Source organism: Nocardioides sp. Kera G14 (assembly GCF_020715565.1).
Classification (GTDB): domain Bacteria; phylum Actinomycetota; class Actinomycetes; order Propionibacteriales; family Nocardioidaceae; genus Nocardioides.
This window is the reverse complement of sequence record NZ_CP085839.1, coordinates 3,230,300-3,344,662: the sequence shown is the minus strand read 5'-3', so window position 1 is coordinate 3,344,662 and position 114,363 is coordinate 3,230,300. Positions and strand designations below refer to the sequence as shown.

The 114,363-nt window shown below is 69.5% G+C and carries 106 protein-coding genes and 2 tRNA genes (2 of these 108 only partly in view); 53 read left to right on the top strand and 55 right to left on the bottom strand.

Features of this window, described 5'->3' with window-relative positions; genetic code table 11:
* Positions 1-49, top strand: partial view of a glycosyltransferase family 4 protein gene (locus LH076_RS16320; protein ID WP_227781810.1) — the 3' portion only. It extends 1,235 nt beyond the left edge of the window; 49 of the gene's 1,284 nt are visible here — the last part of the coding sequence; its start codon lies beyond the left edge, outside the window; it ends in the stop codon at positions 47-49.
* Between the two features lie 21 nt (positions 50-70).
* Here the strand turns inward: LH076_RS16320 and LH076_RS16315 are convergent, their stop codons facing one another.
* From LH076_RS16315 to LH076_RS16285, 7 genes are all read right to left on the bottom strand, one after another.
* Positions 71-910, bottom strand: coding sequence for a rhomboid family intramembrane serine protease (locus LH076_RS16315; protein ID WP_227783658.1), 840 nt, complete (start codon positions 908-910; stop codon positions 71-73).
* A 154-nt stretch (positions 911-1,064) separates the two neighbouring features.
* A complete protein-coding gene (locus LH076_RS16310) occupies positions 1,065-1,610 on the bottom strand; it encodes a peptidylprolyl isomerase (protein WP_227781809.1) in 546 nt (181 codons plus the stop codon).
* Positions 1,607-1,954, bottom strand: a complete 348-nt coding sequence (locus LH076_RS16305; protein ID WP_227781808.1) for a DUF3817 domain-containing protein — start codon at positions 1,952-1,954, stop codon at positions 1,607-1,609. The genes LH076_RS16310 and LH076_RS16305 overlap by 4 nt, the downstream gene beginning before the upstream one ends.
* On the bottom strand, positions 1,951-2,751 hold the full coding sequence (locus LH076_RS16300; protein WP_227781807.1) for an SURF1 family protein: 801 nt from the start codon (positions 2,749-2,751) through the stop codon (positions 1,951-1,953). Before LH076_RS16300 ends, LH076_RS16305 begins: the two co-directional genes overlap by 4 nt.
* A 43-nt stretch (positions 2,752-2,794) precedes the next feature.
* On the bottom strand, positions 2,795-3,964 hold the full coding sequence (locus LH076_RS16295; protein ID WP_227781806.1) for an acyl-CoA dehydrogenase family protein: 1,170 nt from the start codon (positions 3,962-3,964) through the stop codon (positions 2,795-2,797).
* Between the two features lie 59 nt (positions 3,965-4,023).
* Positions 4,024-5,112: a Glu/Leu/Phe/Val family dehydrogenase gene (locus LH076_RS16290; protein WP_227781805.1), complete on the bottom strand. Its 1,089-nt coding sequence runs from the start codon at positions 5,110-5,112 to the stop codon at positions 4,024-4,026.
* Complete coding sequence (locus LH076_RS16285) at positions 5,109-8,558, bottom strand: indolepyruvate ferredoxin oxidoreductase family protein (protein WP_227781804.1); 3,450 nt, start codon at positions 8,556-8,558, stop codon at positions 5,109-5,111. The genes LH076_RS16290 and LH076_RS16285 overlap by 4 nt, the downstream gene beginning before the upstream one ends.
* 153 nt (positions 8,559-8,711) lie before the next feature.
* On the opposite strand from LH076_RS16285, the gene LH076_RS16280 reads away from it, so the two are divergent.
* Complete coding sequence (locus LH076_RS16280; RefSeq protein ID WP_227781803.1) at positions 8,712-9,143, top strand: Lrp/AsnC family transcriptional regulator; 432 nt, start codon at positions 8,712-8,714, stop codon at positions 9,141-9,143.
* Here LH076_RS16280 and LH076_RS16275 read toward each other — a convergent pair.
* The 13 genes from LH076_RS16275 to dnaA form a co-directional block, all read right to left on the bottom strand.
* Positions 9,127-9,759, bottom strand: coding sequence for a hypothetical protein (locus LH076_RS16275; protein WP_227781802.1), 633 nt, complete (start codon positions 9,757-9,759; stop codon positions 9,127-9,129). The two genes, LH076_RS16280 and LH076_RS16275, sit on opposite strands and share 17 nt — an antisense overlap.
* 18 nt (positions 9,760-9,777) lie before the next feature.
* On the bottom strand, positions 9,778-10,212 hold the full coding sequence (locus tag LH076_RS16270; protein WP_227781801.1) for a GNAT family N-acetyltransferase: 435 nt from the start codon (positions 10,210-10,212) through the stop codon (positions 9,778-9,780).
* Position 10,213: 1 nt separating this feature from the next.
* A tRNA-Ala gene (locus LH076_RS16265) sits at positions 10,214-10,289 on the bottom strand.
* A 30-nt stretch (positions 10,290-10,319) separates the two neighbouring features.
* Complete coding sequence (locus LH076_RS16260) at positions 10,320-10,451, bottom strand: DLW-39 family protein (RefSeq protein WP_227781800.1); 132 nt, start codon at positions 10,449-10,451, stop codon at positions 10,320-10,322.
* 57 nt (positions 10,452-10,508) lie between these two features.
* Positions 10,509-10,582 (bottom strand) — tRNA-Ile (locus tag LH076_RS16255).
* A gap of 110 nt (positions 10,583-10,692) precedes the next feature.
* On the bottom strand, positions 10,693-11,193 hold the full coding sequence (locus tag LH076_RS16250) for a DUF3566 domain-containing protein (protein ID WP_227781799.1): 501 nt from the start codon (positions 11,191-11,193) through the stop codon (positions 10,693-10,695).
* Positions 11,193-13,787, bottom strand: a complete 2,595-nt coding sequence (gene gyrA / locus LH076_RS16245; RefSeq protein WP_227781798.1) for a DNA gyrase subunit A — start codon at positions 13,785-13,787, stop codon at positions 11,193-11,195. The genes LH076_RS16250 and gyrA overlap by 1 nt, the downstream gene beginning before the upstream one ends.
* Positions 13,787-15,862, bottom strand: a complete 2,076-nt coding sequence (gene gyrB, locus LH076_RS16240) for a DNA topoisomerase (ATP-hydrolyzing) subunit B (RefSeq protein ID WP_227781797.1) — start codon at positions 15,860-15,862, stop codon at positions 13,787-13,789. Before gyrB ends, gyrA begins: the two co-directional genes overlap by 1 nt.
* A 94-nt stretch (positions 15,863-15,956) precedes the next feature.
* Positions 15,957-16,487, bottom strand: coding sequence for a DUF721 domain-containing protein (locus tag LH076_RS16235; protein WP_227781796.1), 531 nt, complete (start codon positions 16,485-16,487; stop codon positions 15,957-15,959).
* Positions 16,477-17,640 (bottom strand): DNA replication/repair protein RecF, encoded by a 1,164-nt coding sequence (gene recF / locus LH076_RS16230; RefSeq protein WP_227781795.1) that lies wholly within the window; start codon positions 17,638-17,640, stop codon positions 16,477-16,479. Before recF ends, LH076_RS16235 begins: the two co-directional genes overlap by 11 nt.
* A gap of 13 nt (positions 17,641-17,653) precedes the next feature.
* Positions 17,654-18,601 carry a phosphogluconate dehydrogenase (NAD(+)-dependent, decarboxylating) gene (gene gnd / locus LH076_RS16225; RefSeq protein ID WP_227781794.1) on the bottom strand — a complete coding sequence of 316 codons (948 nt, stop codon included), beginning with the start codon at positions 18,599-18,601 and terminating at the stop codon, positions 17,654-17,656.
* A 41-nt stretch (positions 18,602-18,642) separates the two neighbouring features.
* The gene (gene dnaN / locus LH076_RS16220) at positions 18,643-19,797 is read right to left on the bottom strand and encodes a DNA polymerase III subunit beta (RefSeq protein ID WP_227781793.1); all 1,155 of its coding nucleotides are present in this window, start codon (positions 19,795-19,797) and stop codon (positions 18,643-18,645) included.
* Between the two features lie 305 nt (positions 19,798-20,102).
* Positions 20,103-21,587: a chromosomal replication initiator protein DnaA gene (gene dnaA, locus LH076_RS16215; RefSeq protein WP_227781792.1), complete on the bottom strand. Its 1,485-nt coding sequence runs from the start codon at positions 21,585-21,587 to the stop codon at positions 20,103-20,105.
* A gap of 287 nt (positions 21,588-21,874) precedes the next feature.
* Between dnaA and rpmH the strand changes: the two genes are divergently transcribed.
* The 8 genes from rpmH to LH076_RS16175 all read left to right on the top strand — a co-directional run bounded on the left by rpmH (position 21,875) and on the right by LH076_RS16175 (position 27,309).
* Entirely contained in the window at positions 21,875-22,012 is a 138-nt protein-coding gene (rpmH, locus tag LH076_RS16210; protein ID WP_227781791.1) for a 50S ribosomal protein L34, read from the top strand.
* Positions 21,951-22,406: a ribonuclease P protein component gene (rnpA, locus tag LH076_RS16205; protein WP_415753136.1), complete on the top strand. Its 456-nt coding sequence runs from the start codon at positions 21,951-21,953 to the stop codon at positions 22,404-22,406. The genes rpmH and rnpA overlap by 62 nt, the downstream gene beginning before the upstream one ends.
* Positions 22,403-22,657 carry a membrane protein insertion efficiency factor YidD gene (gene yidD / locus LH076_RS16200; RefSeq protein WP_227781789.1) on the top strand — a complete coding sequence of 85 codons (255 nt, stop codon included), beginning with the start codon at positions 22,403-22,405 and terminating at the stop codon, positions 22,655-22,657. The genes rnpA and yidD overlap by 4 nt, the downstream gene beginning before the upstream one ends.
* A 6-nt stretch (positions 22,658-22,663) precedes the next feature.
* Positions 22,664-23,608, top strand: a complete 945-nt coding sequence (yidC, locus tag LH076_RS16195; RefSeq protein WP_227781788.1) for a membrane protein insertase YidC — start codon at positions 22,664-22,666, stop codon at positions 23,606-23,608.
* A gap of 105 nt (positions 23,609-23,713) precedes the next feature.
* Positions 23,714-24,217: a protein jag gene (locus tag LH076_RS16190; RefSeq protein ID WP_227783657.1), complete on the top strand. Its 504-nt coding sequence runs from the start codon at positions 23,714-23,716 to the stop codon at positions 24,215-24,217.
* 148 nt (positions 24,218-24,365) lie between these two features.
* Entirely contained in the window at positions 24,366-25,163 is a 798-nt protein-coding gene (gene rsmG / locus LH076_RS16185) for a 16S rRNA (guanine(527)-N(7))-methyltransferase RsmG (RefSeq protein WP_227781787.1), read from the top strand.
* Positions 25,160-26,260 (top strand): ParA family protein, encoded by a 1,101-nt coding sequence (locus LH076_RS16180; RefSeq protein ID WP_321573719.1) that lies wholly within the window; start codon positions 25,160-25,162, stop codon positions 26,258-26,260. The genes rsmG and LH076_RS16180 overlap by 4 nt, the downstream gene beginning before the upstream one ends.
* On the top strand, positions 26,260-27,309 hold the full coding sequence (locus LH076_RS16175; protein WP_227781786.1) for a ParB/RepB/Spo0J family partition protein: 1,050 nt from the start codon (positions 26,260-26,262) through the stop codon (positions 27,307-27,309). The genes LH076_RS16180 and LH076_RS16175 overlap by 1 nt, the downstream gene beginning before the upstream one ends.
* Before the next feature lie 21 nt (positions 27,310-27,330).
* Here LH076_RS16175 and LH076_RS16170 read toward each other — a convergent pair whose 3' ends face one another.
* On the bottom strand, positions 27,331-28,647 hold the full coding sequence (locus LH076_RS16170; protein ID WP_227781785.1) for a PLP-dependent aminotransferase family protein: 1,317 nt from the start codon (positions 28,645-28,647) through the stop codon (positions 27,331-27,333).
* Between the two features lie 48 nt (positions 28,648-28,695).
* Here LH076_RS16170 and LH076_RS16165 point away from each other — a divergent pair, with 48 nt between their 5' ends.
* The gene (locus tag LH076_RS16165; protein ID WP_227781784.1) at positions 28,696-29,364 is read left to right on the top strand and encodes a GNAT family N-acetyltransferase; all 669 of its coding nucleotides are present in this window, start codon (positions 28,696-28,698) and stop codon (positions 29,362-29,364) included.
* Between the two features lie 8 nt (positions 29,365-29,372).
* On the opposite strand, the gene trxA is transcribed toward LH076_RS16165, so the two are convergent.
* Positions 29,373-29,702, bottom strand: a complete 330-nt coding sequence (gene trxA, locus LH076_RS16160; RefSeq protein ID WP_321573718.1) for a thioredoxin — start codon at positions 29,700-29,702, stop codon at positions 29,373-29,375.
* A 130-nt stretch (positions 29,703-29,832) separates the two neighbouring features.
* On the opposite strand from trxA, the gene LH076_RS16155 reads away from it, so the two are divergent.
* Complete coding sequence (locus tag LH076_RS16155; protein WP_227781783.1) at positions 29,833-31,185, top strand: M20/M25/M40 family metallo-hydrolase; 1,353 nt, start codon at positions 29,833-29,835, stop codon at positions 31,183-31,185.
* Entirely contained in the window at positions 31,182-32,636 is a 1,455-nt protein-coding gene (locus LH076_RS16150) for an MFS transporter (RefSeq protein ID WP_227781782.1), read from the top strand. Before LH076_RS16155 ends, LH076_RS16150 begins: the two co-directional genes overlap by 4 nt.
* 90 nt (positions 32,637-32,726) lie before the next feature.
* Here the strand turns inward: LH076_RS16150 and trxB are convergent, their stop codons facing one another.
* The 4 genes from trxB to LH076_RS16130 are packed head-to-tail and all read right to left on the bottom strand — an operon-like array spanning position 32,727 to position 39,339.
* Positions 32,727-33,713: a thioredoxin-disulfide reductase gene (trxB, locus tag LH076_RS16145; protein WP_227781781.1), complete on the bottom strand. Its 987-nt coding sequence runs from the start codon at positions 33,711-33,713 to the stop codon at positions 32,727-32,729.
* 9 nt (positions 33,714-33,722) lie between these two features.
* Positions 33,723-35,474: a protein kinase family protein gene (locus LH076_RS16140; RefSeq protein WP_227781780.1), complete on the bottom strand. Its 1,752-nt coding sequence runs from the start codon at positions 35,472-35,474 to the stop codon at positions 33,723-33,725.
* 56 nt (positions 35,475-35,530) lie between these two features.
* The gene (gene murJ / locus LH076_RS16135; protein WP_227781779.1) at positions 35,531-37,153 is read right to left on the bottom strand and encodes a murein biosynthesis integral membrane protein MurJ; all 1,623 of its coding nucleotides are present in this window, start codon (positions 37,151-37,153) and stop codon (positions 35,531-35,533) included.
* Positions 37,150-39,339, bottom strand: coding sequence for a hypothetical protein (locus LH076_RS16130; protein WP_227781778.1), 2,190 nt, complete (start codon positions 39,337-39,339; stop codon positions 37,150-37,152). The genes murJ and LH076_RS16130 overlap by 4 nt, the downstream gene beginning before the upstream one ends.
* 65 nt (positions 39,340-39,404) lie before the next feature.
* On the opposite strand from LH076_RS16130, the gene LH076_RS16125 reads away from it, so the two are divergent.
* Together LH076_RS16125 and LH076_RS16120 are read left to right on the top strand one after the other, a co-directional pair.
* Positions 39,405-40,865 (top strand): CCA tRNA nucleotidyltransferase, encoded by a 1,461-nt coding sequence (locus LH076_RS16125; RefSeq protein ID WP_227781777.1) that lies wholly within the window; start codon positions 39,405-39,407, stop codon positions 40,863-40,865.
* Between the two features lie 9 nt (positions 40,866-40,874).
* Positions 40,875-41,357 (top strand): SRPBCC family protein, encoded by a 483-nt coding sequence (locus LH076_RS16120; protein WP_227781776.1) that lies wholly within the window; start codon positions 40,875-40,877, stop codon positions 41,355-41,357.
* A 9-nt stretch (positions 41,358-41,366) separates the two neighbouring features.
* On the opposite strand, the gene LH076_RS16115 is transcribed toward LH076_RS16120, so the two are convergent.
* From LH076_RS16115 to LH076_RS16100, 4 genes are read right to left on the bottom strand one after another with little or no spacing between them, the layout of a single operon-like run.
* Positions 41,367-42,509: a zinc-binding dehydrogenase gene (locus LH076_RS16115; RefSeq protein WP_227781775.1), complete on the bottom strand. Its 1,143-nt coding sequence runs from the start codon at positions 42,507-42,509 to the stop codon at positions 41,367-41,369.
* Positions 42,510-42,526: 17 nt separating this feature from the next.
* Positions 42,527-43,633 carry a PDR/VanB family oxidoreductase gene (locus LH076_RS16110; RefSeq protein WP_227781774.1) on the bottom strand — a complete coding sequence of 369 codons (1,107 nt, stop codon included), beginning with the start codon at positions 43,631-43,633 and terminating at the stop codon, positions 42,527-42,529.
* On the bottom strand, positions 43,630-44,550 hold the full coding sequence (locus tag LH076_RS16105; protein ID WP_227781773.1) for a metal-dependent hydrolase: 921 nt from the start codon (positions 44,548-44,550) through the stop codon (positions 43,630-43,632). The genes LH076_RS16110 and LH076_RS16105 overlap by 4 nt, the downstream gene beginning before the upstream one ends.
* A 15-nt stretch (positions 44,551-44,565) precedes the next feature.
* The gene (locus LH076_RS16100; protein WP_227781772.1) at positions 44,566-45,429 is read right to left on the bottom strand and encodes an alpha/beta fold hydrolase; all 864 of its coding nucleotides are present in this window, start codon (positions 45,427-45,429) and stop codon (positions 44,566-44,568) included.
* 57 nt (positions 45,430-45,486) lie between these two features.
* Here LH076_RS16100 and LH076_RS16095 point away from each other — a divergent pair, with 57 nt between their 5' ends.
* A complete protein-coding gene (locus LH076_RS16095; RefSeq protein ID WP_227781771.1) occupies positions 45,487-46,125 on the top strand; it encodes a TetR/AcrR family transcriptional regulator in 639 nt (212 codons plus the stop codon).
* Between the two features lie 71 nt (positions 46,126-46,196).
* Here the strand turns inward: LH076_RS16095 and LH076_RS16090 are convergent, their stop codons facing one another.
* The gene (locus LH076_RS16090) at positions 46,197-47,279 is read right to left on the bottom strand and encodes an inositol-3-phosphate synthase (protein WP_227781770.1); all 1,083 of its coding nucleotides are present in this window, start codon (positions 47,277-47,279) and stop codon (positions 46,197-46,199) included.
* Positions 47,279-47,848, bottom strand: a complete 570-nt coding sequence (locus LH076_RS16085; protein ID WP_227781769.1) for a helix-turn-helix transcriptional regulator — start codon at positions 47,846-47,848, stop codon at positions 47,279-47,281. The genes LH076_RS16090 and LH076_RS16085 overlap by 1 nt, the downstream gene beginning before the upstream one ends.
* A 98-nt stretch (positions 47,849-47,946) precedes the next feature.
* Here LH076_RS16085 and LH076_RS16080 point away from each other — a divergent pair, with 98 nt between their 5' ends.
* Genes LH076_RS16080 through LH076_RS16065 form a run of 4 tightly spaced genes read left to right on the top strand, consistent with a single transcriptional unit; the run spans position 47,947 to position 53,665 of the window.
* On the top strand, positions 47,947-50,217 hold the full coding sequence (locus tag LH076_RS16080) for a transglycosylase domain-containing protein (RefSeq protein ID WP_227781768.1): 2,271 nt from the start codon (positions 47,947-47,949) through the stop codon (positions 50,215-50,217).
* Complete coding sequence (locus LH076_RS16075) at positions 50,154-51,545, top strand: glycosyltransferase family 87 protein (protein WP_227781767.1); 1,392 nt, start codon at positions 50,154-50,156, stop codon at positions 51,543-51,545. Before LH076_RS16080 ends, LH076_RS16075 begins: the two co-directional genes overlap by 64 nt.
* Positions 51,502-52,635 (top strand): lipid II:glycine glycyltransferase FemX, encoded by a 1,134-nt coding sequence (locus LH076_RS16070; RefSeq protein WP_227781766.1) that lies wholly within the window; start codon positions 51,502-51,504, stop codon positions 52,633-52,635. The genes LH076_RS16075 and LH076_RS16070 overlap by 44 nt, the downstream gene beginning before the upstream one ends.
* Before the next feature lies 1 nt (position 52,636).
* Complete coding sequence (locus LH076_RS16065; RefSeq protein ID WP_227781765.1) at positions 52,637-53,665, top strand: alanine racemase; 1,029 nt, start codon at positions 52,637-52,639, stop codon at positions 53,663-53,665.
* Here LH076_RS16065 and LH076_RS16060 read toward each other — a convergent pair whose 3' ends face one another.
* On the bottom strand, positions 53,666-54,724 hold the full coding sequence (locus tag LH076_RS16060) for an LLM class flavin-dependent oxidoreductase (protein WP_227781764.1): 1,059 nt from the start codon (positions 54,722-54,724) through the stop codon (positions 53,666-53,668).
* Between the two features lie 52 nt (positions 54,725-54,776).
* Between LH076_RS16060 and LH076_RS16055 the strand changes: the two genes are divergently transcribed.
* The 6 genes from LH076_RS16055 (at position 54,777) to rplI (ending at position 59,079) form a co-directional block, all read left to right on the top strand.
* The gene (locus LH076_RS16055) at positions 54,777-55,082 is read left to right on the top strand and encodes a metal-sensitive transcriptional regulator (protein WP_227781763.1); all 306 of its coding nucleotides are present in this window, start codon (positions 54,777-54,779) and stop codon (positions 55,080-55,082) included.
* Positions 55,079-57,286 (top strand): heavy metal translocating P-type ATPase, encoded by a 2,208-nt coding sequence (locus LH076_RS16050; RefSeq protein WP_227781762.1) that lies wholly within the window; start codon positions 55,079-55,081, stop codon positions 57,284-57,286. The genes LH076_RS16055 and LH076_RS16050 overlap by 4 nt, the downstream gene beginning before the upstream one ends.
* Before the next feature lie 100 nt (positions 57,287-57,386).
* Complete coding sequence (gene rpsF / locus LH076_RS16045; RefSeq protein WP_227781761.1) at positions 57,387-57,674, top strand: 30S ribosomal protein S6; 288 nt, start codon at positions 57,387-57,389, stop codon at positions 57,672-57,674.
* Positions 57,675-57,753: 79 nt separating this feature from the next.
* Entirely contained in the window at positions 57,754-58,296 is a 543-nt protein-coding gene (locus LH076_RS16040; protein WP_227781760.1) for a single-stranded DNA-binding protein, read from the top strand.
* Between the two features lie 79 nt (positions 58,297-58,375).
* Entirely contained in the window at positions 58,376-58,612 is a 237-nt protein-coding gene (rpsR, locus tag LH076_RS16035) for a 30S ribosomal protein S18 (protein WP_008355445.1), read from the top strand.
* Between the two features lie 14 nt (positions 58,613-58,626).
* Complete coding sequence (gene rplI / locus LH076_RS16030) at positions 58,627-59,079, top strand: 50S ribosomal protein L9 (protein ID WP_227781759.1); 453 nt, start codon at positions 58,627-58,629, stop codon at positions 59,077-59,079.
* 95 nt (positions 59,080-59,174) lie between these two features.
* Here rplI and LH076_RS16025 read toward each other — a convergent pair whose 3' ends face one another.
* Complete coding sequence (locus LH076_RS16025; RefSeq protein ID WP_227781758.1) at positions 59,175-60,485, bottom strand: MATE family efflux transporter; 1,311 nt, start codon at positions 60,483-60,485, stop codon at positions 59,175-59,177.
* A 365-nt stretch (positions 60,486-60,850) separates the two neighbouring features.
* On the opposite strand from LH076_RS16025, the gene dnaB reads away from it, so the two are divergent.
* Genes dnaB through LH076_RS16010 form a run of 3 tightly spaced genes read left to right on the top strand, consistent with a single transcriptional unit; the run spans position 60,851 to position 62,958 of the window.
* Complete coding sequence (dnaB, locus tag LH076_RS16020; RefSeq protein ID WP_415753361.1) at positions 60,851-62,254, top strand: replicative DNA helicase; 1,404 nt, start codon at positions 60,851-60,853, stop codon at positions 62,252-62,254.
* A gap of 36 nt (positions 62,255-62,290) precedes the next feature.
* Positions 62,291-62,536, top strand: coding sequence for a hypothetical protein (locus tag LH076_RS16015; protein WP_227781757.1), 246 nt, complete (start codon positions 62,291-62,293; stop codon positions 62,534-62,536).
* Positions 62,533-62,958 (top strand): type II toxin-antitoxin system VapC family toxin, encoded by a 426-nt coding sequence (locus LH076_RS16010; RefSeq protein ID WP_227781756.1) that lies wholly within the window; start codon positions 62,533-62,535, stop codon positions 62,956-62,958. The genes LH076_RS16015 and LH076_RS16010 overlap by 4 nt, the downstream gene beginning before the upstream one ends.
* Before the next feature lie 32 nt (positions 62,959-62,990).
* On the opposite strand, the gene LH076_RS16005 is transcribed toward LH076_RS16010, so the two are convergent.
* The 3 genes from LH076_RS16005 to LH076_RS15995 form a co-directional block, all read right to left on the bottom strand.
* Positions 62,991-63,896, bottom strand: coding sequence for an alpha/beta hydrolase (locus LH076_RS16005; RefSeq protein ID WP_227781755.1), 906 nt, complete (start codon positions 63,894-63,896; stop codon positions 62,991-62,993).
* A gap of 82 nt (positions 63,897-63,978) precedes the next feature.
* Entirely contained in the window at positions 63,979-64,830 is an 852-nt protein-coding gene (locus LH076_RS16000; protein WP_227781754.1) for an SDR family NAD(P)-dependent oxidoreductase, read from the bottom strand.
* Between the two features lie 57 nt (positions 64,831-64,887).
* Entirely contained in the window at positions 64,888-65,787 is a 900-nt protein-coding gene (locus LH076_RS15995; protein WP_227781753.1) for an alpha/beta hydrolase, read from the bottom strand.
* Positions 65,788-65,870: 83 nt separating this feature from the next.
* On the opposite strand from LH076_RS15995, the gene LH076_RS15990 reads away from it, so the two are divergent.
* Both LH076_RS15990 and LH076_RS15985 read left to right on the top strand, forming a co-directional pair.
* The gene (locus LH076_RS15990) at positions 65,871-66,536 is read left to right on the top strand and encodes a TetR/AcrR family transcriptional regulator (protein ID WP_227781752.1); all 666 of its coding nucleotides are present in this window, start codon (positions 65,871-65,873) and stop codon (positions 66,534-66,536) included.
* Positions 66,537-66,658: 122 nt separating this feature from the next.
* Complete coding sequence (locus LH076_RS15985; RefSeq protein ID WP_227781751.1) at positions 66,659-67,849, top strand: LCP family protein; 1,191 nt, start codon at positions 66,659-66,661, stop codon at positions 67,847-67,849.
* Positions 67,850-67,856: 7 nt separating this feature from the next.
* Here LH076_RS15985 and LH076_RS15980 read toward each other — a convergent pair whose 3' ends face one another.
* Positions 67,857-69,335, bottom strand: coding sequence for a hypothetical protein (locus LH076_RS15980; RefSeq protein ID WP_227781750.1), 1,479 nt, complete (start codon positions 69,333-69,335; stop codon positions 67,857-67,859).
* A gap of 116 nt (positions 69,336-69,451) precedes the next feature.
* Here LH076_RS15980 and LH076_RS15975 point away from each other — a divergent pair, with 116 nt between their 5' ends.
* Positions 69,452-70,903, top strand: a complete 1,452-nt coding sequence (locus LH076_RS15975) for an MFS transporter (RefSeq protein WP_227781749.1) — start codon at positions 69,452-69,454, stop codon at positions 70,901-70,903.
* Positions 70,904-70,913: 10 nt separating this feature from the next.
* Here the strand turns inward: LH076_RS15975 and LH076_RS15970 are convergent, their stop codons facing one another.
* On the bottom strand, positions 70,914-71,330 hold the full coding sequence (locus tag LH076_RS15970) for an organic hydroperoxide resistance protein (RefSeq protein ID WP_227781748.1): 417 nt from the start codon (positions 71,328-71,330) through the stop codon (positions 70,914-70,916).
* 55 nt (positions 71,331-71,385) lie between these two features.
* On the opposite strand from LH076_RS15970, the gene LH076_RS15965 reads away from it, so the two are divergent.
* Positions 71,386-71,835: a MarR family winged helix-turn-helix transcriptional regulator gene (locus tag LH076_RS15965; RefSeq protein ID WP_321573717.1), complete on the top strand. Its 450-nt coding sequence runs from the start codon at positions 71,386-71,388 to the stop codon at positions 71,833-71,835.
* Positions 71,836-71,960: 125 nt separating this feature from the next.
* Positions 71,961-73,340: a lytic murein transglycosylase gene (locus LH076_RS15960; protein WP_227781747.1), complete on the top strand. Its 1,380-nt coding sequence runs from the start codon at positions 71,961-71,963 to the stop codon at positions 73,338-73,340.
* 53 nt (positions 73,341-73,393) lie between these two features.
* Here the strand turns inward: LH076_RS15960 and LH076_RS15955 are convergent, their stop codons facing one another.
* Genes LH076_RS15955 through LH076_RS15940 form a run of 4 tightly spaced genes read right to left on the bottom strand, consistent with a single transcriptional unit; the run spans position 73,394 to position 76,426 of the window.
* Entirely contained in the window at positions 73,394-74,278 is an 885-nt protein-coding gene (locus LH076_RS15955) for an LLM class flavin-dependent oxidoreductase (RefSeq protein ID WP_227781746.1), read from the bottom strand.
* A gap of 10 nt (positions 74,279-74,288) precedes the next feature.
* Positions 74,289-75,248, bottom strand: coding sequence for an RNA polymerase sigma factor SigJ (sigJ, locus tag LH076_RS15950; RefSeq protein WP_227781745.1), 960 nt, complete (start codon positions 75,246-75,248; stop codon positions 74,289-74,291).
* Entirely contained in the window at positions 75,221-75,967 is a 747-nt protein-coding gene (locus LH076_RS15945; RefSeq protein ID WP_227781744.1) for an SDR family oxidoreductase, read from the bottom strand. Before LH076_RS15945 ends, sigJ begins: the two co-directional genes overlap by 28 nt.
* Before the next feature lie 36 nt (positions 75,968-76,003).
* The gene (locus LH076_RS15940) at positions 76,004-76,426 is read right to left on the bottom strand and encodes a nitroreductase family deazaflavin-dependent oxidoreductase (RefSeq protein WP_227781743.1); all 423 of its coding nucleotides are present in this window, start codon (positions 76,424-76,426) and stop codon (positions 76,004-76,006) included.
* A 22-nt stretch (positions 76,427-76,448) separates the two neighbouring features.
* Between LH076_RS15940 and LH076_RS15935 the strand changes: the two genes are divergently transcribed.
* Genes LH076_RS15935 through chrA form a run of 3 tightly spaced genes read left to right on the top strand, consistent with a single transcriptional unit; the run spans position 76,449 to position 81,766 of the window.
* Positions 76,449-77,765, top strand: a complete 1,317-nt coding sequence (locus tag LH076_RS15935; RefSeq protein WP_227781742.1) for a cytochrome P450 — start codon at positions 76,449-76,451, stop codon at positions 77,763-77,765.
* A gap of 28 nt (positions 77,766-77,793) precedes the next feature.
* Positions 77,794-80,601: a phosphoenolpyruvate carboxylase gene (gene ppc, locus LH076_RS15930; protein ID WP_227781741.1), complete on the top strand. Its 2,808-nt coding sequence runs from the start codon at positions 77,794-77,796 to the stop codon at positions 80,599-80,601.
* A gap of 19 nt (positions 80,602-80,620) precedes the next feature.
* Positions 80,621-81,766 carry a chromate efflux transporter gene (gene chrA, locus LH076_RS15925; RefSeq protein WP_227781740.1) on the top strand — a complete coding sequence of 382 codons (1,146 nt, stop codon included), beginning with the start codon at positions 80,621-80,623 and terminating at the stop codon, positions 81,764-81,766.
* 236 nt (positions 81,767-82,002) lie between these two features.
* Here chrA and LH076_RS15920 read toward each other — a convergent pair whose 3' ends face one another.
* A complete protein-coding gene (locus LH076_RS15920; protein WP_227781739.1) occupies positions 82,003-82,920 on the bottom strand; it encodes a sterol desaturase family protein in 918 nt (305 codons plus the stop codon).
* Positions 82,921-82,993: 73 nt separating this feature from the next.
* On the opposite strand from LH076_RS15920, the gene LH076_RS15915 reads away from it, so the two are divergent.
* Complete coding sequence (locus LH076_RS15915) at positions 82,994-83,650, top strand: TetR/AcrR family transcriptional regulator (RefSeq protein WP_227781738.1); 657 nt, start codon at positions 82,994-82,996, stop codon at positions 83,648-83,650.
* Here the strand turns inward: LH076_RS15915 and LH076_RS15910 are convergent.
* Both LH076_RS15910 and LH076_RS15905 read right to left on the bottom strand, forming a co-directional pair.
* The gene (locus tag LH076_RS15910; RefSeq protein ID WP_227781737.1) at positions 83,640-83,978 is read right to left on the bottom strand and encodes a cupin domain-containing protein; all 339 of its coding nucleotides are present in this window, start codon (positions 83,976-83,978) and stop codon (positions 83,640-83,642) included. The two genes, LH076_RS15915 and LH076_RS15910, sit on opposite strands and share 11 nt — an antisense overlap.
* Complete coding sequence (locus LH076_RS15905; protein ID WP_227781736.1) at positions 83,971-85,395, bottom strand: MFS transporter; 1,425 nt, start codon at positions 85,393-85,395, stop codon at positions 83,971-83,973. Before LH076_RS15905 ends, LH076_RS15910 begins: the two co-directional genes overlap by 8 nt.
* Positions 85,396-85,465: 70 nt before the next feature.
* Here LH076_RS15905 and LH076_RS15900 point away from each other — a divergent pair, with 70 nt between their 5' ends.
* The 3 genes from LH076_RS15900 to LH076_RS15890 are packed head-to-tail and all read left to right on the top strand — an operon-like array spanning position 85,466 to position 87,901.
* A complete protein-coding gene (locus LH076_RS15900) occupies positions 85,466-86,068 on the top strand; it encodes a TetR/AcrR family transcriptional regulator (protein WP_227781735.1) in 603 nt (200 codons plus the stop codon).
* Positions 86,065-87,018 (top strand): carbohydrate kinase family protein, encoded by a 954-nt coding sequence (locus tag LH076_RS15895; RefSeq protein WP_227781734.1) that lies wholly within the window; start codon positions 86,065-86,067, stop codon positions 87,016-87,018. The genes LH076_RS15900 and LH076_RS15895 overlap by 4 nt, the downstream gene beginning before the upstream one ends.
* Entirely contained in the window at positions 87,002-87,901 is a 900-nt protein-coding gene (locus tag LH076_RS15890; RefSeq protein WP_227781733.1) for a pseudouridine-5'-phosphate glycosidase, read from the top strand. The genes LH076_RS15895 and LH076_RS15890 overlap by 17 nt, the downstream gene beginning before the upstream one ends.
* 7 nt (positions 87,902-87,908) lie before the next feature.
* Here LH076_RS15890 and LH076_RS15885 read toward each other — a convergent pair whose 3' ends face one another.
* From LH076_RS15885 to LH076_RS15875, 3 genes are all read right to left on the bottom strand, one after another.
* Positions 87,909-89,147, bottom strand: a complete 1,239-nt coding sequence (locus tag LH076_RS15885) for a multidrug effflux MFS transporter (RefSeq protein WP_227781732.1) — start codon at positions 89,145-89,147, stop codon at positions 87,909-87,911.
* A gap of 93 nt (positions 89,148-89,240) precedes the next feature.
* Positions 89,241-91,163, bottom strand: coding sequence for a M3 family metallopeptidase (locus LH076_RS15880; protein WP_227781731.1), 1,923 nt, complete (start codon positions 91,161-91,163; stop codon positions 89,241-89,243).
* Positions 91,160-91,714: a hypothetical protein gene (locus LH076_RS15875; protein WP_227781730.1), complete on the bottom strand. Its 555-nt coding sequence runs from the start codon at positions 91,712-91,714 to the stop codon at positions 91,160-91,162. The genes LH076_RS15880 and LH076_RS15875 overlap by 4 nt, the downstream gene beginning before the upstream one ends.
* Positions 91,715-91,828: 114 nt before the next feature.
* On the opposite strand from LH076_RS15875, the gene LH076_RS15870 reads away from it, so the two are divergent.
* Positions 91,829-93,100, top strand: coding sequence for an MFS transporter (locus LH076_RS15870; protein ID WP_227781729.1), 1,272 nt, complete (start codon positions 91,829-91,831; stop codon positions 93,098-93,100).
* Between the two features lie 44 nt (positions 93,101-93,144).
* On the opposite strand, the gene LH076_RS15865 is transcribed toward LH076_RS15870, so the two are convergent.
* The gene (locus tag LH076_RS15865; protein WP_227781728.1) at positions 93,145-93,714 is read right to left on the bottom strand and encodes a YceI family protein; all 570 of its coding nucleotides are present in this window, start codon (positions 93,712-93,714) and stop codon (positions 93,145-93,147) included.
* A gap of 426 nt (positions 93,715-94,140) precedes the next feature.
* Here LH076_RS15865 and LH076_RS15860 point away from each other — a divergent pair, with 426 nt between their 5' ends.
* Positions 94,141-95,877, top strand: coding sequence for a DEAD/DEAH box helicase (locus LH076_RS15860; RefSeq protein WP_227781727.1), 1,737 nt, complete (start codon positions 94,141-94,143; stop codon positions 95,875-95,877).
* On the opposite strand, the gene LH076_RS15855 is transcribed toward LH076_RS15860, so the two are convergent.
* From LH076_RS15855 to LH076_RS15845, 3 genes are all read right to left on the bottom strand, one after another.
* Positions 95,878-97,332 (bottom strand): NAD-dependent succinate-semialdehyde dehydrogenase, encoded by a 1,455-nt coding sequence (locus LH076_RS15855; RefSeq protein WP_227781726.1) that lies wholly within the window; start codon positions 97,330-97,332, stop codon positions 95,878-95,880. It abuts the gene before it with no gap.
* 233 nt (positions 97,333-97,565) lie between these two features.
* The gene (locus LH076_RS15850) at positions 97,566-98,576 is read right to left on the bottom strand and encodes a helix-turn-helix transcriptional regulator (RefSeq protein ID WP_227781725.1); all 1,011 of its coding nucleotides are present in this window, start codon (positions 98,574-98,576) and stop codon (positions 97,566-97,568) included.
* A 52-nt stretch (positions 98,577-98,628) separates the two neighbouring features.
* Positions 98,629-99,279 (bottom strand): pirin family protein, encoded by a 651-nt coding sequence (locus LH076_RS15845; protein ID WP_227781724.1) that lies wholly within the window; start codon positions 99,277-99,279, stop codon positions 98,629-98,631.
* Between the two features lie 15 nt (positions 99,280-99,294).
* Here LH076_RS15845 and LH076_RS15840 point away from each other — a divergent pair, with 15 nt between their 5' ends.
* Positions 99,295-100,641 (top strand): GH1 family beta-glucosidase, encoded by a 1,347-nt coding sequence (locus LH076_RS15840; RefSeq protein ID WP_227781723.1) that lies wholly within the window; start codon positions 99,295-99,297, stop codon positions 100,639-100,641.
* 3 nt (positions 100,642-100,644) lie between these two features.
* On the opposite strand, the gene LH076_RS15835 is transcribed toward LH076_RS15840, so the two are convergent.
* A complete protein-coding gene (locus tag LH076_RS15835) occupies positions 100,645-102,690 on the bottom strand; it encodes an NADPH-dependent 2,4-dienoyl-CoA reductase (protein WP_227781722.1) in 2,046 nt (681 codons plus the stop codon).
* Between the two features lie 73 nt (positions 102,691-102,763).
* Here LH076_RS15835 and LH076_RS15830 point away from each other — a divergent pair, with 73 nt between their 5' ends.
* From LH076_RS15830 to LH076_RS15815, 4 genes are read left to right on the top strand one after another with little or no spacing between them, the layout of a single operon-like run.
* Positions 102,764-103,939, top strand: a complete 1,176-nt coding sequence (locus LH076_RS15830) for a CaiB/BaiF CoA transferase family protein (protein ID WP_227781721.1) — start codon at positions 102,764-102,766, stop codon at positions 103,937-103,939.
* A gap of 10 nt (positions 103,940-103,949) precedes the next feature.
* Complete coding sequence (locus tag LH076_RS15825) at positions 103,950-105,476, top strand: flavin-containing monooxygenase (protein ID WP_227781720.1); 1,527 nt, start codon at positions 103,950-103,952, stop codon at positions 105,474-105,476.
* 60 nt (positions 105,477-105,536) lie between these two features.
* Positions 105,537-106,517: an AurF N-oxygenase family protein gene (locus LH076_RS15820; protein WP_227781719.1), complete on the top strand. Its 981-nt coding sequence runs from the start codon at positions 105,537-105,539 to the stop codon at positions 106,515-106,517.
* A 44-nt stretch (positions 106,518-106,561) separates the two neighbouring features.
* Positions 106,562-107,209 carry a TetR/AcrR family transcriptional regulator gene (locus LH076_RS15815; protein ID WP_227781718.1) on the top strand — a complete coding sequence of 216 codons (648 nt, stop codon included), beginning with the start codon at positions 106,562-106,564 and terminating at the stop codon, positions 107,207-107,209.
* On the opposite strand, the gene LH076_RS15810 is transcribed toward LH076_RS15815, so the two are convergent.
* On the bottom strand, positions 107,192-108,103 hold the full coding sequence (locus LH076_RS15810; RefSeq protein ID WP_227781717.1) for a LysR family transcriptional regulator: 912 nt from the start codon (positions 108,101-108,103) through the stop codon (positions 107,192-107,194). The two genes, LH076_RS15815 and LH076_RS15810, sit on opposite strands and share 18 nt — an antisense overlap.
* A gap of 81 nt (positions 108,104-108,184) precedes the next feature.
* On the opposite strand from LH076_RS15810, the gene LH076_RS15805 reads away from it, so the two are divergent.
* The 5 genes from LH076_RS15805 to LH076_RS15785 form a co-directional block, all read left to right on the top strand.
* Positions 108,185-111,637, top strand: coding sequence for a bifunctional proline dehydrogenase/L-glutamate gamma-semialdehyde dehydrogenase (locus LH076_RS15805; RefSeq protein WP_227781716.1), 3,453 nt, complete (start codon positions 108,185-108,187; stop codon positions 111,635-111,637).
* Between the two features lie 35 nt (positions 111,638-111,672).
* Positions 111,673-112,374 (top strand): alpha/beta fold hydrolase, encoded by a 702-nt coding sequence (locus LH076_RS15800; protein ID WP_227781715.1) that lies wholly within the window; start codon positions 111,673-111,675, stop codon positions 112,372-112,374.
* Positions 112,375-112,438: 64 nt separating this feature from the next.
* Positions 112,439-113,032 (top strand): MerR family transcriptional regulator, encoded by a 594-nt coding sequence (locus LH076_RS15795; RefSeq protein WP_227781714.1) that lies wholly within the window; start codon positions 112,439-112,441, stop codon positions 113,030-113,032.
* Between the two features lie 54 nt (positions 113,033-113,086).
* Entirely contained in the window at positions 113,087-114,298 is a 1,212-nt protein-coding gene (locus LH076_RS15790) for an acetyl-CoA C-acetyltransferase (protein WP_227781713.1), read from the top strand.
* Between the two features lie 15 nt (positions 114,299-114,313).
* Positions 114,314-114,363, top strand: partial view of a 3-hydroxyacyl-CoA dehydrogenase NAD-binding domain-containing protein gene (locus tag LH076_RS15785; protein ID WP_227781712.1) — the start only. It continues 2,128 nt past the right edge of the window; 50 of the gene's 2,178 nt are visible here — the first part of the coding sequence; its start codon is at positions 114,314-114,316; its stop codon lies beyond the right edge, outside the window.

The following is a 114,363-nucleotide window of genomic DNA, read 5'->3' as shown; positions in this document are numbered from 1 at the left end:
GCGCACCGGACGGCAGCGCACCCGCCAGGCCAAGACCTCCGCTGCCTGAGTCGCCGGCGGGCTCCGACGGTCAGCTCGGTGTGATACCCGTCAAGGGAGCCGCCAGCTCGTGGATCCGCACCGCGGTGAGCACGGCGAGGATGACCAGGAAGACGGCCACCGAGCCCCACTGGAGGAGGTGTCGGCGCGGGCCGCGCGGCGCCCAGGCGAAGGCGGCGGTGACGAGGAAGCCGCCGAGCAGGCCGCCGAGGTGGCCCTGCCACGAGATGCCGGGCACGAGGAAGCTGTAGCCCATCGACAGCACGATCCAGATCAGCATCCCCTGCGGTGCCTGCTTGGTACGGAGCACCATCACGAGCAGTGCGCCGAGCAGACCGAAGACCGCGCCCGAGGCGCCGATCGAGTTGCTGTACTCCTCACTCAGCCAGAGGATCGTGATCGATCCGGCCAGCCCCGCGAGCGCGTAGATGGCGAGGAACCGCGCGCGGCCGAAGGCCTGCTCCAGCTGCGGTCCCAGGATCCAGATGTTGAGGATGTTGAGGAAGAGGTGCATCGGCGTCACCTGCGTGAAGACCGAGGTCACCATCCGCCAGAGCGCGCCGTCGGCGACACCGGGCACCCAGCTGCCGCCGGTGACGTCGCATGCGTTGTCGCTGAGGCCCGGGTAGTAGCCACCGGGCACTGTGCAGATGCCCCGCGGCAGCAGGCCGAACCAGTCGACGATCTTCGAGCTGTCACCGCCGCTCGCCTGGATTGCGATCCAGACCGCGACGTTGAGGGCCACGAGGACGAGCGAGACGCTCAACCCACGCGGGATGAGGCCGCCGTACGTCGTCCGCGCCTGTCGCACGGACCTGTTGCCCTCATGCACGCACTCGGGGCACTGGAAACCGACGCTGGCGCTCACCATGCAGTCGGGGCAGATCGGCCGGTCGCAGCGCTGACAGCGGATATGCGACTCCCGCCCCGGGTGCCGGTAACAGGTGGGCACACTCGGGGCGGGAGCAGCGGGGTCACTCATGTGATTCGTCGGTCGAGTCGCGCGAAGCGCGTGTCGCGACCTCTCAGTCGATGATCTCGACGGTGTTGATCACGACCTCGTCGACCGGGCGGTCCTGGGCACCGGTGGCGGTCGTACCGATCGCATCGACGACGGCCTTGGAGGCGTCGTCCTTGACCTCACCGAAGATGGTGTGCTTGCCGGTGAGCCACGCGGTGGGCGCGACGGTGATGAAGAACTGTGAGCCGTTGGTGCCGGGGCCCGCGTTGGCCATCGCGAGCAGGTAGGGCTTGTCGAACTTGAGGCCGGAGTTGACCTCGTCGCCGAAGACGTAGCCGGGGCCGCCCATGCCCGTGCCGGTCGGGTCACCGCCCTGGAGCATGAAGTCCGCGATGACGCGGTGGAAGATCAGGCCGTCGTAGAAGGGCTTGCCCGCCTCGGGCAGGCCGCCGCGACCACGGGGGTCGGGCTTGTAGAAGCTGTCCGGGCCGACCTCGACAGGCTCGCCCTTGGCCAGGCCCACGAAGGACGCGACGGTGCGGGGCGCCTCGTTGGGGAAGAGCTCGATCGTGATGTCACCACGGTTGGTGTGCAGAATCGCTGAAGTCACGCAGGTGAGCCTACGCGGTCACCGGGCGACTCCTTGAAGAGCTCGGGGTGCTCGCGCTTGTACTTCTCGGAGACGTGGTGCTCGACGAAGAACATCAGCACCGGGACGAGGCCGGCGACGATGATCAGCGCGACGAAGGAGAGCGGCCACCTGGCCTTGCGGGTGAACGGGACCGCGACGACGAGGTAGGCCATGTAGACGTAGCCGTGCAGCATCCAGAGCCACCACAGGTCCGGGAAGCTGTCGCTGATCAGGTGGACGATCAGCCAGTCGATCGTCGCGATCAGGAGGAAGATGCCGACCGCGATCGCGAGGATCCGGTAGGCGGTGAAGAGCTTCGTCACGGCGTCGAGGCTACTTCCGGTTCCTGAGGCAGATTCTCAGGGTCCCCCTCATCCTCCGGCTCGGGCTCAGGGTGCCGAAGCTCCATCACGTACTTCCACCAGACGAAGATCGCGAAGCCGCCGAAGAACCACCACTCCAAGGCGTAGAGGAAGTTGCGCAGCCCCTCGCCCGCACCACTCGAGGGCAACTGCGCGAGGTCGGCCGGCTCGAGGCCCGCGGTCGGCTTCTGGTCGATCGCGTAGCCGCCGTAGAGGTCCTGGTCGACGTGCTGGATGAGGTCGGCGATCCGCATCTGCGGGATGACGTCGTCGTCCGGGTCGTCGTCACTGACGAGCTCGCCCTCACCGGGCTGCAGCCACGCCGTCAGCGTGACCGCTCCCGCCACCTCCCCGAATCCGGGGTTTCCTGAGGTCGGATCGGGGATCTCCCGCGTCCACCCGCGCACGACGGGGATCGCCGGGGCTGTCGGCGTACTCCCGACGGCGATGGGCGTGACGACCCAGTAGCCGCTGTGACCGTCGTGGGTGCGGCCGCTGACGTAGACCGTCCCGCTCGGCAGCCAGGTTCCGGAGATGGTGACCGGGCGGCCGACCCCGTCGGAGGGGAAGGGGTCGTCGGAGCCCATCACGTCGTCGAGCGGCTTGGGCGTCTCGTGCGTCAGGTCGACCTTCGCAGCCTCGCGGTGGTCGTGCCACACGCTGAGCTGCCAGTAGCCGAGCAGGATCGCGGCGACGAGGAGGATGAGGCCGAGCAGGTGCGCGCCCCACATCCGGCGGCTCCACCACGGCACTGGCATGTCCACGAGGGTACGTCGACGGCCCGGTGCCGCGGGAATCGCCTCAGAGGTTGAGGAAGCGACTGATGATCAGCTTCTGGATCTCGGTCGTGCCGCCGTAGATCGTCTGGATGCGGCTGTCGATGAAGGCCTTCGCGATCGGGTACTCGAGCATGTAGCCGTAGCCGCCGTGGATCTGGACGCCCTTGTCGACGGTCTTCTTCTGCAGCTCGGTGGTCCACCACTTCGCCATGGAGGCGAGCACCGTGTCGGCGGTACCGGCGTTGAGCTGCGTGATGGCGTCGTTGACGAAGAGGCGGGCGATGTAGGCCTCGGTCGCCATCTCGGCGAGATCGAAGCTCATCGTCTGGTTGCGGCCGATCGGCTTGCCGAAGGCGGTGCGGCTGCGGGCGTAGTCGAGGCTCATCTCCAGTACCGCCTCGATCGCCGCGACGGCGATGGAGGCGACGGAGATGCGCTCCTGCGGCAGCAGCGTCATGAGGGAGATGAAGCCCGTCCCCTCGTCGCCGAGACGGTTCTCGACGGGCACGCGGACGTCGGTGAAGGAGAGCTCAGCCGTGTCCTGCGCCTTCATGCCGACCTTCTCCAGGTTGCGGCCGCGCTCGAAGCCCTCCATGCCGCGCTCGACGACGAGGAGGGAGATGCCGTTGGCGCCTGCCTCGGGGTCGGTCTTGCAGACGACGATGACGAGGTCGGCGTTGATGCCGTTGGAGATGAACGTCTTGGAGCCGTTGAGGATGTAGTGGCTGCCGTCCTCCGAGAGCACGGCCCGGGTCTGGATTCCCTGGAGGTCCGAGCCGGCGCCGGGCTCGGTCATCGCGACGGCGGTGATGGTGTCGCCGCTCACCGTGCCGGGGAGCCAGCGCTGCTTCTGCTCCTCGGTTCCCAAGTGCGAGATGTAGGGGACGATGATGTCGGTGTGGACGAAGAAGCCCGGTCCACTGGCCGAGGCCCTGGCGAGCTCCTCGTGGAAGACCGCGTTGAACCGGAAGTCCTTGATCCCCGGGCCGCCGTACTCCTCGTCGACGTCGAAGCAGAGCAGGCCCGCGTCCCCGGCCTTCTTCCAGACCGCGCGTGGCACCAGGCCGTCCTTCTCCCACTGGTCGTGGAACGGCGTGATCTCACGCTCGATGAAGGCGCGACAGGTCTGACGGAAGTCCTCATGCTCCGCCTCGTAAATCGACGGAGCGTTGATCGACGACGTGGCAGGCATCGGAGCGGGCCCTCCTGGGTTGCTAGCGGCAGACGGTGCCGACAGTGACAGCTTCACTGTCACGGTAGCAGGGCGCGCTCCCTCTGCATTCCGCGGGCGAGGATGCGATCGCGCTGTACGGCGGCCGCCTCGAGCGGCGTGAGTCCGGACTCGCCCGCCTCCTCCAGGAGTACGTCGACACGGTGCCCGATCTCCTCGACGGAGGCGCGGATGAGCGAGTGGTCCCAGCGCATCCGGAGGCCGTGGATGTGGATCACGCCGCCTGCGTTCGCGACGAAGTCGGGGACGTAGAGGATGCCGGCCTCATGCAGCGCGGTGGCGAGGTCATCGGTGGCGAGGGTGTCGTTGGCGGCACCGGCGACGACCTGGCACCGGAGCGTGGGGAGGTTCTGCGCCGTGATGACGCGGGCAGTGGCGCACGGAGCGAAGATGTCGCAGTCGTAGGCGATGACCTCGGCCGGGTCGATCGCCGTGGCGCCGAGGCTGTCGGCGACGTCTTGGGCCCGGGTGGCGTCGACGTCGGTGACGCTCACGCGGGCGCCGTGTTCGGCGAGCTGCTTGGCGAGTGAGTGACCGACGTGGCCGACGCCCTGGACGAGGACGCGCACACCGTCGAGCTCGGTGGCGCCGAGGGCGTGACGGGCGCCGCTGCGGATCGCCTCGAAGACACCGAGGGCGGTCCAGGGTGACGGGTCCTCGTCGGAGCAGGTCGCGTCGGCGCCGGCGGCGGTCATGGCCTTCATGTCCTCACCGGTGGTGCCCATGTCGACGCCGGGGAGGTAGGTGCCGCCGAGTCGGGCGACGAACTCACCGAAGCGGCGCATCAGCGCCGCGCGCTCCTCGGGGGAGAAGGAATCAGTAGCAGCGTCGGCAACGATGACCGACTTGGCGCCGCCGTACGGAAGCCCGGCGAGCGCGTTCTTCGCGGTCATGCCGCGGGCCAGGCGCTGCGCCTCGCGCGCGCCGGCCCACAGGTCGGGGTAGGACGTGAAGCGGACGCCGCCGAGGCCCGGGCCGAGGGTGGTGTTGTCGATGGCGATGGCGGCCTGGAGACCGACCGACTGGTCGCTGCAGAGGACGAGCTGTTCGGACAGGCCCAGCTCGGGGAGCTCGCCGGTGTTGCGTGCGTCCGTGAGGGTGATGCTCACGCGGGGTTCCTTATCTGTGTGGAGGCCGGGGGTGTGGCCTCGGGAGTGGCCGAGGCTGTCGCCTCGATCTGTGCCATCAGCTCGCCGACGCGGGCGCGGTAGCGCTCGACGTTGCGGAGCTTCACCTCCTCGTAGCCGCGCACCAGATCAGGTGTGTCGGCCAGCTCGAGCAGGAGATCCGTGCACCGGTGCCTCGTGTCGAGCTCCAGCGCGGTGCGCATCACGGCGCGGTACTCGTCGGCGAGAGCGGCCTCGGTCCGTCGGACCTCACCGAGACCGAAGGGGTTCAAGCGCGTCTTCCGGAGACCGCGCAGGGCGTAGAGGAGCCGGAGGATCGGCAGGAACCAACCGCCGAGGGCGATCTTGCGCTTCATCCCGAGCGCGCGGAGTACGGGCGGGTGGAGCAGGATCTTCACCTTCGCGTCCTCGCCGAACTGGTCGCTGAGCTTGGCCCGCTCGACCGAGTCCAGGTGCAGTCGGGCGACCTCGTACTCGTCCTTGTAGGCCGTCAGCTTGAAGAGTCCGTCCGCATAGGCGGCGCCGAGCTTCTCGTCGACGTCGGCCACCTCGCGTACGTCGGCCACGAACCGCTCCGCCGTCGTGCTGTCCTGCCACGCCGTCAGCTCGTCCGCCAGGCGCTCGATCCTCGACCCCTCGCCGGAAGGGCGCTCGCTCCCGTCCGACAGGGCAGTTGCTCGCAGCGCCTCGGGCGCCGCGATGGTGATCCGGCCCAGCCGCAGGGCGGCGAGGTTGTTCTCGACGGAGGCACCGTTGAGCCGGATCGCCTCCTCGAGCGCCTCGACGCTGAGGGGGAGCAGGCCCTGCTGCAGCGCGGCCCCGATGACGATCATGTTGGTCGGCATGTGGTCGGCGAAGTGGCGCATCGCCAGGGCGTCGGCGTCGACGTACACGTTCTCGGGGGCGAGAGTGGCGGAGTCGATCCGCGAGCGCAGCTCGGTCGGCGCGGGCATGGTGACGGTCGTGTCCTGCACCATCGCCGACGTTGCGACCTCGCCCGTGTTGACCACGGCGAGGGCGCCGGGGCGGAGCGTGTCCAGCATCTCATCGGTGGCACCACCGATGGGATCCAGCGCCAGGAGTACGTCGACAGTCCCCCGCCCCGCGCGGAGCTGGCCCGTCACCGGCGAATCGGAGAATCGGATGTCGGAGATGACCGGTCCGCCCTTCTGTGCCAGGCCGATCTGCTCGACACCGGCGGCGTAGCGACCGTCCAGGAAGGCGGCCATCTGCAGCACCGCCGAGACCGTCACGACGCCCGTCCCACCGATACCGGGCATCCGGACGAGGAGCTCAGATCCCACGCGGGCTTGGGGTTTCGGCAACTCGACGTCCGGGACCGGGACGAGCCGCGGCTTGCCCGACGGCGTCACACGAACGAACGACGGGCAGTCGCCGGCGAGACAGGAGAAGTCCTGGTTGCAGGAGGACTGGTGGATGTGGGTCTTCCGCCCGAACTCGGTGTCCACCGGGACGACAGAGAGACATGTCGACTTATCTCCGCAATCGCCGCAGCCCTCACAGACGCGCTCATTGATCCAGATGCGCTCCTTCGGAGCGACCGCCCTCCCCCTCTTACGAAGGCGGCGCTCCTCGGTCGCGCACCGATCGATGTGAAGCAGCACCGTGACGCCGGGTTCGTCCGCGAGACGCCGTTGCAGCTCCGGGATCTGGTCGCGGTGATGGACGCTGACGCCCGGAGCGAAGCGGGTGCGGCGCCAGGTCTCCGGGTGTGCGGAGGTGATCGCGATCCGGCGTACGCCCTCCAACGCCAGCCACTTCGTGAGGGCCGGGATGTCCATCTGTCCCGACGGATGCTGACCGCCCGTCATCGCGACGGCGTCGTTGAAGAGCATCTTGTAGGTGATCGTCGATCCGGCCGCCACCGCTGCACGGATCGCGAGCGAAGCCGAGTGGTAGAACGTGCCGTCACCGACGTTCTGGAAGAAGTGGCGGTCGTCGGTGAAGGGCTCGAGCCCGATCCACTGCGTGCCCTCGCCGCCCATCTGTGTAAGACCGACCAGCTGTCCGCGCTTGGGCCCGCCCGTCACCGTCGGCTCGAGGGCGACCATCACGTGGCAGCCGATCCCGACTCCGACGAGCTGGTCGCCCTCGGCCCGGGTCGAGACGCTGTGCGGGCACCCCGAGCAGAAGGCGGGGGTACGCGACGGCAGCAGCTCCAGATGCCGGGTACGCCGACGGGGAGCCGGCACACGGAAGGCCGCTGACCCGAGCCCGGGGACGGCACGCGTCAGCGCGCCGACGATGTCGTCGGAGAGCAGCTGGCTGCGCGAAGTCAGCAGGGGAGCACCGTGCTCGTCATACTTGCCGAGGACGAGCGGCGGGTTCGGTACGCGGTAGAGGATCTCCTTGAACAGGCCCTCCAGGAACGGGAGCTTGTCCTCGACGACCAGGATCCGCTCCACGCCCTCGACGAGGCGACGGGTCGCGACGGGCTCGAGCGGCCACGGCATCCCGAGCTGGACGAGCCGGATGCCGTGCGCGGCGAGATCCGCCTCGGTGACGCCGAGGTCGCGCAGCGCGAGGAGCACGGACTGGAAGCTCAGACCCGCCGCGACGATCGCCGTCCGCGCGGCCGGCGGGTCGTACGCGATCCGGTTGAGGCCGGCAGCCTCGGCATACTCGCTCGCCCGGGCCAGGCGCTGGGTCATCAGGTCGAACTCGGCGTCGAGATTCGTCGGCGGCAGCAGGGTTGGCGGGGCGAAGGCCCGCGCACGCTGGAGGTCGGGGATCGACTCGAGCAGACCGTCGACCGAGACGACCGAGGTCGAGTCGGCCACGTCCGCGACGATCTTGAGCCCGGCCCACAGGCCCGCGTGCCGGGACAACGCGATCGCGTGCAACCCGAAGCTGAGGATCTCCTCGACGGAGCCGGGCGCCAGCAGCGGCATCATCAGCGAGCGGCACATCGGCTCGCACGAGCTCGGGACGGTCGAGGACTTCGACGACGGGTCGTCACCGATCCAGGCCACGGCGCCGCCCAGCGGGTTGGTGCCGGAGATGTTGCCGTGCCGGAGGGCGTCGGCGGCCCGGTCGAAGCCGGGGTTCTTGCCGAACCAGACACCCGTGATGCCGTCGACAGTCCGCTTCCCGAGCTCACCGATGAGCTGCGTCCCGGCCACGGCGGTGGCGGCGAGCTCCTCGTTGAGTCCGGGGCGGAAGACCACGCCGGCGGACTCCATCATGGTCGACGTACGCAGCACCTCGCGGTCGATGCCACCCAGGGGCGAGCCCTGGTAGCCGGAGAGGAAGAGCCCGGTGTTCAGCCCCCGCGTCTCGTCCAGGCGGCGCTGGTCGAGCAGCGTGCGGACCAGTGCCTGGATGCCGCTCAGCATCACGTCGCCAGTCGTGGCCGTATAGCGGTCGTCCAGCGTCGCCACAGTGCGCGCGAGGGTCGTGGTACTCATGCCAGCCTCCGTCGTGATGTGCTGTGGCTCACACTTCTCCTCATGACAGTGGCTCACAACATCGCCGCATGATCCCAGTCCTATCGCGCATGGATCCCGCTGCGCGTCGTCCGTTCTCACGAGGGATCGAGCGCCCCTTTGTAGGATTCGTGCGTGGACGCGATCGACCGGCAGATCCTCGAGCTGCTCGCCAAGAACGCCCGGCGTCCGGTCGCCGAGATCGCCGAGCACGTGGGCCTCTCACCCGCGCCTGTCGCACGCCGGATCGACCGCCTCGAGCGCGACGGCGTGATCGAGGGCTACACGACGGTGGTCAACTACGCCCGCACCGGCACCGCGATCGAGGCGTTCATCGAGGTCCGCATGCTCGGCTCGCTGGAGGTCGACTCGGTCTGGGCCGACCTCGAGGTGATGCCCGAGGTCGTCCAGATGCTCACCATCGCAGGCGACCCCGACGCGCTGGTCCGGGTGCGGGTCGACAACGTCGACCACCTCGCCCGCGTGGTCAACCAGATGCGCAAGACCGGCAAGCTCCTCGGCACCAAGACCCTCATCGTCCTCGACGAGCTCACTCCCGGCCGCTGACCTGCCGCGCCGTCCTCGGTGGTTGGAGCCCCACCGAGCGGAGCTCGAGTGCGGCGAGGCGGTTGAGCACCACGCCGTCCCTGCGACGCCAGGCACCGGCCGGATCGTCGGTGATCCGCGCCAGCACATGGAGCGGCTGGTGGGTGAGCGCCCGCAGGGCGAAGAGGTCGAGGTCGGCGCCAGAGTCGAGGAACCGCTGTCCCGCACTGGCCCGCCGGACGAACCTCAGCCGTGGCGGCAGGTAGAACACCAGGAGCAGCACCACGGGAATGAGGGCCACCGCCACACCGAGCCAGTCGGCCAACGTCGTGGCGGCGTGCACCTGGGCCCGGCCGGCATCCGCGAGACCCGACGCCGCTCCGCTCGCGCCGTCGAAGGGCTTTCCCGCCGCGTCTCCGACGAGTGGCACGTCGGAGAGTCGCGCGCCCGCGTCCCGGAGTCGGGCGGCGAGGTCGTCCCCTGCGGCCTCGATGCGGCGGCCGGGCGTCGCCAGTCGGAGCGTCGCCTCGTGCACCTTCCTGGCGAGCAGGACGGACACCAGGACGAACAGCACGGCGGCCACGTCGCCCAGGACCTGGGCTGCCCGGCGAGCGGGGGTGTCGGCATAGAGCTTCATGCCGCTGGGGGTGCCCGCTCAGCGGCGCCTCAGTCGCATCGGGGTGTGCGGGATGTCGTCCTCGAGGAACTCCTCGCCGTCCTGCACGAACCCCAGCGACGCGTACCACCCCGCCAGTGGCGTCTGCGCATCCAGTACGACGTCCCTGTCGGTCGTCAGCGTCAGCGCATGCTGCATCAGGCCGTCGGCCAAGCCTCGCCCACGGACGGCCGGGTCGAGCGCAACCCGCCCGATCCGCCAGACGTCGCCGTCGTCGAGCACCCGCAGGTAGCCGAGCACCCCACCGTCGTCGTCCGACGTCAGCACGACGTGCCGCGTGCCGGGCTCGACATCACGTCCATCGAGGTCGGGGTAGAGACAGGCCTGCTCGAGCACGAACACCTGCTGCCGGAGCCGCCACACGGCGTACGCCGTCTCGGGCGCCAGCTCGGCGAGGGAATGATCAGAGATCACGTGGTGGAGCCTAGGGGACTCGAACCCCTAACCCCCTGCTTGCAAAGCAGGTGCGCTACCAATTGCGCCAAGGCCCCGTCGTACGTCCCGAAGACGTACAGGCGGAATCAGTGCTGGGGAGTGACGGTGTCCGTGGCCTCGGCCCAGAGGGCACGCTCGGCGTTGGACCTGTCGAGCTGCTTCTTCGCGACGACCGCGCCGGCGACCGCCACGGCCAGGAGAACAAGCTTCTTCAACATGATCGACCCCTTAACTGACTGACGACCCGCATCCGGTGGACACGAGCCGTCATCGCGTGCGCTTAGGAGGACTTGAACCTCCGACCCCCACATTATCAGTGTGGTGCTCTAACCGTCTGAGCTATAAGCGCAGGTGGTCACCGCCTACCAGGGTGGAAGCCCGAGGAGGGGCGGCGAACCGAGAGGGAACGTTACCCGAGCCCCCGCCGACGTACGAAATCGCCACCGGGAAGGCAGCGCCTCAGCGGTCCTCCGTGAGCGTGAGGTCGATGCCCCCGACGAGCGCGGCCGCCATGTTGTAGAGGAAGGCACCCAGAGTGGCGACGGCCGTCAGGAGGACGATGTCGATCACGGAGATCAGGACCGTGAAGCCCATGACCCGGCCCGTGCCGAGGTAGTCCTTGATGTCGAACGTCGAGGTGTCCTGACCGCCCACGATGTCCTGGACCGAGGAGTTGATCGAGTCCCAGACGCCGGCGGCGCCGAGCACGGACCAGACGATGAAGACCGCCACGATCGTGACGACCGCCAGCGCGATCGAGAGCAGGAAGGACGCCTTCATCACCGACCACGGGTCGATTCGCGAGAGCGTGAGGCGGGCGCGCCGGGGCGACTTCCCACTGGGCTTCACCGGGCCGGCGGTGCCGACGGCGGTCGTCTTGAACTCGTCCGCCGCGGCCTGCAGCCGGTCCTTGATCTGCTGGCCCAGGCCAGGCCGCACCGCGGTGTCGTCGTCAGCCATCAGTCCTCCGAGCCGGAATCAGTCGTCTCAACAGTGTCGTCGTCCTCGGCGGAGACGGGCTCTGCCTCATCGGCACCCAACTCCTCCGTCTCCTGCGCCTCGACGGAGCGGGTGACGACTGCGACAGTGTCATTCTTCTTGGGCGACACAAACTTCACGCCCATGGTCGAACGACCCTTCGGGGCGAAGTTGTCGTCGATGGGGGAGCGTACGACCTGGCCGGTGGCGGTGATCGAGAGGACCTCGTCGCCGTCCTTGACGATGAAGGCGCCGACGAGTGAGCCGCGCTTCTCGTCGGAGAGCTGCATCGCCTTGATGCCCAGGCCGCCGCGGGACTGGATCCGGTAGTCGGAGATACGCGTGCGCTTGGCGAAGCCGCCGTCCGTGATCGTGAAGACGTACTGCACGTTCTCGTCGGAGTTCTCCGCCGCCGCATCAGCGGCACGGATGACCGACATCGACAGCAGCGAGTCGCCCTCGCGGAACTTCATGCCCGAGACACCCGAGGTGGCGCGCCCCATCGGACGCAGCTGGGCGTCGTCGGCGATGAACCGGATCGCCTGCCCCTTGCGGGAGACGAGCAGGATGTCGTCGTCGGCGTTGACCAGCTCGGCACCGATCAGCTCGTCGTCGTCCTCGCGGAAGTTGATCGCGATGACGCCGGCCTGACGCGGGGAGTTGTAGTCGCCGAGACGGGTCTTCTTCACCAGGCCCGAGCGGGTGGCGAGGACGAGGTAGGGCGCCTGCTCGTAGTCGCGGATCGCGAGCACCTGGGCGATCTTCTCGTCCGGTTGGAAGCTCAGCAGGCCGGCGACGTGCCCGCCCTTGGCGTCACGTGCCGCCTCAGGGAGGTTGTACGCCTTCGTGCGGTAGACGCGGCCTGCCGTGGTGAAGAAGAGCAGCCAGTGGTGGTTCGTCGTCGCGATGAAGTGCTCGACCACGTCGTCACCACGCAGCGTCGCGCCGCGGACACCCTTGCCGCCGCGCTTCTGGAGCCGGTACTGGTCGGCACGGGTCCGCTTGGCGTAGCCGCCACGGGTGATCGACACGACGAGATCCTCATCGGGGATGAGGTCCTCCATGGAGAGGTCGCCGTCGGCCGGGATGATCTGGGTACGGCGGTCGTCGCCGTACTTCTCCACGATCTCGCCCAGCTCCTGCGCGACGATCGACCGCTGGCGGGCGACGTTGGCGAGGATGTCCTTGAGGTCGGCGATCTCGAGCTCGATCCTGGCGAGGTCGTCGATGATCCGCTGGCGCTGCAGCGCGGCCAGCGAGCGCAGCTGCATGTCGAGGATCGCGTTGGCCTGAAGCTCGTCGATGTCGAGCAGCTCGATCAGGCCGGCGCGGGCGTCGGCGACGTCGGGCGAGCGGCGGATGAGGGCGATCACCTCGTCAAGCGCGTCGAGCGCCTTGACCAGGCCACGCAGGATGTGGGCCCGCTCCTCGGCCTTGCGGAGCCGGAACTCCGTGCGCCGGCGGATGACCTCGATCTGGTGCTCGACCCAGTTGGTGATGAACTGGTCGATGCTCAGCGTGCGTGGCACACCGTCGACGAGAGCCAGCATGTTGGCACTGAAGTTGGTCTGTAGCTCCGTGTGCTTGAGCAGGTTGTTGAGCACGACGCGTGCGACCGCATCCCGCTTGAGTACGACGACGAGCCGCTGGCCCGTGCGGTCGGAGGTGTCATCGCGGACATCGGCGATGCCCTGCACGCGACCCGAGTCGGCCAGCTCGGCGATCTTCAGAGCGAGGTTGTCCGGGTTGACCATGTAGGGCAGCTCGGTGATGACCAGGCAGGTGCGACCGCGGTTGTCCTCGTCGACCTCGATCACCGCGCGCTGGGTGATGGAGCCACGACCGGTGCGGTAGGCCTGCTCGATGCCGGCGGTGCCGACGATCAGCGCGCCGTTGGGGAAGTCGGGGCCCTTGATCCGCTCGAGGAGCGCATCCTGCAGCTCCTCCTTGGAGGCGTCGGGGTGCTCGAGCGCCCACGTGGCGCCCTCCGCGACCTCGCGCAGGTTGTGCGGCGGGATGCTCGTGGCCATACCGACCGCGATGCCGGCCGACCCGTTGACCAGCAGGTTCGGGAAGCGCGACGGCAGCACCGTCGGTTCCTCGGAGCGGCCGTCGTAGTTGGGCTGGAAGTCGACCGTCCCCTCTTCGATGTCGCGGACCATCTCGAGCGCGAGCGGCGCCATCCGGCACTCGGTGTATCGCATGGCCGCCGCGGAGTCGTTGCCCGGCGAGCCGAAGTTGCCCTGCCCGTGGATCAGCGGCGCGCGCATCACCCACGGCTGGGCCAGGCGCACCAGGGTGTCGTAGATCGCGGTGTCGCCGTGCGGGTGGTACTGACCCATGACGTCACCGACGACACGGGAGCACTTCGAGAAGCCGCGGTCGGGGCGGTAGCCGCCGTCGAACATCGCGTAGAGGACGCGCCGGTGGACCGGCTTCAGCCCGTCGCGTACGTCGGGCAGGGCCCGACCGACGATGACCGCCATCGCGTAGTCGATGTAGGCCCGCTGCATGGAGGTCTGCAGCTCGACAGGCTCGATCCGTCCGCCGGGGGCGGGAGTGGGAGTCTCAGTCATCAGATATCGAGGAACCTAACGTCCTTGGCGTTGCGCTGGATGAAGGTGCGGCGGGACTCGACGTCCTCGCCCATGAGGATCGAGAAGATCTCGTCAGCCTGCGCGGCGTCCTCGAGGGTGACCTGGAGCATGAGGCGCTGCTCCGGGTCCATCGTGGTCTCCCACAGCTCCTTGGCGTTCATCTCGCCGAGACCCTTGTAGCGCTGGACCGGGTTCTCCTTGGGGAGCTTCTTGCCGTTGGCCAGGCCGTCGGCCATCATCGCGTCGCGCTCGGCGTCGGAGTAGACGAACTCGTGCTCGTGCGGCTTGTTCCACCGCAGGCGGTAGAGCGGCGGCTGCGCCATGTAGACGAAGCCGTCACGGATCAGCGCCGGCATGAAGCGGAAGAGCAGCGTGAGCAGCAGCGTGTTGATGTGGTGGCCGTCGACGTCGGCGTCGGCCATCAGGACGATCTTGTGATAGCGCAGCTTGTCGAGGTTGAACTCGTCGTGCACGCCGGTGCCGAGCGCCGAGATGATCGACTGGACCTCGGTGTTGGCGAGCACCTTGTCGAGGCGTGCCTTCTCGACATTGAGGATCTTGCCCCGGATCGGGAGGATCGCCTGGATGCGCGGGTCGCGGCCCTGACGGGCAGAGCCACCGGCCGAGTCACCCTCGACGATGAAGACCTCGCACTCCTCGGGGTTGTTCGACTGGCAGTCGCTGAGCTTGCCGGGCAGCGAGCCGCTGCCGAGCAGACCCTTGCGGCCGCGCGCGAGGTCGCGCGCCTTGCGCGCGGCGATGCGGGCGGTCGCGGCGGCCTGGGCCTTGCGGATGATGTCCTTGCCCTCGCCGGGGTGCTCCTCGAGCCAGGCGCCGAGCTGGTCGTTGACGACGCCCTGGGTGAAGCCCTTGGCCTCGGTGTTGCCGAGCTTGGCCTTGGTCTGGCCCTCGAACTGCGGCTCCCCGATCTTGAGGCTGATGATCGCGGTCAGGCCCTCGCGGATGTCGTCGCCGGTGAGGCGGTCCTCGGCCTTCTTGATCAAGCCCCACTCCTGACCCCAGCGGTTCATGAGAGTCGTCAGCGCGGCGCGGAAGCCCTCCTCGTGGGTGCCACCCTCGGGCGTGTTGATCGTGTTCGCGAAGGTGTGGACCGACTCGTTGTACGACGACCCCTGCCACTGCATCGCGACCTCGAGGCTCATCGCGTTCTCCGCGTTCTCCTGTGTCTCGGCCTCGAACGCGATGACGGGGGAGAGGGGGACCTTCTTCTTGTTGAGGAAGTCGACGTAGTCGGCGAGGCCGCGCTCGTAGAGGAAGGCCTGCTCGATCCCCTTGACCGCGCCGTCCGCGCTGTCCTCCGAGGTGACGACCTGGATGTCGCCCTCGGTGCCCTCGAGCCCGTCGAGCTCCATCGGGTCGGAGACGATCTGGGCGAGTTCGGCGCCCTCAGGACGCTCGTCGCGCAGGACGATCTTGAGGCCCTTGTTGAGGAACGCCATCTCGCGGAAGCGCGTGACGATGGTGTCGAGGTTGTACGTCGTCGTCTCGAAGATGTCGGGGCTGGCCCACCAAGTGATGGTGGTACCGGTGCGCTCGCCCTCCTCGAGCGGCCGGACCTGCCGAAGCGTGTAGTCGGGCACGCCGAGGGTGAACTCCTGCTCCCAGAGGAAGCCGCGGTTCTTGATCTGCATGTGCATCTTCGTCGACAGCGCGTTGACGACCGAGGAGCCGACACCGTGCAGACCGCCGGAGACCTTGTAGCCGCCACCGCCGAACTTGCCGCCCGCGTGCAGGACCGTGAGGGCGAGCGTCGCCGCGGGCAGCTCCTGGCCCGGCGCGATGTCGGTCGGGATGCCGCGACCGTTGTCGATGACGCTGACCGAGTTGTCGGCGTTGAGCGTCACCACGATGGTGTCGCAGTAACCGGCGAGCGCCTCGTCGACCGCGTTGTCCACGATCTCCCAGATCAGGTGGTGCAGGCCACGGACACCGGTGGAGCCGATGTACATACCCGGGCGTTTGCGGACGGCCTCGAGGCCCTCCAGCACCTGGATCGCTGACGCGTCGTAGTCGGTCTGCTCGGGCTCAGTCACACCCGTCAGACTACCGCCTAGGTGGTACAGAATCGCCTCTGGGAGGCCCTTTCAGGGGTGTGGCTTACTCCGGATACATCCGCAGGGGTGTTCGTCAGCCGTAGGTGTCGCGCGGTCCACGGCCGTCGCGGACCGATCGAGGGCCCTTCTTCCACGTCGGTCCGACGGGTCCGAGGACCTCGATCTGGATCACCGTCCCATGGCCCAGCTCGGTGTTGAGTCGACGTACGACGTCGGGGGCGAGGAGGCGCAGCTGGGTCGCCCACGCGGTCGAGTCGGCGCGGACCACGAGCCTGCCGTCGGCGAAGGACTCCGGCGTCGAATGGTCGCCGATCTCCGCACCGACCAGTTCGGCCCAGCGCGCCAGGACACCGTGGACCTTGAGGTCGAGTCCCCAGCCGTGGTCCTGCACCAGACGACCCAGGGTGGCATCGAGGAGCTGCGGGTCGCGGTCGTCCGGGTGGGCGCCACTGACCTCGGGCCGGGTCCACTTCTTCGGATTCAGCCGCTTCTTCGCCCGCGCCACGGGGGCGGCACTCGCCACGGCGCGGGTCAGCGCACGCGCGAGCTCCAGCCCGTCGGCCTTCGTCACCGGCTCCTCCGGCTTCGGCTCGTCACTGCTCACGACTCACCTCACCGGCGGCGACCCGGTACCGCGCCCCCCGCAGCACCTCCGGTACGTCGGCCCCGACCGCCGCGGTGACGAGCACCTGTTCAGCGCCGGCGACGAGGTCGGCCAACTGTTCACGACGCGTGGCGTCGAGCTCGGCGAAGACGTCGTCGAGGATGAGGATCGGGTCGTCGCCGTCGGCGCGCAGCAGGTCATAGGAGGCCAGGCGGAGCGCGAGGGCGAACGACCAGGACTCACCGTGGGACGCATACCCCTTGACCGGAAGCTGTTGGCCCCCGCCCGCGATGGTCAGGAGCAGTTCGTCGCGGTGCGGCCCGACCAGCGACACCGCCCGGTCGAGCTCGTCCGCGCGCCGCACCTTGATCTCATCGAGGATCGCCCGCTCCAGCAGCGGCCGCACGTCGACACCGCTCGCCTCGTCGAGTCCTCGGGCAGCGAGGTCGAAGGAGCACCGGTAGGCGATCTCGGCATCGTCCCGCGACGCACCGCGCGCGACCGTCTCATACGCCTTGCCGACGTACGGCGACAGCGACTCCACCAGCGCGAGCCGCTCCGCCAGGATCTCCGCACCCGCCCGTGCGAGCTGCTCGTCCCACACCGCCAGCGTGGCGAGCGCCGCCTCGCGAGCACCGCGCGAGGCGCGGGCCGACTTCAGGAGACTGTTGCGCTGCCGCAGCACCCGTTCATAGTCCGCCCGCACGCCGGCGAGGCGCGGGGCGCGCAGGACCAGCAGGTCATCGAGGAAGCGACGACGCTCCGCAGGGTCGCCCTTCACCAGCGCCAGGTCCTCGGGGGAGAAGACGACCGTACGGACGAGCCCGATGAGCTCGCGCGTCCGCGGCAGCGGCGACCGGTTGATCCGGGCACGGTTGGCACGGCCGGCGTTGATCTCGACCTCGAGCACGGCCTCGCGCCCGTCCCGGACGACGGCCGCACGCACCAGGGCAGAGTCCGCCCCGGCCCGCACCAGCGGCGCGTCGGTCGCGACACGGTGTGATTGCAGCCGGGAGAGGTAGTCGATCGCCTCGACGAGGTTGGTCTTGCCCTGCCCGTTGAGCCCGACGAAGGCCGTCACCCCGGCCTCGAGCGGCACCTCGGCGGTCTCGTAGGACCGGAAGTTGTGCAGCGTGAGGTGGGAGACGTGCAACTCGGATTCGGTTCTAGCTCTCGGCCGGCGCGCTGTCCGCGCTCGTGGCGGGACCGGTCGCGCCCTCCACGTCGCCGCCCTGCGGGGCCTCGGTCTTCACCGCGTGCCCGCCGAACTGGTTGCGCATCGCCGCGATCGCCTTCATGGCAGGGCTGTCGTCCTGGCGGGAGGTGAAGCGCGCGAAGAGCGAGGAGGCGATGACGTGCATCGGCACCGCGTTGTCGATCGCCGCCTCGACGGTCCACCGACCCTCGCCGGAGTCCTCGGCGTAACCGCGGATCTTGTCGAGGTGCTCGTCGGCCTGGACGGCCTCGGTGAGGAGGTCGAGCAGCCAGGAGCGGATGACGGTGCCGCTGCGCCAGGAGTCGAAGATCGCGGGAACGTTCTCGACGAGGTCGACCTTCTCGAGCAGCTCCCAGCCCTCGGCATAGCTCTGCATCATCGCGTACTCGATGCCGTTGTGGACCATCTTGGCGAAGTGACCGGCGCCGGGCTTCTTGCCCGCGTGGACGTAGCCGCCCTCCTCGGGCTTCAGCGCCTCGAAGGCGGGCCACACCTTGGCGACGTCGTCGTCGGAGCCGCCGTACATGAGGGCGTAACCGTTCTTCAGGCCCCACACGCCACCGGAGACGCCGCAGTCGACGAAGCCGATGCCCTTCTCCGCGAGGGACTGGGCGTTGAGCGCGTCGTCGGTGTACTTCGAGTTGCCGCCGTCCACGACGAGGTCACCCTCGCCGAGCAGTTCCTTGAGGTTCGCGATCGTCGAGCGTGTCGGCTCGCCCGCGGGAACCATCACCCAGACGACCTTCGGGGAGGGCAGCGCGTCGACGAGCTCTGCGAGCGAGGAGACGTCGGCCAGGTCGGGGTTCATGTCGAATCCGGTGACGGTGTGGCCGGCGTCGCGCAGACGGGTGCGCATGTTGCCGCCCATCTTGCCCAGACCGATGAGACCGAGATGCATGGCGTGATCCTTGTCGTTGGAAGGCTCAGTGTTGAGTGGCGTCAGGAGAGCAGGCGCCGGGGCATGAGCAGGTAGCGGAAGTCGGCAGGGCTGTTGTCGCCGCCCGCGCCGTCATCTGTGTCTGCTCCCGAGATTACGACGGGCTTCGAAGCCTGGGTGAAGGCCAGCTCCACGACACCTGCGTCGAGGGCGTTCAGCCCGTCGAGGAGGTACTGCGGGTTGAACCCGGTCGTGAGGTCGTCGCCGCTGACGTCGGCCTCGATCGACTCCGAGGCCTGGGCCTCGTCACCGGTGCCGGCGTCGAGGGTGAGGACGCCCTCGTGGAAGGCGAGCTGCACGGCGGTGTTGCGCTCCGCGACGAGGGAGACGCGCTTGACCGCCTCGATCAGCTCGGGCTTGGAGACCTTGGCGAGCGTGAGGTGCTCGTTGGGGAAGAGGCTGCGGACCTTGGGGAACTCTCCGTCGAGAAGGCGGGTCGTGGTCCGTCGTACGCCGCCGGCCACCTGCCCCTCGAAGCCGATGATGCCCTCGCCGGCACCGGAGGTGGAGAGCGCGATCGTGATCTCCGAGCCCGCGGTCAGCGACTTGGCGGTGTCGGCGAGCACCTTCGCCGGCACGAGCGCGGCCAGCGTGCTGTCCGGCGTGGCCGGGTCCCACGTGAGCTCGCGGATCGACAGCCGGAAGCGGTCGGTGGCCAGGAGCGAGATCGTCGAGCCGTCGATCTCGAGTCGGACGCCGGTGAGCACCGGGAGCATGTCGTCGCGACCTGCCGCGGTGACGGCCTGGGCCACCGCGTGCGCGAACTCGTCGCTCTTGACCGTCCCGGCCGAGGTCGGCATGTCCGGCAGCGTCGGATAGTCCTCGACGGGCATGGTCTGCAGGCTGAACCGCGCCGAGCCACAGGTCAGCGCGACACGGGCGCCGTCGAGGGTGAGCTCGACCGGCTTGGCCGGGAGGCTCCGCACGATGTCGGCGAGAAGTTTGCCGCTGACCAGCGCCTTGCCCTCGTCCGCCACCTCAGCGGCGAGCGTCGCGCGGGCCGAGGTCTCGTAGTCGAAGCTCGAGAGCACCAGGCCAGCGTCGGTGGCCTCGATCAGCAGGCCGGAGAGGACAGGGGTGCTCGGACGAACCGGCAGGCTGCGCGCTGCCCAGGCGACGGCCTCGGCGAACACGTCACGGTCAACACGAAACTTCACGAACGGAAGCATGCCACGCGGGGGTTTTCCCCAGAAGGTCGCCTCGGTGGGTTTTCACGGAGGATCGATGTGCTTCTAGTTCCATAGGAGTCATAGCAGTGGTGGAAACTGTGGAGAACTCCTGTTTTCGCAGGTCACCCCATATGATGAGAGTGCACAGGGGCTGTGCACTCCGGTGGGGACGCAGCAGCGGTGGTGTGTACGGCGACCGGTCGCTGTGTGTGGAATGACAGCCCTTCCGCATCTCACCACCGTGTAATTCATTTGTGGGGGGCCAGTTGTGCACAGGCGGCGACCGCGTCCGGTCAGGACTGGCGCGCGGTGACCTTCACACGGTTGGTCAGCTCGGTGACCTGGTTGAACACCGCACGCCGCTCCGCGAGGAGCTGGTTGATCTTCCGCTCGGCGTACATCACCGTCGTGTGGTCGCGCCCGCCGAAGAGGGCGCCGATCTTGGGCAGGGAGAGGTCGGTGAGCTCCCGGCAGAGGTACATGGCGATCTGGCGGGCCATGACGAGGTGTCGCCCGCGCGAGGGACCGGTGATCTCCTCCAGGGAGATCCCGAAGTAGGCAGCGGTCTGGGCGATGATCAGCCCGGTCGTGATCTCGGGCTCGCCGCCCTCGGGGATGAGGTCCTTGAGGACGATCTCGGCCAGGGGCATGTCGACGTCCTGGCGGTTGAGGTTCGCGAAGGCGGTGACCCGGATGAGGGCACCCTCGAGCTCACGGATGTTCGTCTGGATCTTCGTGGCGATGAACTCGAGCACGTCCGGCGGTGCGGTGAGGCGCTCCATCGCCGCCTTCTTGCGGAGGATCGCGATGCGAGTCTCGACGTCCGGCGGCTGCACGTCGGTGATGAGGCCCCACTCGAACCGGTTGCGCAGTCGGTCCTCGAGCGCCTCAAGGCGCTTCGGGCTGCGGTCCGAGGTCAGGACGATCTGCTTGTTGGCGTTGTGCAGCGCGTTGAAGGTGTGGAAGAACTCCTCCTGCGTCTGGGTCTTCCCCTCCAAGAACTGGATGTCGTCGATGAGGAGCACGTCGACGTCGCGGTAGCGCCGCTTGAACCGGTCCTGGCGGTCGTCACGGATCGCGTTGATGAACTCGTTCGTGAACTCCTCGCTGCTCACGTAGCGCACCTTGGCACCGTGATAGAGCGAGCGCACGTAGTGGCCGATGGCGTGGAGCAGGTGGGTCTTGCCGAGTCCGGACTCGCCGTAGACGAGTAGCGGGTTGTACGCGCGACCGGGCGCCTCGCTCACGGCGATCGCGGCGGCGTGCGGGAAGCGGTTCGAGGACCCGATGACGAAGGTCTCGAAGGTGTACTTGGGGTTGAGCCGTGTCTCCAGCGTGCTCGCGGCCGCCTCCTCGGGGCGTTGCGGCCGCGGAGGCGTCGGGACGAGGGCCGGCGCCGCTGACTGCAGGGGGGCGGCGGCCTCGTCATGGACGGCAGTCGATATGTCGACTTGTCCATCTGTCGCCACGGGATGAACCGGGGCCTGGGCGGACGGCTCGGGTGCCTCGAGCGCGGGATTGACCGTGACCGCGATGCGCACCTCGGAGCCGAGCTCCACGGAGAGGGACTCCTCGAGCTGGGAGCGGAGTGCTCCCTCGAGCCGGTTGCGGGTGAAGTCGTTGGGGACGGCGACGATGGCGGTGTCGCCGTGGATGGCGACGGGAGCGCTCGCCCGGACCCACGCCTGCTGGCTCGGCTGGAGACTCTCGACGACCGCCCGCCACGCTCGCTGGAACGAGTCCTCGTTCTCCGCTGCGCTTGCGTTGCTCGCGTCCACGCTCCGCCCTCCTGCTCGCTGCGGTGCAGACTCTCCACATGTTTCTCCACAAGCTGTGGAGCCCCATTTCACGCGGGAAGAGCGCACAATGAGCCGCGAACTTAACTCTCCTGTGGTGCCTGCGGCAAGCCGTTGTCCACAGGCCCCGGAGATGCCGTGGAGGGCCGCGCACAGGCGGATCACCGAGGGTTTGACCCTGTCATTCGGCTACGCGTACCGTTGCTCGGTCGCTGGGATTAGTACGTCGCCGGCGGACACTTCCCAAGAACTGATCAAAGGACATCCTCGTGAGCAAGCGTACCTACCAGCCGAACAACCGTCGTCGCGCCAAGACGCACGGTTTCCGCCTGCGCATGCGCACCCGTGCCGGCCGCGCCATCCTGGCTACCCGCCGTCGTAAGGGTCGCAAGGACCTCGCCGTCTGAGGCCCTTCGGCCTCGGCTGACCGTGCTACCCCGGTCGCAGCGCCTCACTGACGCGGACGGTTTCACCACCGCCGTACGACTGGGGCGACGGGTATCGGGACGCACGCTCGTCCTCCACGCGCAGCTGGATGCCGCGCCCCAGGACGATCCCTCACTCGTACGAGTGGGCTTCGTGGTCAGCAAGGCCGTCGGTCCGGCGGTGACGCGCAACCGCGTGAAGCGGCGACTTCGACACCAGGCCCGGGAGCTGCTCTCGTCCCTCAGCACTGAGGGCGAGACGCGACTCCCGGGCTCTGCTGTGCTTGTGGTCAGAGCGCTTCCGGCTGCCGCCTCCGCCACCTCCGAGGAACTCCGCGCCGATCTGGCGCGTTGCCTCCACCGGGTGATGTCGTGAAATACCTGCTGATCGGGCTGTTTCGCGCCTATCGGTTCGCGATCAGTCCGCTCTATGGCCAGGTCTGTCGCTATCACCCCACGTGTTCCGCCTATGCCCTCGAGGCAGTCCAGGTGCACGGGTCGCTCAAGGGGAGCTCGTTGGCCGTGCGCCGCGTGCTCCGCTGCCACCCGTGGGCCGCCGGCGGATACGACCCAGTCCCCCAGCGCACGCTGGACCACCAGCACGAACACGTGAAGCAAGGAGCCTGATCCCTCGTGGGAGATATCATCGTTGCCATTGGCACGCCGCTCTATTACGCCATCTCCGCGATCCTGCTGGCGTGGCACAAGGTCCTCGGGCTCGCCTTCGGTGAGGCCTCCGGCTGGACCTGGGCCCTCTCGATCGTGGGGCTGACGGTGACGATCCGTGCTCTCCTGATCCCGCTCTTCGTGAAGCAGATCAACTCCAGCCGGAACATGCAGCTCATTCAGCCCAAGGTGAAGGAGCTGCAGAAGAAGTACGGTCACGACCGGGAGCGTCTCGCCCAGGAGACGATGAAGCTCTACAAGGACACGGGAACCAACCCGTTCGCCTCGTGCCTCCCGCTCATCATCCAGATGCCGATCTTCCTGTCGCTCTTCCACCTGATCAACAACGCGGCCAAGGGCCACGCCAAGGGCTTCCTCAAGCAGGGTGACGTCGACCAGCTGCGCCATGGCTCGATCTTCGGCGCGAACATCTCGGAGACGCTCACGAAGCACACCACGACCAACGTGGTGGTGCTCGCGGTCATCCTCGTGATCGCGATGACGCTGACGACGTTCATGACCCAGCGGCAGTTGATGAGCAAGAACATGCCGGCGGACGCCATGAGCGGCCCCTACGCCAGCCAGCAGAAGATGCTGCTCTACATCCTCCCTGTCGTCTTTGCCGTCGGCGGTATCGCCTTCCCGATCGGCCTGATGATCTACTGGACGACCTCCAACCTGTGGACGATGTGCCAGCAGTTCTACGTCATCCGGAACAACCCGGCTCCCGGAACGCCTGCCGCCAAGGCGAAGGCTGAGCGCGACCGGGCCAAGGCTGCTGCGAAGGGCCAGACGGCCGGCCTGACGGTCGAGACCACGGTCGTCGACGAGGAGCCGCGTCCCGCCGTACGTCAGCAGCCGAAGCGGCAGACGAAGGCCGAGCGCCAGAAGAAGCAGGGCCCGACCAAGTAGCCGTGGCGCTGTTTCACGTGAAACGGCCCGCCCCAGACCTCTCGCCGGTACGCCGGCACCCACTCCCCTGACAAGGAACGTGAAGTGACTGAACAGAACGATGTGATGGAGGCCGAGCCGGCCATCGACGAGGCTCCGGCGGTCTCCGGCCGTGTGGCCCGCCTCGAGCAGGAGGGCGACATCGCCGCCGACTACCTCGAGGAGCTCCTCGACATCGCCGACCTGGACGGCGACCTCGACATGGACGTCGACGGAGACCGGGCCTCGGTCTCGATCGTCGGCGCCGACCTCAGCAACCTCGTCGGCCGCGACGGTGAGGTGCTCGACGCCCTCCAGGAGCTCACCCGCCTCGCCGTCTACCGCGAGACGGGCGAGCGCTCCCGCCTCATGCTCGACATCTCCGGCTACCGGGCCACCAAGCGGACCTCGCTCGAGCAGCTCGCCGCCGAGACGGTCGCCCAGGTGAAGGAGACCGGCGCCCCAGTCTCGCTCTCCCCCATGTCGCCGTTCGAACGCAAGGTCGTCCACGACGCCGTCGCCGCCGCCGGGCTCACCTCCTCCTCCGAGGGCGCCGAGCCGCGCCGGTACGTCGTCGTCCAGCCGGTCTAGACACGTGCTGTTCCAAGGGCCGCTGTTTCACGTGAAACAGCGGCCCTTGCTGCTTCCCCGACTCAGGTCGCTTCAAGCAGGCGCCCCGCTTGGCCCCACACCACCCATCCAAGGCAGACTCGTTTCACGTGAAACATGAGGAGGACTCATGACGGAAGAGCCGATCGCGGCTCCCCCCGCGCCGCAGGCCGCTGCTGAGGTTGTCCCAGCCGACCGCCTCCCGTTGCTGGAGGCATATGCGGGGTGGCTGGCGGATGCGGGGACGGTCCGCGGTCTGATCGGTCCTCGGGAGGTGCCCCGGCTGTGGGACCGGCACCTGCTCAACTGCGCGGTGCTGGAGCGGCTGATGCCCACGGGGGCGACTGTGGCCGACATCGGTTCGGGCGCGGGACTGCCCGGCCTCGTGCTGGCGATCGTCCGGCCCGATCTCCGGGTGACGTTGATCGAGCCATTGCTGCGCCGGACGACGTTCCTGTCTGAGGTGGCGGAGGCTCTGGACCTCGCCAACGTCGAGGTGGTGCGAGGCCGCTCCGATGTCCTTCACGGGGAGCGGACGTTCGACGTGGTGACGTCCCGGGCCGTGGCGCCCTTGGGCCGTCTCCTCGAGTGGTCGATGCCTCTCGTCAGCTCTGAGGGTGCGCTCGTGGCGATGAAGGGGTCGTCTGTGGCGACCGAGATCGACGAGGCTGCCGAGACCCTGGCTCGGCTGGGTTGTGCCGAACCGTCCGTGTCGGTGCTCGGGGAGGGGGTGCTGGAATCGACGACCGTCGCCCTCCGGGTGGCCTGGGCAGATCCGGGCCGCGTAGGGTTGCGGTCTGCTCGTGACAACACGGCCTCAGGGAAGACGCAGAAGGCTGAGAAGAAGAAGGCCCCGCGTGGGGGGCGAAGCACGAAGTCCGGCGCGGCGAAGGCGTCGAAGAACCGACAGGGGAGGCCTCGGCCATGAGCGACGCACAGGGCAAGGACGGTACGGGACCCGGCGTGACGGATGAGTTTTCCACCGGTGGTTCCACGCTTGGAGATGGGGTTTCTCCACAGAACTCGGCGTCTCATCCACAGGCCGGAGCGGACGCCGTTTCACGTGAAACAGAGGCGCCGTTCCCCGTCCGCACCGCCGCCGACTTCGCGCAGTACGGCACCAGTTTGGCTGAGGACGAGACGCCGCTGGCCAAGGCCGCCGAGCACAGCATCCTGGCGCGGATGGACGCCTCGCAGCGCCCGCCGTCGCCTCGACCCGAGTCGACGCGGATCTTCGTCGTCGCCAACCAGAAGGGCGGCGTCGGCAAGACGACGTCGACGGTGAACATCGCCGCTGCTCTCACCCAGCTCGGCCAGCGCGTCCTCGTCATCGACCTCGACCCGCAGGGGAACGCGTCGACCGCGCTGAGCATCGATCACTATCAGGGCACCCCGGGCACGTACGAGTTGCTCGTCGAGGGCACTCCGTTGGCCGACGTCGTGGTCCCTGCGCCCGAGGTCGCTGGGCTGGACGTCGTACCGGCGACCATCGACCTCGCTGGCGCAGAGATCGAGCTCGTCAGCGTGGTGGCGCGGGAGCAGCGCCTGCAGAAGGCGCTGCGGGCGCATCCGCGCGTGGGCGACGCCCGTACGGCGGGGGAGGACCGCTGGGACTACGTCTTCATCGACTGCCCGCCCTCGCTGGGCCTCCTGACCGTGAACGCGCTCGTTGCATGCTCCGAGGTGATGATCCCGATCCAAGCGGAGTACTACGCGCTGGAGGGCCTCTCGCAGCTGCTCAAGACCATCGACATGGTCCGTGCCGCACTCAACCCGTCCCTCGCGGTGAGCACCATCCTGGTCACCATGTTCGACGCCCGGACCCGGCTCGCCTCCGGAGTCGCCGAGGAGGTCAAGTCTCACTTCGGTGACCAGGTGCTCAAGACCTACATCCCACGCTCGGTACGCGTCTCCGAGGCGCCGTCGTACGGGCAGACCGTGATGACCTACGACCCGGGCTCGCCGGGGGCGCTGAGCTACCTCGAGGCGGCGCGTGAAGTGGCTTCGAAAGGTGTGAACGTCTGATGGCCGGTCCGAATCGCCGTGGTCTGGGACGCGGGTTGGGCTCACTCATTCCCACCGCACCCGAGGTCAAGCCGGATGATCAGCATGCGGACAATTCCGCTGGACCGACGAACTCGGAAGCCGCTGACCGGGGCCCCGCCAGCCCGGGGAACGGCGCTCAGGCCGGAAATGTCGACAATCGCTCCCCGGCGGGGGAGCTGCCTGACGGCCTCGCCCCCGTCGACGGTGCTTACTTCGCCGAGCTGCCCGTCGATGCGATCACCCCCAACGCGGTCAACCCGCGCACCGTCTTCGAGCAGGAGGCGCTCGACGAGCTGGTCGTCTCGATCAAGGAGGTCGGCCTCCTCCAGCCCGTGGTCGTGCGTCCGCTTCCGGTTGACGGCCCTGAGGGCACGGCCGGCGGCAGGAAGCGCTACGAGCTGGTCATGGGTGAGCGCCGGTGGCGCGCCACGCAGCTCGCCGGCCTCGAGACGATCCCCGCGATCGTCCGCGAGACCGACGACACCGACATGCTCCGCGACGCTCTGCTGGAGAACCTCCACCGCAGCCAGCTCAACCCGCTGGAGGAGGCGGCGGCCTACCAGCAGCTGCTCGAGGACTTCTCCTGCACCCACGAGGAGCTCGCCACGCGGATCGGCCGGTCACGCCCGCAGATTTCCAACACGATCCGGCTGCTGAAGCTCACGCCGAAGGTCCAGAACCGTGTGGCTGCCGGCGTGCTGTCGGCCGGCCACGCCCGTGCGCTTCTCGGCGTGGACGACGACGAGGCCCAGGACCGCCTGGCCCAGCGCGTCGTCGCCGAGGGCATCAGCGTCCGGGGCCTCGAGGAGCTGCTCGCCCTCGGCGAGCACGGCGGGCCGAAGCGGACCGCACGTCCGCCCCGGCTCAAGGCTCCCGGTCTGACCGACATCGCCGAGCGGCTCTCGGACCGCCTCGAGACGCGCGTGAAGGTGGACATGGGCAAGGCCAAGGGGAGGGTCACCATCGAGTACGCCACCCTCGCCGACCTGCAGCGCATCGTCGGACTTATCGATCCACAAAGCGACTGATCGATAAGTCGATAAAACGACCTAGATGGAGTTCGGGCTGGGATTGTCCGGACCCAGGCCGAGGCGCATCTCGGTGGTGTCATCGATCCCGAACGTGCTCTGCAGCTCCATCTCCGCCTCCAGGACACCGGCGAGACGGCGTACGCCCTCACGGATCCGCTCGGGGGTCGGGTAGCAGAAGGAGAGGCGCATCGCCGAGGAGCCGAAGCCGTCGGCGAAGAACGCGGTGCCGGGGACGTAGGCCACGCGCGCCGTGACGGCGCGGGGGAGCATCGCCTTGGCGTTGATGCCCGGCGGCAGCGTGAGCCAGACGTAGAAGCCGCCGTCGGGGACGTTCCAGCGCACCGCCGGCGGCATCATGTCGGTGAGCGCCCCGATCATGGCGTCGCGGCGCTCGCGGTACATCTCGCGGAAGTCCTTGATCTGGCCCTGCCAGTCGTGGTCGCGGAGGTACGCCGAGATCGCCATCTGCGAGAACGACGGCGGGCACAGCGTCGCCGACTCCTGGGCGAGGACAAGCTTCTCCCGCACGGTGTGCGGCGCCAGTGCCCACCCGACGCGGAAGCCCGGCGCGAAGGTCTTGGAGAACGAGCCGAGGTAGATGATGTTGTCGGCCGACATCGAGCGCATCGCGGGCATCGGCTCGCGGTCGAATCCGAGCAGGCCGTACGGGTTGTCCTCGAGGATGAGGATGCCCTCCTCGGCGCAGATCTCGACGACCTCGTGACGACGCTCGAGCGAGAGCGTCACCCCGGCGGGGTTGTGGAAGTTCGGGATCGTGTAGAGGAACTTGATCGTCTTCCCGGCGGCCTTGGTGGCGCGGATGGCGTTGCGCAGTGCATCCGGGATGAGCCCGTCGGCGTCCATCTCCGCGTGCACGACCTCGCACTGGTAGGACTTGAAGACGCCGAGGGCGCCGACGTACGACGGCGCCTCACACAGGACGACGTCGCCGGGGTCGCAGAAGATGCGGGTGACCAGGTCGACCGCCTGCTGCGAGCCGACGGTGACGACCACGTCGTCGGCGTGGGCCTCGATGCCCTCCAGCCGCATGATCTCGGTGATCTGCTCACGCAGCTCCGGCGTGCCCTGGCCGGAGCCGTACTGCATCGCGGTCGGACCGTCCTTGAGCACGAGGTCGTTGATCGCATGACCGACGACGTCGAGAGGGAGGCCGCTGATGTTAGGCATGCCGCCGGCGAGCGAGACGACCTCCGGGCGCGAAGCGACCGCGAACAGCGCCCGGATCTCCGAGGCGGTCATGCCTGCCGTGCGTGCTGCGTACCGATCGACGTACGGGTCGAGGACGGGACGGCTGCGCGAGGGCTCAATAGACATGATTCCCCTAGTCTGAGGCATGCAGCCCAGTGCGTGAAGGTGAAATCCATGGCTCGGAAGGTTGTTCCGCTCACGTTGGACCTCTTCGAGGAGCTCGGCGCGCCCTGCCGGAGCTGCCTCTTCTGGGAGCTCGACCCCGTACGTCGTGCCCAACTCGACGGCGACGGGGCCGCCACGGAGAAGGATGCGTGGATCTCCGAGGTGCTGCGCGAGTGGGGTTCCTGCGGCCGCGTCGCCGTCGTCGACGACCGACCGGTGGGCTACGTCGTCTACGTGCCGCCGGCCTTCGCGCCGGGGGCGGGCGCCTATCCGACGGCGCCGGTCTCACCGGACGCCGTGCTGCTCACGACGCTCTGGATCGCTCCCGGCTGGCGCGACGCGGGCATCGGCCGACTGCTCATCCAGGGGATGGCCCGGGACCTGCTCCAGCGTGGCGGGTCGATCCGTGCGGTGGAGGCGTTCGGCGACAAGGGCCTGGCGAGCCGGCTGCACGGCTCGCGCTGCGCCGCCCCGGAGCAGTTCCTCGCTCGGGTGGGCTTCAAGACCCACCGTGCGCACCCGACCGCGCCTCGGATGCGGATGGACCTGCGCTCGATCGTCACGTGGCGCGACGGGGTCGAGGCCGCGGTCGAAAGGCTCGTGGGCGTCGTACGGCCTCGGAAAGCACCGATGCCCCAGCACCGTGGGGTGCCGGGGCATCGAGAGGCTCTCGAGTAGAGCCGAGATCAGGCGATGAAGTCCTTGAGCTCGTTGAGGATCGCGGCCTTCGGGCGGGCGCCGACGATCGACTTCACGACCTCGCCGCCCTGGTAGACGTTGATGGTCGGGATGCCGGTGACGCGGTAGTTGCTCGGCGTCACCGGGTTCTCGTCGACGTTCATCTTGAGGAACGTGACCTTGTCGCCGTGCTCACCGGCGATCTCGTCGAGGATCGGGGCCACCTGCTTACAGGGGCCGCACCACTCGGCCCAGAAGTCCACGAGGACGGGCTTGTCGGACTTGAGGACGGACGCGTCGAACTCGGCGTCGGTCACGGCGGAGATGTTGCCAGCCATCAGATGTGGCCACCCTTCGGATTGAGTCGCACCTCCCGTGTGGAGGCGGACTGAACGGAACGTCTGGTCATAGTCAACAGCACCGGCCCCGGGACCATTCCCGTCCCACGCGGACCACTAGCGTGCCCCCATGCAGAACGTCGCCGAGATCGAGCGTCTCGCCGCCCTCGTCCGGATCCCCACCGTCTCACAGGCCAGTGGAGGCCTGCCGGAGGACTTCGACCGGCTGCTGGCGACGATGGCGGACCAGTGGCCCCGCGTGCACGAGCTGGAGGTCACGCGCGTGGGCGGCCACGGACTGCTGATCCACTGGCCGGGAGTCTCCTCGGTTCGACCCGTCGTGCTGATGGCGCACCTGGACGTCGTCCCGGTCGTCGCCTCGGAATGGGCCCGGGATCCGTACAGCGGTGACGTGATCGACGACGAGCTGTGGGGGCGAGGGACGCTCGACGACAAGGGGTGTGTCGCGGGGGTCTGCGAGGCGGTGGAGTCGCTGCTCGCGGACGGGTTCGTGCCGGCGTACGACGTCTGGCTCTCCTTCGGCTGCGACGAGGAGACCACGGGCGCGGCCGCGCGAGCTGCCGTGGCGCTCCTGCGCGAACGGGGAGTGACGCCGTGGATGGTGATCGACGAGGGCGGCGCGATCGCGCACGAGGCCCTGCCGGGTCTCTCAGCGCCGATCGGTGTCGTCGGTGTCTCGGAGAAGGGCACGACCTCGGTGCGGCTGTCGGTCACCTCCGAGGGCGGCCATGCCTCGACTCCGGTTGCGGGCGGCCCGGCGGCCCGACTGGCGGCCGCACTCGTCGCGGTCGACCGCGTGTCGATGCCCGCCCACCTGCACCCCGTGACCGTCGAGCTCTTCCGGCGGGCCTCGCCCCACCTGGGCGGTCCTCTGCGAGCTGTCGCCGGCGTGTTGGGTCGGCTGGGTGAGGGACCACGGTGGAACCGCGTGCGCTCCGGTGCTGCCCGCGCCCTGACGCTGGCCGGCCCCGAGGCGGCCGCACTGGTCCGGACCACCGTCGCGCTGACGACGCTCGAGGGCTCGAAGGCGATCAACGTGCTGCCCTCGCGGGTCCGTGCCGGGATCAACCTGCGCGTCATGGTGGGCGACACGGTGGACTCGGTCGTCGCGCGTCTGCGTCGAGCGATCGACGACGACTCCGTGGAGATCGAGGTGGTGGACGCCAACGAGGCCTCCCCGGTCTCGCCCTGGGACGGCGATCCCACCTTCGCTCTGCTCGAACGCGTGATCTCCGAGATCTATCCCGATGCGGTGCCGGCGCCGTACGTCATGCTCGCGGCGACGGACTCGCGCTTCTTCACCGCGATCTGTGACCGCGTCTATCGCTTCGCGCCCTTCCGGATGACGCGGACGCAGCGTGCGTCGATCCACGCCGCCGACGAGCGGATCGGTGTGACGGACTATCTCGACGGCGTCCGGTGGTACCGGCGGTTCATCGAACGACTGGGAGAGATCGCATGAGCACCAGCACCCTTCCCGCGCCGGCGAGGAGCCTGGTCGCGGTCGTCGGCTTCCTCGCCTGCGTCGAGCTCGCGAGCGGGATCCTGCAGGGCTACTACACGCCGATCTTCACCGACCTGGCGCGGCACCTGTCGATCAAGGACGCCGACGTGAACTGGTTCGAGGCGGCGCAGCTCGTCGTCTCGGCTCTGGTGGTGCCTCCGCTGGCCCGGCTCGGCGACCTGATCGGGCACCGTCGCGTCCTGCTGCTGGCAACGCTGGTGACCGCCATCGGCTCCTGGGTGATGGCACTCGCCCCGAACTTCGGCACGTTCCTCGTGGGCGCGGCTCTCCAGGGTGCGTACGTCGTCTGGCTCCCGCTTGAGGTCGCGATCATCCATCGCCGCACCTCCGGCACCTCACGTCGCGATGTCCTGACCCGCCGTGCCTCTGCGGCGCTGGTCGCGACGCTCGAGCTCGCGGTGATCATCGGCGCGCTTGCGTCGGGCGCTCTGGTGGAGTCACTCTCGATGACCACGGTGCTCGCCATCCCTGCGGTGGTCGTGACGCTCTGCCTGGTCGCGATCTGGGTCGGTGTGGAGAGCGCGCCGGGCTCCTCGGAGGGGACCTTCGACTGGCCCGGACTCGCGGTGCTGACGCTTGCGGTCGGGCTCGTGATGGGCGGCCTGATCGCGATGCGCCTCTCCGGTCCGTCGGCGGTGCTGCCGTGGGTTCTGATCGTGCTGGGCGTGCTGGTGTTGGTGCCGTTCGGGCGCATCGAGCTCGGCCGGACGCACCCGCTGGTCGACGTACGACTGCTGGGGACGGCGTCGCAGTGGCCGCTCCAGGTGACGGCCTTCCTCTTCGGAATCTCGATCCTCGGCGCCCAGATCCCTTTGTCGACTTATCTACGAAGTGACCCCGACGTGGCGGGCTACGGCTTCGGCCTGTCGGCCGGCTCGACCTCGATCCGGATCGGGCTCTACGTCATCAGCCTGCTCGCGGGAGCGCTGCTCTACCCGCCCGTCGCCCGGCGCTTCGGTGTGCGGCCGGCGCTGATCCTCGCGACTCTCCTCGTCGCCCTCGGGTACGCCGGCTGGCTGCCGTTCCACGACAGCCGACTGCTCACCATCGTGGTCATGATGGTCGCGGGCGCAGGGTCGGGCGCGCTTGTGGCCGCCCTTCCCTCCGCTGCCGCAGCAGTCTCGCCTGCTGACCGGGTCGGCTTCGCGACCGGTATGACCAACGGCTTCAAGACGCTCGGCGGCGCGGTCGCCTCGGCGGTCTTTGCGATCTGCCTCGCGTCGACCGGAACCCTCGGTGACCCGACGTACGGCCATGCCCCGCTCTCGGGCTATCTCGCCGTCTGGTCGATCTGCTCCGCCACGGCGCTGGTCGCGGCGCTCGCGCTCCTCCTCAACCGGACGTCGTCCGGGACGGCGCGGACCGATCGGGAGGCCTTGGCTGGGTGATCCCGTCCCGGACACACCAACGTCCGGGACGCGACGGCCCGGTGACCCGGGGGTCGGTGGGCGATGTCGTCCCGGACGTCGGTGACCCCGTCAGGCGTTGACGGCCGCGGCTGCGGCGGTGTGGGCCTGGTGCTCGAGGTCGGCGAGGAAGCGCTCGGCGTCGAGCGCGGCGGCACAGCCGGAGCCGGCGGCGGTGATGGCCTGGCGGTAGGTGTGGTCGACCAGGTCGCCGGCGGCGAAGACACCGGTGAGGTTGGTCGCCGTGGACCCGGTCCGGGTCAGCACGTAGCCCTCGGCGTCGAGGTCGACCTGGCCGCGGATGAGCTCCGAGCGCGGGTCATGGCCGATGGCGACGAAGAGGCCGGTCGCGGGCAGCTCCGACGTCGCCCCGGTGACGGTGTCGACGAGCGTGAGCGACTCGACGTTCTCGGCCCCGTTGATCGACTCCACGGCGGAGTTCCAGATGATCTCGAGCTTCGGGTCGGCGAAGGCGCGGTCCTGCATCACCTTGGAGGCGCGCAGCTCGTCGCGGCGAACCAGCAGCGAGACCTTGGAGCCGAAGCGGGTGAGGAAGGTGGCCTCCTCGACCGCTGAGTCGCCGCCGCCGACGACGGCGATGTGCTGCTCGCGGAAGAAGAAGCCGTCGCAGGTGGCACACCAGGAGACGCCGCGACCGGAGAGGCGGTCCTCGTCGGGCAGGCCGAGCTTCTTGTAGCCACTGCCCATCGCCAGGATCACCGCGCGGGCGTAGAAGGTACCGCCGTAGGTCACCACCTTCTTCACGTCACCGGTCAGGTCGACCTCGATGACGTCGTCCGCGATCAGCTCGGCGCCGAACCGCTCGGCCTGGGCGCGCATGTTCTCCATGAGGGCGGGGCCCATGATGCCCTCGGGGAAGCCGGGGAAGTTCTCGACCTCGGTAGTGTTCATCAGGGCACCGCCGGCGGTGACGGAGCCCTCGAAGACCAGCGGGTTGAGCGAGGCCCGGGCGGCGTAGACGGCGGCGGTGTAGCCCGAGGGCCCCGAGCCGATGATGATGACGTTGCGCGGGTCGGTCGCTTCGGTTCCCTGGGTCATGGCCCCAGTCTAGTTGCGGCTGCTCCCGAGTACCGACGCCTCGGCGAGCTCCACGCGGAAGCCGCCGCTCACCTGCGGCAGCGCGGTGAACCAGAGGGTGACGAAGCCACCGGTCTCGGGCTTCACCAGCGTCAGCTTCTCGTGAGTGCCGGCGGTCAGCGACTGGGCGGGCTCCAGGCCCTCAACGCTCGTGGGTGCGGACTTCGTGACGTACACCGCCACGGTCGTGCCGGGAGCGACGAAGGTGAGGTCGAGGCCGGTCACGGTATGCGAGCCGTGCAGGTCGAGGACCATCCCGACGCCGGTCTTGATCCCGTTCGGCCCGAGCTGCTGGTAGTAGGTCACCGACCGCCACGACGTCCCCGGGTTGCCGTCGACCGCGAGCGGGGCGAGGTCGCGGTTCTCCGTCGGCGGCTTGCTCTCCGGGTCGAAGTCGAGGGCGCTGACGCCCTTGATCACGGTGGCCGTCGTGGGAGTGGCGCTGGCGTCCTCCGAGGGAGAGGCGTTCGGAGAGGAGTCCGGACGGGCCAGCGCATAGGCGAGTACGCCGGCAACGAGCAGCAGCGCGAGGACGCCGACGCCGAGCGCCACCCTGAGCCAGGCACCGCCACCAGGTGCTTCCTCCTCGTCGACGCCGGAGGGGGCGGAGAAGATCCAGTCGTTCGACGGGGTGTTGGTCTCCGGCAGGACGGGGCGGCGTTCACCCTCGGGCGCGAAGAGCGGACGCTCCGGCACGGGCTCGGGCGGGGGCGGGGGCGTCGGACGGTTGCCGCGCGGGCTGAACCAGCCGACGTCGCCGCCCTCGTTGAAGATCGGGGTGCCGGCCTCGGTCGGGAGGTCGGTGAGCGCGAGCGGTCCGGTCGGCTCCGGGTCGGGCGCCACCGCGGTGGCGGTGCCGCCGCCCTGGGAGCGGGCGCCGACACCGACGGGACCTGAGCGTCCCGCTGAGGTGAGTCCTGCCACCTCGGCCTCGATATCACCGGGGTCCCCGACGTACGCGGCGAGGATCTCGTGGATCTCCCGGGCGGTGTTGGGTCCGGCGTGCCGGCCGTGGGGTCGGTTGAGCACCTCGTCGCAGAGGTTGTCCAGCACCCCCGGTACGCCGGCCTGGAGCTGCCGCGGCGTCAGGAACCGCTCCCGCCCGCGATCCAACAGGGCGCCCTGCTCGCGCGGCACCCGCGCGAGCGCGGAGTCCGAGAGCCCGGCCCAGCGACCGGTCAGCGTGGCCTGGAGCAGCGCCGCGAGGTCGATGACGTCGATGCCGATCCGATCGCCCTCGAGCCCGTAGAGCGCCGCCTCGACGGCGAAGCCGATGATCCGAATGGAGCCGGCCTCGTCGATCAGTACGTTCTCGGGGTTGAGCCGGCCGTGCGCGACGCCGGCCTCGTGGGCGACGGTGAGGGCGGAGGCGACCTCGTCGACGAGCCAGGCGGCGGGTCGCGGCGGCAGCGGTCCCTGCCCGGCCAGCAGGTGGTCGAGTGAGGTGCCGGCGCCCCACTCGTTGACCACGAAGGTCAGGTCGGCACGGGTGTCGATGTCCAGCACTCTGAGGAACCGGCTCTCGACGACACGTGCCGACGCCTGCGCCGCGCGCACCAGGGCCGCGGCTCGCGGATCGTCGGACGGGATCGCGTGGATGGCGACTGTGCGTGCGAGCACGGTGTCGAACCCGCGCCAGAACTCACCCGAACCGGTCTCGCTCATCAGGTCGTCGAGCCGGTAGCGCCCGGTGAGCAGGTCTCCCGCTCGGTTGATCGCCATGGCACCCCCATCGACGGCTCCCGTGCGCTGCCCCTCAGCGCGATCCGATCGTAGGTCTAACGTCGCAGTCGTGCGGTGAGCGTCTCAATCACGCCGGTGACCTCTTCGAGCCTGAGTGCCCGCGCGATGGCGAGGTATACGAGCCCGAAGACGACGCCGATCGTCGCGCCCTTGACCAGCGACAGCAGGAGGCCGCTCGGCTCCGCCATGCCCGGCACCGCCTCCAGCACCACCCATCCGGTGAGGAACGCTCCGGCGACCGCGATCAGGAGCCTCACCAGGTAGCGGGCGAAGACGGGCGTGTGCAGCCCGCCGAGTCGGTGCGAGAGGACGGCATAGGAGAGGCAGGCGCCGACGGCGTACGACGAGATGTAGGCGATGACGAGCATGGGTGCGGTCTGGTCGGGCGTCGTGCGCGTGACGAGCGTGACGGCCACGACGATGTTCGTCGCGGCGACGGCGCACTGGATGTAGAAGACGATGCGGTTCTCCTCGCGGGCGTAGAAGCCGCGGAGCACGAGGTAGTGCACGGTGAAGAAGACGAGTCCCGGCCCGAAGAGCATCAGCGTGTCGGTGTAGTTGCCGACCGTCTCCTTCGCGGCGCCGTAGCCCCAGAGGACGACCACGACTTTGTTGGCCACCAGAGGAAGTACGGCGGCGAACGGGACGATCACCGCCAGTGCGGTGCGCAATGTCGGGGCCAGGGTCCGGACGAGCCCGCGGTGGTCGTCGTCGGCAGCCCGTGCCGAGAGCCTGGGCAGGACGGCCGTCGCCAGCGACACCGTCACGATCGCGTGCGGCACCATGATGATCAGGAAGACGGCGGTGTAGACGGTGTATCCGGTGGCGTGGCTGCTGCCGCTGCCCGTGCCGGTGCCGGAGAGGCGGACGACGACGGCGTACGCGATCTGGTTGACGATCACGAAGGCCACGGTCCAGACGCCCAGGCGCAGGGTGTGCGAGAGCCCGGAGTCGCGGAAGTCCCAGCGCGGCCGGAGCGAGACGCCCGCCGCACGGAGGTAGGGGACGAGCACGACCAGCTGTGCCGCGATGCCGACGGTGGAGCCGAGGCCGAGGAGCCACTCGCGGCCGGCGCCGTAGGTGGGGCTCAGGGGATCGTCGGAGCCGTAGACGACGAGGTAGAGGACCAGGACGGCGACGGAAACCACGTTGTTGGTGATGGGCGCCCACATCATCGGCCCGAAACGCCCACGGGCGTTGAGGATCTGCCCGACCAGCACGAACATGCCGTAGAAGAAGACCTGCGGGAGACAGAGCCGGGCGAAGGCGACCGTCGCGTCGAAGGCGCCCGGCGGCCAACTGGTGTCGGCGAAGATCCGCATCACCCACGGGGCGATCACGATCAGGAGGACCGTCACACTCGCCAGGAAGACAGCGACGAGGGTGAGGACCCGCCCGGTGTAGGCCGCGCCCTCGTCGGGGTCGTTCTTGAGTGAGCGGACCAACTGCGGGACGAGCACGGCGTTGATCACGCCCCCGGCCAGCAGGATGTAGAGCATGTTCGGGATCGTGTTGGCGATGTTGAAGATGTCGGCGTGCAGCACGTTGCCGAGCGCCGCCGCCAGCAGCGCTGAGCGGACGAAACCGCTCAGCCGCGAGACCACCGTGCCGGCCGCCATCACCGCGCTGCTCCGGAGCATCGTCTGCTGGTCGCTCATGCGGGGCTGCCCTCCTCGCCCTCTCCGCGGCGGGCGTGCCGGACGCGGCGGATGAGGCGGGCGATGATGGCGCCGAAGAGGAGGCCGCACCCGACGGCGAGGAAGAGCCAGATGATCTTCGAGACCTGCGCCGCCCGCACCGGGACCTCGACGCCGGTGCCGAGATGGACGCCGTCCTTGTCGGTCAGGACCAGCCGTGCGCTGTGGACGCCGACCCGCGCATGGGTCGCCTGCATCAGGACGGTGGCCGACGCCCCGCCGGCGATCTCGACGGCCTTGGGCGTGGTGATCGTGAGCCCCTCGTCCGTGAGCGGCTGCAGGGTGACGGTGACCGGCTGCGTGAGGTCGTTGGTCACGGTCGCGGCGAACCGACCACTCGAGCCCGACAGGGTGACGGCCCTGGGCGCCTGGACACGGATCCGGCCGAGGAGCGCTTGGATGGCGAAGACCGAGCCGCTCGCACCCCCGGTCGGGGCGCCGCGGCGCTGGTAGGAGAGGTCGGCCAGCGCCTCGTCCAGGGTGGCGTCGGCGACGGCGGTGTTGCCGGTGAGGACGTGTTGGAGGGTGCGGCCGAACCGGATCAGGTCACCGCTCGCGGCGAAGGTGGCACCGCTGAGCACCTGCCGGTCGTTGGTGTCGGGCACCTGCAGGTGGTCGAAGTCGATCGCCGTGACGGGAGCACTGGTCACGGTGGAGCTGAGGGAGCGCGGGGAGAGCCACGGCTGCCGCAGGCCCAGCGCGAGCTGCTCGGCGTCGACGCCCTCCCACCGCGTCGGAAGCTGTACGACGACGGGCTCTCCCGTCGCCGAGAGTGACCGCAACGCCGCCTCGGCGAGGATCCGCTGGCGCAGGGCCGTCCCGGCAAGGCGGTCGTCCGGCCCGGGACCGCCGGTGCTGACGTCAGAGCTGACCGGGACGAGGTCGAGGTCGGCACTGCGCACGAGGGTCGGGTCCGCCATCGCGGTGGCGCTCGGGTCGCCCTCGGCGGGCAGCATGCTGTTGGTCACCAGCACAGGTGTCGTGGCGTCGGCGGTGCGGAGGAGCCCGGCAGTGTCGGCGTCGAGCGCGCCTGCGATCGGCGCGTTGACCGGCGTGGTGGTCAGGCCCCAGGCCTTGAAGACCTCGTCGCCCCGCGTGCGGGCGGTCTTGTAGACCGAGGTGTCGTGCAGTGCGGCACCGGTGAGATCGAGGTCGCCGTAGGGCAGTGCGAGGACGTCGGCGCCCTGCAGCGCGTGCGACATGCCGGCCCACCAGTCCGCGGCGAGCGCGGCGGCCTTCTGCGTGGCCTCGTCGGGGGTGTCTCCGTCGTCGGCGTCGGGATCCTCAGGGGACGGTGAGGGCGACGCGTCGGGTGAGCTGCCGTCGCCCTGGTCATCGTCGGACGCGTCCTCCGCAGGCGCGGGCGCCAGGGGACGGGGCGGGTTGCCGGCGGCCAGCTGCTGGACGGCGGCCAGGACGGCGGGGTCCACGAGCCAGGACACGTCGTGCCCGGCCGGGCCCCGTGCCAGCGTCAGAATCCGGCCTAGGCGGCCGTCGGGCTCTAGCAGGTCGCTCCAGCGGTCCACGTCGGCGAGGGCGCCCTCGCCGTTACGCGTGACGGTCGCCCGGACCGGGACGATCACCGTCGCGCTGATCGGGGTCGCCGACTTCGCGAGGAGCGGCAGGAAGGTCCGGGCGCGGCCGTCCGCGACGCCGTCACGCCCGTCCGGGCCGGTGCCGAGTGCGTGGACGCCGAACCAGTAGACCCCCGGCGCGCCCACACCCTCAGCCTCCAGGTCGGAGCGCTTGACGGTGAGCGTGTAGCTCACCGACTGCCCGGGCAGGATCGTCGGGATCGTCACGACGTCGGTGAGGATCCGACTCCCGACCTCGGCATCGGCGGGCTGGGCCAGGGCCGCGGTCAGCTCGTCGGAGGTCGTCATCGGCGTGGAGCTGACGAAGGGCGAGATGCCGACGTCGAGCCAGGTCACGGTGTCGGTGTTGGTCACGGTGCCGCTGACCCTGATCGGCCCGTTCTTGGGGATCGCGCCCGGCGTGAGGCTGGTGATCGCGACCGTCAGGGGCGTGGTCGCCTCGGCGCGGTGGGTGTCGACGACGGCCGTGGCCGACGGGATCGGCAGCGCGACGAGAAGCGTGATCAGGAGGAGCCCGGGCAGCGTCAGGGCGCGCTGCAGGGCTCGGGGCATGCGGTTCACGATAACGGGGTAGGACCCTGCCCCTCCTAAACTGCTCTGCTGTGTCCGATGCCGCCGTGTCCCAGCTCACCGTCGCTGACGTGCAGCGTCAGGTGACCACCGAGCTGGACCGGATCGGCCCCGTCATCGACTCCCTCGGGGAGCTCTTCGCCGCGGCCGGATTCGAGCTCGCGCTCGTCGGTGGACCGGTGCGCGACGCGATGCTCGGCCGGCAGCACAACGACCTGGACTTCACCACCTCGGCCCGCCCGGACGATACCGAGCGGCTCCTCCGCGAGTGGATCCGCGGCGAGAAGGGCAGCGGCATCTGGGACATGGGCCGTGACTTCGGCACGATCGGCTGCCGGCGGGGGCCGTGGCAGGTCGAGGTGACGACGTACCGGTCCGAGACGTATGACCCCGACTCCCGCAAACCCGACGTCGACTTCGGCGACACCCTCGCCGGCGACCTCGGTCGGCGCGACTTCACCGTCAACGCGATGGCCGTGCGTCTGCCCGGGCGCGAGGTCGTGGACCTGTACGGCGGCGTGGTCGACCTCGCGACCGGCGTACTCCGGACTCCGGGGACTCCGGAGGCGAGCTTCTCCGACGACCCGCTGCGAATGATGCGGGCTGCGCGCTTCGCCGCCCAGCTCGGCTTCTCCGTGGCCCCTGAGGTCGTGGCGGCGATGACCGCGATGGCCGATCGGATCTCGATCATCAGCGCTGAGCGCGTGCGCGACGAGCTGGTGAAACTGATCTGCGCACCGCATCCGCGCCTCGGCCTGACGCTGCTCGTCGACACCGGCCTGGCGGCCCTCGTCCTGCCGGAGCTCCCGGCGCTCCAGCTCGAGCGCGACGAGCACCACCGGCACAAGGACGTCTACGAGCACACGCTCACCGTCCTCGAGCAGTCGATCGACCTGGAACACCGCCTCGGACTCGAGGAGCCCGACTTCATCAGCCGCTTCGCCGCGCTGATGCACGACGTGGGCAAGCCGAAGACGCGGCGCTTCGTCGAGGGTGGCGTCGTCACCTTCCACCACCACGACGTGGTCGGCGCCAAGATCACGCGCAAGCGGATGCAGGCGCTCAAGTTCTCCAATGCCGAGATCGACGCCGTCTGCCAGCTCGTCGAGCAGCACCTCCGCTTCCACGGGTACGGCGACGGCGACTGGACCGATTCGGCGGTGCGTCGCTACGTCCGGGACGCCGGCGATCAGCTGAGCCGCCTCCACATCCTCACGCGTGCCGACTGCACGACGCGCAACCGACGCAAGGCCGAGCGCCTCGCCCGCACCTACGACGAGCTCGAGACCCGGATCGAGCGACTGGCCGAGGAGGAGGAGCTGAGCGCGCTCCGCCCGGCGCTCAACGGTGACCAGATCATGGCGCTGCTCGACCTCAAGCCCGGCCGCGAGGTCGGCGAGGCCTACCGCTTCCTCATGGAGCTGCGCCTCGATGAGGGTGTCCTCTCCGAGGAGGAGGCGGCGGAGCGGCTCCGGACATGGTGGTCAGAACGGGTTACCAACCAGTAACTTGCTCGTATGAGTGAAGCTGCTGCCGCCGCTGTCGGAACCGAGCTGAAGGCGACGATCACGATCGACGCCACTCCCGCGCAGGTCTGGGCGCTGGTGAGCGACGTCAAGCGGATGAGCGAGTGGAGCCCGCAGGTCGTCCGGTCGGTGGTCCTCGGCGGGCCGGTGAAGCGCGGCACCCGTTTCCTCAACGTCAACCAGCAGGGCTGGAAGCGCTGGCCCACGACGGCGAAGGTCGTGCGCTTCACCCCGCACACTGACTTCGCCTTCCGGATCACCGAGAACCGGTCGGTCTGGTCCTTCCAGCTCGAGCCGACGCCGGAGGGCGGGACGCTGGTCACCCACCGCCGCGAGACCCCGGACGGGATCAGCGCCGTCTCCAAGGTCCTGACCGCCACCGTGCTCGGTGGTCAGAAGAGCTTCGTCCCCGAGCTTCTCGAGGGCATGAGCCAGACCCTCGAGCGGGTCAAGGCTGAGGCCGAGCAGAACTAGCGAGCAGAACTAGAGCGACGGGTCGATCAGGATCTTCGCGTGGACCTCGGGGTTGCCGAGGTCGGTGAAGGCCTTGCTGACGCCCTCGAGTCCGACCGTGCCGGTGTGGAGCGGGCTCGGGTCGACCTTGCCCGAGGCGATCATGCCGAGGGTCTGGTTGAACTCCGCCGGGTCGTAGCCGAACGCGAAGCGGATCTCGATCTCCTTGTTGATCGCCGCGGCCGGGCGGAAGGAGTCGGGCTCCATGCAGACGCCGACGACCACCAGGCGGGTCATGATCGGGGCGGCGGTGACGATCTGCTCGATCATGCCGGGGATGCCGACGCACTCGAAGACCACCGGTCCCTGGGGAGCCTGGCCGAGGAGCTCGGCGTGCAGGAGTGCCTTCTCCCACGGCAGGAACGGCACCCGGCGGGCGGCACCGACGGCCTTGATGCCGTACTCGGCGTACGCCGCCGGCGAGCTGATCGGACCGGTCGGGCGGTAGACGTCCCACGGGGACTCCTCGCGCGGGTCGACAACCGTCGTGGCCCCGCACTGCTCGGCGAGCCTGCGGCGGGCAGGCGAGAAGTCCGAGGCGATGATCTTCTTCGCCCCCGCAGCGCGCAGCATGAGGATGATCGCCAGCCCGATCGGGCCGCAGCCGATCACGATCACGGGGCGCTTGCCGACCTTGGCCCGGCGTACGGCATGCCAGGCGACGGCCAGCGGCTCGGTGAAGGCGGCGAGGTCGGGCTCGAGACCCTCGGGCACCTCGAACGTGAAGGCCTCCTGGACCACCGTGTACTCGGCGTACGCACCGGGGGCACCCTCCTCGAAGCCGACCAGGTGGGTGCCGTCGGCGTCGCGGCGGACGGGGAGCGCGGTCACGAGCGTGCCCGGCTTCCACGTCCCGCGCGTCTGCGGGCCGTAGGCGACGACCTCACCGACGAGCTCGTGGCCGAAGACGACCGAGGAGCCGGCGGCCATGACGCCGGGGTAGCCGCTCTCCGAGGCGATCTCGGCGAGCTCCGCAGCATGGGTGCGGGCATGGAGGTCGGAGCCGCAGATGCCGGCTCGCACCACCTTGACCAGCAGCTGGCCCGGCCCCGGCTGCGGCTGGGTGACGGTGGTGACGGACAGCTCGCCGTCCTGGCAGACGACTGCCTTCATGGGTGCGCTCCTTGTGCTCATACGTCGAGGACGACCGTGCCCGAGCCGCGGGAGACGCACAGCAGCATGTGGCCCTCGCGCTCGTAGTCGGTCAGCTTGCGGTCGCGGTGCTCCACGGTGCCTTCGAGGACCCGTACCTTGCAGGTGCCGCAGAACCCCTGCTGGCAGCTGTAGGCCTGGCCCGGATGGACCCGGCGCACGGCGGTCAGGGCCGTCTCGTCGGCACGGACCGGCAGGTCGACGCCCTCCCGCTCCAGGCGGATCCGGAAGGGCTTCCCCGCCACGACCGGCGGCGGTGAGAAGCGCTCGTAGTGCAGGGCATCGATCTGCGGATCGGGGATGGCCCGGCGCAGGGCGTCGATCATCGGCGTGGGGCCACAGGTGTACAGCGCCGCGCCCGCAGGTGCGAGCGAGATGATCTTCGCGGCATCAGGGGTGCCGTACTCGTCGTCGGGCCAGACGTGGATCCGCTCGGCATTGCCCGGTCGGGCTCCGGCGATCTCGGCGATCTCATCCAGGAACGGCATCGAGTCGCGGGTGCGTCCTGTGTAGACGAGCGTCCACGGCACCCTGTTGCGCCGTGCGGTGCGGCGCAGCATCGGGAGGATCGGCGTGATGCCGATGCCACCGGCCACGAAGAGGTAGCCGGCCTCGTTGAAGACGAACGGGAACGCCTCGCGTGGCCCGCGGACCACGAGTGCGTCGCCCACCTCGAGCTCGTGCATCTCGATCGAGCCACCACCACCGCCGGCCTCCAGCGGAATCCGGCGTACGGCGATGCGCCACTGGTTCGGGTTGTCGCGGCGGCCGTTGAGCGAGTACTGCCGGACCTTGCCCGAGGGGAGCACGACGTCGATGTGGGCGCCGGGGAACCACCAGGGGAACTGCTTGCAGTCGGCGCGGGAGAGCTCGAAGACCTTCACACCTTCGCCGGCGACGGTGATCCGGGAGACGACCGCCCTGAGGTCGCGATCGACCTGGCCGATCGGGTGGCGTGAGCGCGAGGTGCGGAGCGCGACCGGGATGGCGACCCGACGGACCAGCGTGTCGAGCGTCCGCATGGTGCGGTTGGGATCGGCCGTCGGCGGCACGCGTACGCCGACACCCCGGGGGGTCTCGCTCACTGCTCGGGAGCCACCTCGGCCGCGAGGGCGTCGGCGCGCAGGGCCGCCGGCGACTTCGCGAGGTAGGCGACGGCCTGCGCCGTGTTGCCCTCGTGGTCCGGGTGGTACCAGGGCGAGAAGAACTTCAGCGACGAGGTCGCCATCAGGAGCGGCCCGGGCGTGAGGCCCTTGGCACTGGCCCGCAGCCAGCTGCTCACCTTCGGTCGGCCGGGCCGGTTCACCGTGTCGTGCTCCATCAGGTAGCGCACGCCCTGGATCCAGAGCCAGATCAGCGCGGGACCGCCGATGCCGTAGGCCAGGATGCGCTGGAAGTAGCGCCCGTCCAGGTGCTGGAAGACGTCGTAGGCCACCGCGCGATGCTCGACCTCCTCGGCACCGTGCCACCGGAGCAGGTCGAGCATGGTCTCGTCGGCGCCAGCCGCGTCGAGGCCCGGCGTGTTGAGCACCCAGTTGCCGAGCACCGCGGTGAGGTGCTCGATGGCCGCGACGATCGAGACGCGCTGGACCAGCCACTCCTCCTTGGCCCGGCCGGTGAGGTCGCGGTCGCCGAGGATCCGCTGGAAGAGGTCGGCCACCTGGGCCACGTAGGCACGGGTGTCGAGGCCGTGCTCGTCGAAGTAGTCGAGGACGCCCTGGTGGGAGGAGGCGTGCACGCCCTCCTGCCCGATGAAGCCGATGACCTCCTCCCTGAGCTGCTCGTCCTGGATCAGGGGGAGCGCCTCGGAGAAGACCTTGACGAACCAGCGCTCGCCCTCGGGAAGCAGCAGGTGGAGGACGTTGACCAAGTGGGAGGCGAAGACCTCACCGGGGATCCATGCGAGCGGCAGGCCGGTCCAGTCGAAGTGGACGTCGCGGGCGTTGAGTGCCACCTTCGCGGGCTCGTGCAGGCGGTTGATGCTCGGCATCTTGAGGGCCATCGGGTGTTCCTCCGCTCAGACGTTCTTGATGAAGTCGACGATATGTCGGGCGATGCGCTCCGGATCCTGCTCGACGACCCAGTGGTTGCCCGGGATGACGTGGGACGTGAGGGTGGCGACGTACGGCGCCGGCGCCTGGGTCTGGAGGGCGACCGTGACGTGGGCGTCGTCGGTGGGGGCGAGCACCTGGACTGGCACCTGGATCGGCGCGGGCCGGGGCCGGGCCATGCGGCCGGTGAAGTTGGCGCGGTAGAGCTCCAGTCCGTTGATCGCGTCACGGGGCTTGATGTGGCGGTCGACCGCCTGGGGCCGGGCCGCGTCACCGGCACGCTTGGAGTGGGCAACCGCCTTGCCGAGGACCCCCCGCGAGAGCAGCAGCTCCGGCAGGCGGGGAAGCTGGAAGGCTGCGACGTACCAGGAGTCCGCGAGCTGCTTGAGCGTGCTGACCGGGTGGCCCGCCCCGCGCAGCCAGCGGCCCGCCATGTCCAGGCTCGGCCCCGAGATGGAGGTGTAGGAGAGGATCCGCGCTCCGAGGGCGTCCGTGCGGAGGGCGTCCCAGCACTGGATCGAGCCCCAGTCGTGGGCGATCAGGTGGACGTTCTTCCCGGCGGCGGTCGCGTCGATCACGGCGCCGAGGTCGGCGACGAGCTGCGGGATGCGGTAGCCCGAGCGTCGCGACGGGGCGTCGGAGGCACCTGCGCCACGTACGTCGTAGGTGACGACATGGAAGTCAGCGGCGAGGAGCTCGAGCACGCCGTCCCACACCGTGTGGTCGTCGGGGTAACCGTGCACCGCGACGAGCGTCGGGTCGGCCGGGTCCCCGGCCTCGTAGACCGCGAGGTTCAGACCGTCCGTGGTCGCCACGTTGCGAGTGCTCACTCCGGCAAATTACTACGGGACTGTAGTAAATGTCATCGGCTGGTTAGGATCCCTTCCATGAGCGTCGTGGGGAAGGTGCGCAAGCGACGGCCCTACGCCGCCCGGATCCCTCCCGCTGAGCGCCGCGAGCAACTGCTCGACGCTGCCCTGGTCATCGTCAACCGGGATGGCTATGACTCCCTCAGCATCGCCAGCGTCGCGGCGGAGGCCGGTGTGACCAGGCCGGTCGTCTACGGAGCGTTCACCGACCTCACCGACCTCTCGCGGGCGCTGCTGGACCGCACCCAGCAGCGGGCGGTCGACCAGATCATGGACGTCTTCCGGCCGCTCCTGGTCGACAGCGTCGACCTCTACGTCTGGGCGTCGACCCATCTGCGGCAACTGATCGACATCGTCAGCGCGGACAAGGACACCTGGCGTCCGATCCTCACCCATATCCCCGGTCGCCCGGCGGAGGTCTCCGAGCGGATCGAGGTGACCCGGTCCGGCATCAAGGCGATCATCGCCGACGTGATCCGGTCGGTCGGTCGCTCCGGCATCGACCCGGTCATCGCGGCACATGCCGCGCTCGGCACCCTTGAGGAGATCGGTCGCCAGCTTCTGGTCGAGCCGGTGACGCTCGACGTCGACGCCTGCATCGAGACCGCGGAGGTGCTGCTCCGCTCGATCGTCGAGACCGCGCCGCGCAAGGTCTGAACTCGCCTGACCGGGCCTGAAAATGCGAAGAACCCCCGCCGGAGCGGGGGTTCTCGCAGAGGATAGGTCGATCAGGCGCCGATGATGAACGCCTCGAGCTGGGCGCGACCCTCGGTGTCCTCGATCTGGACCGGCGGGCTCTTCATGAGGTACGCCGACGCCGGGAGGATCGGGCCGCCGATACCACGGTCCTTGGCGATCTTCGCGGCACGCACGGCGTCGATGATGATGCCGGCGCTGTTCGGGGAGTCCCACACCTCGAGCTTGTACTCGAGGTTGAGCGGAACGTCACCGAAGGCACGACCCTCGAGGCGGACGTAGGCCCACTTGCGGTCGTCGAGCCACGCGACGTAGTCGGACGGACCGATGTGGACGTTCTTCGAGTCCACCAGACCGGACAGCGGACCGGTCAGGTTGGACGTGACGGCCTGGGTCTTGGAGACCTTCTTGGACTCGAGGCGCTCGCGCTCGAGCATGTTCTTGAAGTCCATGTTGCCGCCGACGTTGAGCTGGTACGTGCGGTCCAGCGTGACGCCACGGTCCTCGAAGAGCTTCGCCATCACGCGGTGCGTGATGGTGGCGCCGACCTGCGACTTGATGTCGTCGCCGACGATCGGGACGCCGGCCTCGGTGAACTTGGCAGCCCACTCGGGGTCGGAGGCGATGAAGACCGGGAGGGCGTTGACGAAGGCCACGCCCGCGTCGATGGCCGCCTGGGCGTAGAACTTGTCGGCCTGCTCCGAGCCCACCGGAAGGTAGGAGACGAGGACGTCGACCTGGTTGTCCTTGAGGACCTGGACGACGTCGACGTCGGCAGCGCCCGACTCGTCGATCGTCTGGCGGTAGTACTTGCCGAGACCGTCGAGGGTCGGGCCCTTCTGGACCTCGACATTCTTGAACGGAACGTCGGCGATCTTGATGGTGTTGTTCTCCGAGGCGTTGATGGCCTCGGACAGGTCCTTGCCGACCTTCTTGTCATCGACGTCGAACGCCGCGACGAACTCCACGTCGGAGACGTGGTAGTCGCCGAACTTGACGTGCATGAGCCCCGGGACGGTGCTCGACGCGTCGGCGTCCTTGTAGTACTCGACACCCTGGACGAGGGAGCTGGCGCAGTTGCCAACACCCGCGATTGCTACGCGAATCGAACCCATCAGGGCTCCTTCCTTAGTGTGACTGCCTGCGAATCGTTCCGCTCGGCATTGATGAGGTCTGACAACCAGCGGACCTCGCGCTCCACAGACTCGACGCCGTGCCTCTGGAGCTCGGCGGCGTACTGGTCAACTTCCTTCTGGGTCATGGCCAGCTCACGTTGGACGCGGTCGAGCCGCTCCTGGAGGCGGGTACGTCGTCCCTCGAGGACGCGCAGCCGGATCTCCATGTCGGTGCGGCCGAAGAACGCGAACCGGATGTCGAAGTTGTCGTCTTCCCACGCTGTGGAATCGACCTGGGACATCAGGCGCTCGAACTCCGTGTGACCGGCCTCGGTGACCCTGTAGACGATCCGAGGACGACGCGTCACCGGAGTGACCGCAGTGGTCTCCTCCTCGATGAGGTCGGCCCGCAACATCTTCTTCAGGGTGGGGTAGAGCGATCCGTAGGAGAGCACCCGGCCCCAACCGAGCATGAGATTGAGCCGCTTGCGCAGCTCGTAGCCGTGCATGGGGCCCTCGTGCAGGAGTCCGAGGACTGCCAGCTCGATGGTCTCTGCGCGACGTGCCATAGATGCATCGTAGCGATATATCCGTCTGTTGCGAATCCGCGACACGTACGCCGCTGTGCGTACTCTCTTCCCTCGTGGCGAGTGGCAAGAGGGCACCAGTGAGGAAGAAGGCACCGGTCCGGAAGGGGGCCGCGGCACCGCTGGGTGCGCGCGGTTGGACCCTCCGGGTGCTCAAGTGGTGCCTCATCGCGGGGCTCTCGCTCTTCCTGCTGCTCGTCGTGATCGGGTTCGTCGCCTACCAGCGCACCAAGATCCCCAGCCCCAACGAGGCGTTCCAGACCCAGTCGACGTACATCTACTACGCCGGCGGCAAGACGAAGATCGGCCAGTTCGCGCAGCAGAACCGCGAGTCGATCTCGTACTCGCAGATGCCGGACTGCATCAAGTCCGCCGTGGTCGCCGCGGAGAACCGCTCTTTCTGGACCGACAAGGGCATCGACCCCAAGGGCATCCTGCGCGCGGCGTTCTCCAACGCCCAGGCCGGCCAGATCACCGGTGGTGCCTCGACGATCACGCAGCAGTACGTGAAGATCCTCTACCTCAGCCAGCAGCGGACCTACACGCGCAAGATCAAGGAGGCCTTCCTCTCGCTCAAGCTGCAGCGGCAGAAGAGCAAGCAGGAGATCCTCGAGGGCTACCTCAACACCATCTACTTCGGCCGCGGTGCGTACGGCATCCAGGCTGCCTCCGAGGCCTACTTCGACGAGCCGGCCTCCAAGCTGGACCTCGACGAGTGCGCGGTGCTCGCCTCCGTGCTCAACAACCCGTCGCGGCTCAGCCCCGACCGCACCGACGACTCCGGCGTCAACGAGGACCTGCTCCAGCGTTACCGCTACGTGCTCAACGGCATGGCGGACGCGGGCGACATCACCGACAGCGAGGCGGCCGATGCCGAGGCGGCGCTGCCGAAGGTCGCGAAGCAGAAGCAGTCGTCCTCCAAGGGTGGCCAGAAGGGCCACATGCTGACCTTGGTCGAGAACGAGCTCAACAAGCTCGGCTTCTCCGACCAGGAGATCACCGGCGGTGGCCTGCGCGTCACCACCACCTTCAACCGGCAGGACATGGCCAACGCCGAGGAGGCGGTGAAGGAGAACGCGCCGACCACGACGAAGGACGGCAGCGCGAAGATCACCGACAAGCAGCTCCACGTCGGTGTCGCCACCGTCCAGCCCGGCACGGGTGCACTGCTCGGCTTCTACGGCGGCCAGGACTTCCTCAAGTCCGAGATCAACTGGGCCGCCGCCGGCGGCATGGCCGGCTCGACGATGAAGCCGTTCACCCTGGCCACCGCGCTCGGAGCGGGCTTCTCGCTCAAGGACACCTTCGACGGCAACTCGCCCTTCACCTTCCCGGGCTCGACGCTCCAGGTGCACAACGAAGGTGAGCAGGCCGGTGAGGCCAACGGTCACTCCTACGGCTCCCACATCACCGCGCTGACGGCGCTCGAGCAGTCGGTCAACACCGCCTTCGTCGACATGTCGAGCTCGATCCCGAACGGCTCCAAGGCGGTCTACAAGACCGCCACGGAGATGGGCCTGGCGCCCACCAAGCCGGAGCAGGACCTTCCGGGGATCCCCGACCACACGCCGGACCTGCTCCCGTCCGACTCGCTGATCACACTGGGCAAGGCGCAGGTCAGCCCGATCAACCTCGCCAACGCCTACGCGACGATCGCCGCGGGCGGCAAGCGTGCCGACGTCCACGTCATCACGAAGGTCGTCGACCGCGACGGCGTCGTCCGCTACCAGTGGAAGAACAACGCCAAGCAGGTCATCGACAAGGACATCGCCGCCGACGTCTCGTACGCGATGCAGCAGGTGGTGAAGAGCGGTACCGGTCGCGCGGCACTGGCCCTGGGCCGTCCCGCCGCCGGCAAGACCGGTACGGCGACCAATGACAAGGGCCAGGTCTCCTCGGCGTGGTTCACCGGCTTCACCCCTCAGCTCTCGACGGCGGTCATGTACGTCCGCGGCAAGGGCCGTGAGCAGCTGGACGGTTGGATGCCGTCGTACTTCGGTGCCGACTATCCGACCGACACGTGGCTCGCGGTGATGGAGCGCGACCTCGAGGGCCAGCCGGAGGAGGACTTCCCGCCGCCCGCCTGGGTCGACGGTGACGCACCGGACGACGACCATGACCCGGGGCTTGTCGCACCCCCGCCGAGCAACCCGAAGCCGAAGGCCACCAAGTCGGCGAAGCCGAAGGCCACCAAGTCGGCCACTCCGGTCGCGCCGACGCCGGCCGCATCCTCCACGGCGCCTCAGCCCGCGCAGCCGAACCCGACGTGCGGAGGCTTGCTCCCGGCTTGCCAGACCGAGCAGCCGTCGGCGACCGCGTCGGCGACGCAGACCTCGTCCTCAGGCCCGTGATCCACGCCGGGCGCACGTGGTGGACGCCGCTGCGGGTGCTGCTCGCGGTCACGGCGGTGACGTTCGCGCTCGGCATGGTGCAGAAGGCCGGGTGCTACTCCAAGACGTGGGAGAACTCTGAGGGACGCTATGTCCAGATGTGCTACTCGGACCTGCCCTACCTCTACACCGGGCGCGGACTGGCCGAGCTGGACTGGCCCTACTCCGACGACGCGCAGACCCGCTCCCGCTATGAGGTGATGGAGTACCCGGTCGGCATCGCCTACTGGGCCTGGGGCGCGGCGTGGGTCACGCACTGGCTCAAGGGCTCGCCTCCGATGGAGCCACGTCACGAGGCGGCCACCGACCAGCTGTGGTCGATGCCCGCGGTCCATGCCGAGATCGGGCCGTACGTTGCCGTCAACGCACTCGGCTTCGCCATCCTCGCGCTGGCGGCGACGTGGCTGCTCGTCCTCTCCCGGCGGGGCCCGCGCGGCAGTCCATGGGACGTCCTCTGGTTCGCCGCGTCGCCGATGCTGCTGGTCACCGGGCTGGTCAACTGGGACCTGCTGGCCGTCACGTGCGTCGCCGCGGCGATCTTCGCGTGGTCACGGGGGCGCCCCGGCTGGGCCGGCGTCGCGATTGGCCTCGGCACGGCGATGAAGCTCTATCCGCTCTTCCTCCTCGGGGCGATCGTGATCCTCGCCTGGCGGGCGCGGCGATGGCCGGCAGTGGGCCTCGCGTTCCTCGGTGCAGGGCTGAGCTGGCTGCTCGTCAATGCTCCGGCGATGCTCGGCGGCTGGGACGAGTGGAAGGTCTTCTGGAGCTTCAACTCCAGTCGCGGTGCCGACCTCGGCTCGCTCTGGTTGGTCGCGCAGCAGGTCACCGGCCACACCTTCACGCCGCACACGATCAACGTCTGGTCCTGGCTGCTCTTCGGTCTGTGGTGCGCCCTGACCCTGGCCGTCGGTCTCGCCGCACGGCGTACGCCGACCTTCGCCGAGCTGGGGTTCGTGGTCGTCGCGGGCTTCCTCATCGTCAACAAGGTCTACTCCCCGCAGTACGTGCTCTGGCTGCTGCCGCTGGCCGTCATCGCGCGTCCACGGTGGCGTGAGCAGGCATGGTGGCAGGGCGCCGAGTTCGCCTACTTCGCCCTCGTCTGGTGGTACCTCGGCGGCTTCCTCGCTCCCGGCGGCGGCGACCAGCAGCCCTTCTACTGGCTCGGGATCCTGGTCCGCGTCGCGGGCGAGCTGTGGCTCGTCGGCCGGATCGTCCACGGGTGGTTTCCGCGGGTAGGGTCGGCGCGTGACCCTGAGCGTGCGGCGGATCTCGCCTCAAGTCCATCGTGAGTGGGTGCGGCAGCAACGCTCGGTCAGCTTCCTGCAGACGCCCGCGTGGGCGCGAGTCAAGACGGAGTGGCGGTCGGAGTCGGTCGGGTGGTTCCGCGGTGAAACTCTGGTCGGGGCGGCGCTCGTGCTGCACCGTCCCGTGCCGAAGCTGAAGCGCTACACGCTCGCCTACGTGCCCGAAGGTCCGTCGATCGACTGGTCGGGCGATCTCGCGGAGTGGCTGGAGCCGCTGTCGGCGTACCTCCGGAAGAACGGGGCCTTCGCGGTCCGGCTCGGTCCGCCGGTACGGACGGCGACGTGGAGCGCCGCGCAGGTCAAGGAGGGCGTCGCCTCCGATTCCGTACGTCGACTGGGCGATCTCGCGCCTGAACACCGCTATCCCGAGGGCGCTCGGGTGGTCTCCCAGCTCCGCTCTGCCGGGTGGGTGCTGCAGTCGCCGGAGGACGGCTTCGGTGCGGGGCAGCCGCAGTACACGTACGAGATCCCGCTCGTGGTCGACGGCCAGCGGCGGACCGAGGACGACCTGCTCAAGGGCATGAACCAGCTCTGGCGGCGCAATATCAAGAAGGCCGACAAGGAGGGCGTCGAGGTCCGGGTCTCACTCGACCTGTCCGACCTGCGAGCCTTCCACGACCTCTACGTCCACACGGCCGAGCGTGACCACTTCACGCCGCGACCGCTCTCCTACTTCGAGACGATGTTCCGCGAGCTGTCGGCCGAGGACCCCCGTCGCATCCGCCTCTACCTCGCGAGGCACGAGGGCGACCTCGTCGCCGCGACGATCCTCGTGCAGGTCGGGGCCTGGTCCTGGTACTCCTACGGCGCCTCCTCGACGGAGAAGCGCGAGGTCCGCGGTTCCAACGCCCTGCAGTGGGCGATGATCCGCGACTCGCTCGCTGCCGGGTGCGATGTCTATGACCTGCGCGGCATCACGCCGACGCTGGACTCGGCGGACTCGCATGTGGGCCTGATCCAGTTCAAGGTCGGCACCGGTGGCCAGGCCGTGGAGTACGCCGGCGAGTGGGACCGGGCGCTCAGGCCCCTGATCTACAAGGCCTTCACGGCCTACATGAACCGGCGAGGTCGTTGAGATGTCGCTGGTCCTGACCGTCGCCGGCGCACGCTGGCGGAACCATCTCCGCAGTGTCGCCGACGCGACCGCGGGCCTGGTGCCGGTCGCCAAGGGCAACGGCTACGGCTTCGGGCTCGCGTCTCTGGCGCGCCGGTGCGAATGGCTCGGCGTGGACGTGATGGCGGTCGGCACCTATGCCGAGCTGCCGTCGGTGCTGTCCCGCTTCCCCGGTGACGTGCTGGTGCTGACGCCGTGGCGGCCGTGGATCCCGGTGCTCTCCCCCGAGGTGGCGGGCAGGGTGATCCACACGGTCTCGCGTCCCGAGGACCTCGAGGCGTTGCTCGAGGTGCAGCCCGGGGCGCGGGTGGTGCTCGAGCGGACGACCTCGATGCGTCGCCACGGCATGAGCGCGGCCGAGCTGTGGGCCGCAGCCGGCATCGCCAGGAGTCGCGCGCGGTTCGAGGGCGTGACGATCCACCTGCCCATGACGGGTGGCAACGAGCCCGAGGCGCGGGCGCTGCTCGACGACGTGATCGGGGCCGAGGCGAGCAGCGTCTGGATCTCCCACCTGACGCCTTCGGAGTTGGAGCGGTTGCGGTCGGCGTACGGGGACTTGAGCATCCGGCCGCGGGTCGGCACCGGGCTGTGGCTCGGTGATCGTGGCGCGCTCGCGGTGACCGCTGTCGTGCAGGACGTCCACCCGATCAGGCGGTCGGAGCGGTTCGGTTACCGGCAGGGCCGCGGTGCCTCGGGCCACCTGCTGGTGGTGTCGGGTGGCACCGCCCACGGCCTCGGTCTGGTGGCGCCCTCGGGTGACTCCTCGCCGCGTGGCCGGGCGGCGACGCTCGCCAAGGGGGCGATCGAGTCGGCGGGCACGCTCCGCTCGCCGTTCTCGCTCGACGGCAAGCCGTTGGAGTTCGCCGAGCCGCCGCACATGCAGGCCTCGATGCTGGTGCTGCCGAAGGGCGCGCGCGTGCCGGAGGTCGGCGACACCGTCGACGTTGCGGTGCGCTTCACCACGACGACCTTCGACGAGATCCGGCTGTAGTCATGCCGCCGTCGTCGGCGACCAACCGAGCGCCGGACCGAGGGCTCCGGCCATGTCGGTGAGGATCTGCACGTAGTCCTCGTGCCGGAAGGTGAAGGGCAGCGCGAAGGCCACCTCGTCGACCGCCTGGAAGCCCGCGTGCTCGTGGAGCTGCTCGGCGATCTGGGCGCTGGTGCCGACGAGGTCGGGCGCGAAAAGGAGCCCCGGCCCCTGCGGCTCCCGGGTCCGGGCAAGCCTCGATTCCCTGTACGCCGTGTACCGCTCGACCTGGTCGGGGGTGGCCGAGTCGGTGGGGATCACGACGAGGCCCTGCGAGACCCGCGCGTCCTCGCCGGCCGGGTGGTGCTCGCGGAAGAGGTCGATCTGATGACGCTGGATCCGCGCGAACTCGGCCCCGTCCGCGCGGCCCGCCGTGAAGTCGTGCTCGGCACGGACCACGCTGGAGGAGAGCAGGTTGAGTCCGTGGCGGCCGGCCCACTCGGCGGAGTTGAGCGACCCGGCGCCGTACCAGGTGCGCTGGGCGAGGCCGGGGCTCTGCGGCTGGATGCGACGGTCGAACGTCTCGATCCCGACTGTCCCCTCGAAGTCGCTGACCGGCTGGCCGGAGACGTAGTCGAGGAAGCGCTGCAGACGTGGGAAGCCGAGCTGCTCGAGGTCGGCGGTGTCGGGGTGGATCGCCGCCTTGTAGCGCTCGTAGTTCATCGGCGGGCCGACGGAGAAGCCCGGGTTGATCCGTCCCCGGCCACCCGACTCCGGAGTGGCGCTGAGGATGTCGACAGTGGCGAGGTCCTCGGCGAGGCGGAACGGATTCTCGGCGCCGAGAGGTGTCACGGCGGTGCCGAGCTCGATCCTGCGGGTCCGCTGCGTGGCGGCCGCCATGATCGCGACCGGTGAGCTGACGCCGTACTGCAGGTGACGGTGGCGGAGCCATGCCGAGTCGAAGCCGAGCTTCTCCCCCAGCTCGATCACCTCGAGCAGCTCCTCGTGTCCGGCGCCCGGATCGGCGGGGTCGAAGAGGCCGAGGGTGAGGAAGCCGAGCTTCTTCAGCGGTCGCGTCATGGGTCGAGTCTTGCACTTGGGACATACCCCTAGGGGGTATATGGTCGGAAGTATGGACAACGTCGTCAGCGACTCACACCCGGGCTACACCGACAACCGCGAGGCGCACCTCAAGCGTTTGCGCCGGATTGAGGGCCAGGTCCGCGGACTGCAGCGGATGGTCGAGTCCGACACCTACTGCATCGACGTGTTGACCCAGATCTCTGCGGCGACCAAGGCACTGCAGTCGGTCGCGCTGGGGCTGCTCGACGACCACCTCGGGCACTGTGTCGCGCACGCGGTGCAGCACGGCGGCCCCGAGGCCGACGAGAAGGTGCGGGAGGCCAGCGCCGCGATCGCCCGGCTGGTGCGGTCATGACGGCGGCTGATCTCCGCGAGGTCGACCTCGCCGTCGGCGGAATGACGTGCGCCTCGTGTGCCGGGCGGGTCGAGCGGGCGCTCAACTCGCTCGACGGCGTGGCCGCGACCGTCAACCTGCCCCTGGAGAAGGCGCACGTGTCGGTGCCTGAGGGTCTGGACCTGTCGGTGCTTGTGAAGGCCGTCGAGGGTGCCGGCTACTCGGCCACCCTCCCGCCGGAGCCGGGTCCCGACACGCCTCCGTCAGCACCCGACCGGCGGGACGAGCCCGACGCAGAGCTGCGGCAGCGGCTCCTGGTCTCGGCAGTGCTGTCGGTGCCGGTGGTGCTGCTGGCGATGGTGCCGGCGCTGCAGTTCGACAACTGGCAGTGGCTCTCCTTCGCACTGGCGGCTCCGGTCGTGGTCTGGGGTGCGCTGCCCTTCCACCGGGCGGCCTGGCGCAACGCCCGGCACGGCGCCACGACGATGGACACGTTGGTCTCCGTCGGTGTCCTCGCCGCGTTCGCCTGGTCGGTCTACGCCCTCTTCTGGGGCCACGCCGGCATGACGGGCATGCATCACTCCTTCACGTGGCGGGTCTCCCGGACCGATGGCCTCGGGGCGATCTACCTCGAGGCGGCGGCGGGTGTCACCACCCTGATCCTGGCGGGCAAGTACGCCGAGGCGCGGTCCAAGCGACGCGCCGGCGCTGCGCTGCGGGCCCTCCTGTCGCTCGGCGCCAAGGAGGTGACCGTCCTGCATGGCGATCACGAGATGGCCATGCCGATCGACTCCCTCACGGTCGACGCGGTCTTCGTCGTCCGGCCCGGCGAGAAGATCGCCACCGACGGCGTCGTCGTCTCCGGCTCTTCGGCCGTCGACCAGTCGATGCTGACCGGTGAGCCGGTGCCGGTCGAGGTCTCTCCCGGATCTGCCGTCGTCGGAGGCACGATCAACAGCGGCGGCCGCCTCGTCGTGCGCGCGACCGCGGTCGGGGCCGACACCCAGCTCTCCCAGCTCGCCCGCCTGGTCGAGCAGGCCCAGACCGGCAAGGCCGAGGTGCAGCGCCTGGCCGACCGCGTGGCACGGGTCTTCGTGCCGGTGGTCATGCTCGTGGCGCTCGCGACCTTCGTCGGCTGGGCGGTGCTCGGGGATTCGGCGTCCATGGCCTTCTCCGCCGCTGTCGCCGTGCTTATCGTCGCGTGCCCCTGCGCCCTAGGACTCGCCACACCGATCGGGCTGCTGGTCGGCACCGGTCGCGGCGCGCAGCTCGGCCTCGTGATCCGCGGTCCTGAGGCCCTGGAGTCCACTCGGCGCATCGACACCGTCGTGCTCGACAAGACCGGCACGGTGACCACCGGGGTGATGGCGGTCTCCAGCGTCCAGGCGGCGCGTGGCGTCGATCCCGCGCAGGTGCTGCGTCTCGCCGGCGCGGTCGAGGCCGCCTCGGAGCACCCGATCGGTCGCGCGATCACCGACGCCGCCCGCACCGGCATCCCTGGGATCTCAGGGACCGATGCTGACGCTGAGATCCCGGGGGTGACGGGGTTCATGGCGACGGCGGGGGTCGGCGTCGAGGGGACGGTCGACGGTGTGCGGGTCACCGTCTCCCGTTCGCCGTCCTCCGGCGACGAGACCGCGGTCGACGTCGTCTGGGACGGACGGTGGAAGGGGACGATCACGCTCTCCGACCAGATCAAGCCGTCGTCGTACGACGCCCTGCGGCAGCTCCGCGCCCTCGGGCTGCGCCCGATCCTGCTCACAGGGGACGCACGGGGGGTCGCCCTGAAGGTCGCCGGCGAGCTGGGCATCAGCGAGTCCGACGTGTTCGCGGAGGTGATGCCGGCGGACAAGGTCGCCGCCGTACAGCGCCTGCAGGGGGAGGGCCGCGTGGTGGCCATGGTCGGCGACGGAGTCAACGACGCGGCCGCCCTGGCGGCTGCCGACCTCGGGATCGCGATGGGAACCGGCACGGACGTGGCGATCGAGGCCTCCGACCTCACCATCGTGAGCGGCGACCTCCGGAAGGCGGCGGACGCGATCCGACTGGCCCGCCGCACGCTCGGGACGATCAAGGGCAACCTCTTCTGGGCCTTCGCCTACAACGTGCTCGCGATCCCGCTCGCGACGGCCGGGCTGCTGCAGCCGATGATCGCGGGAGCGGCGATGGCCTTCTCGTCGGTGTTCGTGATCGGCAATTCGCTGCGCCTCCGATCGTTCAAGTAACCTGACGTGTCCTCTTCCCAGCCGATGGGAAGGGGTATCGCAGAACACCTCCTGCCGCGGAGATCCCGTGGCCGAATGAGTCCGAAGGAGGAGGAACGTTATGCGCGCATATGAAGTGGTCGTCATCCTCGACCCGAGCCTCGACGAGCGCACCGTCGCCCCGTCGCTCGACAAGTACCTCAACGTGGTCCGCAACGACGGTGGCACCGTCGACAACGTGGACGTGTGGGGTCGTCGCAAGCTGGCCTACGAGATCCAGAAGAACGCCGAGGGCATCTACGCCATCGTCAACCTCTCGGCCGAGCCTGCCACCGTCAAGGAGCTCGACCGTCAGCTCACGCTGAACGAGTCGATCCTCCGTACCAAGGTCCTTCGCCCCGGCAAGTGATCCCCTGTCTTTGTGTCGGTGGCATCCGCAAGGATGTGCGGACACACGGACTACTGATCGAACGTAAGGACTAAGGACTATGGCTGGCGAGACCCAGATCACCGTGATCGGCAACCTGACTGACGACCCGGAGCTGCGTTTCACGCCCTCCGGTGCGGCGGTCGCCAACTTCACGGTGGCTTCGACCCCGCGCACCTTCAAGCGTGAGACCAACTCGTGGGAGGACGGGGAGACCCTGTTCCTGCGCTGCTCGGTCTGGCGCCAGGCGGCGGAGAATGTGGCCGAGTCGCTGACCCGCGGCACCCGCGTCATCGTGCAGGGGCGACTCGTGTCGCGCTCGTACGAGGACCGCGAGGGCCAGAAGCGGACGGTGAACGAGCTGCAGGTCGACGAGGTCGGTCCGTCCCTCACGTGGGCCACGGCCAAGGTCACCCGGGCGCAGCGCTCGGGCGGCACCGGTGGCGGCTTCGGCGGTGGCGGCTCGTCCGCTCCTGCTGCGGCTCCTGCCGCTCAGGCCAACGACCCGTGGGCCAGCCCGGCTCCCTCCGGCAACGCCGGTGGCGGCCAGAGCAACGACCCCTGGGGTGCCCCGGGTGTCGGCTCCGACGAGCCCCCGTTCTGATCAACCACCTTTTCGAATCCTTTAACCATTCCGACCCTGTCACCACGCAGGGACGGGCTTCTAGAGAGGAAGCACCACAATGGCCAAGGCAGTGATTCGCAAGCCCAAGAAGAAGGTTTGCCAGTTCTGCAAGGAGAAGGCGACTGGCGTCGACTACAAGGACGCCACGCTGCTCCGCAAGTTCATCTCCGACCGCGGCAAGATCCGCGCCCGTCGGGTCACCGGCAACTGCGTCCAGCACCAGCGTGACGTCGCCATCGCGGTGAAGAACGCGCGCGAGGTCGCCCTGCTGCCCTACACCTCGACCGGTCGCTGAGAGGGGATCTGAGTATGTCTACCAAGATCATCCTTCAGCAGGAGGTCACCGGCCTCGGTTCCGCCGGCGACGTCGTCGAGGTCAAGGACGGCTACGCCCGCAACTACCTGATCCCGCGTGGCGACGCCATCCGCTGGACCAAGGGCGGCGAGAAGCAGGTCGAGACCATCAAGAAGGCCCGTGCGGCCCGCGCCCTGCGCGACGCCGACCACGCCGGCCAGGTCAAGGCGAAGCTCGAGGCGTCCCCCGTGGCGCTCAAGGTCAAGGCCGGCAAGGAGGGTCGTCTCTTCGGCTCTGTCACCGTTGCCGACGTGGCCGACGCCCTCTCGGGCGCTGCCGGCGAGTCGATCGACAAGCGCACCATCGTGCTTGGCAACCCGATCAAGGCTCTGGGCTCGCACACCGTGTCCGTCAAGCTCCACGACGAGGTCAGCGCGACTGTTGCCCTCAACGTCGTCGCCGCCTGACGCACGAATTCGCATCCACAGGAGGCTCGCCCACTGGGGCGGGCCTCCTGTGCATTTCAGGCGAGCCGGCCCACCGGCGCTCGCCGCGGAAGGCCTCAGACTCCCACGCGCATCCATCCCTGACCACGGGCCCGCAGCGTCAGCACCACGAAGCGTGCACCCATGAAGACTGCGCTGAAGACCAGCCAGACGATGACGAGGTTGGGGTGCCAGAGCAGCACGACGGGCGCGTAGACGGCCAGCGTGAGCAGCCCGCCCGCAGCGAGGTAGCGGCCGTCGCCCGCCCCGATGAGGACCCCGTCCAGGACGAAGACCACCCCGCAGACAGGCTGTGAGATCGCGGCAACGAGCAGCACAGGGACGAGCGCATGACGCACGTCGTGGTCGCCGGTGAAGAGCGCGCCGAGGAACGGGCTGGCCGCAGCGAGCAGCGCCCCGGTCACGAGGCCGCTCCAGAGGCCCCACCAGATCATCCGGGTCGTGAGCCGGCGCGTGCCCTCGAGGTCGCCCGCGCCGAGGCTCCGGCCCGTGAGTGCCTGCGCCGCGATCGCGATCGCATCGAGCACGAAGGCGAGGAAGGTCCACAGCGTGAAGGCGATCTGGTGCGTGGCCAGGTGGGTCGCCTGCGTGGCAGCGGCGGTGAGGGGGATGAGGGTGACGGCGTACGTCGTGACGAGGAGGGCCACGCGGAGCGTGATCGTGCGGATGACGAGTGCGACGGCAGCCCGCGCGGCGCTCCGGATGCCCGCGACGTCGGGGCGAAGGCTCGCTCCGTGTCGGCGGGCTCCAGCGACCACCACGGCGACGAAGGCGACCGCGCTCGCGAGCTGGGCGAGCACCGACCCGAGTGCGGAGCCCGCGATCCCCATCCCGACGCCGTTCACCAGGATCAGGTTGAGGGCGATGTTGGCGACGTTGCCGCCGACCGCGACCACCAGGGGAGTGCGGGTGTCCTGCAGCCCGCGGAGCACGCCGTTGCCGGCGAGCATGAGCAGCAGCGGGGTCACACCGAGCACCGCGATCCGGAGGTACGTCGTCGCCTCGTCGACCACGCCCCCGTCGGCTCCCACGGCGATGGCCAGGGGCCGGGCTGCGAGCATGACCGGCACGGTCACGACGATGCCGATCAGAACGGCGAGCCAGAGTCCGTCGACGCCTTGGGCGAGGGCCTCACGGAGGTCCCCCGCGCCGAGCCGGCGGGCGACGCCTGCGGTGGTGCCGTAGGCGAGGAAGACGCAGACGCCGACGACGGTCTGGAGTACGACGCCGGCGATGCCGAGACCGGCGAGCGGAGCGGTCCCGAGGTGGCCGACGATGGCGGAGTCGGCGAGCAGGAAGAGCGGCTCGGCGACCAGGGCCAGGAACGCCGGCAGGGCGAGCCGCAGGATCTCCCGGTCGGCCTTCACGGCTGGAGAATAGGTGCAGCGGACGCCCGGTGGATAACCGGGGTCAGCCTGTGGATTGGGACCGTCCCAAGTGGGATGTCGACAAAGCTCCTCGGGACGCACGGTTGACGAACGGGTGAACGCGACACGCCCGGATGTATTTGTCCTCCACACCGTGGGGAAGGTGTTCCCGCAGGTCAGAGGCACTTTTGTGACACAAGTGGTGACTCCGTGCACAGGGTGATCCCCAGTCTGTGCACATCGACACGCCGCTCCTCCCCATCTTCGGCGCAGTTTTCCCCATGCCCTGTGGATAACTTGCCGCCGAAGGTCGCGTACCGAGTCGCGAACTGTCGGTGGAGGCGCTTAACGTCGCGTGCATGAGTATGACCGAACCGGACCTTGTCGAGCCGCCTTTCGACGATTTCGGTGATGGTCCGGCGCCCTATGAGCCGGGCCAGCGCCCGACCTCCCCCGCCGACCGCACGCCCCCGCACGACATGGCGGCGGAGCAGTCCGTGCTCGGGGCGATGATGATCTCCAAGGATGCGATCGCCGATGTCGCGGAGGTCCTCCGAGGGCCCGACTTCTACCGCCCGGCGCACGAGGTCATCCACGACGCGATCATCGACCTCTACGGGCGCAACGAGCCGGTCGACATCGTCACTGTCGGCCGGGAGTTGGAGCGCCGCGGAGAGCTGCTGAAGATCGGCGGGGCGCCGTACCTCCACACCCTCACCGCCAACGTGCCGATCGCGTCCAATGCGAGCTTCTACGCCGAGATCGTCCGGGAGCAGGCGATCCTCCGCCGCCTCGTCGACGCCGGCACCAAGATCGTCCAGATCGGCTACGCCGCCGAGGGCGACGTCGACAACATCGTCGACCAGGCCCAGGCCGAGGTCTTCAAGATCGCCGAGAAGCGCTCGAGCGAGGACTACGCGCCACTGTCGGAGTTCATGCACGACGTCGTCGACGAGATCGAGGCGATCGCCAACCGGGAGCAGGGACTATACGGCGTCCCCACCGGCTTCGCCGACCTCGACGACCTCACCAACGGCTTCCACTCCGGCCAGATGATCATCGTCGCCGCTCGACCAGCTATGGGTAAATCGACGCTCGCTTTGGACTTCTGTCGTGCGGCGTCGATCCACAGTGGCCTGGCGTCCGTCTTCTTCAGCCTTGAGATGACGCGCTCGGAGATCGCGATGCGACTCCTGAGCGCGGAGGCGAAGATCCCGCTCAACCACATCCGCAACGGCAACATGACCGACGAGGACTGGAACAAGATGGCCGCCAAGATGGGCGACGTCTCTGCTGCGCCGATGTTCATCGATGACTCCCCCAACATGACGATGATGGAGATCCGGTCGAAGGCCCGCCGGCTCAAGCAGAAGCACGACCTCAAGCTGATCGTGATCGACTACATGCAGCTGATGAGCTCGGGCAAGAAGGTCGAGAGCCGGCAGCTCGAGGTCTCGGAGTTCTCCCGCCAGATCAAGCTGTTGGCCAAGGAGCTCGAGCTCCCGATCATCGCGCTCTCCCAGCTCAACCGTGGCCCCGAACAGCGTGCCGACAAGAAGCCGATGGCCGCCGACCTCCGTGAGTCGGGATCACTGGAGCAGGACGCCGACATGATCATCCTCTTGCACCGCGAGGACGTCTACGAGAAGGAGTCGACCCGCCCCGGCGAGGCCGACCTGATCGTCGCCAAGCACCGCAACGGTCCGACCCGCGACATCACCGTCGCCTTCCAGGGCCACTACAGCCGCTTCGTCGACATGGCGCACTGACAGCAAGGCATCATGAGCTGATGCTATGCTGTCAGTGTGCGTACGACGGTGACTCTGGATCCGGACGTCGAACAGCTGGTCCGGGAGCGGATGGCAGCGAAGGGCGTCTCGTTCAAGCGCGCGCTCAACGATGCGATCCGCGAGAGCACGCCACGCGTTGACTACGTCTTCGAAACGCCCAGCTCGCCGCTCGGACTGAAGATTGATCTGGAGCACGCCGGCGCGGTGCTCAGCGACCTGGATGTCGACGACTTCCTGTCGAGTGCACACCGCGATCGATGAAACTCGTTGACGTCAACGTCCTCGTCTATGCCCGGGACTCTCAGTCTCCGCACCACCGTGCGGCCAAGCACTGGCTCGACAGCGCCCTCTCTGGCAGTACCCCGGTCGGCTTCTCCTGGCTGGTGCTGATCGGCTTCGTCCGGCTGGTCACTCATCCGCGGGTGATGGCCTCACCTCTGACGCCGGCCGAGGCAATGGCAACGGTCGATGCCTGGCTGGCGGCGCGATCTGCGCAGGTCCTCCACCCGGGACAGAGCCACGCTCGCCTGATGGCGGAGATGCTGTCGGCGGTCGGTGTCGGAGGCAACCTCACCAACGACGCCCATCTCGCTGCGCTTGCGCTCGAGCATAGGGCCGCCATTGTCAGCTTCGACAGCGACTTCGAGCGGTTCCCCGGTGTGAGGTGGGAGAAGCCGCGCTGAAGCTGAGCGGTCCCGTGGGCTTTCAAGGGTGTTCAAGAGCACGGGGAGCCAAGGCCGCGTCCGACGGCGTCGAACATCGATTGCCGAAAGGCCCGCATCGACGGGGACGTGTGCTTGAGGTAGTCGGCGGCGTGATACATCCCCGGCTCGATGCGCAGGTCGACCGCCGTCCCGGCAGCCTTGAGGCGCTGGGCGTAGCCCGTGTCCTCTTCGTAGAAGAGGTCGAGGTCCCCGACGCCTATCCAGGTAGGCGGGAGTCCGGCGAGGTCGGTACGGCGACCGGGTGCTGCGTAGCGCGGTAGGTCCGTGCTCGCATGGGCGGCGCCGAGATACGCAGCCCAGCCGAAGACGTTCGCATCTGGCGTCCACACAAGGCGGCCGCGCTGAGAGCGTGGACGTGTCGTCGTACGGTCGTCGAGCATCGGGTAGAGGAGCAACTGGAAGGCGACCGGGACCCCCTCGTCGTGGGCGCGCTGGACGACGCCTGCGGCGAGGCCGCCTCCTGCGCTGGCCCCGCCCACGGCGATCCGACCTGGATCGATGCCGAGCATGTCGGTGGAGCGGTGGAGCCACTGCAGCGCGGCGAAGCAGTCGTCGTGGGCTGCCGGAAACGGATGCTCGGGCGCGAGGCGGTAGCGGGTACTGACCACGACGATGCCCTGGTCGCGGGCCAGCCGGCTGCACAGGTCGTGGTCGTTCTCCGGCCTTCCCTGAACAGTGCCGCCGCCATGGATCCAGAGCAGCGCACCGCCGTTCGGCTGCGGTGGCCGGTAGACATAGACCTCTTGGCCGCCGTCGACGTCATGACGGGTCACCTCGACGTCATCCGCGATGCGTGTGGCGATCAGGTCATAGGCCCAGCGTCCGATGGCCAGGCTGATCGGCCCGGCGGTGGTGATCGGCAGCCACAACGCGGGACTGCGAAGCTCGGCAGGCACCGCTCTGATCGTTCGTGCTCGTATCGCTCCCAAGCCTGCCGCCGCCACGACGACGACTGGTCCCCAACGCATCAACGTTTCCTCATCGTCGGCTGACCCAGCCGGCCTCGGAGGACTGGGCCATGGCGTCGGGGATCGTGGTGCCGGGGAACCCGATCCTGTCGACCAGGGGCCGGACGAGGCCGGGGATGCGGGCCGCGATGGCGTTGGCCCGGGTGGGGACGATCAGTGCGTTGCGGTGTTCGATGCCGTGGACGACGGAGTCGACGACGGTCTCGAGCGGGATCATCTTCCACAGGCCGCTCTTGTTGCCGCCCCACAGTGTGTTTCCGGCGGGGTCGGAGTGGACGTCGTCCATCATCGGCGTCTTGAAGAATGTGGGGTGGACGCTGCCCACGCCGACGCCGTAGTGGCGGACCTCCAGACGGGTTGCGTCACACAGTGCCCAGACGCCGGCCTTACTGGCGACGTACGGACCGTTCAGCGGTGAGTGGACGAAGGCGGCCATCGAGGAGATGGCGAGCAGGTATCCCTTGGTCTCCTTGACGTGTGGCAGTGCCGCTCGGAAGGTGCGCCAGACGCCGTTGAGGTTGATGTCGATGATGCGCTCCCATGCTGCCGGGTCGATGCGCTCCATCGGGGCCATCGACCCGACACCCGCATTGGCGATCACGACATCGATCCGTCCGAAGTGCTCGGCCGCGGCGTCCATCGCGCTCTGCAGGCTGGCCAGGTCGCGGACGTCGGCTGCCCAACCGCGGGCGACTGCTTCTGGGCCCAGGTCGGCTGCCTGCCGCTGGGCGGTGTCGGCGTCGAGGTCGAGCAGGGCGAGGTTGGCGCCGCGAGCGCGCAGGGCGCGTGCGAGTGCGGTTCCGAGTCCGCCGGTGGAGCCGGTGATGAGGACGGTGCGTCCGGCGAGGTCGTAGCGGGCCATGAGGGTCTCCTGGGTGGTGAGAGGGCTGAGAGCGTGGGCGGGTGAGAGCGGAGTGCCTCAGATGGCGGGCACGTGGCGGGCGAGGAAGTCGAGCTGGTCGGCGACGTTGCGCTCGAACCAGTCGCCGACATAGATGTCGAAGTGGCCGGCGTCGTAGAGCTTGATCTCGCCGTGTGGCGCTTGTGCGGCGTACTTCTGTGTCGGGCCGGCGGGGGCGACGGTGTCGCGCTCGCAGATGGCGAAGAAGATCGGACAGCTGACGTCCTTGGCGCGACGTCCCGGGAGGTTGAGCGGGATCTGCAGCGCGATCCGCGCGGCGACGTCCTTGGAGTACGACGCTCCGGCAGGCATGAGGGCCGAGACCCCCGCGAGGGCATCGGGTGTCGTCATGAGCGCGGCGGTGTGCGGCGCCCCGGCACTCGGGACCAGCACCGGCGCGTGCCCGAGCCGGGCTGCCAGCACGTCGCGGATCCCGAGAGCAGTGACCTTCGCAGACGTGGCGGGCGACATCGCGAACCCCGAGGCGAGGCCGTCGGTGAACGGGCATTGAGAGATCGCGGCCGCGATCCGCGCGTCCTCGGCAGCGGTGACGATCACGTGTCCCCCGCCGAAGGACGTCCCCCAGACGACGACCCGCTCCGCATCCACGTCGGGCAGGCTGCGGGCGAATGTGACCGCCGCGCGCCAGTCCTCGCGCTGGCTGTCGATGTCGAGCAGCTGACGGGGCTCACCCTCACTGTCGCCGAAGTGGCGGTAGTCGAAGACCAAGCACGCGTAGCCGGCCGTCGCGAAGCGCTCGGCGAAGGCGTCCAGGCGCTCTTCCTTCACCCCGGCCAAGCCGTGCGCCATCACGATGATCGGCCGGGCTTGCGTCGAATCGCTGCTTCCCCTGCTCGTCACCGCGGTAGGTGTATACAGCCACGCCGCACAGAGCTTGGAGCCAGACGGGAAGGCCACGTCGCTTCGCATACACAGAGAATATGGAAGCGGTTCCAAGGTTGCAAGCGATTCTAATTATGGATCGCACTACACTTCAGCGCATGAGCCCCGCCAAGCACGCGGACACGCCCGTGGCCCTTCGTGAGCCGACGCGCACACAGCGCCGCGCCGCGGCGAACCGTCAGGTGATCGTCGATGCCGCCCGCGAGCTCGTGGCCACCCACGGTGGCGACGCCCTGACCCTCGAAGCTGTGGCCGAGAAGGCCGACGTCGCGATCCAGACCATCTACAACCGTGTCGGCGGACGGTCGGCTCTCCTGACCGCGGTCGCCGAGCAGGCGATGGAGGAGAACCGTGGCTACATGGATGCCGCCTACTCCGCCGAAGGCACCGCCGAAGAGCGGCTCCTCCGCGCAGCAACCGCCTATGCTCAGTTCGCTCGCGAACGCCCCCACGAGTTCCGGATCCTCGTCGAGCCGGCCGAGGAGCCGGAAGCGGTAGCACGCATCGCCGAGCTGACGCGCGTTCAGAACGGCAAGCTTGCCGACGCCATCCGGGACGCGATCGAGACCGGCGTCGCTCGCACCGACCTCGACCCCGCCGACCTCGCCGCGATGTTCTGGGCGACCCTGAACGGCCTCCTCGCTCTCGCCTGGCGACCCGGGGCCCTGCGGGTGGACGGTGAGACACTCGACCGCCTCATCGCCACGTACACCGCCACCGTCGCCAACGGCCTGCGCAGGCGGGCGGCGGAAGACGAGAGCTGACGGCCTCGCCCACATGCGCCCAAGCCGCGGCCGACTCGGGGGATCAGGTCGCGGCAGTCGATGTCCATCCACCAACGTGGTTTCTCCTGCGCGGAGTTGGCGCAAAGGAGTAGGAATTCCTCATGTCGACTCCGGGCGTCGAGGGTCGACGCAGACCCCGCCGCGTTCTGCGGGTCCTGGGCGCCGTCGCGCTGGCGGTGGTGCTCGTGGTCGCGATGGGGGCGGTGTACCTCTATCGGGACCTCAACAGCGGATTCCACGTCTCGAACGACCAGGACAAGCTGACCAACCGGCCGTCCGACGGGCCGAGTGGGCCGATCGACATCCTCGTGATGGGCTCGGACTCGCGTGCGGGCGACAACGACATCGACGGCGATTCCTCGACGGGCGAGCGCTCGGACACGACGATCCTGCTCCACATCTCGGCGGATCGGAGCCGTGCGTACGGGATCTCGATCCCGCGCGACTCGATCGTCGACCGGCCCGCGTGCCCCGCTTCGGAGAGGTTCGACGCGCAGCCGGCGGCCGAGCACAGGTTGTGGAACGAGGCGTTCGCGGTCGGGGGAGCCGTCTGCACGATGCAGCAGTTCGAGCAGCTCACGGGGATCCGTCTGGAGCACCACATCGTCGTGGACTTCTACGGGTTCAAGACGATGGTCGACGCGATCGGTGGGGTGCGGATGTGTATCCCCGAGGACATGGTCGACAACGACTACACCCACACGACGATCAAGGCAGGCAAGGATCGACTCCTCGACGGCGACGAGTCCCGCACCTACGTCCGGATGCGCCACATCACCAACCCGCAGGGCGACCCGATCGGCGACGGCTCGGACGTCAGTCGCACCCGCCGGCAGCAGGCCTTCATCGGAGCAATTGCCAACCAGGCGATGACCGCGGGCGTCCTGGCGAACCCGGTCAAGCTGCGCAACTTCCTCAAGGCGGTGATCGACTCGGTGACGGTCGACAAGGGGCTCGGCAACCTCAGGAAGATGGCCGGCCTGGGGCTTCAGCTCAGGGGCATCGGCGTGGGCAACATCCAGTTCCTCACGATCCCCAACTACTACCCGCCCGAGGACCCCGACCACGTGAAGTGGCGGGAGCCGCAGGCTGACGAGGTCTGGAATGCCCTCCAGAAGGACGAGCCGATCCCCGCCAGCCTTCTCACGGGCGTGATCACCGCCGGTGACCCGGCGACCGGCGGTTCGACCGGCACCCCGAGGCCCTCGCCGAGCACGTCACCCAGCGCCTCCGGTGACCCGCTGCCCAAGACGCAGTACGACGACCCCGCCCGCAACGGGCTCTGCAGCTGAGCTGAGCTCAGGCCGACGGGCCCCGCCCGCCGATTCCGATCACGGACGGCAGTCCGGCCACGGCCGCCATGCCGAGCGCGGACTTCGGCTCGTAGGCCACCCGCCAGAAGCCGCCGTGGTTCGCGTCGGCGTACAGCAGCGCCTCGGGGTGCGACCGGTCGACCAAGGACGGAGTGGCGACGTCGACGGCCAACTTCGCGGCCATCAGCCAGCGAGAGGTGTCGGCGGGGAAGATCTCGGCGCCGAAGCTCGAGGCGCCGGAGTAGGCGATGTTGAAGACGCGGTTCTTCGTGACCGAGCGGGTCCACGAGGCGGGCGCGACGTTGAGCGAGGCGGTGTGGCCGTCGTGGGCGGCGATCACGCCGCGCCACCGCTGCAGCCGCTTCGCCAGCGCGTAGTTGGGCCCCTGCATCGGCAGCATGATGTCGGCGACGCCCCACTCGCGGGTGTCGTGTGCGGCGGCGTACGCCGGGCGGAAGAGGTTGCCCATCGAGACGGCCCGGGTGAGGCCCTGGGCCAGGCGGAGCCCGGCAGGGCGCGAGGCCCACCGGGCACGGGAGTCGTCCATGATCGAGCTCGGCACGAGGTAGGAGTCGGTCGGCGTACCCATGTAGGCCAGTGCAGTGTCGTCGTGGTCGGCGAGAAGCGTCGTGGCGATGAGGTCGGCGGCGGCCGAGAGAAGCACGTGCTGGCCGCCGTCGGCGTACGCATGCGTAGCGAGCAGCGGAGCCTTGCCGGGCGACGAGACGCTCTGCAGCCACGCGGCCAACGCGGTCGGCGAGGCGGAGAGGTCGACGCCCGGCACGCTCGCGCCGGTGTCCACGGGCGCAGTGACGCGACCGGCACCGGCGGACGCGATCGAGCGGATCCGCTCCCAGACCCGGTCGACAGGGACGTCGCAGGCGACCACGTCGGCCCCCCACGCGGCCAGCGCCTCGAGCGGCCCCATCTCCGCGCCGGCACCGAGCAGGATGACCTGACGCCCCTCGATCCGCAGCACCTCGGGGTGCTCGATCGCATACTCGATCGCCGTCACGAAGCCCGGCTCCACGATGGCCGCATCGCGCCAGCGATGCAGCTGCTCACGCAGCTCGTCCCCGCTGAGGATGCGGCCGCGATAGGGGATCGCCAGCACCTCGGCAGGGGAAGCCGACCCGACGATGGTCTCGCTCGTGTGGCTGGGCGCCGTGTCGAGCTTCGCCTCCTCCAGCGGTACGTCGCCGGCGTCGGTCGCGACGAGCAGACGGCCCCGCATCGACTCCAGGCCGGCGCGCGCGATCGTGATCGCCGCTTCGGCGTCCGCGCTCAGCGCGGTCATCGCGGCGAAGAAGTCGATGTAGTCCTTGCGCCACGACGAGTTCGCGGCCATGCGGTCGGCCAGCGCCGGGTCGGTCCCGCGCACGGCGTCGGCGAGGATGGCGATGGCGGTGGGTGTCGTCGACCGCGCTCCGGCGACCTGCGGGAAGCTGATCCCGGGCGTGTTCATGACTCTCCTATGGATCCCGTGGGAGCCCGATCATGCCACCGGCACGCAGCCGCGCTGCCACCCACCCGAAAGCGGGATGAAGGTGGGCTGAAACCGGCGCATCGCACAGTGACACCATGACCACGACGACCATCGCTCCGGCGAAGACGTACACGTCGCTGAAGGCGGCGTGGATCCCGCTCTTCGCCCTCTGTCTCGCCTTCTTCGTCGAGATGGTGGACAACACCCTCCTCTCGATCGCGCTGCCGACCATCGGCCGCGACCTCGGCAGCAGCACCACCTCGCTGCAGTGGGTGACCGGTGCCTACTCGCTCACGTTCGGCGGGCTGCTGCTCACGGCGGGTGCCGCGGCCGACCGGCTCGGTCGCCGCAGGGTGCTCATGGTCGGCCTCACGCTCTTCGGCCTGCTGAGCCTGCTCGTCGTCTGGGTCGACAGCGCCGGCCAACTGATCGCGCTGCGCGCCGCCCTCGGCGTGGCCGCCGCGATGATGGCGCCGATCACCAACTCACTGGTGTTCCGGCTCTTCGAGGAGCAGGCACTGCGGATGCGCGCCATGACCGTGATGATCATCGTCGGCATGAGCGGCTTCATCCTCGGCCCGCTGCTCGGCGGCACCGCCCTGGCGCACGTCCGCTGGGAGTGGCTGCTGGTCGTCAACGCACCGATCGCGCTGATCGCGATCATCGGCGTCTGGCGCGGCGTTGCCGCCGACGACCCGGCCGGCCTCACCGATGACAGGCTCGACCTGCCCGGCGCGATCCTCTCGATCACGACCATCGGACTCGCCTGCTACACCGCCACCAGCGGCGTCGACCACGGCTGGACGTCACTCGCCACCTGGGCCTCAGGGATCGGCGCGGTCCTGTCGTTGATCGCGTTCATCGTCCACGAGCGCCGCACCACCGACCCGATGCTCGACCTCGGCGTCTTCACCAACAACACCGTCCGCGGCGCCACGATCGCCCAGGTCGGGACCGCGATCGCGATGGCCGGCGTGATGTTCGCCCTGATCCTGCACTTCCAGTACGCCTATGGCTGGAGCCCGGTCCGCGCCGGCCTCGCCAACCTGCCGCTCATCGTCACGATGCTGCTCGCGACCCCGGTCTCGGAGTACCTCGGCAAGACCTTCGGCCACCGCATCGCGTGCCTCATCGGCAGCGCGCTGCTCGCCGGCGGCACGGCCGGCCTGGCATGGGGCGTCTTCCACGGGTACGTCGCCATCGCGATCTTCATGGTCGTCTTCACGATCGGCCTGCGGACCGTGATGACGATCTGCGCGGTCGCGCTCGTCGACGCGATGCCGGAGAACCGCACCTCCATCGCCGCCGCCCTCAACGACGCCGCCCAGGAGGTCGGCACCAGCGTCGGCACTGCGGTGGTCGGCACGCTCATCGCCACGCTCGTCACCGCCGTCCTGCCGGCCGGCACGTGGACGCACGAGCTGGTCCAGAGCTTCTTCCACGGAGAGCGGGTGACCTTCGGCCTGCTCGCCGCGGTCGTGGGCGTCATCGCCGGCTTCGGCGCCCTCACGCTGACGGACTCGCACTCCGTGGAGGAGGCGCACTGAGCCGAGCGGCTCAGGCGACGGTGAGCGCGACCTCCACGTTGCCCCGCGTGGCGTTCGAGTAGGGGCAGACCTGGTGGGCCTGCTCGACGAGCTCCTGCGCGACCGAGGCGTCCACGTTCGGGATCGTCACCTCGAGCTGGACGGCGAGCTGGAAGCCCCCGCTGCCGTTGTCGCCGATCGAGACGTCCGCGACGACCTCGGAGTCGGTGAGGTCGGCCTTCGCCTTGCCACCGACGGCCTTGAGCGCCTGGTGGAAGCAGGCCGCGTAACCGGCCGCGAAGAGCTGCTCGGGGTTGGTGGCGCCACCGGCTCCGCCCATCTCCTTCGGGACGCGGACGTCGGTGTCGATCAGGCCGTCGGTGGACGCCACGTGACCGTTGCGGGCGTCGCCCGTGCTGACCGCTGAGGCGGTGTAGATAGGTGTCATGCGCACAAACGTATTGCGCACAATTCAATATGGCAAGAGGTAGCATCGACGAATCATGAGCGAGCCGACGTACCCCCAGCTGCAGCTCGACGCGCAGCTCTGCTTCCCGCTGTACGCCGCCACGCGTGCGGTGACACGGGAGTACGCCCGACTCCTCGCGGGCACCGGCCTCACCTACCCGCAGTACCTCGTGATGCTCGTGCTCTGGGAGGCAGGTGAGCCGATGAGCGTCACCGAGGTGGGCGCGCGGCTGCGACTCGACTCCGGCACGCTCACGCCTCTTCTCAAGCGCCTCGAGGTCACCGGTCTTGTGAGCCGTCGTCGCGACACCGAGGACGAGCGACGGGTGTTGGTCGAGGTGACGGAGACCGGCATGGCGGTGCGGGAGCAGGTGGTCGACGTACCCACGCGGCTGGGGAAGGCCATGCGGATGACCCACGCCGAGGCGCTCAGGCTCCGCGATGAGCTCACCGCCCTGATCGAGAACCTCGACCGCCAGATGTGAAACGGGTGAACGGAGGGTGAGAGCTTCGGGTGGATTCCGGCCCGAGAGGGCGGATTGGTGATCGGGCGGTCGCGAAGCGACCTACCCTCAGTGAGTTCCACAGTTGATTCCGAAGTGAGCTTCCCATGACTCCCCGTCTCCTGACCGCCGTCCCGATCGGCGTCCTCGCCGTCACCGGTCTGGTGCAGGTCACCCACGGACACGACCGCGTGCTGCCGACCGCCGCGCCGACGCGGTCGGCCTCGCAGGCGCCCACCGTCACCCCGACTCCGACTCCTGTCCCGGCTCCCGCGCTGGAGGTCAGCCCTGCCGGCGCCGACCCGGCCAGCGTGTGGACCCCGCGCTCCACGGCCGCGGCCAAGCCTGCGCTCACGTCGGTCGCCGCCTCGTGGTCCGACGTCCCGACGGCTGCGCAGGTCGCCTACCAACGGGCCGCCACGGTCATCGACTCCGCTGACCCCAACTGCCATCTCGACTGGTCGCTCCTCGCCGGTGTCGGGAGGATCGAGTCCGACCACGGCCGGACCCAGGGCAGCACCGTGGACGGCAACGGTCTCGCGACGCCGGGCATCATCGGCCCGGCCCTCACCGGCACCGCCGGCACGATCCTGGTCGCCGACACGGATGGTGGTGCCCTCGACGGGGATGCGACCTACGACCACGCCGTCGGCCCGATGCAGTTCCTGCCCTCCACATGGGCCACCGTCGGCGTCGACGCTGACGGCGACGGGCAGCGCAACCCGCAGGACCTCGACGACGCCGCGCTCGCCGCGGCCGTCTACCTCTGCTCCGGTTCCGAGGATCTCTCCACGGCCGCGGGGCGGAAGGCTGCCGTCTTCACCTACAACCACTCGACGGCGTACGTCGACCAGGTGCTGGCCAGCACCGCGGCCTATCAGGGCGGATTCGAGACGGGGATCAACATTGTGGACGTCAGCGCCGTCGAGCCGGCGCGCTCCACCACGCCCGTCGTGACCGAGACGGTCACCGAGCCCGCGAAGAAGCACACGCCGAAGAAGCACGTCACCGCCCTGGCGTCGGCGGTCGCCGTGGTCCGGGCGGTCAAACCCACCACCCTGCCCACGAAGCCGACCGTCGGGGAGAAGCCGGGCACGACCGGCGGCTCGACCAGCCCCGGTACCGAGCCCACGACTGACCCGAGCACCGACCCCGCGACCGAGCCCACGACTGAGCCGCAGCAGACGGACCCGACCACCGACCCGCAGCCCGCTGTCGCGACCTCGGCCGAGCTGAGCGACCTGGCCCGGGCCGCCGTGCACCGTGCCCACCCGGACGCGACGGACGCCGCGCTCGACCAGGCGGTCGCCACCCTCGTCGATCGGCTCACCGGCTCAACGCTGGACGAGGCCAAGGACGCGATCGACGGCCTCGTCGCCGACCTCTCCGTCGACGGCCTCGAGCCGCCGAAGAACCCGGTCCTACAGGACCCGGCGCCGACCGCCGAGGCGGCCCAGAGCGACGAGAGCGCGCCGGCGGGCTCCTGAGTCACAGGTGCCGGTGACCGCGACGGTCGGCGACACGGAGCTCACGACCGCGCTCAGGCGCTCCTGAGGACGTCGGTCTCGATCTCGGCAAGGGCGTCGAGGCGCTCGGAGAGCGAGTCGCCGAGGTTCCACGACGGCAGGATCAGCTCGTCGAAGCCCGCCTCGGCAAGCCGTCCGAAGGCGTCGCGGAGCTGCTCGGGTGAGCCGGTGATTCCGCGCCCCGGTGCCGCCGGACGCTTCCCGGCGACGTCGAACATGATGTTGGAGCTCTTCCACATCGACCCGAAGTCGCGCCCGACCGCGTCGCACGCAGTCTGCAGCAGCGAAAGCTTGGGGATCGCCGTCTCCGGTCCGCCCCAGCTGTTCCACTCGTCCGCATGACGTGCGGTGATCCGCAGCATCCGCGGGCCGGCCGTGCCGACCAGGATCGGCAGCTTCGCCTGCACGGGCTTGGGATTGGCGGGGGCGTCGTCGAGCTGGAAGTGCTTCCCGTCGTACGTCGTCCGGTCCTCGGTCAACAGCGAGTTGACGATCCGGATCGCCTCCTCGAAGCGGTCCACCCGCTCACGAGCCGGCAGCAGGTCGAAGCCGTACGCCGCGTGCTCGTTGATCTGCCAGCCCGCGCCCATGCCGAGCACCATCCGCCCGTCGGACAGGTGGTCGATGGTCGCCGCGCGCTTGGCCAGCAGCGCGGGGTGGTGCACGGTCGTCGGCGAGACGAGCACGCCGATCCGTACCCGCTCCGTGACCGCCGCGAGGGCGGGCAGCAGCGCCCACGCCTCGTGGTAGTCCCCGTCAGCGCGCTCCTCGGTGCCGGTGTTGGGCATGTAGTGGTCGGCCACCCACACGCCGTGCCAACCCGCGTCCACGGCCCATCGTGCTTCCGCCAGGATCTCGGAGACGGGGCGGGAGGAGTTCGGCCAGAGTGAGATCTTCACGCCTCCGAGCCTAGGACGTGACCTCCGGCGTGCGACGTGGGTGGCGCGGGAGCTTCTCCGGCGAACGGATCACGTCCATCCGCACCACCCGCTCGCCGTCGAACGTGAACGACGTCGCGGTCGTGAGCACGCCATCCTCCATCACCCCGACGCCGAGCTCGCCGTTGACCCGGATCGGTACCACCCGCGCGGTCGCGGCGTTGCGGCTGAGGATGCCGGCGACGAACCGGCCGACCTTGTCGGCGCCGACGATCGGGCGTAGTGCGGCCGAGACGAACCCGCCGCCGTCACTGGTCAGCACCACGTCGGGATCGAGCGCCTCGAGGAGCGCACCGAGGTCGCCACCCGCGGCTGCAGCCAGGAAGCGCCGCACCGCCGCGTCGTGCTCCGACGGTGTCACCTCCACCCGCGGCGCACCAGCGCGGACGTGCGTCCGGGCACGGGAGGCCAGTTGCCGTACGGCGGCAGGCGTGCGACCCACAGCGGTGGCGATCTCGTCGAAGGGCAGTCCGAAGAGGTCGTGCAGCACCCACGACGTCCGTTCGGCAGGGCTCAGCGACTCCAGCACGACGAGCAGCGCGTAGCGCAGCGAGTCGTCGAGGGTGACCCGGTCGAGCGGGTCACCGCCGTCCACGCCGCCGGGGCCGTCGACCAGCGCAACCACCGGTTCAGGCAGCCACGGTCCGGTGTAGACCTCGCGGCGCCTGCGTGCCGAGCGAGCCACGTCGAGCGCCGCCCGCGCGACGGTCACGGTCGCCCACCCCTCGACGTCGCGCACCGGCTCACGTCGATCGGCGTCCACGAGTCGCAGCCAGCAGTCGGCGACGACGTCCTCCGCCTCCGAGTGGGAGCCGAGGACGGCGTACGCGATGCTCACCAGGCGCGTCCGCGCTCCGTCGTACGTCGTCGCCAGCTCGCCCTCGCGCCCGGGCGCCTCGATGCTCACCGAGCCGCCTCGGAGGCGAGCCACTCGTCGAAGGTGATCGTGCCGCGCGGACCCGACGCGGTCGGCAGCAGTCCGCCGCCTGTCAGACCGCGGCCGACCGAGCCGGGGAAGGCGATCGGCACGACGGGACGGCGTACACGTCGCGCTCGGGCCAGTCGTCGGACCATGTCCTCCATCCGCAGGTGCTCCTCCGGTCCCGCCAGCTCGGGCGCGAGGCCGATCGGTGAGCCGTGGGCCAGCTCCACGAGGTGGTCGGCGACCTCGGCGACGGCGACGGGCTGGCAGAGCATCCTCGGCGCGATCACGAACGGCCCCTTCCGGGCCAGCATCTGCGCGGCGAACTCGTGGAACTGGGTGGCCCGGAGGACCGTACCGCGATGGTCGTCGTGGAGGACGAGGTCCTCCTGACAGCGCTTGCCGAGGTAGTAGCCGAGGTCGACCCGCGTGACGCCCACGATCGAGAGGGCGACGTGGTGGCGCACGGCCGCACGCCGCTCGGCCTCCAGCAGCGTGGACGTGACGGTGTGGAAGAAGTCGATCGAACGCTTCGCGCTCTGGGTGCCGATGTTGGTGACGTCGATGACCGCGTCGACCTCGACGAGCCGCTCGGCCAGTCCGGCGCCGGTCCTCAGGTCGACCCCGACCGATCGGGCCAGCACCACCGCCTCATCGCCGCGCGCCTTCAGCGCTGCGACGACGAGTCTTCCCGTCCAGCCGGTCCCGCCGGCGACTGCGATCCTCATGCCCCTAGGACGAGACAGCACCCGCCGGATGTGACATCACGTCTGGCGGGTGAGCGCAAGGACGGGGATGGTGCGGATGCCGGCGGTCTTCTCCTCGTACTCCCGGAAACCGGGGTAGAGCTCCTTCTGCCGGTCGTAGATCGTCGTGCGATCCGGCTCGGGGACCTCGCGGACGGAGACGGCCACGTTCTCGTCGCCGACCTCGATCGAGGCGTTCCCGGCGTCGAGGACGTTGTAGTACCAATCCGGGTGCGTCGGGGCGCCTGCCCGCGAGGCGAAGATGTAGACGGTGGCCGCGTCCTCCGGGTCGGGCAGATACATCAGCGGAACGATGTGACGCTCCCCCGACCGCCGCCCGATGTGGTGGAGGAGCAGCAGCGGAGCGCCCTCGAACGGACCGCCGACCTTCCCGTGGTTGGCGCGGAACTCCGCGATGGTCTGGGCGTTGAAGTCGCTCATACCTCGACCGTAGGTTGGGAACATGTTCTCGCTCAAGCCCCTCGCCCGCTGGGGCCTGACGCACGGGCTACTCCGGATGGTGATCACGAAGGGCGCAAAGGAGGGGGACCTCCAGGGCCGGCTCATCCTCACCGCGAGCGACCCGACACGGGCCGGTGAGCTCGAGAGCATCTACGACGAGGTGCGGGCCCAGGGCGGCATCTGTCGCGGGCAGTTCAGCTTCGTCACGGTGCGACATGACCTGGTGCGCGACGTCCTGACCTCCGGTGACTTCCGCACCGGCATGCCGACGCTGCAGAAGTCGGTCCTCGCCAAGATGGCCGACGTCGTGCGCTCGGAGGTCTTCTCACCCATCGAGCCGCCCAGCCTGCTCGTCACCGAGCCGCCGGACCACACCCGCTACCGCAAGCTCGTCACGCGCGTCTTCACCGCCCGGGCGGTGGAACAGCTCCGCGAGCGCACCCAGGCGGTGGCGAGCGAGCTGCTCGACAGCCTCGACCCGAGCTCGCCCGTCGACCTGGTGACCTCCTACTGCGGGCTGCTGCCGGTCACCGTCATCAGCGAGATCCTCGGGGTGCCGCTCTCCGAGCGGATGAGGATCCTGGAGTACGGCGAGGGCGCGGCCGCCTCGCTCGACTTCGGGCTCCCGTGGTCGACGTACAAGGGCGTCGACACCGCGCTGGAGCAGTTCGACGGCTGGCTGACCACCCACCTCGAGTGGCTGCGCGCCCATCCCGGTGACAACCTGCTCAGCCAGCTCGTCCGCGCCAAGGACGAGGAGGGCGTCGGGTTGACCGAGCTCGAGCTCAAGTCGCTGGCCGGGCTCGTGCTCGCCGCGGGCTTCGAGACGACGGTCAACCTGCTCAGCAACGGTGTCGCACTGCTCGCCTCCCACCCCGAGCAGCTCGAGCGCCTCCGTACCGAGCCCGACCTGTGGCCCAACGCCGTGGACGAGATCCTGCGGCTCGACCCGCCGGTCCTCCTCACCGGCCGGATCGCCGCCGTGACGACCGAGGTGGGAGGCCGCAGGATCCCCGCCGGGATGGCGGTCACCACGGTGCTCGCCGCGGCCAACCACGACCCAGGCGTCTTCGAGGACCCGCTCTCCTTCGACGTCGCGCGCCACAACGCCCGTGACCACCACGCCTTCAGCGCCGGGCGGCACTACTGCCTGGGGGCTCAGCTCGCGAAGATGGAGGGGGAGGTCGGGCTGAGGACGCTCTTCGACCGCTTCCCGGAGCTCATGCTCGAGCCGGGCGCCTCGCGGCGCACCACCCGCATCCTCCGCGGCTACGCCACACTGCCGGTCGCACTCGCGCCGGCGGACGCCTCTGTTTGATCGTTCCATCCTTGCCTAGGCTGGGTCCGTGACCCGATCCGTCCAGGAGATCCTCGAGGCCGACCGTCGCTCCCCCGACCCTGCCGTCTTCGGCGGCGGTGTGGCCTCCGACCAGCGCCACGCGGCGCTCCGTGCGTCGGTCCGGCTGCTCTCCACGCTCCTCGGCGAGGCCCTCGCCCGGCACGAGGGTCCCGAGCTGCTGGACCTCGTCGAGCGTGTACGCCGACTGGCCCGTGAGCCCGACAGTGCGGAGCTGCGCAACGTGCTCGCCGGGGTCGACGAGGACACGGCGGTCACCCTGGCGCGAGCGTTCGCGGCATACTTCCAGCTGGTCAACGCCACCGAGCAGCTCCACCGCTGGCGCGAGCTCTCGGACGGCGAGTCCGGGCCGCTCTCCGCCGCGGTGGGCCGGATCGGCGAGGCGCTCGTCGCCGGTGACCTCGACCGCCCGCTCCTCGACGAGATCCTCGGTCGGCTGGAGTACCGACCTGTCTTCACGGCGCACCCCACCGAGGCCAGCCGCCGCAGCGTGCTCGTGCTCCTGCGCCGCATCGTCGACACGGTCGACGAGCTCGCCGACCCGCGCGGTGGCACGGGCGACACCCGACGCCTCGCGGAGCTGGTCGACATGCTGTGGCAGACCGACGAGCTGCGCACCTCGCGCCCGGAGCCGACCGACGAGGCCCGCACCGCCATCTATTACCTGACCTCGCTCGCCCGCGACGTGGTCCCGGCGCTGCTCGCCGAGCTGGACCACCAGCTCGCCACCATCGGCACCACCGTGCCCACCGAGGGCCGACTGCTCCGCTTCGGCACGTGGGCCGGCGGCGACCGAGACGGCAACCCCAACGTCACCCCGGCTGTGACGCTCGACGTGCTGCACCTCCAGCACACGGCCGGCCTCGACACGCTGGTCGAGCTCGTCGACGACCTGCTCGCGGAGTTCGGCTCCTCGACCCGCATCGTGACGGTCTCCGAGGAGCTGCACGCGAGCCTCGAGGCCGACGCGGAGGCGCTGCCGATCACCTGGGCGACGATCCGCCGGCTCAACGCCGAGGAGCCGTACCGCTGCAAGCTCACCTTCATCAAGGTGCGGCTCCAGCGCACCGCCGACCGGCTCGCGCACGGCACGCCGCACGAGCCGTTGCGCGACTACCTGTCGTTCTCGGGCGTGGTCGAGGACCTCGTCCTGATCCGCGACTCGCTGCTCTCCGCCGGCGACGAGCTCACCGCCGACGGTGCGCTGCTGCGCCTGATCCGGACGGCCGTCGCGTTCGGGGCCGGCCTGGCCACGCTCGACATCCGCGAGCACTCCGCGAAGCATCACGCCGCCCTCGCGGAGCTGTTCGCCCGCGTGGAGGGGTCGGGGTCGGCGTACGTCGACCTGGACCATGCCGCGCGGATCGAGGTGCTCGGGCGCGAGATGGCGAGCCGTCGCCCGCTGGTCGGTGCGGTGCGCACCGGGCTCGGCGAGGCCGCGACCGCGAGCCTCGAGCTGATGGACACGATCCGCACCGCGCTCGACACCTTCGGGCCGGACGTGATCGAGACCTACATCGTCTCGATGACCCACGACATCGACGACCTCTTCGCCGTCGTCGTCCTGGCACGCGAGGCCGGCCTGGTCGACGTGGGCAGCGAGGACGAAGCGGCGACCGCACGGATCGGCTTCGCGCCGCTCTTCGAGACCGTCGCCGAACTGGAGGCCGCGGGGCCGCTGCTCGACGCGCTCCTCTCCGAGCCGACCTACCGCCGGATCGTGGCGGCGCGCGGCGACGTGCAGGAGATCATGCTCGGCTACTCCGACTCCTCCAAGGGCGCCGGCATCGCCGCCTCCCAGTGGCAGATCCACCGCGCCCAGCGCGCTCTGCGCGACATCGCCCGCGCCCACGGTGTGGTGCTCCGCCTCTTCCACGGCCGGGGCGGCTCGGTCGGTCGCGGTGGTGGCCCGACGGCCGAGGCGATCATGTCCCAGCCCTACGGCAGCCTCGACGGGCCGATCAAGGTCACCGAGCAGGGTGAGGTGATCTCCGACAAGTACTCGCTGCCCGGCCTCGGCCGGCACAACCTCGAGGGCGCGCTGGCTGCGGTCCTCGAGGCCGCCGTCCTGCACCGCCGCTCGCTGCTGCCCACCGATGTCCTCGAGGGCTGGAACGACACGATGGACCTGATCGCCTCCTCCGGGCAGTCGGCCTATCTGGAGCTCGTCGAGAGCCCGTCACTCGTGCCCTTCTTCGTCTCGGCGACCCCGGTCGACGAGCTCGGGAAGCTCAACATCGGCTCCCGTCCGTCCAAGCGCCCGGGCGGCCTCGGTGGGCTCGACGACCTCCGCGCGATCCCGTGGGTCTTCGGCTGGACGCAGGCACGGATCAACGTGCCCGGCTGGTTCGGCGTCGGCTCCGGCCTCGCTGCTGCCCGCGAGGCCGGCCGCGCCGACCAGCTCGCCGAGATGTACGGCTCCTGGGCCTTCTTCCGCACGTTCCTCTCCAACGTCCAGATGACGCTCACCAAGACCGACCTCACCATCGCCGCCGAGTACGTCGCCGCGCTGGTCCCCGGCGAGCACCAGGATCTCTTCGAGCAGATCAGGGCGGAGCACGAGCGGACGCTCCGCGAGGTGCTGGCCGTCACCGGACAGAGCGAGCTGCTCGAGGAGGCGCCGGTGCTGCGGCACACGCTCGAGCTCCGTGACTCCTACCTCGCCCCGCTGCACGCGCTGCAGGTCTCGCTCCTCGCCCGCACCCGAGCGGCTGGCGACGACGTCTCACCCGAGCTCGAGCGGGCCCTGTTGCTGACGGTGAACGGCATCGCCGCCGGGCTGCGCAACACCGGCTGATCGATGACAGGCTGGGGCCGTGACCGCACCCGGCGTGCCCCTCGCGACGATCCTGCGGGAGTGGGGGCGGATCGGTGTGCTCGGCTTCGGCGGCCCACCGACCCATATCCGGATGCTGCGCGACACCGTCGTCGAGCGCCGTGGGTGGATCGACGCCGTGGAGTTCGAGGACGCCATCGCGACGTGCAACCTGCTCCCCGGCCCGGCCTCGACCCAGCTGTCGATCTACACCGCCTGGCGGCTCCGTGGCCCCGCGGGCGCGATGACCGGAGGCCTGGCGTTCATCCTGCCCGGGCTCGTCCTCATCCTCGCCCTGTCGGGGCTCTTCCTCGGCGACCCGCCGGCGTGGGTCCTCGGCGCCGGCGCGGGAGCCGGTGCCGCCGTGGCTGCCGTGGCGATCCACGCCGGCTGGGGCCTCACGCCCGCGAGCTTCTCCCGCCGCACCTCGATGCGCTGGTTCATCTGGCTCGTCATCGGTGCCGCTGCCTCTGCCACGGTCGGGCCGTGGCTGGTGCTGGTCCTCCTGGGCTGCGGCGTGACAGAGCTGCTGATCCGCCGGCCGACCGACGCCGGACCCCGCGAACGCCGCGGGCCGAACGCGGTGGTCCTGCCGCTGGTCGCCAAGGTCGCGTTGATGACGGGCGGGGTCGGCGTACTCCTGCCGCTGGCACTGACCGCGCTCAAGGTCGGCGCCCTCTCCTACGGCGGCGGGTTCGTGATCGTGCCGCTGATGCAGGGCGACGCGGTCGACGGCCGCGGGTGGATGACGCAGGGTGAGTTCCTCAACGCGGTCGCGCTCGGTCAGGTCACGCCCGGGCCGGTCGTGCACACCGTCGCCGTGGTGGGGTGGGCCGCCGCAGGACTCGGCGGCGCGCTGCTGGCGGCCGGAGTCGCCTTCGCGCCATCATTCCTCTTCGTCCTGCTCGGTGGTCGGCACTTCTCCGCCCTACGGGCGGACACCCGGGTGCGCACCTTCCTCGACGGGGCCGGCCCGGCCGCGATCGGGGCGATCCACGGCTCGGCGGTGCCGCTCGCCCGCTCGCTCACCGACGCCTGGCAGTGGGGCGTGCTGGCGGGTGCGCTGGTCCTGTTGCTGGCACTGCGCCGAGGCGTGGTCCTCACGCTCGTGCTGGCGGCCGCGGCCGGCGTCCTGAGCACGCTCTGACGCCCTGCTCAGCAGCGCCGGAGGAATGAGAACCACCGTCGTGGGCATTCAGAGAGTGTCCGCGTCATGACGACACCACGGGACCGTCTCATTCGGTGTCGTCGGGACCCGGCGCCACCGCCCCGAGGAGAACCGATGAGATTCCACCTTCGCTCGATGATTGAGGTCTGTACCGCCCTGACGGGTGGCCTGTGGACCGTTCGCGCCATGCGTCGCGAGGGTGCGCGCCGCTGACGTCAGGCGACCGGCACCGTCGTGGGCTCGGGCTCGCGCTCGGCCACCGTCGAGGATGACGTCGGGGTCTTCCCCTCCGGCGCCCACCCGGGAGGACCGAAGATCCAGCCCAGGGCCTCCTTGACCGACGACGAGTTGCGGACGTCGGTCCAGAGCGCGCGGTAGTCGCCGTACTGCAGCTTGATCAGGTTGTACGTCGTCACCGGCTTGGTCAGTCCGTACGTCGGCCGCTTCAGCTCCGGCTGGAAGGTGCCGAACATGCGGTCCCAGATGATGAAGATGCCCGCGTAGTTCCTGTCCAGGTAGATCGGGTCGGAGCCGTGGTGGACCCGGTGGTGTGACGGCGTGTTGAAGACCAGCTCGATCGGCCGCCACATCTTGTTGATCATCTCGGTGTGGACGTAGAACTGGAAGATCAGGTTGATCGAGAAGGCGATGTAGATCGACACCGGCGAGAACCCGAGCAGCGGCAGCGGCAGGAAGAAGAAGAACTCGAACCACGGGTTCCACTTCTGCCGCAGTGCGGTCGCGAAGTTCATGTACTCGCTCGAGTGATGCGCCTGGTGGGCAGCCCAGCCGACCCGGGCCCGGTGCACGAAGCGGTGGTTCCAGTAGTAGGCGAAGTCGACCGCGACCACGCCCGCGAGGATGCCCCACCACGTCATCGGGACCTGCCACGGCGCGACATACGTCCACAGGACGCTGTAGACCACGAAGACGCCGACCTTGAGCACGGTCGTGGTGACCAGCGAGCCGAGTCCCATCAGGATGGACGTCTTGGCGTCGCGGTAGAGGTAGCCGGTCAGGTTGTCGTCGTGATCCAGCCACTTCAGCGCCGCGAGCTCGATGGCGATCGTGAGCAGGAAGAACGGGATGGCGTAGGTGACCGGGTTGTGCCACATGTCGAGGAAGTCGTGCACGGGAACTCTCCAAAGGATCAATTGACTCTCGGGTAAGTTACCTCAGGGTCAATTGGGTGTCTAGACTCTTCGCATGAGCGGGACGACGCGGGCTCGGGGAGCAGGGACCAAGGGCGTCCCGCGCGCCGATCGCGAGGACCAGATCCTGCGTGCCGCCGCGGAGACCTTCGGTCTCCAGGGGTACGCCGCCACCTCGGTCGCTGACGTCGCCGCCCGTGCTGGGATCTCCAAGCCGCTCGTCTACGCCTACTTCGGCTCCAAGGAGGGCCTCCTGACCGCTTCGCTGCATCACTCCGGCGCAATCCTCGTCGACGAGATCGAGCGGATCGCCGTGAGTGGGGTGGTCGGTCTGGAGCGGGCGCTGCGCACGCTCGAGGGGATCTTCGGGCTGCTCGAGGAGCAGCCGTGGCTGTGGCGACTCTTCTTCGACGCGACCGTGCCGCGGACCGACGAGAGCGTGGCGGCAGAGCTCGCCTTCTACACGGACCGGATCACGGCCCTCGCCCACGATGGCGTGAGCGAGATGCTCGCCCTGGGCGGCAACACGGATCCCACCGACGTCTCCGCCATGACCGCGGTGTGGATGGGCATCGTCGACTCGTTGGTCAACTGGTGGCTCGACCACCCCGACGAGTCGGCGGCGGCGATGACCGAGCGCAGCGTCCGGCTCTTCGTCGCCGCGCTCGCCGTACCGCTGCCCGAGTCGGTGCAGCCTGCGCTCAGGGCGTGACCCAGACCTTCCGCAGGGTCTCCGTCACCGTCCACGTCGTCTGGTCGCCCGCCTTGAGGCGTACGACGACCCCCGGCCGCAGCTCGACGACCTCCCCGGACCCGCGGAACTCCACGGTGCCCGCTCCCGCGATGACCACGAAGACCTCGTCGACCTCGGTGTCGGTCACCGTCCCCGGCGTCAACTCCCAGACCCCGACCTCGATCCCCGTCAGCTCGTGGAGCGTCGCGACGCCCGCCGTGGGTTCTCCCGCCACGACCGACTCGGGCTCGAGGAACAGGTCGTCAAGGGCGAGCGAGAAGGCGTCGACCGCACGGGGCTCAGGCACGGGCCGAGTCTGCCACCCTGCGTGGGGTGAAGACCGCGGCGACCAGGGCGATGAGCACCGCGCCGGCACCCGTGAGGAGCGCTGGGCCGACGGCGCCGTCGTAGCCGGTGGGCGAGATCGTCCCGCCGTTGCCGGTGAAGACCGCGGTGAGCACCGCGACGCCGAGCGCCACACCGAACTCCCGGACCGTCGAGTTGGACGACGAGGCGATCGCGAAGTCGGCCTCCGCCAGCCCGCCCATGACGGCGTTCGAGATCGACGGGAAGACCAGGCCCATGCCGACGCCGGCCATCACGAGGGGCGCGATGAAGCCGCCGTACGTCGCCGACGACTCTGCCAGCGAGGCGAACCACACGAGGGCGCCTGCCTGGAGTGCCAGGCCCGCGAGCAGCAGCGGGCGCACGCCGATCCGGCTCGCGAAGGCACCGGCGAGCGGGGCGACGATCATCGGGGCACCGGTCCACGGAAGTGTGCGGACGCCGGCCTCGAGCGGGCTGTAGCCGTTGACGACCTGGAGGTACTGCGAGAGCAGGAAGACCGCGCCGAACATGCCTGCGGTGAAGCCCAGGGCAACGATGTTGGCGACCGTGAAGCTGCGCGAGCGGAAGAGCCGCAGCGGCAACACCGCGTCTGCGCGGCGACGGGCGTGGACGACGTACGCCGGCAGGAGGAGAGCGGCGAGCACGAGCGGGATCAGGACGCCGGCCGAGGTCCAGCCGTCGTCGTTGCCGTGGACGATGCCCCAGATGCCGAGGAAGACGGCGCCGCCGAGCAGCAGGGTGCCGAGCGGGTCGAGCCGCGACCAGGTGCCGCGCGACTCGCGCACCGCGACGAGGATGAGCGGGAGCGCGATCACGGCGACGGGGACGTTGATCCAGAAGATCGCCTGCCAGCTGATCCCGTCGACGACCGCGCCTCCGATGACCGGGCCGAGCGCGACGCCGAGACCCGAGACACCGCCCCAGATGCCGATGGCGGCCGAGCGCATCCGCTCGGGCACGCTCGTCGCCAGCAGGGAGAGGGAGAGCGGCATGATCGCCGCCGCGCCGAGGCCCTGGACGGCGCGGGCGGCGATCAGGGTGCCCGCCGAGTCCGAGAGCGCCGACCCGATCGAGGCGAGGGTGAAGACGACGATGCCGGCGACCATCACGCGGCGGCGCCCGATCCGGTCCCCCAGGGTGGCAGCCGGGAGCATGAAGGTCGCGAAGGCGAGCGTGTAGGCGTTGAGGAACCACGAGAGCTGACCGACCGAGGCCGAGAGGTCCTGCTGGATCACCGGGAGGGCGGTCGTCATCACGAGGTTGTCGAGGGTGGCCATGAACATCGGCAGGCTGACGGCGGCGATCGTCAACCAGAGCGGGACGGAGCGAGCGGCACGGCTCGCCGCCGCCGGAGGCGGCGTGAGGGTGGTGGTCATCGGGGTCTCCAGATGGTTGGCATTGAATGATTACTAACGGTCTCAGGAGACTAAGTAATCGACTGATAACATGTCAACCATGAATGCGCGGATGCCTGCCGGAGAGCGACGTGAGCTGATCCTGGAGGCGGCGACGAAGGCCTTCGCCACCGGTGGCTACGCGGGCACGAGCACCGACGCCGTCGCGAAGGAGGCCGGCGTCAGCCAGCCGTACGTCGTCCGGATGTTCGGCACCAAGCTGGAGCTCTTCCTCGCTGTCTTCGAGCGCGCCTGTGGCCGGATCGAGCAGCGTTTCCGCGAGGTCCTCGACGAGCGCCCGTTCGACACCGAGAGCGAGGAGGACCTCCATCGCCTCGGAGGCGCGTACGTCGATCTGCTCGCTGACCGGAACTGGCTCCAGGTGATGATGCACGGGTTCTCCGCGGGCTCCGTGCCGGAGATCGGCGAAGCCGCCCGCGAGCGGATGGGCTCCATCTACGAGACGGTGCGCCGGACCGGCTGGTCCGACGAGCAGGTCCGCGACTTCATCTCGCACGGCATGCTGCTCAACGTGCTGCTCTCCATCGGCGCCTTCGAGACCGCTCCCGGGGCGCTCGGCGACCTGGTCCGGGCCTGCATTCCCGATCACCACGAGGGCGTGGACTCCTTCTCCGACAAGCACGGCCTCGGATGAGCGGTCTGCCGCTGACGGCCGGCGCCGCCGTGCTGGTGGTTGGCGGAGCGAATGTCGACCTCAAGGCACAGTCGACCGCCGCGATGGTGCCCGCGACCTCCAATCCCGGGACCACGGTGCTCTCGCCGGGCGGCGTCGGACGCAACATCGCCGAGAACGCCGCGCGGCTCGGCGCCCGGGTGCAGTTGGCCTCCATCGTCGGGGACGACGCGCTCGGCGAGGACCTGCTGTCGGCGACCGCAGCGGCCGGTGTCGACGTACGGCTGGTGCAGCGCGGCTCGGTGCCGACAGGCACCTACACGGCCCTGCTCGACCGGAGCGGCGACCTGGTCGCGGCCGTCGCGGCGATGGCCGTGATCGAGGAGCTCGAGGTCGCGCCGATCGTCGACGCGATCGAGCGCTCGGCACCCGACACGGTCGTCGTCCTCGACGGCAACCTCCCGCCCGACACGCTCTCCGCGCTGCTGGTCGCGTGCGAGACGGCGGCACTGCGCGTCGTCCTCGACCCGGTCTCGGTGCCGAAGGCCGAGCGGCTCGCGCCGGTGCTCGGACCGCCGCTGTTCCTGCTCACCCCGAATCGCGACGAGCTCGCCGCGCTCACCGCCCTGCCGGTGGAGACCGCCGCGGAGCTGACCGCCGCTGCCGAGGCGCTGCGCAGCCGGGCCGTCGAGTGGGTCTGGGTGCGCCTGGGCTCCGAGGGATCGACGCTCGTCGGTCCCGGCGTGACGACCATCCTGTCGCCGTACGGCGTCGACGTCATCGACGTGACCGGAGCCGGTGACGCGATGCTCGGCGCCTTCTGCCAGGCGCTCGCCGGGGGCGCCGATGTGCTCGCGGCAGCGCGCTTCGGGCAGGCTGCTGCGGCACTCACGGTCGCCAGCGAGCAGACCGTCCGCCCCGACCTGACCCCCGCCCTCATCAAGGAGCTGCTCGATGCTGAAGATCACTGACGAGATCGGGGTGGCGCTGGCCGATGGCCGACCGGTCGTCGCGCTCGAGTCGACGATCATCAGCCACGGCATGCCCTACCCGCGCAACGTCGAGATGGCCCGCGAGGTCGAGGCGATCGTGCGCGCCGGCGGAGCCGTGCCTGCGACGATCGCGATCCTCGACGGCGTGCCGCGCATCGGCCTGTCGGACGACGAGCTGGAGCTGCTCGGCTCCGCCCCCGACGTCACCAAGGTGAGTGTCCGTGACCTGCCGTACGTCGTCGCCCGCAAGCTCCACGGCGCCACCACCGTGGCCTCGACGATGCGCCTGGCGGCCCTCGCCGGCATCCGGGTCTTCGTGACCGGTGGCCTCGGCGGCGTGCATCGCGGTGCCTCGCAGTCCTTCGACATCTCCGCCGACCTGACCGAGCTCGGCCAGACGTCGGTCGCGGTCATCAGTGCCGGCGTGAAGTCGATCCTCGACGTCGGCCTGACGCTGGAAACCCTTGAAACACTGGGTGTTCCGGTGCTCGTCAACGGCTCGGACGAGTTCCCGTCCTTCTACTCCCGCGCCTCGGGATTCGCGTCGCCGATGCGGGTCGACGGGCCTGCGGAGACCGCGGCGGTGCTCGCTGCCAAGTGGGAGCTCGGCCTGCAGGGTGGAGTGGTCATCGCCAACCCGATCCCGGAGGCCGACGAGATCCCGGCGCCCGAGATCGGCGCGATCATCGACCGTGCCCTGGCCGCCGCCGACGACGAGGGCGTGCGAGGCAAGGACATCACGCCGTACCTGCTCGCCAGGATCGTCGAGCTCACTGACGGTGCCTCGCTCACCGCCAACATCGCGCTGGTGAAGAACAACGCCGGCTTCGGTGCCGCCGTCGCCGTGACCCTCGCCGGCTGAGCCTGGACTAGGAGCGCACCGACGCGGGGCGGTGCTCGAACTCCCGGACGGCACCGGCCCGCGCCCGTGGACGGATCACGGTGAAGAGTTGCACCACTCCCACCAGCCCCGCGCAGAGCATGGTCAGCACCATCACGCGGCCGCTGGTGCCGATCACGGCTGCGAGCGAGGGCACGATCGCGCCGGCGAGCTGCTGGGTCGCCCCCAGCAGCGACGTCGCCGTGCCAGCTGCGGCCCCGAACGGGACCATCGCGAGGGCGAGGTTGTTGGGCGTCGACGCCGCGAGCGTGGTGAGGGTGACGAACATGGCGGCGCTGATCAGCGGCAGTGGGGCGTGCGTCAGGACGGCGATCGCCAGCACCGTGCACCCGGTGGCGTAGCCGATGATCGACCCGGTCAGGATCCGCAGCGAGCCCCAGTGTGTCACCAGGCGGGCGTTGAACGCCTGGCCGAGCACCATGCCGGCGCCGTTGATGGCGAAGAGGTAGGAGTACGTCTGCGCGTTGACGCCGTACTCGTGCCGGAGGAAGAGCGCGCCTATCGTGATGTAGGTGAAGAGGATGACGCCCTGGCAGACCGAGAGCACGAGGTGCTGGCCGAAGCCCTCGTGCCGCGCGACCGCCAGGAGCGTCCGGACATGTCCGCCGCCGATCCGACGGTGGGAGGGCGGCAGGGTCTCCTCGATCCTCACCAGCGCGAGGACGAAGAGCAGCGCGCAGATCACCGTGAGTGCCCAGAAGAGCCCACGCCACGACGTGAACCGCAGGACCGTGCCGCCCAGGATCGGCGCGAGGATCGGCGCCGTCATCGAGACCATGGAGAGTTGCGAGTAGAGCCGCGCGGCGGCCGAGCCCTTCGCGTAGTCACGGATGGCGGAGCGGATCGCCACCTGGACGCCGGCGCCCGCGACTCCTTGGCAGAAGCGGAAGACGAGCAACCAGCCGATCGAGGGCGCCAGGGCGCAGAGGGCGCTGGTGAGCGTGAAGACTCCCATCGAGACCACGGCCGGGCGTCGCCGGCCGAAGCGATCCGTGAGGCCGCCGACCATCAACTGGCCGAGGGCGAAGCCGGCGAAGCAGACCGACACCGTGGCGGCCGCGAGGGCGTCGCTCGTGTGCAGCGACTGCGCCATCTCGGGCAGGCCCGGCAGGTTGAGGTCGGTCGCCAGCGGCCCCATGGCCGCCAGTGCGCCGAGACTCAGGGTGAGGCCGAGGCTGATCGAACGTTGGCTCGAGATTTCGGACAACGGTCCCCGCTTCAGGCTCCGACGATGGAATCAGCAGCGTCTCAGTCTCCCGCCGGGCCGTGGGGGCATCCCCTCACTGGCCGGAACGCCGGGTCAGCGCGCCAGCCAGGCGGCGTACGAGTCGAAGCTGAACGGACGGCCGAGGAAGTCGGCGACGAGATCAGCTGCGTCCTTCTCCCCTCCACGGGCGAGGACGAGGTCGCGATAGCGCCCGGCGATCTCGGGTGCGAAGAGATCAGCGGGATCGAACTGGCTGAAGAGGTCCTTCGCGATCACGAGCGACCACATGTAGGTGTAGTACGCCGACGAGTAGCCGCCGAGATGGCCGAAGGACGCGAACATGTGGGTGCCGGGCAGCCACGCGGTCGGCGCGTAGCGTGCCTGTAGCTCGATCATCCGCTCGGTCAGGTCCGTCGGCGACCCGTCCGCCACGTCCTGGTGGAACCAGTAGGACATCGCCGCGTAGAACATCTGCTGCCGCGCCTGGATGCCCTTGCCGTACTCCTCGCCGGCCTTCATCTTCTCGACCAGCTCGGCCGGGATCGGCTCACCGGCCTCGTCGGCCGTGAAGGTCGCGAGCACGTCGGCGTCCCACGCCCATTCCTCGAGCATCTGCGAGGGCGCCTCGACGAAGTCCCACTCGGTCGCGACACCGGAGAAGCGCGCCCACTCCCCATGCCCGGCGAGCAGGTGGTGGAGCAGGTGGCCGAACTCGTGGAAGAGGGTCACCACGTCGTCGTGCTCCATCAGGCCACGCGGGAAGTTGCAGACCAGCACTCCCTCCGGGAGCTGGGTGCCCGCTACGCCGGACGCGAGCGAGAACTGCGCCGCGTGGGAGTACTTGCCCGGGCGCGGGTGGAGGTCGAGGTGGATCCGCCCCAGCAGCTCGTCGGTGGCCGAGACGAAGACGTCGTACGACGCCACGTCGTCGTGCCACACCGGCACTTCGACCGGCTCCCAGCGCAGGCCGAAGAGGCGGCCGGTCACCTCGAGCAGCCCGGCCCGCACCTTCGCAAACGGGAAGTACGTCCGCACCAGCTGGGCGTCGACGTCGTACTGCTCGCGTCGCACGACCTCCTGGTAGAACGCCGTGTCGACACCGGTGATCGGGCCGGCCTCGGGGAGATCGGCGGCGAAGCGCGCCTGCAGCACCGCCATGTCCCGCTCCATCGGCTCGGCGGCGGCCGAGGCGATCTTCTCGATGAACTCGGGGATGGCCGAGCCGGTGCCGATCATCTTCACGTCGGCGTCGTACGACGGCCAGTCGGGGTAGTCCACGAGCGTCGCGAGCTCGTGACGCAGCGCGAACATCTCGGTGAGCACCGGCTCCGACTGCGGCCAGCCGCGCTCGAGGAAGGCGGTCACCATCTCCTCGCGCAGCGAGCGGTCGGTGGCGAAGGTGCGCACCGGCACCGCGTCGGGATAGTCGGTCGTCAGGGTGACGAGGCCGTCGTCCTCCACCGAGTGGGCGGCGACCCAGTCGGCCGGCATGCCGCCGAGTCGGTCGGGCGTGACGCGCAGCGTGCGGACGTCGTCGCGCGTGATCCGCGAGAAGTCGAGGTCGAGCGTGGTGAGGCGCTTGTTGATCTCCTTGAGCCGGTCCCGGACCTCCTGCGGCTTGTCGACGCCCGAGCGACGGAAGTCGACGAGGATCTTGTCGAGGTAGCGCGCGGCCAGGGGGTCGAGTCCCTCTGGCGAGAGCGCGGCGAAGGCGGCGTAGATCGCCTGGTCCTGGCCGAGCTCGGTCAGGAGCTTCATCGTCTCGACCTCGAGTGCCTCGCAGGCCTCACGGGTCGCGAGGTCGGGGTGCACGTTGGCAAGCAGCTGCACGGGGGAGAGCACGTTGCCCGCAGCCGTCTCCAGACGGTTCCACTCGCGCAGCGCCTCGAGCGCATCGGGCGGGGGCGACGTACGGAATCGGTCGGCCACCTCCCGCACGACAGCGAGCTGCGTCTGCGCGCGCTCCTCCATCCAGGCCTTGGTGTCGGAGGCGGCAGGAAGGTCGAGAGGCTTCACGCTTCGGACACTACCGGCGTACGCCGACGGCGACCGCTCGAATACAGCGCCGTCCCGACCGCGAGGACGAGGGCGCACAGCACCAGGCAGCGCTCGGTGAACTGGGTCGGCCGGGTCAGGTCCAGCGCGCTGTAGACGCAGAGGTCGCCGCAGACGTACCAGCTCAGGTAGGCCGCGGGCGGCAGCAGCCACGTCAGGGGATGCCACCAGCGCACGTCGGCCTGGTTGGTGCCGACGAGCAGGAAGTCGGTGAGGACGAGCAACGGCGTGACGACGTGCTCGAGCAGTGACCACGCGTGGAAGAGGTTGCCGTTCTGCATGGGGAGGTAGGCGAGCGACACCAGCAGCATGTCGGTCGCGAGCGCACCGCGGAGCCAGGGCGAGCGCGGCTCACGGAAGGCGAGCACGACGAAGGCCACGGCCACGGCGATGCTGGAGAGCTGGGAGAGCGCGGTCCACCAGACGTCGTACGCCTGCGCGGCGAGGACGGCACCCGACGCACCGCTCGCGGCCACACCGAGCCGCCAGGCCCTGATCCCTCCCCGGTTCACCGGACCATGGTGCCTGATTCATGTTTCGTTCACTTTGCGAACGACCGAGATCAGTGGGCGTCGGACGGGGCCACCGCGACCCGACACTGGAGCGACAGGTAAATTTCGCGGGCCATGGCTCTCAAGGATCTGCTCGCCGACACCCGTCCCCTGCAGAACCCCTATTTCCGCCGGCTCTGGTTCGCCGAGATGATCACGGTCGTGGGCGCACAGCTCACGATCGTCGCGGTGCCGGCCCAGATCTATGCCGACACCGGGTCGACGGCGTACGTCGGGCTGACCGGCGTCTTCGGCCTGGTCCCCCTCGTCATCTTCGGCCTCTACGGCGGCGCCCTCTCCGACGCGTTCGACCGGCGCACCATCGTGCGGATCACCAGCCTGGGCCTGATCGTCTGCTCCGCCCTCTTCTTCGCCCAAGCCGCGCTCGGCAACGAGAACCCGTGGCTGCTGCTCGTCCTCTTCGCGGTGCAGCAGTCCTTCTTCGCGGTGGACTCGCCGACGCGTGCGGCGATCCTGCCGCGGATCCTCGACAAGGAGGTCCTGCCGGCGGCCAACTCGCTGCACTACACGGTCTTCCAGGCCGGCGCGATCGCCGGCCCCCTGGTCGCGGGCGTACTGATCCCGATCACGGGCTTCCCGCTGCTCTACCTGCTCGACACCCTCGGCCTGCTGGCGATCCTCTACGCCGTCATCCGGCTGCCGAAGCTGCCGGTGCAGGGTGACGTGCAGGCGCCCGGGCTGAAGTCGGTGATCGATGGGTTGGTCTACCTCAAGGACCAGCCGATCCTCCTGATGAGCTTCCTCGTCGACATCATCGCGATGGTCTTCGGCATGCCGCGCGCGCTCTTCCCCGAGCAGGCCCACACGCACTTCCACGGACCGGTCGACGGCGGCCTCGCCTTCGCGCTGCTCTTCGCCGCCATCCCGGCCGGTGCCGTCATCGGCGGCGTGCTCGGCGGCTGGCTCTCGAAGGTGAGACGTCAGGGCTTCGCCGTCGTCGTCTGCATCATCATCTGGGGCCTCGGCGTGACCGTGTACGGCGTCGCCGACTGGCTCGCGCCACACGTCGGTGGTGCGTGGGTGGTGATGCTCGTGATCGCGCTGATCGCACTCGCAGTCGCCGGTGCGGCGGACATGTTCTCCGCCGCGATCCGGACGTCGATCCTGCAGAGCGCCGCCGATGATTCGGTCCGCGGCCGGCTCCAGGGCGTCTTCACCGTCGTCGTCGGCGGTGGCCCGCGCATCTCCGACACGCTGCACGGGGGCGTCGCCGCCGGTATCGGCGTCAGCGCAACAGCCGCCGGAGGCGGGGTCTTGGTCGTCATCGGAGTGACAGTGGCCGCGCTGGTCGTCCCGAGCTTCGTCCGCTACACGCTCACCAAATGACTGCAGGGCCGCCCTGACGGGACGGCCCTGCAGTGTGGAGGAGCTCAGCCCTGCTTGATGGCGCTGATGTCGAAGTCGAGCTTGATCTTCTCGGAGACGAGGACGCCGCCGGTGCCGAGTGGGGCGTTGAAGGTCAGGCCGAAGTCGGTGCGGTTGATCGTGGTCGAGCCCTCGAAGCCGACGCGCGTGTTGCCGTAGGGGTCCTGTGCGGAGCCGGTCTGCTCGAAGGGGATGGTGACCTTCTGCGTGACGCCCTTGATCGTCAGGTCGCCGGTGATCTCCCACGTCTCACCGTCGAAGTCGACGTTGCTGGACACGAAGGTGATGAAGGGGTTCGTCTCGGTCTCGAAGAAGTCACCCGAGAGGAGGTGGCCGTCGCGGTCCTTGTTGCCCGTGTCGATCGAGTTCGCGGTGATCTTGATCGACACCTGCGAGTTCGCGGGGTTGGCGGTGTCGACGTGGGCGGTGCCCTCGAACTCCTTGAAGGAGCCGCGGACATTGGTCACCATCGCGTGCCGGGCCGCGAAGCCGAGGCGCGTGTGGGCCGTGTCGAGCACGTAGTCGCCGCTGATGTCGTCGATCGCCGTGGTCGTCTCGAAGCTGTTCTCAGTCATGCGTGGGTCTCCTGAAGTCAGTAGGTCAGAGCTGTTTCGACTCTAGAGACTTCAACCCAATCACTTGAACGTTCATTCCAAACGTTCAGAAAATTCTTTGGTCAGGCAGCGTGCGGGGCAGTCGCCGCCGCGGGGCACGTCGTCCAGACGGCCTCCATGTGCTCGCGACCGTCTGCGTCGACGACCGTGGTCCATGTGCAGGTGAGGTTCTCGTTCATGGTTATCCACCTCCTGTTCACCTTGTGTTCACCAAGGTACATCGTTCCCCACAGCGCCACAACTATTCCGCCTGATTCGGGACATTTCGCCCCACTGGGAGGGTCGACGTGCCGACATACGCGCCCGCGACGCTCCACCTGAGTCGGGGAATCTTGCGCCATACCCCACCGGAACTAGTCTTGTGGAGTGAATGACGAAACTTCCCCGGTGACTGAGACGATCACCTTCAACGACCTCGGCCTCTCCGAGGGTGTGCTCGCCGGCCTCCGCGCCGTGGGCTACGAGACCCCCAGCCCCATCCAGGCAGCCACGATCCCCCTCCTCCTCGAGGGCCGCGATGTCGTCGGCCTGGCCCAGACCGGCACCGGCAAGACCGCCGCCTTCGCGCTGCCGGTCCTCTCCAACCTCGACCCCTACGAGACCAAGCGCCCGCAGGCGCTCGTGCTGGCTCCCACGCGTGAGCTCGCGATCCAGGTGTGCGAGGCCTTCGAGAAGTACGCCGCCCAGCTGCCCAACATCCGCGTGCTGCCGATCTACGGCGGCTCGGCGTACGGTCCGCAGCTGACCGCCCTGAAGCGCGGCGTCCACATCGTCGTCGGCACCCCCGGCCGCATCATGGACCACCTCGACAAGGGCACGCTCGACCTCTCCGAGCTGCGCTTCCTCGTCCTCGACGAGGCCGACGAGATGCTGTCGATGGGCTTCGCCGAGGACATCGAGACCATCCTTGCGACGACGCCCGAGGAGAAGCAGGTCGCCCTCTTCTCCGCGACGATGCCGCGCCAGATCAAGGCGCTCACGGGGCAGTACCTCCGCAACCCCAAGGAGGTGCAGGTCAAGTCCAAGACCGCCACCGCCGCGAACATCACCCAGCGCTACCTGATGGTGAGCTACCCGCAGAAGCTGGACGCGCTCACCCGCATCCTCGAGGTCGAGAACTTCGAGGCGATGATCGTCTTCGCGCGCACCAAGTCCGAGACGGACACCCTCGCCGAGAAGCTCCGCGCCCGCGGGTACGCCGCCGCCGCGATCAACGGCGACATCGCGCAGAACCAGCGCGAGAAGACGGTCAACCAGCTCAAGGACGGCTCGCTCGACATCCTCGTCGCGACCGACGTCGCGGCCCGTGGTCTCGACGTCGAGCGGATCAGCCACGTCGTGAACTACGACCTCCCCACGGACGTCGAGTCCTACGTCCACCGGATCGGCCGCACCGGCCGCGCCGGCCGCAGTGGTGACGCGATCTCCTTCGTCACCCCGCGTGAGCGCTGGCTGCTCAAGGCGATCGAGAAGCACACCCGCTCGACGCCGGCCGAGATGCAACTGCCGTCCGTCGACGAGGTCAACGCGACCCGCCTCAACCGCTTCGACGAGGGCATCACCAACGTGCTGGCCGAGAAGGAGAAGATCTCCTTCTTCCGCGACGTCGTCGCCCACTACGTCTCCGAGAACGACGTTCCCGAGCTCGAGGTCGCCGCCGCCCTCGCCGCGATGCTCCACGGTGAGGAGCCGCTCCTGCTCGAGCCCGAGCCGGTGCGCCCGCAGCGTCAGAGCCGGGACCGCGACGACCGCAACAGCGAGCGCGGCGAGCGCTCGAACCGGGCTGGGGCCGCCCGCACGAACGATCGCGGGGACGGACAGCCGATGGCGTCGTACAAGATCCAGGTCGGCAAGCGCCACAAGGTCGAGCCGCGCATGATCGTCGGCGCGCTCGCCAACGAGGGTGGGCTGCGTCGTGCCGACTTCGGCAACATCTCGATCCGCCCCGACTTCAGCGTCGTCGAGCTGCCCGCCGACCTCCCCCAGGAGGTCTTCGATGCACTCGCCCAGACCCGGATCAGCGGCAAGCTGATCGAGCTCGCCCCCGACCGCGGTGCGCCCAACCGCCGTACCGGCGAGCGCTTCCAGGACCGCCCGGCCCGGAAGCCCCGCCGCAAGGACTGATCAGAACGGCGGGAGCGAGACGTAGGTCGTCTCGAGATACTCCTCGATCCCCTCGAAGCCCCCTTCGCGGCCGAAGCCACTCTGCTTCATGCCGCCGAAGGGGGCGGCGGGGTTGGAGATCAGGCCGGTGTTGACGCCGACCATGCCGTACTCGAGCTGCTCGGCCAGACGGATCGTCCGGGCGAGGTCGCGGGTGTAGGCGTAGGACGCGAGGCCGTACTCGGTGTCATTGGCGCGCGAGATCGCCTGCTCCTCCGTGTCGAAGGTGGCGATGGCCGCGACCGGGCCGAAGATCTCTTGGCTGTTGATCTCGGACTCGGGGTGCACATCGAGCAGCACGGTCGGGTTGTAGAAGTAGCCCGGCCCGTCGGGAGCGTTGCCGCCGGTCAGCACCTTCGCGCCGTCGTGGACGGCATCGGTGACGAGCTGGCTGACGGAGTCGACAGCCTTCTCCTCGATGAGGGGGCCGACGTCGACGCCGTCGTCCTGGCCGCGGCCGACCCGCAGCGCGCCCATCCGCTCGGCGAGCTTCTCGCCGAACTCCGCCGCGACGGAGGAGTGCACGAGAAAGCGGTTGGCCGCCGTGCACGCCTCACCCATGTTGCGCATCTTGGCGAGCATCGCGCCCTCGACGGCCGCGTCGAGGTCGGCGTCCTCGAAGACGAGGAACGGCGCGTTGCCGCCGAGCTCCATCGAGACCCGCTGGAGCTGGTCGGCCGACTGCTTCACGAGCAGCTTGCCCACGGGAGTGGAACCGGTGAAGGAGACCTTGCGCAGCCGGTCGTCGGCCATGATCGCCTTCGACTGGTCGGCTGCCGACGTGGTCGGAACAACGTTGAGTACGCCGGCGGGGAGTCCGGCCTCGGTGAGGACGTCGGCCAGCGCCAGCATCGTCAGGGGCGTCAGCTCGGCCGGCTTCACGACCATGGTGCAGCCGGCTGCGATGGCGGGACCGATCTTGCGGGTGCCCATGGCGAGCGGGAAGTTCCACGGCGTGATGAAGTAACAGGGCCCGACGGGCTTGCGGATCGTGAGCAGCCGCGACGTGCCGGCGGGGTTGTTCATCCAGCGGCCGTGGATCCGTACGGCCTCCTCGCTGAACCACCGGAAGAACTCGTTGCCGTACGTCACCTCGCCCTTGGCCTCGGCGACGGGCTTGCCCATCTCCAGGCTCATCAGCTCGGCGAAGTCGTCGGCCCGCGCGTTGATCAGCTCGAAGGCCTTGCGCAGGATCTCGCCCCGATCGCGCGGAGCGCTCGCCGCCCAGGAGGCCTGGGCGGCCACGGCGGCGTCGAGCGCGTCGATCACGTCATTGGTACTGCCGTCCGCGACGCGGGCCAGGACGGAGGCATCCGCGGGGTCGTAGACCGCGAAGGACTCGCCCCCTTCGGCATCGCGCCACTCGCCGTTGATGAAGAGTCCAGTCCTGCCTGAGACGAGGTCCATACCGGTCATATCCGTAAGCCTGCCACTCGCCACCTTTCCTTCGACAGCGGGTTCCTCGTGACGTAAGGTGGGGAGAGTCGACTTGAGGAGGGAGCACTCCGCTTTTCGACCAGGGCCCCACGTCTGACCCCATGCAGACTGGGGCCCGCTCCGCTTTCATCGGGCAGACCCCCCCTTTGCCCGGCGAGGGCAGGAGCCGGCAGGGGCCCGACATCGTCGGGCCCCTGTTCGTCTGCGTGCGCTCAGCCGGCGTCGAGCATCGAGCCGAGGCTCGTGCGCGAGCCGATGCCGAGCTTGCGGTAGACCCGGGACAGGTGCCACTCGACACCCTTGACCGTGACGGCGAGCTGGTGGGCGATCTCGCGGTTGCTCATGCCGTTGGCGGCGAGCCGTGCGACTCGCTGCTCGGCGCTGGTCAGCTGTTCCAGTGCCGGTACGCCGACAGCCGCACCGTCACCCCCTCCGTCACCGTCGGGCGCCACTCGCTCGAGGAGTCGGGAGACCCGGCCCTGCAGCGGTCGCAGTCCCTCGGTCGCGGCGAAGGCCTCGGCCGGACGGAGCAGCTCGAGCAGCTCGTCGCGGCCGGCCTCGTTCGAGGTGAGGAGCATCAGGCCGGCGAGGTCGGTGCTGATCTGGGCGATGAGGCGCAGGTCGTCGGTGTGCCGGGCGAGACCGAGCGCACGCTGGAGCGTGCGGATGGGGTCGACGGACGGGTCGACGGTGCCGAGGGTGCGCAGGGACACGGCGAGCCTGTGCAGGTCGACGGACTCCTCGGCGTGGGAGAGCTCCTCGCGGGCCAGCTCGACGGCACGGGTGCGGTCACCGGTGCGCACCGAGGCGACGGCGGCGCCGGAGCGCCAGGGCTCCAGGTCGGGATCGTCCGCACCGGCCGACGTACCGGCGGCTTCGAAGTGGCGGAGGGCGGTCTCGTGGTCGCCGAGGGCGGTGGCGAGCTCGCCCTGGGCGAGCTGGATGGCGGTGACCGCCCCGGCGTCGACCTCAGGCAGCGCCGCGAGCGCTGCCGCGGTGCCGGAGGCGGCGTCGACCTCGCCGACCGCGAGCTGGCAGGTGAGCAGCAGGGTGCCGTGCTGGGCGCGCTGCGTCGGCTCCAGCGTCGTCGGGTCGACGGCGACGAGCACGCGCCAGGCGCTGCCCAGACGGCCGGTACGCATGACGCCCCAAGCGTCAGCCAGACCTCCGCGATAGAACGACGTGGGCCGCGGCAGGGTGAGGTACGGCGCTGTCGTGTTCACTGGAAGGAGCGTAGGTAAATGCGCGCCTCTGCGCGGCATTTCCGCTGAATCCTCAGCCTTCCGACGCGGGGAGGGCCGCAAGTGTCCAGACCAGCAGGGTGGTCGGCACAGCCGCACCGACCTCGCGCGCCGGCTCGCTGTCGAGAAGCAGTGCGTCGCCGGCCGAGAGCGGCTCCGCGAGGGAGTTGCGCAGGAGGGCACCGGAGGCCACGAAGACGTGGACGAGGCCACCGGCCGGCAGCGACGCAGTCTCGCCGGCCCCGAGCCTGACGACCTCGAGCGAACCACCGGGCAGCGACAGCCGACCGCCCTCGATGCGCTGCCAGGCCGGCTCGCCGTCGTACTGCTGCAACCACACCTGCACGAAGCGGGTCGCGGGCGCCGCAGCGATCTCCGAGTGCCGCACGGCCGAGGAGGCACGGAGCCAACCGAGCTCGCCGGCCTCCAGCACGCCGGAGGACCCGAGCGAGTCCGAGTGCGCGAGGGCTCCCGAGACCACGTAGGTCACGATGTCGACACCCTCGTGGGCGTGCTCGGTGAAGCCCTCGCCGGTGGCGAGGAGGTGCTCGTCGTGGCAGACCATCGTCCCGATGGCGGTCCGCTCCGGGTCGTAGTAGGCACCGAACGACAGCGAGTGCCAGGTCGCACGACCTGGGACCAACTCCTGGAATCTCGCGGAACTTCGGCGGATCTCGACAGTCACGACGACAATTGTCTCGTGCCCCCACCACAACTCCCGACCGGCTTCGCGTTCGGCGCAGCCACCGCGGCGTTGCAGGTCGAGGGAGCGCTCGCCGAGGACGGCCGCGGCCCCTCGATCTGGGAGTCGTTCGCCGCCCGTCCGCTCGTCATCGCGGACGCCTCGACCCCCGAGACCGGCGCCGGTTCCTACCACCGCACGACCGAGGACATCGCGCTGCTGCGTGAGCTCGGTGTCGACTCCTACCGCTTCTCGCTCTCCTGGCCGAGACTGCTTCCCCAAGGCCGTGGCCGCGTCAACCAGGCCGGCTTCGACCACTACGACCGGTTGATCGACGACCTGCTCGAGGCCGGCATCGACCCGATGGTGACGCTCTACCACTTCGACCTCCCCCAAGCGCTCGAGGACGACGGCGGCTGGCGCAACCGCAGCACCGTCGAGGCGATGGCCGAGTACGCCGCCCTGGCCGGTGAGAAGTACGCCGACCGGGTGAAGCACTGGGTCCCGATCAGCGAGCCGAACGTGATCGCGATGCTCGGCTACGGGATCGGCGAGCACGCGCCCGGGCGGAAGCTCTTCTTCGACGTCCTGCCCGTCACGCACCACCTGTTGCTCGCCCACGGCCGGGCGGCGATCGAGCTGCGCAACGCCGGTGCGACCAGCGTCGGCTGTGCCAACAACCACGCGCCGATGTGGCCGGCCAGCGACGACGAGGCGGATGTCGGTGCGACCAAGCTCTTCGACGCGCTGTGGAACGGCATGTTCCTCGAGCCGATCCTGCTCGGCCGCTACCCCGCCGACCTCGCGCCGCTCCTCGACGACGTCGTCGAGCCCGGGGACATGGCGACCATCCGGCAGCCGCTCGACTTCTACGGGGTCAACTACTACAGCCCCATCCGTGTCGCGGCCGGCGACGAGGGCTCCGACATGCCCTTCCGCTTCGTCCCGCTCCTGGGCCGCACCCGGACCGCCTCAGGCTGGTCGGTCGTCCCCACCGCGCTGCGCGAATGGCTGGTCCTCTTCCGGGCGCGCTTCCGGGCCGCGCTTCCGCCGATCGTCATCACCGAGTCCGGCTCCTCGTGGGTCGAGGAGGTCGACGCCGACGGCATCGTCCACGACAAGGAGCGCTCGGAGTACCTCGAGGCGCACCTCGAGGCTGTCGCCGAGGCGGTCCATCGGGGCGTCGACGTCCAGGCCTACTACGCCTGGAGCCTGCTCGACTCCTGGGAGTGGGCGCACGGCCTCACCACGCCGTACGGCCTCGTCCATGTCGACCGCACGACCCTCACCCGCACGCCCAAGGACTCCTTCCGGACCTACCAACGACTGATCCGGGAGCTGCGCGCTCCCGCCTCCGCCGAGTAGGCCTCAGAGGGCGGCGGCGACCTCGGTGCCCTGCCTGATCGCCCGCTTGGCGTCCAGCTCGGCCGCCACGTCGGCGCCGCCGATCAGCGTCGCGGGCACGCCTGCCTCCGCCAATTCGTCCCAGAGGTCGCGCACGGACTCCTGTCCGGCGCACAGCACGACCGTGTCGACGGTGAGTGTCTGCGGCTCGCTTCCCTGATCGGTGGCGACCGTGACGTGCACGGCGAGCTCGCCCGTCTCGAGCGGCTCGATCAGGTCGTACGTCGCCCCGCTGACCATCCGCACGGCCGACTGCTTCAGGACGGCCCGGTGCGCCCAGCCGGACGTCTTGCCGAGGCCGAGACCGATCGGCGTCGTCTTCCGCTGGAGCAGGGTCACCTGGCGCGCGGGCTCGCGCGGGGTGCGCTCGCCGAGGCCACCGCGGTGGGTCTCCGGATCCGCGACGCCCCAGTGCGCCTTCCACTCCTCGAGCGACTCCGGCTCGTGGGTGAGCGCGACGGAGATGTCGACGCCGATGCCGCCGGCACCGATGACCGCGACGCGACGCCCCGGCGTGACGCGACCGGCCAGCACGTCGGCGTACGTCACGACGCCGGGACTGTCCTCGCCCTTGATGCCGGGGATGCGCGGGGTGACGCCGGTGGCGACGATGACGTCGTCGAAGCGGGTCAGCTCGGCCACTGTGGGCGAGGTCGTGAGCTGCACGGAGACGCCGAGCACCTCGAGTCGACGCGTGTAGTAGCGCAGCGTCTCGCGGAAGTCCTCCTTGCCGGGGACCTCCATTGCGTAGCGGAACTGCCCTCCGAGGTGCTCCGAGCGCTCGAAGAGGGTCACCTTCAGGCCGCGCTCGGCCGCGCTGACGGCGGCGGCGAGGCCCGCGGGACCGGCACCGACGACGGCGACGGTGCGCTGGGTGCGCACAGGGGAGAGGACGAGCACGGTCTCGTGCGCCGCGCGGGGGTTGACCAGGCAGGAGGCCTTCCGGTTCGAGAAGACGTGGTCGAGGCAGGCCTGGTTGCAGGCGATGCACGTGTTGATCTCGTCGGCGCGGCCCTGCGCGGCCTTCTGTGCGAAGGCCGGGTCGGCGAGCAGCGGGCGGGCCATCGAGACCAGGTCCGCGCCGCCGGACGCGAGGACCTCCTCGGCGAGCTCGGGGGTGTTGATCCGGTTCGACGCGCACACGGGCACCGAGACCTCGGTGCGCAGGCGCGACGTCAGGTCGGTCCAGGCGGCGCGCGGCACCTGCGTGAGGATCGTGGGGACCCGTGCCTCGTGCCAGCCGATGCCGGTGTTGAAGACGGTGACGCCTGCCTCCTCCAGCGCGTGCGCGAGGTCGATCGTCTCGTCCCAGGTCTGGCCGTTCTCGACGAGGTCGATCAGGGAGATGCGGTAGATGATCGGGTAGCCCTCGCCGACCAGGTCGCGCGCGCGGCGGACGATCTCGAGCGGGAACTGCATCCGGTTGTACGCCGACCCGCCCCACCTGTCGGTGCGCTCGTTGGTCCGCTCGGCGAGGAACTGGTTGATCAGGTAGCCCTCCGAGCCCATGATCTCGACCGCGTCGTAGCCGGCCTTCTTCGCCAGTGCGACCGACGTGGCGAAGTGGGTGGCCGTGTGGTCGACGCCCTTGGTCGAGAGGGCGGAGGGACGGAACGGCGTGATCGGTGACTTGGTGGCCGAGGCGCTGACGCTGAACGGCGAGTAGCCGTAGCGGCCCGCGTGCAGCACCTGCAGCGCGATCGCACCGCCCTCCTCGTGCACCTCGCCGGTGATCTGGCGGTGCCGCATCGCCTGCAGTCGGGAGGTCATCTCGGAGGCGAACGGCTTGAGCCAGCCGCGCTTGTTGGGCGCATAGCCGCCCGTGATGATCAGTCCGGTCTGGCCGGCCGCGCGCTCGCGGAAGTAGGCGGCGAGCTTCGGCAGATCCAGGCGTCGGTCCTCGAGCCCGGTGTGCATCGAGCCCATGACCACGCGGTTGCGGAGGGTCACGCCGTCGCTGCCCGAGCCGAGGGTGAGCGGAGCGAGGAGATGCGGGTAGGGCGAGGTCACCGTCGCAGGTTACCGGTCAGTAACCCATCCGTCTCCCCTTGACCCTGACAGCCGCTCTGTCAGGATCGGGCGCATGGTCGCGCGAATCGAACTGGGTCAGGGCACGGGCCCGCTGAAGGGCGTCAAGGTCGTCGAGATCGCAGGCATCGGGCCGGGCCCGCACGCCTGCACGATCCTCGCCGACCTCGGTGCCGACGTGATCCGGATCGAACGCCCCGGCGGTGGAGGCCTGGGCGGTGGTGCGCACGACCTCACCAACCGAGGCCGTCCCAGCGTCGCCCTCGACCTCAAGAACCCGGACGCGATCGAGACCGTCCTCGCGCTCGTCGAGCAGGCCGACATCCTCATCGAGGGCAACCGCCCCGGCGTCACCGAGCGGCTCGGCATCGGTCCTGACGACTGCTGGGCGCGGAACCCGCGCCTGGTCTACGGCCGGATGACGGGGTGGGGCCAGGACGGCCCGCTCGCCCAGGCGGCGGGTCACGACGTCACCTACATCGCCACCGCGGGGGCGCTCTTCGGCCTCGGCCAGGATCCCGCCCGGCCGCACTTCCCGACCAACCTCCTCGGCGACTACGGCGGTGGCTCCACCTATCTGGTGATCGGCGTGCTCGCCGCCCTGTTCGAGGCCCGCATCTCCGGTCAGGGCCAGGTCGTGGACGCCGCGATCGTCGACGGCACCGCCCACCTGCAGACGATGACTTACACGCTCAAGGCCATGGGCGGGCTCGATCCGGACCATCGCGCGACCGGGATGCTCAATGGGGGCATCCCGTTCTACGACCTCTACGAGACCGCCGACGGGCGGCACATGGCGGTCGGCGCGCTCGAGGGGAAGTTCTTCGCCGAGCTCTCGGCGATCCTCCGCAAGGAGGGGATCGAGCTGCCCGAGCAGTACGAGATGGAGCGGTACGACGAGATGCGCTCGGCCCTCACGGACGGGTTCCGGACGAAGACCATGGCGGAGTGGGCCTCCCTCTTCGAGGGCACCGACGCGTGCGTGGCCCCGGTCGTCACTGCGATCGAGGCGGCCGACCACCCGCACATGGCCGCCCGCGGCACGTACGTCGACGTCGACGGCGTCCTGCAACCCGCTCCGGCGCCGCGCTTCTCCCGGACCGTCCCGACGCTGACCCTGCCGCCCGCGGCGCAGCCGGGCGCCCACACCCGCGAGGCCCTCGCGGCCTGGGGCGTCTCGAATGCCGAGGATCTGATCGCCTCGGGTGCAGCCGTGGCTACTGGCGAGTAACGTGTGACACATGTCCCAGACAACGCCTGACGTCGACGTCCTCATCGTGGGTGCCGGTCTCTCCGGCATCGATGCCGCAGCCGCGGTACTGCGTGACCACCCCGGCAAGACGGTCGCGATCCTCGAGCGCCGCGACTCGCTCGGTGGCACCTGGGACCTGTTCAAGTACCCCGGCATCCGGTCGGACTCGGACATGTTCACGTTCGCTTTTCGGTGGCGTCCGTGGGAGTCGGACAAGACGCTGGCCGACGGCCCGCTGATCAAGGAGTATCTCGCGACCGTCGCGGCGGAGACCGGTGTCGATCGGCTGATCCGCTACGGCCACCAGGTCCTGGACGCGGCGTGGGACTCCACCACCGAGCTGTGGACCGTGACCGCGAAGGTCGACGGAGCGAACACGACCATCACCAGCCGTTTCCTCTGGGCCTGCTCGGGCTACTACGACTACGACCAGGGCTTCCAGCCGCAGTTCCCCGGTCGGGAGGACTTCGAGGGTGAGTTCATCCACCCGCAGTTCTGGCCCGAGGAGCTGGACTACACCGGCAAGAAGGTCGTCATCATCGGCTCCGGCGCGACCGCGGTCACGCTCGTCCCTGCCATGGCCAACTCGGGGGCGGAGTCGGTGACCATGCTGCAGCGGACGCCGTCGTACATCGTCAGCCGGCCGGGCAACGACGTGGCCGCCACCGCGCTCAAGAGCCTGCCGATCCCGTTCAAGGCGCTCCTCCCGTTCAAGCACCTGCGGGCGAAGACGGCGTACGAGGCGATCCGCTGGGAGAACCTCGGCCTCTCCCTCGGCCTCTACCTCTTCGCCCAGCGTGCCCCGAAGGTTGCCAAGAAGCTCATCCGCGACAACCAGATCGCGCAGCTCACCGCGCGCAAGGGCGGCCCGGGCTTCACGAAGGAGGAGGCGACCGAGTTCGTCGACCACCACCTCACGCCGCCCTACAACCCGTGGGACCAGCGCCTGTGCGCCGTGCCGGACGGCGACCTGTGGAAGGCGATCCGCGAGGGCAGGGCGACGATCGTCACCGACCACATCAAGACCCTCACCGCCAAGGGCATCGAGCTCGAGAGCGGCGAGACCCTCGAGGCGGACGTCATCGTCAGCGCGACCGGGCTCAACATCAAGCTCTTCGGCGGCGCGAAGCTGACCGTCGACGGTGAGGAGGTCGACCCGAGCGAGACCACGGCCTATCTCGGCGCGATGCTGACCCACATCCCGAACTTCGCCCTGACGATCGGCTACATCAACGCCTCCTGGACGCTCAAGGCCGACCTCGTCTCCGAGTGGGTCAGCGGCCTGCTCGGTGACATGGAGAAGCACGGCCACACCGTCGTCCGGGTCGCCGAACCGGAGGTGAAGGGCGCCCGCCCGCTGATGGACATGAAGTCCGGCTATCTGCTCCGCGGCGCCCCGTCGATGCCCCGGCAGGGCGACCACGGGCCGTACGAGGCGAAGCAGAACTACTTCATCGACATGCGGCGCCTCCAGCCCGGCGACTACCACGAGGACGGGAAGCTCGTCTTCGGCTGATCCGCCCGATCAGCAGCGTTCGGGTATGCGGGACATGGTGTCCTGCCTATACTCGAAGGCATGTCGACGACGACGTACGAACCCCAGGGCCGCCAGGCGTACGACGCGACCCTCCAGCGCCTCTCCGAGGCCTCGGTCGAGGTCCACTTCCAGGCCTTCAAGGACATCGACTGGGACAACCCGGAGTTCGCCGTGGACCCGAATGACGAGCGCTGGATCCTGCCGGCTGTCGACCCTCTCGGTGGCCACCCGTGGTACCGCTCGCTCCCGAAGGAGCGCCAGGTCCAGATCGGACGCCACCGCCTCGTCGCGATGACCAAGACCGGGACCCAGTTCGAGCAGCTGCTGCTGCTCGGCGGAACCCAGTTCCTCATGGGGCTGGAGAACGGAAATCCCGAGTTCCGCTACTTCATGCACGAGCTCACCGAGGAGACACACCACATCCAGATGTTCCAGGAGTTCACCAACCGGGCGTGTCCCGAGGTGAGCGGTGCGCCGCAGTGGCTGATGACCACCATCCCGCTGATCGGGATGCTCGGCAGCTGGTGGCCGACGCTCTTCTTCCAGATCATCCTCGCCGGTGAGGAGCCGATCGATCACCTGCAGAAGGACGTCCTTCGCGCCGGCGGAACCCACCCGCTGCTCAACCGGCTCATGGCGATCCACGCGGCGGAGGAGGCGCGGCACATCGGATTCGCGCACGCCTGGCTCGAGCACCACACCCCCTCCATGAACATCGTGAACAAGATGGCGCTCGGCCTGATGGTTCCGCTGGTCCTCCGGCTCGGCTTCGGGGCGATCGTCATACCGAGCAAGGCCGACCAGAAGATGATGGGCATCCCCGACGAGGTGATGCGCGAGGTATTCGGGCGACGCAACGCTGATATGAACAAGGTCCGCCGCGACGTCTGTGCAGACGTCCGCATGCTGTGTGAGCAGGTCGGCGTGCTCAACGCGGTCACGCGGCCGGTGTGGAAGCTCTGGGGTGTCGACGGACGCGCTGCTCGCTTCCGCTCCGAGCCGGCCAGCGCACGCGACTGACCTCGCCCGCCGGCGCCGCACCCGCGGGACTAGGGTGCCGTCCTATGGACGGCCGCTCGACCCGCTGGGAGGGCCATGGGGAGGCCCAGCGCGAGCGGATCGTGCAGGCGGCGCTGGCGCTGATCGAGGAGGGCGCCGAGGCGCCGTCACTGGTCGAGATCGGCCGCCGCGCAGGTCTGGCGCGTTCTGCCGTCTACCGGCACTTCGCGGACAAGGGCTCGCTCGACGCCGCAGTGCAGCGCCGGATCTTCCGGGACCTGGCCAGCGACCTCCTCCCGCAGTTGACGCTCGAGGGGGAGCCCTCCCACGCCTGGCGACGGGCCATCGAGACGTACGTCGGCTGGGCGGCCGACCACCCGCTGCTGCACCGCCGCGCGGTCCTCGATCCCACGAACGGACCATTGCAGGCGGGCCTCGACGCCATCGCCGACCAGGTGGCGGTCGGGATCGTCGCATGGTTCCGCTCGCTCGGTGCGGTGGTCACCGAGGCTGACGCGGCGACCGCCGACCCCCTGGTCCACGGCCTGGTCGGCGCGATCTTCGCCGCCGTACGCCGGTGGGTCGACCAGGGCGCACAAGTGCCCGACCGCGCCCACATGATCGACCTCCTGGTCGAGGCGACGTCGGCGATGATCGACGTGCGGCTTCGCAGCTACGGGCTCACGCTGGAAGGGTCAGAGCAGGCTCGGTAGCTCGGCAGGGACGATCTCGGCGAGCGCCTGACGGCACGCGACGATCGGGGGAGCACCGGCGATCGCCGCACGCGTCGACGTGAAGACCTCGCGCCGCGGATCTCCGGGCAGGTCGACCCAGCGCACCGCCGGTGGTCGGCGTACCGACATCAGGTCCGGCAGCACCACCACCGCGTTGCCGGTCTCGACGAGCGCGATGTGGGCCTCGAGGTCGTCGGTCTCGAACCGTACGTCGGGCTCGAACCCGGCCTCGCGGCAGAGATGCTCGGTCCACTGACGGGAGGCAGCACCGCGCGGCTCCATCACCCAGGGGACGCCGGCGGCGTCCGCGAGCGTGTCGATGGCCTCCCATCGGCTGCCGTGCGGCGGAACCGCGAGGCGCAGCCGGTCCGTCGTGAGCGGTGCCCGGTCGAGCTCGGCGTGGAGCGGTGCCGGGTGGTGCGGGTACTGCTGGGCGATCACGAGATCGACCTCGTTGGAGCGGGCCTCGAGCAGCGCCTCCTCCGGCAGCCGCTGCGACATCGTCACGCGGAGGCGGGGATGTTCGGTCGCGAGTCGGGTGAGGAGCTGTGGCATGAAGGCGAGCGCCGCGGACTGGAAGGCGGCGATCTGCACGGTGCCCGAGACCTCGTCGGCGAGCGCCGCCACGGCGGCCTCGGCCTGTTCGAGCAGGGTGAGGATCTGCCCGGCATGGTCGACGAGCAGCTCCGCCGCCGGGGTGAGCTCGACCCGCCGGCCGGACTTGCGCAGCAGCTCGACCCCGGCCTCCCGCTCGAGCAGGGCGAGCTGTTGCGAGACCGACGAGGGGCTCTGGTGGAGCACCTCCGCCACCTCGGCGAGCGTGCCGTGGATCGACAGCTCTCGGAGCAGTCGCAGGCGGCGTACGTCCAGCACGGCAACAGATTAGCGAAACCGAATGATCGACGTCAGAAAACATCGCTGGAACTGAAGAGTCTGGAGGCGGATCATCGACGTATGAGCACCCCCGCGCCCGGCACCACTCCGCTCCTCGGCCCGGAGTGCACCGCCGAGGTTGAGGCCCAGGTGAGGGCCTGGCTGGCCGTCGCCGCGACGAAGCCGGTCCACCCGTCTGCCAAGCGACTCGCCGCGGTCCTCAAGGACCCCAAGGGTCTGGAGTTCACCGTCGGCTTCGTCGACCGCGTGGTCCGCCCCGAGGACCTCGGCGTCGCTGCGGCCGCGCTCCGTGAGCTCGTCGCGATCACCCCGCGCTTCCTGCCGTGGTACCAGAAGCTCGCGCTCCGTCTCGGCGCGATGCTCTCCGTGGTCGCCCCGTGGTTCGTCATCCCGGTCGCACGCAGGGTGCTGCGGAAGATGGTCGGCCACCTGCTCATCGACGCCACCGACGCACATCTCGGCGGCCAGATCGAGCGGATCAAGGCCCACGGGGTCAAGCTCAACATCAACCTCCTCGGCGAGGCTGTGCTCGGTGAGGCCGAGGCCAACCGCCGCTACGAGGGCACCGTCAAACTCCTCCAGCGCCCCGACGTCGACTACGTGTCGATCAAGGTCTCCTCACCGGTGGCGCCGCACTCGCCCTGGTCCTACGACCACGCCGTCGCGCACGTCACCGAGCGACTCCTCCCGCTCTACCGGTACGCCGCCGGCGAGTCCGCCCAGGGCAGGCAGAAGTTCATCAACCTCGACATGGAGGAGTACCACGACCTCGACATCACCATCGAGGTCTTCCAGCGCATCCTCGACCGCGAGGAGATGCTCGGCCTGGAGGCCGGCATCGTGCTCCAGGCCTATCTCCCCGACGCGATGGCCGCGATGATCCGGCTGCAGGAGTGGTCCGCGGCCCGCGTCGCTCTCGGCGGTGCGCCGATCAAGGTTCGCCTGGTCAAGGGCGCCAACCTGCCGATGGAGCGGGTCCAGAGCTCCCTCTACGGCTGGCCGCTGGCCACCTGGGGCTCCAAGCAGGAGTCGGACACCAGCTACAAGAACGTGCTCAACTACGCCCTCACCCCCGAGCACACCGCGAACGTGCGGATCGGCGTGGCCGGCCACAACCTCTTCGACGTCGCCTACGCCTGGATCCTCGCCGGCCGCCGCGGCGTCCGTGACGGCATCGAGTTCGAGATGCTGCTCGGCATGGCCGAGGGTCAGGCCGAGGCGGTCCGCGAGACCCTGCAGGAGAACGGCGTCGGCCTCCTCCTGTATGTCCCGGTCGTGCACCCCAAGGACTTCGACGTCGCCATCGCCTACCTCGTGCGCCGCCTCGAGGAGGGCGCGAGCCAGGACAACTTCATGAGCGCCGTCTTCGACATCCACGACGACACAGAGCTCTTCCGTCGCGAGCGCCAGCGCTTCCTCGCCTCGCTGGTCGACGTCGACGGCTTCGTCCCCGCGCCGCACCGTGTCCAGGACCGCCGCCAGCCCGTCGAGCTCGAGCCGATGATCGGCTTCGAGAACACACCCGACACCGACCCGTCACTTCCGGGCAACCGGGAGTGGGGCGCAGAGATCATTGCCCGGATCGCCACCTCGACCCTGGGCGAGCACCTCGTCCGCGAGTACGCCGTCGACTCGGTCGACCGCGTCGAGCAGATCATCAGCGAGGCGGCCGAGGCGTCCGCCTCATGGGCCGCGAAGTCCGGGGCCGACCGCGCAGCGGTCCTGCGCCTCGCCGCGATCGAGTTCGAGAAGCGTCGCGCCGACCTGCTCGAGGTCGCCGGCTCCGAGTGCGGCAAGACGCTCGACCAGGGCGACCCCGAGATCTCCGAGGCGATCGACTTCCTCAACTACTACGCCGACCTCGCCGAGGGCCTCGATGCGGTCGACGGCGCACGCGCCGTGCCCGTGAAGCTCACCCTCGTCGTGCCCCCGTGGAACTTCCCGATCGCGATCCCGACCGGCGGTGTGGCCGCCGCGCTGGCCGCCGGGTCGAGCGTGATCATCAAGCCGGCACCCCAGGCAGCCCGCTGCGGGTCCGTGCTCGTCGAGGCACTCTGGGCCGCCGGCGTACCGAAGGACGTACTTCACCTCGTGCACATGCCGGAGAACGAGGTCGGCCGCGCGCTCGTCGCCTCGCCCGTGGTGGATCGGCTGATCCTCACCGGTGCCTTCGAGACCGCCGCGCTCTTCCGCGAGTTCCGGCCCGACCTGCCGCTGCTCGCCGAGACCTCGGGCAAGAACTCGATCATCATCACGCCCAACGCCGACCTCGACCTGGCCGTGAAGGACCTCGTCCAGTCTGCCTTCGGCCACGCGGGCCAGAAGTGCTCGGCCGCCTCGCTCGGCATCCTCGTCGGCTCGGTCGCGACGTCGGACCGGTTCCGGCACCAGCTGGTCGACGCCGTCACGTCGCTCAAGGTCGGTCTCCCGTCGGACGCGACCACGCAGGTCGGCCCGATCATCGAGCCGGCCTCCGGCAAGCTGAAGAAGGCGCTCACCGCGCTGGATGAGGGCGAGTCGTGGCTGGTCGAGCCGCGGCAGCTCGACGAGGAGGGTCGGCTCTGGTCGCCCGGTGTGAAGACCGGCGTCCGACGCGGCTCGGAGTACCACCTCACCGAGTACTTCGGGCCGGTGCTCGGCCTGATCGAGGCCGAGAGCCTCACCGAGGCGATCGAGATCCAGAACCAGACGGACTTCGGCCTCACCGCCGGCCTGCACTCGCTCGAGCGCGACGAGCTCGCGACGTGGATCGACGCCGTCGAGGCGGGCAACGCCTACATCAACCGGACCACGGTCGGTGCCGTCGTGCGCCGTCAGCCGTTCGGCGGCTGGAAGAGGTCCGCGGTCGGCGCGGGCACCAAGGCCGGCGGCCCCAACTACCTCGTCGGTCTCACCGACTGGGCGCCCGCCCCGGCCAGCCGGACCGCCCCGGTCACCGGTGCCGCCGCGACCCTGCTCGCCGGAGCCACGTCCTTCGGGCTCGACGGCGACGGGTCCCTCTCCCGCGCTCTGGGCTCCGATGCGGTCGCGTGGAGCGAGGAGTTCGGCCAGGCCCGCGACGTCAGCGGCCTGCTCGCGGAGAAGAACGTCTTCCGCTACCTGCCTGTCCCGGTCACCGTCCGCTTCGAGGGCGGTACGCCGGCCGAACTGGTGCGGGTCGTCGCTGCCGGGGTGCTCGCCGGCTCCACCGTCACGGTCTCGCTTGGGGTCGACCTGCCTGCCGACATCGCCGCGTTGCTGACCGCGGCGGGTGCCACGCTGGTCGAGCAGGACGCCGCTTCCTGGGCCGCCACCCTCATCGGTGGCGAGGCACCCCGCCGCGTCCGCCTCATCGGCGGCTCGCGGAAGCTCTTCGCCGAACAGAGCGAGGGCCGGGTCGACATCGCGCTCTATGCCCAGCCGGTCGTGGAGGCCGGACGCGTCGAGCTGCTGCCCTTCCTGCACGAGCAGGCCGTCGCGGTGACCGCGCACCGCTTCGGCTCCCCGACGCACCTGGCGGAGGATCTCTTCTAGCCCTCATCGTCAAGCGTCGCTGACATGATGCGCTCATGCCGACCGCTCTCCTCGTCCACGGGATCACCAACGGCCCTAGCACGATGTGGCGCTTCGCCGAATGGCTCGAGGCGCGAGGCTGGGAGGTGGAGGCCAAGGCGCAACTGGGCCACGGCGGCCGCGGCCCGGCACCGTCGTACACCCTCGACGCGCTCGGCCGTGACAACGTCGCCATGGGTGACCACGACCTCGTCATCGGACACTCGCTCGGGGGGTCGACCGCGGTGAAGGCGCTCTCGCTCCGACCCGGATGGACCAAGCGCCTCGTGGTCATTGACCCGGCTCTCTACGTCGGTCCGGACGGCAACGGCATGAGCGTCGAGTCGCAGGTCGCCGAGTTGGCCCTCACCGCCGAGGACATCCAGGCGCTCCACCCCGCCTGGGACCGCCGGGATGTCGTCGCCAAGGCGGAGGAGTCCACGCGTGTCGACCCGGAAGCCGTGCGCGCGATCATGAGCCGCGAGCAGGAGCCTTGGGATCTGCGCGCTGCCATCAGTGGCTTCGACATTCCGGTCCTGCTCCTCACCGCCGACCCCAGCGTCTTCTCCATCGTCGACCCGGCCGACGCCGCGGCGATCGTCGCAGCGAACCCCAACGTCACCTGGGTCTCCGTGGACGGAGCCGGTCACAACGTCCACCGGGACGCACCGGAGCGAGTCCGCGAGGTCCTCCTCGACTGGCTGGACCGCACGGCCTGACGCGCAAGCGAGCCCAGCTGAGGATGCTCACAGCGATGCTGTCAGGGTGCTAGCGTCCGGGGGCATGGATGCGGAGCGCTACACCGTCGAGGAGCTGTCGACGGTCACCGGGCACACGGTGCGCAACATCCGCTACTACACGACCCTCGGCCTCCTGCCGGCTCCCGAGAAGCAGGGCCGGATCGCCGTGTACGGCGCCGACCACCGTGCTCGGCTCGAGCTGATCACCTCGCTCCAGGAGCACGGGTTCACCCTCGAGGCGATCGGCCGCTACCTCGAGCGCCGCGGCACGGGTGCGACCGTCGAGGACCTCGCCATGCAGCGGGCGATGATCACGAGCTGGACGAGTGAGTCGCCCGACGACGTACAGGCTCGGATCGGGCGGGAGCTGCTGAAGCTCGGCCTGCCGCGGGACGCGCTCGCCGCGGCACACGACGCGACCACCCGGCACATGACCGCGCTGGCGGAGGAGCTGGACGGGATCGTTCGGACCCAGATCGTTGACGTCTTCGCCCGGACCGCGCACTCGACGGAGGAGGCCGAGCGCTTCGAGAAGGGCCTGCCGCGGTTGCGGGACCTCACCGTCGAGGCCGTCGTCGTGGCCTTCCAGGGTGCGGTCAACCGGCTCATCTCGCGCTCGTTGGAGAGAGTTCGCTGAGCTGTTCGCCTCCTGCGCCTTGACCCTGACAGTTCTGGTGTCATGATTGGCGGCATGGCTGAAGCTTTCATCTACGACCACCTCCGCACGCCCCGCGGCCGTGGCAAGAAGACCGGGGCCCTGCACGAGGTGAAGCCGGTCGACCTGGTCACCGGGCTGCTCGACGAGGCGCAGAAGCGCAACCCGACTCTGGACACCGACCGCATCGACGACATCGTCCTCGGCGTCGTGTCCCCCATCGGTGACCAGGGCATGGACATCGCCCGCACCGCCTCCCTCCTCTCGGGCCTGCCCGAGACCGTCGCCGGCGTCCAGCTGAACCGCTTCTGCGCGTCCGGCCTCGAGGCCGTCAACCAGGCGGCGGGCCGCGTCCGCTCCGGCTGGGAGGACCTCATCATCGCCGGCGGTGTCGAGTCGATGAGCCGTGTGCCGCTCGGTGCCGACGGTGGCGCCTGGGCGCAGGATCCGGCGACCAACCTCGCCGTCGACTTCGTGCCCCAGGGCATCAGCGCCGACCTGATCGCGACGCTCGAGGGCTTCAGCCGCAACGACGTCGACTCGCTCGCCGCGGAGTCGCACGCCCGCGCCGACAAGGCGTGGAGCAACGGCTACTTCGACGACGCCGTCATCCCGGTCTACGACAAGACCGGCAACCTGATCCTCGCCAAGGACGAGCTGATCCGTCCCGGCACCACGCCCGACTCGCTCGCGGCCCTCAAGCCCTCATTCGAGTCGCAGGGCCGTGACGGCGGTTTCGACGAGGTCGCCCTCGCGAAGTACCCGTGGATCGAGAAGATCAACCACGTCCACCACGCCGGCAACTCGTCGGGCATCGTCGACGGCGCCGCGATCATGCTGATCGGCTCCGAGCAGGTCGGCCGTGATTATGGTCTGCGGCCGAAGGCCAAGATCGTCTCCGCCGCCGTCATCGGCTCCGAGCCGACGATCATGCTCACCGGCCCGGCCCCGGCCGCCCGCAAGGCGCTGGCCAAGGCCGGTCTCACCGCCGACGACATCGACCTCTGGGAGATCAACGAGGCCTTCGCGGCCGTCGCCCTGCGGTTCATGAAGGACATGGGCATCTCCGAGGACGTCACCAACGTCAACGGTGGCGCCATGGCCATGGGCCACCCGCTCGGCGCCACCGGCGCGATCATCCTCGGCACGCTCGTCGACGAGCTGATCCGCACCGGCAAGCGCCGTGGTCTCGCCACGCTCTGCGTCGGCGCGGGCATGGGCATCGCCACCATCGTCGAGATCGTCTGACCCGGAGTGACTGACATGACTGAATCTGCTGTGAAGTACGACCTCGTCGACGGCATCGCCACGCT

Excerpts from the sequence above, each read along its gene's own strand:
- LH076_RS16315 (WP_227783658.1), bottom strand. The coding sequence starts at position 910 with ATGGTGAGCGCCAGCGTCGGTTTCCAGTGCCCCGAGTGCGTGCATGAG.
- LH076_RS16300 (WP_227781807.1), bottom strand. The coding sequence starts at position 2,751 with ATGCCAGTGCCGTGGTGGAGCCGCCGGATGTGGGGCGCGCACCTGCTC.
- LH076_RS16295 (WP_227781806.1), bottom strand. The coding sequence starts at position 3,964 with ATGCCTGCCACGTCGTCGATCAACGCTCCGTCGATTTACGAGGCGGAG.
- LH076_RS16285 (WP_227781804.1), bottom strand. The coding sequence starts at position 8,558 with ATGAGTACCACGACCCTCGCGCGCACTGTGGCGACGCTGGACGACCGC.
- LH076_RS16275 (WP_227781802.1), bottom strand. The coding sequence starts at position 9,759 with ATGAAGCTCTATGCCGACACCCCCGCTCGCCGGGCAGCCCAGGTCCTG.
- LH076_RS16260 (WP_227781800.1), bottom strand. The coding sequence starts at position 10,451 with ATGTTGAAGAAGCTTGTTCTCCTGGCCGTGGCGGTCGCCGGCGCGGTC.
- LH076_RS16250 (WP_227781799.1), bottom strand. The coding sequence starts at position 11,193 with ATGGCTGACGACGACACCGCGGTGCGGCCTGGCCTGGGCCAGCAGATC.
- gyrA (WP_227781798.1), bottom strand. The coding sequence starts at position 13,787 with ATGACTGAGACTCCCACTCCCGCCCCCGGCGGACGGATCGAGCCTGTC.
- gnd (WP_227781794.1), bottom strand. The coding sequence starts at position 18,601 with ATGCATCTCGGTCTCATCGGTCTGGGCAAGATGGGCGGCAACATGCGC.
- LH076_RS16190 (WP_227783657.1), top strand. The coding sequence starts at position 23,714 with ATGGAGGCCGAGCCGGCCATCGACGAGGCTCCGGCGGTCTCCGGCCGT.
- rsmG (WP_227781787.1), top strand. The coding sequence starts at position 24,366 with ATGACGGAAGAGCCGATCGCGGCTCCCCCCGCGCCGCAGGCCGCTGCT.
- LH076_RS16180 (WP_321573719.1), top strand. The coding sequence starts at position 25,160 with ATGAGCGACGCACAGGGCAAGGACGGTACGGGACCCGGCGTGACGGAT.
- LH076_RS16175 (WP_227781786.1), top strand. The coding sequence starts at position 26,260 with ATGGCCGGTCCGAATCGCCGTGGTCTGGGACGCGGGTTGGGCTCACTC.
- LH076_RS16170 (WP_227781785.1), bottom strand. The coding sequence starts at position 28,647 with ATGTCTATTGAGCCCTCGCGCAGCCGTCCCGTCCTCGACCCGTACGTC.
- LH076_RS16165 (WP_227781784.1), top strand. The coding sequence starts at position 28,696 with ATGGCTCGGAAGGTTGTTCCGCTCACGTTGGACCTCTTCGAGGAGCTC.
- trxA (WP_321573718.1), bottom strand. The coding sequence starts at position 29,702 with ATGGCTGGCAACATCTCCGCCGTGACCGACGCCGAGTTCGACGCGTCC.
- LH076_RS16155 (WP_227781783.1), top strand. The coding sequence starts at position 29,833 with ATGCAGAACGTCGCCGAGATCGAGCGTCTCGCCGCCCTCGTCCGGATC.
- LH076_RS16150 (WP_227781782.1), top strand. The coding sequence starts at position 31,182 with ATGAGCACCAGCACCCTTCCCGCGCCGGCGAGGAGCCTGGTCGCGGTC.
- trxB (WP_227781781.1), bottom strand. The coding sequence starts at position 33,713 with ATGACCCAGGGAACCGAAGCGACCGACCCGCGCAACGTCATCATCATC.
- LH076_RS16140 (WP_227781780.1), bottom strand. The coding sequence starts at position 35,474 with ATGGCGATCAACCGAGCGGGAGACCTGCTCACCGGGCGCTACCGGCTC.
- murJ (WP_227781779.1), bottom strand. The coding sequence starts at position 37,153 with ATGAGCGACCAGCAGACGATGCTCCGGAGCAGCGCGGTGATGGCGGCC.
- LH076_RS16130 (WP_227781778.1), bottom strand. The coding sequence starts at position 39,339 with ATGCCCCGAGCCCTGCAGCGCGCCCTGACGCTGCCCGGGCTCCTCCTG.
- LH076_RS16120 (WP_227781776.1), top strand. The coding sequence starts at position 40,875 with ATGAGTGAAGCTGCTGCCGCCGCTGTCGGAACCGAGCTGAAGGCGACG.
- LH076_RS16115 (WP_227781775.1), bottom strand. The coding sequence starts at position 42,509 with ATGAAGGCAGTCGTCTGCCAGGACGGCGAGCTGTCCGTCACCACCGTC.
- LH076_RS16105 (WP_227781773.1), bottom strand. The coding sequence starts at position 44,550 with ATGGCCCTCAAGATGCCGAGCATCAACCGCCTGCACGAGCCCGCGAAG.
- LH076_RS16095 (WP_227781771.1), top strand. The coding sequence starts at position 45,487 with ATGAGCGTCGTGGGGAAGGTGCGCAAGCGACGGCCCTACGCCGCCCGG.
- LH076_RS16090 (WP_227781770.1), bottom strand. The coding sequence starts at position 47,279 with ATGGGTTCGATTCGCGTAGCAATCGCGGGTGTTGGCAACTGCGCCAGC.
- LH076_RS16085 (WP_227781769.1), bottom strand. The coding sequence starts at position 47,848 with ATGGCACGTCGCGCAGAGACCATCGAGCTGGCAGTCCTCGGACTCCTG.
- LH076_RS16065 (WP_227781765.1), top strand. The coding sequence starts at position 52,637 with ATGTCGCTGGTCCTGACCGTCGCCGGCGCACGCTGGCGGAACCATCTC.
- LH076_RS16060 (WP_227781764.1), bottom strand. The coding sequence starts at position 54,724 with ATGACGCGACCGCTGAAGAAGCTCGGCTTCCTCACCCTCGGCCTCTTC.
- LH076_RS16055 (WP_227781763.1), top strand. The coding sequence starts at position 54,777 with ATGGACAACGTCGTCAGCGACTCACACCCGGGCTACACCGACAACCGC.
- LH076_RS16050 (WP_227781762.1), top strand. The coding sequence starts at position 55,079 with ATGACGGCGGCTGATCTCCGCGAGGTCGACCTCGCCGTCGGCGGAATG.
- rpsF (WP_227781761.1), top strand. The coding sequence starts at position 57,387 with ATGCGCGCATATGAAGTGGTCGTCATCCTCGACCCGAGCCTCGACGAG.
- LH076_RS16040 (WP_227781760.1), top strand. The coding sequence starts at position 57,754 with ATGGCTGGCGAGACCCAGATCACCGTGATCGGCAACCTGACTGACGAC.
- rpsR (WP_008355445.1), top strand. The coding sequence starts at position 58,376 with ATGGCCAAGGCAGTGATTCGCAAGCCCAAGAAGAAGGTTTGCCAGTTC.
- rplI (WP_227781759.1), top strand. The coding sequence starts at position 58,627 with ATGTCTACCAAGATCATCCTTCAGCAGGAGGTCACCGGCCTCGGTTCC.
- dnaB (WP_415753361.1), top strand. The coding sequence starts at position 60,851 with ATGACCGAACCGGACCTTGTCGAGCCGCCTTTCGACGATTTCGGTGAT.
- LH076_RS16010 (WP_227781756.1), top strand. The coding sequence starts at position 62,533 with ATGAAACTCGTTGACGTCAACGTCCTCGTCTATGCCCGGGACTCTCAG.
- LH076_RS16000 (WP_227781754.1), bottom strand. The coding sequence starts at position 64,830 with ATGGCCCGCTACGACCTCGCCGGACGCACCGTCCTCATCACCGGCTCC.
- LH076_RS15990 (WP_227781752.1), top strand. The coding sequence starts at position 65,871 with ATGAGCCCCGCCAAGCACGCGGACACGCCCGTGGCCCTTCGTGAGCCG.
- LH076_RS15985 (WP_227781751.1), top strand. The coding sequence starts at position 66,659 with ATGTCGACTCCGGGCGTCGAGGGTCGACGCAGACCCCGCCGCGTTCTG.
- LH076_RS15980 (WP_227781750.1), bottom strand. The coding sequence starts at position 69,335 with ATGAACACGCCCGGGATCAGCTTCCCGCAGGTCGCCGGAGCGCGGTCG.
- LH076_RS15975 (WP_227781749.1), top strand. The coding sequence starts at position 69,452 with ATGACCACGACGACCATCGCTCCGGCGAAGACGTACACGTCGCTGAAG.
- LH076_RS15970 (WP_227781748.1), bottom strand. The coding sequence starts at position 71,330 with ATGACACCTATCTACACCGCCTCAGCGGTCAGCACGGGCGACGCCCGC.
- LH076_RS15965 (WP_321573717.1), top strand. The coding sequence starts at position 71,386 with ATGAGCGAGCCGACGTACCCCCAGCTGCAGCTCGACGCGCAGCTCTGC.
- LH076_RS15960 (WP_227781747.1), top strand. The coding sequence starts at position 71,961 with ATGACTCCCCGTCTCCTGACCGCCGTCCCGATCGGCGTCCTCGCCGTC.
- LH076_RS15945 (WP_227781744.1), bottom strand. The coding sequence starts at position 75,967 with ATGAGGATCGCAGTCGCCGGCGGGACCGGCTGGACGGGAAGACTCGTC.
- LH076_RS15940 (WP_227781743.1), bottom strand. The coding sequence starts at position 76,426 with ATGAGCGACTTCAACGCCCAGACCATCGCGGAGTTCCGCGCCAACCAC.
- LH076_RS15935 (WP_227781742.1), top strand. The coding sequence starts at position 76,449 with ATGTTCTCGCTCAAGCCCCTCGCCCGCTGGGGCCTGACGCACGGGCTA.
- LH076_RS15915 (WP_227781738.1), top strand. The coding sequence starts at position 82,994 with ATGAGCGGGACGACGCGGGCTCGGGGAGCAGGGACCAAGGGCGTCCCG.
- LH076_RS15905 (WP_227781736.1), bottom strand. The coding sequence starts at position 85,395 with ATGACCACCACCCTCACGCCGCCTCCGGCGGCGGCGAGCCGTGCCGCT.
- LH076_RS15900 (WP_227781735.1), top strand. The coding sequence starts at position 85,466 with ATGTCAACCATGAATGCGCGGATGCCTGCCGGAGAGCGACGTGAGCTG.
- LH076_RS15895 (WP_227781734.1), top strand. The coding sequence starts at position 86,065 with ATGAGCGGTCTGCCGCTGACGGCCGGCGCCGCCGTGCTGGTGGTTGGC.
- LH076_RS15890 (WP_227781733.1), top strand. The coding sequence starts at position 87,002 with ATGCTGAAGATCACTGACGAGATCGGGGTGGCGCTGGCCGATGGCCGA.
- LH076_RS15870 (WP_227781729.1), top strand. The coding sequence starts at position 91,829 with ATGGCTCTCAAGGATCTGCTCGCCGACACCCGTCCCCTGCAGAACCCC.
- LH076_RS15865 (WP_227781728.1), bottom strand. The coding sequence starts at position 93,714 with ATGACTGAGAACAGCTTCGAGACGACCACGGCGATCGACGACATCAGC.
- LH076_RS15855 (WP_227781726.1), bottom strand. The coding sequence starts at position 97,332 with ATGACCGGTATGGACCTCGTCTCAGGCAGGACTGGACTCTTCATCAAC.
- LH076_RS15830 (WP_227781721.1), top strand. The coding sequence starts at position 102,764 with ATGGTCGCGCGAATCGAACTGGGTCAGGGCACGGGCCCGCTGAAGGGC.
- LH076_RS15825 (WP_227781720.1), top strand. The coding sequence starts at position 103,950 with ATGTCCCAGACAACGCCTGACGTCGACGTCCTCATCGTGGGTGCCGGT.
- LH076_RS15820 (WP_227781719.1), top strand. The coding sequence starts at position 105,537 with ATGTCGACGACGACGTACGAACCCCAGGGCCGCCAGGCGTACGACGCG.
- LH076_RS15815 (WP_227781718.1), top strand. The coding sequence starts at position 106,562 with ATGGACGGCCGCTCGACCCGCTGGGAGGGCCATGGGGAGGCCCAGCGC.
- LH076_RS15805 (WP_227781716.1), top strand. The coding sequence starts at position 108,185 with ATGAGCACCCCCGCGCCCGGCACCACTCCGCTCCTCGGCCCGGAGTGC.
- LH076_RS15800 (WP_227781715.1), top strand. The coding sequence starts at position 111,673 with ATGCCGACCGCTCTCCTCGTCCACGGGATCACCAACGGCCCTAGCACG.
- LH076_RS15795 (WP_227781714.1), top strand. The coding sequence starts at position 112,439 with ATGGATGCGGAGCGCTACACCGTCGAGGAGCTGTCGACGGTCACCGGG.
- LH076_RS15790 (WP_227781713.1), top strand. The coding sequence starts at position 113,087 with ATGGCTGAAGCTTTCATCTACGACCACCTCCGCACGCCCCGCGGCCGT.